This window comes from Xanthomonas nasturtii (assembly GCF_023337365.3).
Classification (GTDB): domain Bacteria; phylum Pseudomonadota; class Gammaproteobacteria; order Xanthomonadales; family Xanthomonadaceae; genus Xanthomonas; species Xanthomonas nasturtii.
On sequence record NZ_CP142084.2, the window covers coordinates 2,696,844 to 2,812,186 of the forward strand.

85 protein-coding genes and 1 pseudogene (1 of these 86 only partly in view) are annotated in these 115,343 nt (G+C 65.2%); 36 read left to right on the forward strand and 50 right to left on the reverse strand.

The window, feature by feature from the left end:
- Positions 1-193 precede the first annotated feature (193 nt).
- Positions 194-538: a DUF3301 domain-containing protein gene (locus M3O59_RS11830; protein ID WP_373418971.1), complete on the forward strand. Its 345-nt coding sequence runs from the start codon at positions 194-196 to the stop codon at positions 536-538.
- Positions 539-739: 201 nt separating this feature from the next.
- Here the strand turns inward: M3O59_RS11830 and M3O59_RS11835 are convergent, their stop codons facing one another.
- The 8 genes from M3O59_RS11835 to M3O59_RS11870 form a co-directional block, all read right to left on the reverse strand.
- Entirely contained in the window at positions 740-1,072 is a 333-nt protein-coding gene (locus M3O59_RS11835; RefSeq protein WP_116904966.1) for a hypothetical protein, read from the reverse strand.
- A 51-nt stretch (positions 1,073-1,123) separates the two neighbouring features.
- Positions 1,124-1,567: a ClpXP protease specificity-enhancing factor gene (locus M3O59_RS11840; RefSeq protein WP_116904967.1), complete on the reverse strand. Its 444-nt coding sequence runs from the start codon at positions 1,565-1,567 to the stop codon at positions 1,124-1,126.
- Between the two features lie 78 nt (positions 1,568-1,645).
- On the reverse strand, positions 1,646-2,281 hold the full coding sequence (locus tag M3O59_RS11845) for a glutathione S-transferase N-terminal domain-containing protein (protein WP_010372598.1): 636 nt from the start codon (positions 2,279-2,281) through the stop codon (positions 1,646-1,648).
- 410 nt (positions 2,282-2,691) lie between these two features.
- The gene (locus tag M3O59_RS11850) at positions 2,692-3,450 is read right to left on the reverse strand and encodes a cytochrome c1 (RefSeq protein ID WP_116904968.1); all 759 of its coding nucleotides are present in this window, start codon (positions 3,448-3,450) and stop codon (positions 2,692-2,694) included.
- Positions 3,443-4,702: a cytochrome b gene (locus tag M3O59_RS11855; protein ID WP_064631084.1), complete on the reverse strand. Its 1,260-nt coding sequence runs from the start codon at positions 4,700-4,702 to the stop codon at positions 3,443-3,445. The genes M3O59_RS11850 and M3O59_RS11855 overlap by 8 nt, the downstream gene beginning before the upstream one ends.
- Positions 4,702-5,346: a ubiquinol-cytochrome c reductase iron-sulfur subunit gene (petA, locus tag M3O59_RS11860; RefSeq protein WP_046963666.1), complete on the reverse strand. Its 645-nt coding sequence runs from the start codon at positions 5,344-5,346 to the stop codon at positions 4,702-4,704. The genes M3O59_RS11855 and petA overlap by 1 nt, the downstream gene beginning before the upstream one ends.
- 519 nt (positions 5,347-5,865) lie before the next feature.
- The gene (locus tag M3O59_RS11865; protein ID WP_116904969.1) at positions 5,866-6,858 is read right to left on the reverse strand and encodes a lytic transglycosylase domain-containing protein; all 993 of its coding nucleotides are present in this window, start codon (positions 6,856-6,858) and stop codon (positions 5,866-5,868) included.
- A gap of 192 nt (positions 6,859-7,050) precedes the next feature.
- Positions 7,051-8,016 (reverse strand): helix-turn-helix transcriptional regulator, encoded by a 966-nt coding sequence (locus M3O59_RS11870; RefSeq protein ID WP_064631080.1) that lies wholly within the window; start codon positions 8,014-8,016, stop codon positions 7,051-7,053.
- A gap of 104 nt (positions 8,017-8,120) precedes the next feature.
- On the opposite strand from M3O59_RS11870, the gene M3O59_RS11875 reads away from it, so the two are divergent.
- The 9 genes from M3O59_RS11875 (at position 8,121) to M3O59_RS11915 (ending at position 16,454) form a co-directional block, all read left to right on the forward strand.
- Positions 8,121-8,762: a glutathione S-transferase family protein gene (locus M3O59_RS11875; RefSeq protein WP_116904970.1), complete on the forward strand. Its 642-nt coding sequence runs from the start codon at positions 8,121-8,123 to the stop codon at positions 8,760-8,762.
- Positions 8,763-8,800: 38 nt separating this feature from the next.
- Positions 8,801-10,255 (forward strand): tRNA (N6-isopentenyl adenosine(37)-C2)-methylthiotransferase MiaB, encoded by a 1,455-nt coding sequence (gene miaB / locus M3O59_RS11880; RefSeq protein WP_116904971.1) that lies wholly within the window; start codon positions 8,801-8,803, stop codon positions 10,253-10,255.
- Positions 10,256-10,677: 422 nt separating this feature from the next.
- Positions 10,678-11,667, forward strand: a complete 990-nt coding sequence (locus M3O59_RS11885; RefSeq protein WP_064631094.1) for a PhoH family protein — start codon at positions 10,678-10,680, stop codon at positions 11,665-11,667.
- 35 nt (positions 11,668-11,702) lie between these two features.
- The gene (locus M3O59_RS11890) at positions 11,703-12,155 is read left to right on the forward strand and encodes a hypothetical protein (protein ID WP_239686954.1); all 453 of its coding nucleotides are present in this window, start codon (positions 11,703-11,705) and stop codon (positions 12,153-12,155) included.
- Positions 12,156-12,180: 25 nt separating this feature from the next.
- Positions 12,181-12,666, forward strand: coding sequence for an rRNA maturation RNase YbeY (gene ybeY, locus M3O59_RS11895; RefSeq protein WP_064631072.1), 486 nt, complete (start codon positions 12,181-12,183; stop codon positions 12,664-12,666).
- A complete protein-coding gene (locus M3O59_RS11900) occupies positions 12,666-13,184 on the forward strand; it encodes a hypothetical protein (RefSeq protein WP_116904972.1) in 519 nt (172 codons plus the stop codon). The genes ybeY and M3O59_RS11900 overlap by 1 nt, the downstream gene beginning before the upstream one ends.
- Before the next feature lie 95 nt (positions 13,185-13,279).
- Positions 13,280-14,158 (forward strand): HlyC/CorC family transporter, encoded by an 879-nt coding sequence (locus tag M3O59_RS11905; protein WP_064631067.1) that lies wholly within the window; start codon positions 13,280-13,282, stop codon positions 14,156-14,158.
- Entirely contained in the window at positions 14,155-15,438 is a 1,284-nt protein-coding gene (locus tag M3O59_RS11910) for a lipoprotein N-acyltransferase Lnb domain-containing protein (RefSeq protein ID WP_064631063.1), read from the forward strand. Before M3O59_RS11905 ends, M3O59_RS11910 begins: the two co-directional genes overlap by 4 nt.
- A 14-nt stretch (positions 15,439-15,452) precedes the next feature.
- Complete coding sequence (locus tag M3O59_RS11915; protein WP_064631061.1) at positions 15,453-16,454, forward strand: magnesium and cobalt transport protein CorA; 1,002 nt, start codon at positions 15,453-15,455, stop codon at positions 16,452-16,454.
- Positions 16,455-16,584: 130 nt separating this feature from the next.
- Here the strand turns inward: M3O59_RS11915 and M3O59_RS11920 are convergent, their stop codons facing one another.
- The 9 genes from M3O59_RS11920 to M3O59_RS11960 form a co-directional block, all read right to left on the reverse strand.
- The gene (locus M3O59_RS11920) at positions 16,585-17,976 is read right to left on the reverse strand and encodes an NAD-dependent succinate-semialdehyde dehydrogenase (protein ID WP_249047335.1); all 1,392 of its coding nucleotides are present in this window, start codon (positions 17,974-17,976) and stop codon (positions 16,585-16,587) included.
- A 180-nt stretch (positions 17,977-18,156) separates the two neighbouring features.
- Complete coding sequence (locus tag M3O59_RS11925; protein ID WP_116904973.1) at positions 18,157-19,005, reverse strand: ABC transporter permease subunit; 849 nt, start codon at positions 19,003-19,005, stop codon at positions 18,157-18,159.
- Positions 19,002-19,913, reverse strand: a complete 912-nt coding sequence (locus M3O59_RS11930; RefSeq protein WP_064631058.1) for an ABC transporter permease subunit — start codon at positions 19,911-19,913, stop codon at positions 19,002-19,004. The genes M3O59_RS11925 and M3O59_RS11930 overlap by 4 nt, the downstream gene beginning before the upstream one ends.
- On the reverse strand, positions 19,910-21,040 hold the full coding sequence (locus M3O59_RS11935; RefSeq protein ID WP_181920436.1) for an ABC transporter ATP-binding protein: 1,131 nt from the start codon (positions 21,038-21,040) through the stop codon (positions 19,910-19,912). The genes M3O59_RS11930 and M3O59_RS11935 overlap by 4 nt, the downstream gene beginning before the upstream one ends.
- Positions 21,041-21,295: 255 nt before the next feature.
- Positions 21,296-22,786 carry an efflux transporter outer membrane subunit gene (locus tag M3O59_RS11940; protein WP_181920437.1) on the reverse strand — a complete coding sequence of 497 codons (1,491 nt, stop codon included), beginning with the start codon at positions 22,784-22,786 and terminating at the stop codon, positions 21,296-21,298.
- A 4-nt stretch (positions 22,787-22,790) separates the two neighbouring features.
- Complete coding sequence (locus M3O59_RS11945) at positions 22,791-24,377, reverse strand: MDR family MFS transporter (RefSeq protein WP_116904975.1); 1,587 nt, start codon at positions 24,375-24,377, stop codon at positions 22,791-22,793.
- The gene (locus M3O59_RS11950; protein ID WP_116904976.1) at positions 24,374-25,570 is read right to left on the reverse strand and encodes an HlyD family secretion protein; all 1,197 of its coding nucleotides are present in this window, start codon (positions 25,568-25,570) and stop codon (positions 24,374-24,376) included. Before M3O59_RS11950 ends, M3O59_RS11945 begins: the two co-directional genes overlap by 4 nt.
- Before the next feature lie 244 nt (positions 25,571-25,814).
- Positions 25,815-26,930: a polyamine ABC transporter substrate-binding protein gene (locus M3O59_RS11955; protein ID WP_116904977.1), complete on the reverse strand. Its 1,116-nt coding sequence runs from the start codon at positions 26,928-26,930 to the stop codon at positions 25,815-25,817.
- 209 nt (positions 26,931-27,139) lie between these two features.
- A complete protein-coding gene (locus M3O59_RS11960) occupies positions 27,140-28,507 on the reverse strand; it encodes an aspartate aminotransferase family protein (protein WP_116904978.1) in 1,368 nt (455 codons plus the stop codon).
- Between the two features lie 338 nt (positions 28,508-28,845).
- Between M3O59_RS11960 and M3O59_RS11965 the strand changes: the two genes are divergently transcribed.
- The 4 genes from M3O59_RS11965 (at position 28,846) to M3O59_RS11980 (ending at position 33,608) form a co-directional block, all read left to right on the forward strand.
- Entirely contained in the window at positions 28,846-29,946 is a 1,101-nt protein-coding gene (locus M3O59_RS11965; protein WP_147308432.1) for a hypothetical protein, read from the forward strand.
- Between the two features lie 27 nt (positions 29,947-29,973).
- A complete protein-coding gene (locus tag M3O59_RS11970) occupies positions 29,974-30,384 on the forward strand; it encodes a type 2 periplasmic-binding domain-containing protein (RefSeq protein ID WP_147308433.1) in 411 nt (136 codons plus the stop codon).
- A gap of 142 nt (positions 30,385-30,526) precedes the next feature.
- Positions 30,527-32,767 carry a methyl-accepting chemotaxis protein gene (locus M3O59_RS11975; RefSeq protein ID WP_373418972.1) on the forward strand — a complete coding sequence of 747 codons (2,241 nt, stop codon included), beginning with the start codon at positions 30,527-30,529 and terminating at the stop codon, positions 32,765-32,767.
- 42 nt (positions 32,768-32,809) lie between these two features.
- Positions 32,810-33,608, forward strand: a protein-coding gene (locus M3O59_RS11980) for an IS5 family transposase (RefSeq protein ID WP_330462772.1) whose coding sequence is annotated in 2 segments (ribosomal slippage) — positions 32,810-33,081 and positions 33,080-33,608 — 801 coding nt in all. Because the reading frame shifts where the segments join, the coding sequence is not laid out codon by codon here.
- A 183-nt stretch (positions 33,609-33,791) separates the two neighbouring features.
- Here M3O59_RS11980 and M3O59_RS11985 read toward each other — a convergent pair.
- The 3 genes from M3O59_RS11985 to M3O59_RS11995 are packed head-to-tail and all read right to left on the reverse strand — an operon-like array spanning position 33,792 to position 37,048.
- Positions 33,792-34,853, reverse strand: coding sequence for an IS630 family transposase (locus M3O59_RS11985; RefSeq protein ID WP_330462187.1), 1,062 nt, complete (start codon positions 34,851-34,853; stop codon positions 33,792-33,794).
- 47 nt (positions 34,854-34,900) lie between these two features.
- Positions 34,901-36,286, reverse strand: coding sequence for a glutamine synthetase family protein (locus tag M3O59_RS11990; RefSeq protein ID WP_116906092.1), 1,386 nt, complete (start codon positions 36,284-36,286; stop codon positions 34,901-34,903).
- A 6-nt stretch (positions 36,287-36,292) separates the two neighbouring features.
- A complete protein-coding gene (locus M3O59_RS11995) occupies positions 36,293-37,048 on the reverse strand; it encodes a gamma-glutamyl-gamma-aminobutyrate hydrolase family protein (RefSeq protein WP_064631045.1) in 756 nt (251 codons plus the stop codon).
- Between the two features lie 144 nt (positions 37,049-37,192).
- Here M3O59_RS11995 and M3O59_RS12000 point away from each other — a divergent pair, with 144 nt between their 5' ends.
- The 3 genes from M3O59_RS12000 to M3O59_RS12010 all read left to right on the forward strand — a co-directional run bounded on the left by M3O59_RS12000 (position 37,193) and on the right by M3O59_RS12010 (position 41,272).
- Positions 37,193-38,572, forward strand: coding sequence for a glutamine synthetase family protein (locus tag M3O59_RS12000; RefSeq protein WP_116906093.1), 1,380 nt, complete (start codon positions 37,193-37,195; stop codon positions 38,570-38,572).
- Positions 38,569-39,888 (forward strand): NAD(P)/FAD-dependent oxidoreductase, encoded by a 1,320-nt coding sequence (locus M3O59_RS12005; RefSeq protein WP_181920583.1) that lies wholly within the window; start codon positions 38,569-38,571, stop codon positions 39,886-39,888. Before M3O59_RS12000 ends, M3O59_RS12005 begins: the two co-directional genes overlap by 4 nt.
- A gap of 85 nt (positions 39,889-39,973) precedes the next feature.
- The gene (locus M3O59_RS12010) at positions 39,974-41,272 is read left to right on the forward strand and encodes a diguanylate cyclase (RefSeq protein WP_181920584.1); all 1,299 of its coding nucleotides are present in this window, start codon (positions 39,974-39,976) and stop codon (positions 41,270-41,272) included.
- A 239-nt stretch (positions 41,273-41,511) separates the two neighbouring features.
- Here M3O59_RS12010 and M3O59_RS12015 read toward each other — a convergent pair whose 3' ends face one another.
- The 7 genes from M3O59_RS12015 to M3O59_RS12045 all read right to left on the reverse strand — a co-directional run bounded on the left by M3O59_RS12015 (position 41,512) and on the right by M3O59_RS12045 (position 54,191).
- Complete coding sequence (locus M3O59_RS12015) at positions 41,512-42,783, reverse strand: MFS transporter (RefSeq protein ID WP_064631038.1); 1,272 nt, start codon at positions 42,781-42,783, stop codon at positions 41,512-41,514.
- Positions 42,784-42,877: 94 nt separating this feature from the next.
- Positions 42,878-43,813: a diguanylate cyclase domain-containing protein gene (locus M3O59_RS12020; protein ID WP_116906096.1), complete on the reverse strand. Its 936-nt coding sequence runs from the start codon at positions 43,811-43,813 to the stop codon at positions 42,878-42,880.
- Complete coding sequence (locus M3O59_RS12025; RefSeq protein WP_116906117.1) at positions 43,810-48,663, reverse strand: PAS domain S-box protein; 4,854 nt, start codon at positions 48,661-48,663, stop codon at positions 43,810-43,812. Before M3O59_RS12025 ends, M3O59_RS12020 begins: the two co-directional genes overlap by 4 nt.
- Before the next feature lie 395 nt (positions 48,664-49,058).
- On the reverse strand, positions 49,059-49,325 hold the full coding sequence (locus tag M3O59_RS12030; protein WP_064631034.1) for a hypothetical protein: 267 nt from the start codon (positions 49,323-49,325) through the stop codon (positions 49,059-49,061).
- On the reverse strand, positions 49,315-51,663 hold the full coding sequence (locus M3O59_RS12035; protein ID WP_116906097.1) for an FdhF/YdeP family oxidoreductase: 2,349 nt from the start codon (positions 51,661-51,663) through the stop codon (positions 49,315-49,317). The genes M3O59_RS12030 and M3O59_RS12035 overlap by 11 nt, the downstream gene beginning before the upstream one ends.
- On the reverse strand, positions 51,660-52,505 hold the full coding sequence (fdhD, locus tag M3O59_RS12040; protein ID WP_064631030.1) for a formate dehydrogenase accessory sulfurtransferase FdhD: 846 nt from the start codon (positions 52,503-52,505) through the stop codon (positions 51,660-51,662). Before fdhD ends, M3O59_RS12035 begins: the two co-directional genes overlap by 4 nt.
- Positions 52,506-52,511: 6 nt before the next feature.
- The gene (locus tag M3O59_RS12045) at positions 52,512-54,191 is read right to left on the reverse strand and encodes an OFA family MFS transporter (protein ID WP_064631028.1); all 1,680 of its coding nucleotides are present in this window, start codon (positions 54,189-54,191) and stop codon (positions 52,512-52,514) included.
- 516 nt (positions 54,192-54,707) lie between these two features.
- On the opposite strand from M3O59_RS12045, the gene M3O59_RS12050 reads away from it, so the two are divergent.
- The 6 genes from M3O59_RS12050 to M3O59_RS12075 all read left to right on the forward strand — a co-directional run bounded on the left by M3O59_RS12050 (position 54,708) and on the right by M3O59_RS12075 (position 65,783).
- Complete coding sequence (locus tag M3O59_RS12050) at positions 54,708-56,060, forward strand: omega-aminotransferase AptA (RefSeq protein ID WP_249046886.1); 1,353 nt, start codon at positions 54,708-54,710, stop codon at positions 56,058-56,060.
- A gap of 142 nt (positions 56,061-56,202) precedes the next feature.
- Complete coding sequence (locus M3O59_RS12055; protein ID WP_249045995.1) at positions 56,203-57,075, forward strand: plasmid replication/partition related protein; 873 nt, start codon at positions 56,203-56,205, stop codon at positions 57,073-57,075.
- 195 nt (positions 57,076-57,270) lie between these two features.
- Positions 57,271-58,575 (forward strand): DUF445 domain-containing protein, encoded by a 1,305-nt coding sequence (locus M3O59_RS12060; RefSeq protein WP_064631022.1) that lies wholly within the window; start codon positions 57,271-57,273, stop codon positions 58,573-58,575.
- 213 nt (positions 58,576-58,788) lie between these two features.
- Positions 58,789-62,883, forward strand: coding sequence for a response regulator (locus M3O59_RS12065; RefSeq protein ID WP_116906102.1), 4,095 nt, complete (start codon positions 58,789-58,791; stop codon positions 62,881-62,883).
- Between the two features lie 34 nt (positions 62,884-62,917).
- Entirely contained in the window at positions 62,918-63,904 is a 987-nt protein-coding gene (locus M3O59_RS12070) for an HD-GYP domain-containing protein (protein ID WP_116906103.1), read from the forward strand.
- Positions 63,905-64,355: 451 nt separating this feature from the next.
- Positions 64,356-65,783 carry a DHA2 family efflux MFS transporter permease subunit gene (locus tag M3O59_RS12075; protein ID WP_064631016.1) on the forward strand — a complete coding sequence of 476 codons (1,428 nt, stop codon included), beginning with the start codon at positions 64,356-64,358 and terminating at the stop codon, positions 65,781-65,783.
- Positions 65,784-65,898: 115 nt separating this feature from the next.
- Here M3O59_RS12075 and M3O59_RS12080 read toward each other — a convergent pair whose 3' ends face one another.
- Entirely contained in the window at positions 65,899-66,474 is a 576-nt protein-coding gene (locus M3O59_RS12080; RefSeq protein ID WP_064631014.1) for a TetR/AcrR family transcriptional regulator, read from the reverse strand.
- Positions 66,475-66,604: 130 nt separating this feature from the next.
- On the opposite strand from M3O59_RS12080, the gene M3O59_RS12085 reads away from it, so the two are divergent.
- From M3O59_RS12085 to M3O59_RS12095, 3 genes are all read left to right on the forward strand, one after another.
- Positions 66,605-67,687, forward strand: coding sequence for an alkene reductase (locus M3O59_RS12085; protein ID WP_116906104.1), 1,083 nt, complete (start codon positions 66,605-66,607; stop codon positions 67,685-67,687).
- Positions 67,688-67,737: 50 nt separating this feature from the next.
- Positions 67,738-68,526, forward strand: coding sequence for an SDR family NAD(P)-dependent oxidoreductase (locus M3O59_RS12090; protein WP_116906105.1), 789 nt, complete (start codon positions 67,738-67,740; stop codon positions 68,524-68,526).
- Between the two features lie 155 nt (positions 68,527-68,681).
- Positions 68,682-69,683 carry an NADP-dependent oxidoreductase gene (locus M3O59_RS12095; RefSeq protein WP_064631008.1) on the forward strand — a complete coding sequence of 334 codons (1,002 nt, stop codon included), beginning with the start codon at positions 68,682-68,684 and terminating at the stop codon, positions 69,681-69,683.
- 96 nt (positions 69,684-69,779) lie between these two features.
- On the opposite strand, the gene M3O59_RS12100 is transcribed toward M3O59_RS12095, so the two are convergent.
- The 5 genes from M3O59_RS12100 to M3O59_RS12120 are packed head-to-tail and all read right to left on the reverse strand — an operon-like array spanning position 69,780 to position 72,800.
- Positions 69,780-71,084, reverse strand: a complete 1,305-nt coding sequence (locus M3O59_RS12100) for an arsenic transporter (RefSeq protein WP_249046885.1) — start codon at positions 71,082-71,084, stop codon at positions 69,780-69,782.
- 12 nt (positions 71,085-71,096) lie between these two features.
- On the reverse strand, positions 71,097-71,822 hold the full coding sequence (gene arsH, locus M3O59_RS12105; protein WP_116906106.1) for an arsenical resistance protein ArsH: 726 nt from the start codon (positions 71,820-71,822) through the stop codon (positions 71,097-71,099).
- Positions 71,819-72,232, reverse strand: coding sequence for an arsenate reductase (glutaredoxin) (gene arsC, locus M3O59_RS12110; protein ID WP_064631001.1), 414 nt, complete (start codon positions 72,230-72,232; stop codon positions 71,819-71,821). Before arsC ends, arsH begins: the two co-directional genes overlap by 4 nt.
- 2 nt (positions 72,233-72,234) lie before the next feature.
- Positions 72,235-72,456, reverse strand: coding sequence for a hypothetical protein (locus M3O59_RS12115; RefSeq protein ID WP_116906107.1), 222 nt, complete (start codon positions 72,454-72,456; stop codon positions 72,235-72,237).
- On the reverse strand, positions 72,453-72,800 hold the full coding sequence (locus M3O59_RS12120) for an ArsR/SmtB family transcription factor (protein ID WP_116906108.1): 348 nt from the start codon (positions 72,798-72,800) through the stop codon (positions 72,453-72,455). Before M3O59_RS12120 ends, M3O59_RS12115 begins: the two co-directional genes overlap by 4 nt.
- A gap of 273 nt (positions 72,801-73,073) precedes the next feature.
- On the opposite strand from M3O59_RS12120, the gene M3O59_RS12125 reads away from it, so the two are divergent.
- Entirely contained in the window at positions 73,074-74,552 is a 1,479-nt protein-coding gene (locus M3O59_RS12125; RefSeq protein WP_064630997.1) for a SulP family inorganic anion transporter, read from the forward strand.
- Between the two features lie 146 nt (positions 74,553-74,698).
- Here the strand turns inward: M3O59_RS12125 and M3O59_RS12130 are convergent, their stop codons facing one another.
- Complete coding sequence (locus M3O59_RS12130) at positions 74,699-79,708, reverse strand: NAD-glutamate dehydrogenase (protein ID WP_064630994.1); 5,010 nt, start codon at positions 79,706-79,708, stop codon at positions 74,699-74,701.
- A 277-nt stretch (positions 79,709-79,985) separates the two neighbouring features.
- On the opposite strand from M3O59_RS12130, the gene M3O59_RS12135 reads away from it, so the two are divergent.
- From M3O59_RS12135 to M3O59_RS12145, 3 genes are read left to right on the forward strand one after another with little or no spacing between them, the layout of a single operon-like run.
- Entirely contained in the window at positions 79,986-80,645 is a 660-nt protein-coding gene (locus tag M3O59_RS12135; protein ID WP_064630993.1) for a TetR/AcrR family transcriptional regulator, read from the forward strand.
- A 14-nt stretch (positions 80,646-80,659) separates the two neighbouring features.
- Positions 80,660-81,979, forward strand: coding sequence for an efflux RND transporter periplasmic adaptor subunit (locus M3O59_RS12140; RefSeq protein ID WP_116906109.1), 1,320 nt, complete (start codon positions 80,660-80,662; stop codon positions 81,977-81,979).
- A gap of 12 nt (positions 81,980-81,991) precedes the next feature.
- Positions 81,992-85,162 (forward strand): multidrug efflux RND transporter permease subunit, encoded by a 3,171-nt coding sequence (locus M3O59_RS12145; protein WP_116906110.1) that lies wholly within the window; start codon positions 81,992-81,994, stop codon positions 85,160-85,162.
- Positions 85,163-85,861: 699 nt separating this feature from the next.
- Here the strand turns inward: M3O59_RS12145 and M3O59_RS12150 are convergent.
- Positions 85,862-86,857 carry a LacI family DNA-binding transcriptional regulator gene (locus tag M3O59_RS12150; protein WP_064630987.1) on the reverse strand — a complete coding sequence of 332 codons (996 nt, stop codon included), beginning with the start codon at positions 86,855-86,857 and terminating at the stop codon, positions 85,862-85,864.
- A gap of 159 nt (positions 86,858-87,016) precedes the next feature.
- On the opposite strand from M3O59_RS12150, the gene ptsP reads away from it, so the two are divergent.
- From ptsP to M3O59_RS12170, 4 genes are all read left to right on the forward strand, one after another.
- Positions 87,017-89,533 (forward strand): phosphoenolpyruvate--protein phosphotransferase, encoded by a 2,517-nt coding sequence (gene ptsP, locus M3O59_RS12155; protein ID WP_116906111.1) that lies wholly within the window; start codon positions 87,017-87,019, stop codon positions 89,531-89,533.
- Complete coding sequence (gene pfkB, locus M3O59_RS12160) at positions 89,530-90,486, forward strand: 1-phosphofructokinase (RefSeq protein ID WP_116906112.1); 957 nt, start codon at positions 89,530-89,532, stop codon at positions 90,484-90,486. Before ptsP ends, pfkB begins: the two co-directional genes overlap by 4 nt.
- Before the next feature lie 150 nt (positions 90,487-90,636).
- Positions 90,637-92,364, forward strand: coding sequence for a PTS fructose transporter subunit IIC (locus tag M3O59_RS12165; RefSeq protein WP_116906113.1), 1,728 nt, complete (start codon positions 90,637-90,639; stop codon positions 92,362-92,364).
- A gap of 181 nt (positions 92,365-92,545) precedes the next feature.
- Positions 92,546-93,817 (forward strand): carbohydrate porin, encoded by a 1,272-nt coding sequence (locus M3O59_RS12170; RefSeq protein ID WP_181920585.1) that lies wholly within the window; start codon positions 92,546-92,548, stop codon positions 93,815-93,817.
- A 152-nt stretch (positions 93,818-93,969) separates the two neighbouring features.
- Here the strand turns inward: M3O59_RS12170 and M3O59_RS12175 are convergent, their stop codons facing one another.
- From M3O59_RS12175 to M3O59_RS12205, 7 genes are all read right to left on the reverse strand, one after another.
- Positions 93,970-94,233 (reverse strand): hypothetical protein, encoded by a 264-nt coding sequence (locus M3O59_RS12175; RefSeq protein WP_064634665.1) that lies wholly within the window; start codon positions 94,231-94,233, stop codon positions 93,970-93,972.
- An 834-nt stretch (positions 94,234-95,067) separates the two neighbouring features.
- Positions 95,068-96,036 (reverse strand): protein translocase subunit SecF, encoded by a 969-nt coding sequence (gene secF, locus M3O59_RS12180; protein ID WP_116906114.1) that lies wholly within the window; start codon positions 96,034-96,036, stop codon positions 95,068-95,070.
- 114 nt (positions 96,037-96,150) lie between these two features.
- Positions 96,151-97,995: a protein translocase subunit SecD gene (secD, locus tag M3O59_RS12185; RefSeq protein ID WP_181920586.1), complete on the reverse strand. Its 1,845-nt coding sequence runs from the start codon at positions 97,993-97,995 to the stop codon at positions 96,151-96,153.
- A gap of 332 nt (positions 97,996-98,327) precedes the next feature.
- Positions 98,328-98,681 (reverse strand): preprotein translocase subunit YajC, encoded by a 354-nt coding sequence (gene yajC, locus M3O59_RS12190; protein WP_064634667.1) that lies wholly within the window; start codon positions 98,679-98,681, stop codon positions 98,328-98,330.
- A 131-nt stretch (positions 98,682-98,812) separates the two neighbouring features.
- A complete protein-coding gene (gene tgt / locus M3O59_RS12195) occupies positions 98,813-99,958 on the reverse strand; it encodes a tRNA guanosine(34) transglycosylase Tgt (protein ID WP_116906116.1) in 1,146 nt (381 codons plus the stop codon).
- 282 nt (positions 99,959-100,240) lie between these two features.
- Complete coding sequence (gene queA, locus M3O59_RS12200; protein ID WP_249046400.1) at positions 100,241-101,311, reverse strand: tRNA preQ1(34) S-adenosylmethionine ribosyltransferase-isomerase QueA; 1,071 nt, start codon at positions 101,309-101,311, stop codon at positions 100,241-100,243.
- A 286-nt stretch (positions 101,312-101,597) separates the two neighbouring features.
- Positions 101,598-102,029: an Lrp/AsnC family transcriptional regulator gene (locus M3O59_RS12205; RefSeq protein WP_064634670.1), complete on the reverse strand. Its 432-nt coding sequence runs from the start codon at positions 102,027-102,029 to the stop codon at positions 101,598-101,600.
- 121 nt (positions 102,030-102,150) lie between these two features.
- Here M3O59_RS12205 and M3O59_RS12210 point away from each other — a divergent pair, with 121 nt between their 5' ends.
- Positions 102,151-103,647: an aminotransferase class III-fold pyridoxal phosphate-dependent enzyme gene (locus tag M3O59_RS12210; RefSeq protein WP_249046884.1), complete on the forward strand. Its 1,497-nt coding sequence runs from the start codon at positions 102,151-102,153 to the stop codon at positions 103,645-103,647.
- A 183-nt stretch (positions 103,648-103,830) separates the two neighbouring features.
- Here M3O59_RS12210 and M3O59_RS12215 read toward each other — a convergent pair.
- The 3 genes and pseudogenes from M3O59_RS12215 to M3O59_RS12225 all read right to left on the reverse strand — a co-directional run bounded on the left by M3O59_RS12215 (position 103,831) and on the right by M3O59_RS12225 (position 108,887).
- Positions 103,831-105,211, reverse strand: a pseudogene (locus M3O59_RS12215) (metallophosphoesterase).
- Complete coding sequence (locus tag M3O59_RS12220; protein ID WP_116905713.1) at positions 105,208-106,329, reverse strand: phytase; 1,122 nt, start codon at positions 106,327-106,329, stop codon at positions 105,208-105,210. Before M3O59_RS12220 ends, M3O59_RS12215 begins: the two are co-directional and overlap by 4 nt.
- Positions 106,326-108,887: a TonB-dependent receptor gene (locus M3O59_RS12225; RefSeq protein ID WP_181920529.1), complete on the reverse strand. Its 2,562-nt coding sequence runs from the start codon at positions 108,885-108,887 to the stop codon at positions 106,326-106,328. Before M3O59_RS12225 ends, M3O59_RS12220 begins: the two co-directional genes overlap by 4 nt.
- Before the next feature lie 151 nt (positions 108,888-109,038).
- On the opposite strand from M3O59_RS12225, the gene upp reads away from it, so the two are divergent.
- Positions 109,039-109,671, forward strand: a complete 633-nt coding sequence (gene upp / locus M3O59_RS12230) for a uracil phosphoribosyltransferase (RefSeq protein ID WP_064634675.1) — start codon at positions 109,039-109,041, stop codon at positions 109,669-109,671.
- Positions 109,672-110,134: 463 nt separating this feature from the next.
- Here upp and M3O59_RS12235 read toward each other — a convergent pair whose 3' ends face one another.
- The 5 genes from M3O59_RS12235 to coaD form a co-directional block, all read right to left on the reverse strand.
- Entirely contained in the window at positions 110,135-111,892 is a 1,758-nt protein-coding gene (locus M3O59_RS12235; protein ID WP_116905711.1) for a glycoside hydrolase family 9 protein, read from the reverse strand.
- Positions 111,893-112,243: 351 nt separating this feature from the next.
- Positions 112,244-114,022, reverse strand: a complete 1,779-nt coding sequence (gene ggt / locus M3O59_RS12240; RefSeq protein WP_116905710.1) for a gamma-glutamyltransferase — start codon at positions 114,020-114,022, stop codon at positions 112,244-112,246.
- The gene (locus tag M3O59_RS12245; RefSeq protein ID WP_064630353.1) at positions 114,019-114,303 is read right to left on the reverse strand and encodes a YfhL family 4Fe-4S dicluster ferredoxin; all 285 of its coding nucleotides are present in this window, start codon (positions 114,301-114,303) and stop codon (positions 114,019-114,021) included. Before M3O59_RS12245 ends, ggt begins: the two co-directional genes overlap by 4 nt.
- A 234-nt stretch (positions 114,304-114,537) precedes the next feature.
- Positions 114,538-115,035 carry a hypothetical protein gene (locus M3O59_RS12250; RefSeq protein ID WP_064630351.1) on the reverse strand — a complete coding sequence of 166 codons (498 nt, stop codon included), beginning with the start codon at positions 115,033-115,035 and terminating at the stop codon, positions 114,538-114,540.
- Between the two features lie 48 nt (positions 115,036-115,083).
- Positions 115,084-115,343, reverse strand: the 3' portion of a protein-coding gene (coaD, locus tag M3O59_RS12255) for a pantetheine-phosphate adenylyltransferase (RefSeq protein ID WP_039410764.1). 247 nt of this gene lie beyond the right edge of the window; only the last 260 of its 507 coding nucleotides appear in the window; its start codon lies beyond the right edge, outside the window; it ends in the stop codon at positions 115,084-115,086.

A 115,343-nucleotide genomic window follows, 5' to 3' on the forward strand; every position in this document is an offset into this window, starting at 1 on the left:
AACTGGAGGGTACGAGCGGGATGTGCCGCCCCGAACACCGGCCGCACCCGTGTGGCGGTGAGCGCACTCGGTTTGTTGGACGCACTTGCGGCGCTGGTGCCGGCCTCTGCCGCCGACAAGGCGACACCCTCGCAACGCTGCGGCGCCGGCACGGCGATTGTCCACCGGCCGCATGGCGTGGCACATTGACGCCATGCCCAGCCTTATTCTTTTCATGATCGCCGGCGCCGCGCTGTTCGCGTTCTGGAACTCTTCGCGCGCTGCCGCCGAACGTGCCGACATCCTCGGCCGTAATGCCTGCCGCGCTGCCGATGTGCAGTGGCTGGACCAGAGCGTGCACTCCACCAATATCCGTGTGTGCAGGATGCCCAACGGCTGGCTGGGCTTCGAGCGCACCTTCCGCTTCGAATACTCCTACGACGGTGCGGATCGCCATAGCGGCAAGCTCGTGCTGCGTGGCGATCAACTGATCGCCTTCACCGGCCCGCAGGTCGCCACCGTGCGGGCGTTGCATCCGGAGCAAGAGCGGCTGGAGTGACGGGTGTGATGTGTGGCGAATGTGATGCGCTCGTGCTGACATCTGACATCGCCATCGCGCCGCGTGGACGCGCGTCACCGGTGCTGACCGGGCAGACCCACTGTCGATTCAGCGACTAGCAACCTGTCGGTGCACGCCGTCACTGCTTATCTTCGAGGCTGGATGTTCGCGTATCTCGCGAGCACTCCACAGCCAATCGGATCACTCGTCAGGTGTCGATCTCGCGGGCACCGGCTCATAGCCATTCCCCCTGCCACTCAGCCAGTGCAGCTGCCGCTTGCCCTCCCGACGCAGGTGCGCCTGCGCAAACGCGCACAGGGGATCAAGCAAGTCGGCATCCTTCAATAGACGCGACTTGCCACCGACGTCGATGCTGAGAAAGTGCGCCTCATCCGGCGTATCGGTGTAGCTGCGCGCAAACAGGCAGCGCGCGCCGTCCACGAAGCGGTAAATGTCGTACTCGTAGTCGTAATCGACCGCGCCGGACGCATCCGGCGCGCTGCAATCGCAGTGACGGGTGCGCTCCGCGTGCACTGAAACCCTCCATCACGTGGACGCGCGGCCCGCGTATACCTGGCGCGCTGCTTACTTCACCACGCGCAAATGCGGGCGCTTGCCACCGCTAGGTGGTTCGTCCGGCGTGGGCGCGCTCGGCGGCGGCGGTGCGCCAGGATCCGGCGGCTCGGTGCTGGTCCCGGGGATATCATCCGGCAATGCCATGCCCTGCCCGGTTTCTCGCGCGTACACCGCCAGCACGGCCGCCATCGGCACCATCACCGGATAGCTGACGCCACCAAAGCGCGCCGTGAAGCTGACGCTCTCGTTGTCGACCTGCAGCCCGACCACGGCGCGCTCGGCAATATTCAAGACGACGCGGCCATCCTTGACCGCGCTGGCAGGCACCTGCACACCGGGCAGGCCTGCATCCACCAAAACGTGCGGCGTCATGCCGTTGTCGTTGATCCATTCGACCAACGCCCGTAACAGGTACGGACGATGGCTGGTCATGCGGGGGAAATCTTCGCTCATGGCGTCATTTTACCCGCACACGACGCGCAGCGGCTGCCGCGCAAACGCAAGTCGGTCTGTTGGCATACAGCCGTCGCATCAGCCCGGCAGATCGCGCAGCTTCTTTTCCTGATCGGTCAGGCTGCGGATGAAGCCGGGGTTGCGGAAGATCCGGTTGCCGTAGTCTTCGATCGCCTTGCCATCCTTGGGCAGACTGATCTCCAATGCGTCCAGTCGCCAGATGATCGGCGCCATCGCGCAATCGGCCAGACTCATTTCCGGATTGAGGAAAAACTTGCTGGCCTTGAACAGCGGCACCGATGCGGTGAGCAGTTCTTTCAGGCGCTTGCGGCCGGCTTCGGCCTGGGTCTTGTTGCCGAGCTGGACCGCCTGCACCTGCGGCACCCAATCGTGCTCGATGCGCAGCATTGCCAGCCGCAGGCGCGCACGCGAAAGCGGGTCCACCGGCATCAGCGGCGGATGCGGGTAGCGCTCGTCCAGATATTCGCTGACCACCGAGGCGGCATACAGCACCAGGTCGCGTTCGACCAGCGTCGGCACCGAATGATAGGGGTTGAGATCGATCAGATCTTCGGGAGGGTTTTGCGGGTCGACCGGCACCAGGTCGTAGGTCACCCCTTTCGCCGCCAGGACCAGACGGACCCGGTGGCACAACACGTCGTCGTTGGACGAAAACAAAGTCAAGGTATTCCGCATACGCACACTCGTCGCCATTCAAGGCTCTCCGACGACCGGAATCCGCCGGCCGCATCGGCGCGGCCGGCCCAACGCCGACCGTCACCACGGTCTATCGAGTGTGCAATCACGTCACGCAAAAGCCAAGAGTGCCAAGGCTGATTAACGTTCCGATGAGGCAGTTGTTGCGCTGTCACACGAAAAAGTGGCGACGTGCAGGGTGCCGCAGCAGTTTGTCGCAACATCGCGAGCTTGCCGACGCTCGCCCCAACCCCACTCCTGCAGGGAGAAGGGCTCTAAGCGCTGTCTCGTGCAAGGAGGCGTCACCCCCCCCACTTGGAGAGCCAACACGACGCGCAGCGATGGCTGGTGCATTCAAGACGCTTGGCGATATCCGACTTTTGCAGTGGTTTGCACGCTGCGGCGGCCGATACCCGCTGATGCAACAATCAATGCACGTCCTTCCAGTACTCCTTCTTCAACAGGTAGGCGATGAAGGTGAGCAGCGCAAGGAACAGGATCACCCACACGCCCATGCTCTGGCGCTTCAATGCCGCAGGTTCGCCCGCGTATTCGAGGAAGTTGGCGATATCGCGCACGGTCTGGTCGAACTCGACCGGCGTCTGTCGCCCTGGCTGACCGAGTTTGAGCGCCTCCACCGGCTTGTCGCCGGTCGCCTTGTCGGGCGGGCCGAACTGCGCCTGCTGCAGGCCTTGCAGTTCCCACAGCGGGTTGGGCATGGACGCATTCGGAAACAGCTGGTTGTTCCAGCCCAGCGGGCGGGTCTGATCCAGATAAAACGACTTGAGATAGGTATAGACCCAGTCGGTGCCACGCACGCGGGCGATCAAGGTCAGATCCGGCGGCGCCTTGCCGAACCACTTGGCGGCCGCATCGTGCGGCATGGTGCCTTCAATATGCTCGCCAACCTTGGCACCGGTGAAGTTGAGGTTGGTCATGACCTCTTCTTCGCTCAAACCCAGGTCGCTGGCCATGCGCGAATAACGCAGGTATTTCAGCGAGTGGCAGCCGGAGCAGTAGTTCATGAACAACTGCGCGCCGCGTTGCAGCGAAGCGCGGTCGCTCAGGTCGTTACCGGCCTGCTGCACCGCCCCGCCCTCGGCCGCCAGTGCACCGCCGGCAATCAACAGGCCGCACAGCAAGGCGACCACGCGCGACATCCATGACTTGGCGTTGGAATTAGTCATGGGTGGTCACCCGCTCCGGCACCGGCTTGGTCTTGTCCAGCCGCGTCCACACCGGCATGGTGATGAAGAAGGCGAAATACAGGAAGGTCAGCCCACGCCCGACATAGGTCTCGTGCGCGTCGGTGCCGGGGCCGGAGCCGATCACGCCCAGCCACACGAAGCACACCACCAGCACCCCCAGTGCCACCTTGGAAATCCAGCCGCGGTAGCGCACCGAGCGCACCTTGGCGCGGTCCAGCCACGGCACCAGGAACAGGATGGCAATCGCCGAAAACATCACCAGCACGCCACCGAGCTTGTTCGGCACCACCCGCAACATCGCGTAATACGGTGTGTAGTACCACACCGGCTTGATGTGCTCCGGGGTCACCAGCCGGTTGGCCTCGGTGAAATTGTCGTGCTCCAGGAACAGACCGCCGAACGCTGGCGCAAAGAAGATGATGAAAGCCGCGATCAGCAGCAGGAACCCGACACCGACCAGATCCTTGACCGTGTAATACGGATGGAACGGAATACCGTCGGCCGGCTTGTGCGCATCCCAGCGGTTGCCCTTGGGACCCTTCTTGATGTCCACGCCATCCGGGTTGTTGGAACCCACCTCATGCAGCGCGCCGATGTGCAACACGATCAGCAGCAACAGCACCAGCGGCAGTGCGATCACGTGCAAGGCGAAGAAGCGGTTGAGCGTGGCATCGCCGGGCAGGTAGTCGCCCATGATCCATTCGGTCAGCCCATTGCCGATGACCGGAATGGCGCCGAACAGCGAGATGATCACCTTCGCGCCCCAGAACGACATCTGTCCCCACGGCAGCACGTAGCCCATGAAGGCTTCGGCCATCAGCACCAGGTAGATCAGCATGCCGAGAATCCACACCAGTTCGCGCGGCTTCTGGTAGCTGCCGTACATCAGGCCGCGGAACATGTGCAGATACACCACGATGAAGAACAGCGAGGCGCCGGTGCTGTGCATGTAGCGGATCAGCCAGCCCCACTCCACGTCGCGCATGATGTATTCGATCGAGGCGAATGCATCGGCGGCGCTGGTCTTGTAGTGCATCGTCAGGAAGATGCCGGTGACGATCTGGTTGACCAGCACCACGATGGCCAGCGAACCGAAGTAGTACCAGAGGTTGAAGTTCTTCGGCGCGTAGTACTCGCTGATGTGCTTGCGGTACATGGGCATCAACCCGGGCGCGCGCTCGTTGACCCAATCGAAGACGCCGTTGGCGGTACGGACCAGGATATTGCTCATCAGGCAGCCCCCGTGCTTTTGGCCGACGTACCGGCACCGTCAGGATCGACGCCGATCACCAAGGTGTTGTCGTCCACGTAGTGGTGTGGGGGCACCAGCAGATTGATCGGTGCCGGCACGCCATCGAAGACGCGGCCGGACATGTCGAAGCGCGACTTGTGGCAAGGGCAGAAGTAGCCGCCCTTCCACTGCGGGTCGTAGGGCTCGGGGCGGATCTCGGCGACCATTTCCGGCGAGCAACCCAGATGCGTACACAGCCCGACCAGCACCGAGATGTCGGATTTGATCGAGCGGTATTCCGGGTTTTTCAGCACGTATTCCGGCTGCTGGTCCTTGTTCTCGGACTTGGGGTCCTTGAGCCGGTCGTCCAGTGACGGCAATGCGTCGAGCATGGCCTTGGAGCGCTTGACGATCCAGATCGGCTGACCGCGCCATTCAAGGACCAGGCGCTGGCCTTCCTGCAGGGCGCTGATGTCGGCGGTCACCGGTGCGCCGGCCAACTTGGCGCGTGCACTGGGATTCCACGACTTCACGAACGGAACTGCGACGAATCCTGCTCCGACCGCACCGACTACGGCCGTTGTCGCGGTCAAAAACCGACGACGCCCGATATCAGCAGGTGCGTTAACCCCATCGTTGGCCATCCGGCTCTCCGATCTTGATTAGGTAGCGTGAGGCTGCCAACGGCTGGCGGGGGGTCCAGCCGCGATGAATCGACCGCAGTGTAGCGGAACGCTTAATGCACAGACAATGCAATGTACGCAGTCGGACCTATGCGACGCAACGGCCGATGCAGACCATCACCAACCACCTGGATCGCCGGGCGCGCGGAAGCTGTGAATGGCTGTGACGCAGTGCCTGTGCAGTGCCTGCAGCGGCAATACACGCGTAAGGCGGGTCAGCGGCGATGATGCAGGCGCAGCAATCAGGAGTGCGCGATGCGCTGCGTCTATCTGCCGTATGCGTTGCCAATGCCGGTGCAAGCAGGCACGTTGCCATGCGCGCCACGAGCGACCACCAGAACGCAGCGCGCAGTCGTCAGGTGCTTGGACAGCCTGGAGAGACCAGCCAGAAAAACATGGATTGGGCGATTGGCATATGCGGATTTCAGGACGCCTGCTGCGCTCGCCTCATACCCGCAAAACAGGGGTGGTTCACCGCTCTCAGTTGGCTGCGGTCGCCTGACCGCGATAGCGGCCAGCCAACAAACCCACACGTTGTACGTAGCGCTGGGTCTCGCTGTATGGCGGCACGCCACCGTAGCGGTCCACCGCGCCCTCGCCTGCGTTATAGCCGGCAGCGGCCAGGGTAAGGTCGCCGTTGAAGCGTTTCAGCAGCCAGGACAGATACTGCACGCCACCGCGAATATTTTGCGTTGCGTCATAGGCATCGCTGACGCCGAAGCGGCGTGCGGTGCCCGGCATCAACTGCATCAGGCCTTGCGCGCCGGCGCGGCTGAGCGCCAGCGGGTTGTAGGCCGATTCGGCGTGGATGATCGCGCGCACGATCGATTCTTCCACCCCGAACTCGCGCGCCGCCGCTGCAATTTCCTGCTGATACGCATTGGTATTGAGCCGGATCGCACCGAAGTTGACGCCCGGCTTGGCGCCGCAGGCGTAACAGGTTTCGATAAAGCTGTAGTGGATGGTGCGCAGGCCTTCGATGCTGGCGACCTGGCGCGGACGTGCGCTGGTGTAATGCCGCACGCCGTCTTTCATATAGGAGTACACCTGCCCGCTGACCACCCGACGCGGGTTGACCGCAGCTGCCGCTGGCGGCGCCACGATCGCCGTGGCTGACACGGGTAACGTACGCGGCACCAGCGCCGAAGCGACCTCGGCAGCGTGCCGTGGTGGCTGGCTGATCGGCTGGCTGATGATCGTGGCCGGCGCGCCGCTGTCGATGTTCGCCATAGCCCGCGCAGGGCTGGCGGACACGCTCGCCGCCGCAGCAGCGGACGCAGACGACGGGAGACGGCGGGCCGAACGATCGGGGGTGTAGCTACTGATGACGCTGCAGGTGGCGCCACTCTGGCGCTTGCTCAGATAACTGGTGATGCCGTCACCGCTGACGCACTTGTAAAGCGTGCCGGCGCTGACCGGCGCAGCCGACAACGTGACGAGCATCAGCCCCAGCAGTCTTGACATCCCCTTCATGTGGCGGAGTGTCCCAGCTTGCCCAGGGCTTGCCAAGTGTCGGCCAGCGTCGGAGCAGCCAACACCACCACTGCGCGGGCGCCAGCTGCGCGCGGCTGGCGCCCGGAAACCCCAAATAAGCCTGAACACTCAGGCTCTGAGCGCGCCACCCCGCCCACCCGACAACAGCTCCCTACGTCTTGTTAGCCGCTCTTACTGCGGCAGCCGGTCCAGTTGCGTGCGCAACGCGTTCAGCGCCTGGGTCAGGGCGATACGCGCTTCGGGCGGCGCGATTGCGTCGAATGGCAGGTCAAGCAACAACAGGTTGGCTGCCAGCGCCGGCATGCTCGGCGCCCCCAGACCAAGCCAGCAATGCACAGGGCCGTCCGCCTGCAGTGCGCCCAACCAGGGCGGGATGCGCGCTGCCAGAATTTCCACGCTACCGGCCAGGCGCACCCGCGCCCGGCACGGGAACGGCGCCTCGCCGATGGCCTTGCGCAATAACTGCAGCGGCTCTTCGGGCAAGGCGCGGGCGGCGAACTGCGTGCCGGTGGCGACCGCCTGGTCGATCCGGTCCGCGCGCAGGCTGCGCCAGTCCTGGCGCTGGCAATCCCAGACCAGCAGATACCAGCGCCGCCCGTAGTTCACCAAGAGCGCCGGCTCGACGTTGCGGGTGATGGCCGCACCGGAATGGCGGCGATAGTCCAGCCGCAGCGTGACCCGGTCGCGGCAGGCGGCGGCAAGCTGCGCCAGCAACGCGGCATCGACCAGCGCTTCCGCATCAGCGGCCGGCATGCTGGCCATGGCGGCATGCGCGGCGGTGACGCGCTGGCCGCTGCGTCGCGGCAGCAGCGGGTCCAGTTTGGCCATCACGCGTGCGGCTGCGGCGTCCATGCCGCGCACGGCCGGCGCCGCAGCACGCAAGGCGATTGCCACGGTGAGCGCTTCGTCCTCTTCGAACAACAGCGGCAATGCCGCCGCGCCCTGCCCCAGGCGGTAGCCACCACCGCTGCCGGGCGCAGCATGCACTGGGTAACCCAGCTCGCGCAGACGCTCGATATCGCGCCGCAGGCTGCGTGGATGAATGTCCAGCCGCTCGGCCAGCGCCACGCCGGACCAGCTCCGGCCGTTTTGCAGCAGGGACAGCAGACGCAACAGACGGGCAGCGGTGGAAGCCATCGCGTCACCGTATTGCGGACAGAAACTGTCCGCAAGCGCCAAGCAGGATCGTCATACCAGTCATGACCTACCCACCTCGCCACCGCAGCCCCCTGGAGACCGCAATGTCCGACAACCGCCATATCACCCTGTTCCATAATCCCCGCTCACGGTCGCGTGGGGTGCTGGTGCTGCTGGAAGAACTGGGCGCCAGTTACAGCCTGCAGCGCATCGATCTGGACCAAGGGCAGCAGCACACGCCGGAGTTCCTGGCCATCAACCCGATGGGCAAGATTCCGGCCATCGTTCACGGCGCCAGCGTGGTCACCGAACAGGGCGCCATCTACCAGTACCTGGCCGAGCTGTATCCGGAGGCGGGGCTGTCGCCGGCGCCGGGCGACGCCGACCGTGGGGCCTACCTGCGCTGGCTGGCCTTCTATGGCTCGGCCTTCGAGCCGGCGATCATGGATCTTGCGCTCAAGCGCGAAGCCCCGCCGCGCTCGCTTTCGCCCTATGCCACCGCCGACACCGTGCTGGCGGTGGTGCATGCGCAACTGGCGCAGGGCGATTACCTGTTGGGCGCACGCTGCAGCGCGGCCGACGTGCTGTGGGGCGGCGCACTCGGGTGGATGATGGAATTCGGCCTAGTCGACCCGCCGGCGCCGACCCGTGCCTATATCGCGCGAATGGCCGCGCGCCCGGCGGTGACGCGCGCCCAGGCGGTCGACCACCCGGCCGGGGCGGACGCTGCCTGCCCAAGCGGGTAAACTGCGCGGCTCTCTTCTACCCGCCTGGAATAAGCGCCATGCCCGGGACATCCGTTTCCGACCTGTCCACGGCCACCGCCGTGGATGCGCCCGCCCTGTTGCCGTTGCCCGTAACGCGCCCTTCCGCGCCTGCCGTGGTGCGCGGCAAGCTCTACATCAAGACCCACGGGTGCCAGATGAACGAGTACGACTCGGCCAAGATGGCCGACGTGCTTGCCGCCTCAGAAGGGCTGGAGCTGACCGACAACCCCGAAGACGCCGACGTGGTGCTGGTCAACACCTGCTCCATTCGCGAAAAGGCGCAAGAGAAGGTGTTCAGCCAACTGGGGCGCTGGAAGGCCCTCAAGGCCGGCGGCAAACCGGTGATCATCGGCGTCGGCGGCTGCGTGGCTTCGCAGGAAGGCGAAGCCATCGTCAAGCGCGCGCCGTATGTGGATCTGGTGTTCGGCCCGCAGACGCTGCACCGGCTGCCGGAGCTGATCCGCGCACGGCGCGAATCGGGCAAGTCGCAGGTAGACATCAGCTTCCCGGAGATCGAAAAGTTCGACCGCCTGCCCGAGCCGCGTGCCGACGGTCCTTCGGCGTTCGTGTCGATCATGGAAGGCTGCTCCAAGTATTGCTCGTTCTGCGTGGTGCCCTACACCCGTGGCGAAGAGGTCAGCCGGCCGTTCGAGGACGTGCTGGTGGAAGTGGCGCAACTGGCGGCGCAAGGCGTGCGCGAGATCAACCTGCTCGGCCAGAACGTCAACGCGTATCGCGGCGCGTACGGCGCGGATGACGGCGACGCGGCGCAATACGCCGACCTGGGCCTGTTGATCCGTACCATCGCGCAGATCGAAGGGATTGGCCGGATCCGTTTCACCACCTCGCATCCGCTGGAGTTTTCCGATTCGCTGGTGGATGCCTACCGCGACGTGCCACAGCTGGCCAATTACCTGCATCTACCGGTGCAGGCGGGCAGCGACCGTATTCTGTCGGCGATGAAGCGTGGCTACACCGCGCTGGAATTCAAATCCAAGATCCGCAAGCTGCGCGCGGTGCGCCCGGATATTTCGATCAGTTCGGATTTCATCGTCGGCTTCCCCGGCGAAACCGAAGCCGATTTCGAAAAGACCATGAAGCTGATCGAAGACGTGGGCTTTGATCAGAGTTTTTCCTTCGTGTATTCGCGTCGCCCCGGCACTCCGGCATCGGACCTGCAGGACGACACGCCGGAGCAGGTGAAACAGGCGCGTCTTGCGCGTCTGCAGGCGCACATCAGCGCGCACGCGGCGCGTATTTCGCAGTCGATGGTGGGCAGCGTGCAGCGTGTGTTGGTAGAAGGCCCATCGCGGCGCGACCCGAACGAATTGACAGGCAAGAGCGAGAACATGCGCCCGGTGAATTTTCCGGGCAACCCGCGCTTGATCGGACAGTTCGTGGATGTGTTGATCACCGAGGCGATGAGCAATTCGCTGCGTGGCCGCATTCAACTGGACGACGGCGCGCACTGATCGCGCGTGGCGCCGCGCGATGCGGCGTCACTTCATCCATCGCGTTGCCGCATGTCGAAGCAGCCGGCACCCGCTGGCTAAAATTTCACCACACATCTGCAACGCCTTGCAGCGCAAGGCCTGCTCCTACTTACCCACAGGCTTTGCCGAATTCGATCCACATCCTATGTGGACAACCTTGCCGGCACTGGTGATTTTTTCACCACCACCCGAACAGACCTTACGCCAGTAAGCGCGACAAATTTTATCCACAGGTTAGTGATGCGTGACTCCACAGCGCCTGTGGAAAACCCGCTCGCGCCGCAGGCAGCGACATCGCTGCGCGACCGCACCGCCCGGTGTGTTGGTGGGATCACGTGCCGCGCGCTACCCTTTCGATCCCGCCCTACCCCGCACGCCTGCGTGCGCTGTCCGATCCGATCATGAACGCATCTGCACATCGCGATTTCACCCTGGAGCCCGACGACATCGAGCGTCTGGCCAATCTGGCTGGCCCGTTCGATGCGCATCTGCGCCAAATCGAACTCAAGCTTGGCGTCGAGATCGCCAACCGCGGCAACATCTTCCGGGTCACCGGCCCGGAGCCGGCCGTCGCTGCCACGCAGTCGCTGTTGACCGCGCTCTATGAAGAGGCCGCCACCACCACCTTCGACACCCACGCGATCCACCTGCGGCTCAACGACGCCAACCTGGAGCATGTGGCAGAGCGCGCCTACCAGGCCCAGGATGTGGCGATCAAGGTCAAGCGTGGCACCGTGCGCGGGCGTGGCGCCAACCAGGCCAAGTACCTGCACGCGATCGCCACGCACGACATCAATTTCGGCATTGGCCCGGCCGGTACCGGCAAGACCTTCCTGGCGGTAGCGTGCGCGGTGGAAGCGCTCAACGAATCGCGTGTGCAGCGGTTGATCCTGGTGCGCCCGGCGGTGGAAGCCGGCGAGAAGCTGGGCTTTCTGCCCGGCGATCTCAGCCAGAAGGTCGACCCGTATCTGCGTCCGCTCTACGACGCGCTGTATGAAATGCTGGGCGTGGAGAAAGTGGTCAAGCTGCTGGAGCGCAACGTCATCGAGATCGCGCCGCTGGCCTACATGCGCGGCCGCACGCTCAACGACGCATACGTGATCCTGGACGAAGCGCAGAACACCACCATCGAGCAGATGAAGATGTTCCTGACCCGTCTGGGTTTCGGCTCCACTGCGGTTGTGACCGGCGACCTGACCCAGGTCGATCTGCCCAAGCACGTCAAATCCGGCCTGCGCGATGCCATCGAAGTCCTGCGCGACGTGGAAGGCGCCAGCTTCACCTTCTTCGAAGCGCGCGACGTGGTGCGCCACCCGCTGGTGCAGCGCATCGTGACCGCCTATGACAAGCGCGATCAGCAGGAAAGCGCTGCCAAGGGCAATCCCGAGTGAGCAGGACACTTGCCGGCCTAGTGCTGGCAATTGCAATGGCGACGCCGGCATCAGTCAACGCCAGCCAGACGCCGCTACCGCCAGAGATCGTCGACCGCGATGTCATTCCGGCCAGCCAGGTGACGCCTCCTTGCATTTCCCTGGCTACCGAAGCTGTCAGCATCAGTGTTCCTACCGCGGCGCTGCAGGCCATGGAGACCCGGTTTCCCTCAGCGCGCTGGTTGCTCGACTTGCCAGGAACCGTCACCGACGCACGCGGTTGCGAGAGTTCGCCGGTCGCGCACGCGCACCGCGCCAGCCAGTTGTTGGTCGGCAAATTGCTGGAAGACGGCGTTGCAGGGGTCTGGCTGCATGATCAAGCCGGGTTCGTTTCAAGGGTGCGGGTGCGGGATTACAATCACGGCTGCGGGCGCGGCCCGCTTGGCAGTTCGAGCTACCGTGTGGCCAATGGGCCCGCCGTGCTCTTGCTGGTCACCTGCACTCGTTGATCTCCTTACCCAGGAAGCGCTCCCCATGACCAAGGGCCCTGTCCGCCTCGACGTTGCCGTCAGTTATGCGCTGCCGCGCGCCGGGCTGCCGTCGGCGGTGAGTTTTCGCAAGTGGGTGGCGGCTGCGTTGAAGGGCCGCATCCGCGAGGCCGATCTGGCGGTACGCGTGGTCGACGAGAAGGAAGGCTGCTCGCTCAATCATCACTACCGCGGCAAGGATTACGCCACCAACGTGCTGAGCTTCCCCGCCGAGCTGCCCGAAGGCCTGCCAAAGGGCATCAAGATGCCGCTGCTGGGCGATCTGGTGATCTGCGCGCCGGTGGTGGCGCGTGAAGCGGCCGAGCAAGGCAAATCGCTGGCCGCCCATTACGCGCATCTCACCGTGCACGGTACCTTGCACCTGCTCGGCTGGGATCACGAAGACGACAAGGAGGCCGATGCGATGGAGCAACTCGAACGCGAGATCCTGGCCGACCTCGGCATCGACGACCCGTACGCAGGGGAACACTGATGCGCTTCTGCCTTGCCGGCGCCCTGCTGTTGCTGAGCGCACCTCTCGCGTGGGCGCAGACCGCACCGGTGCGGCCGGACCTGCCGGCGTTGATCGAATGCCGCCAGCGCATCGACGATTTCAGCGCGCTGGCGCCGGTGCTGGCCGACCCGCTCAAGGCGGTGGCGCTGGGCTGGACGCCGCTGGATCAGTCGAATCTGTTCATGACCGAGTACACGCTCAATACCCCGATCAGCGTGTTCGGCCACAGCACCACCCACATCGCGTTTTCCGGCGCCAGCGTCATGGCGATCCTGGACCTGCCCGATCCGCGCCCGCTCGCCAAGCAACTGAACCTGGAACTGGGCGTGGATAACGCCGAGAAGGTGATGTACGGACGCGAGCTTGTCAGCGAAGACACCACCAACCCCAAGACCGGCGAGGCGATGATCGAATCGGTCGTATTGAGCGTGACCAACGTCAAATCGCACCCTGGCAAGACCGTGGTCGGCTGCGGCTACAGCCTGGACCTGCCCTGATCCAGGCCAGCCTACGCTGCGTCCACAGCGCCTTGCCGGCTTCCTGCTAGACTGATGGCTAACGCCTGGTTTGCCGGGTGCCGTTCCCCGTCACGATGTCCGAAGACGACAGTAGCCAATCCCCAGAAACACCGGAAAAACGCCGTAGCTGGCTCGAGCGCCTGAGCGCTGCCTTCTCTGGCGAACCCCATACCCGCGACGAACTCGTCGCCCTGCTGCGGACGGCCGAACAGGACGGTCTTATCGCTGCAGACACCTTGCGCATGATGGAAGGCGCGATCTCCGTGTCCGAGCTCACTGTGGGCGATGTGATGATCTCACGCTCGCAGATGGTGTCGCTGCCGGTGGAAGCGCGCTTCATCGACCTGATGAAGCAGGTGGTCGAATCCGGCCATTCACGCTTCCCGGTCCACGGCGAGAACAAGGACGAAGTGCTCGGCATCCTGCTGGCCAAGGACCTGCTGCGAGGCGTGGTTGCCGACAACGGCCCCGGCAATGTACGCGAGCTGTTGCGCCCGGCGGTACTGATTCCCGAGTCCAAGAAGCTCAACGTGTTGCTCAAGGAGTTTCGCCTCTCGCGCAACCACATGGCGATTGTGGTGGACGAGTACGGCGGCGTCGCCGGCCTGGTCACCATCGAGGACGTGCTGGAGCAGATCGTCGGCCAGATCGACGACGAGCACGACGATGCCGAGGAAGAGAATTCGCTGATCGCGATCCAGGCCGACGGCCGCTACGTGGTCGATGCGCTGACGCCGATCGAGGACTTCAACGAACGCTTCGGCGCCGATTTCCCCGACGACGAATACGACACCGTTGGCGGGCTGGTTACCGATGCGATCGGGCATCTGCCCGAGACCGGCGAAGAGCTGACCCTGGGCCGATTCGCGTTCCGCGTGGCCAAGGCCGATGCGCGGCGCGTGCACGCCTTCCACGTCACCATTCTGCCGCCCGACCCGCAGGACGACGCTTGAACCAGCCCACCCGCAATGCCTGCACGGGGCCGCTGCGCGGCGGCGCCCGGCGGTGGCTCGCCTGCTGGGCGCTGCTCTTGATGACGTTGCTGACAACGCCACTTGCAATCGCGCAGGCGGTTCAGGGCGGGGCTGCCCAGGGCATTGCGCCAGCTGCCGCACCGGCGCCGCGGGTCGGTGTGGTGACCATGCAGCCCGGCGAGGTGTTTTTTGAGCGTTTCGGCCACGATGCCATCGTGGTGGTCGACCCGCTCACCCAACAGGCCACCTCCTACAACTTCGGTTTTTTCGACCCCAGCGAGCCGGACTTCGTGCCGCGCTTTGCGCGTGGCGAAATGATGTACTACCTGGTGGCGCTGCCGCTGGAAGAAGACCTGTCGCAATATCGTGCGATCGGCCGCGGCGTCAGTATCCAGTGGCTGGATCTGCCGCCGGAACAGGCGCGCGCCCTGGCCAATGGCCTGGCGGTGCGTAGCCAGCCGGAAAACGCGCGGTATCACTACGATTACTTCATGGCCAACTGCGCCACCATGGTCCGCGACACGCTGGACCGTGCGATGGGCGGCGCGCTCAAATCGCAGCTGGCCGGCCGTTCGCGCGGCAACACCTTCCGCAGCGAAGCGGTGCGCCTGGCCTCCCCTGCCGCGTGGATGTGGCTGGGCTTCGACCTCGGCCTTGGGCCATATGCCGATCGCCCGCTGTCGCGCTGGGAAGAAGCCTTCGTGCCGATGCGTCTGGCCGACAGCCTGACCCAGGTGCACAACAGCGCCGGCCGGCCGTTGGTGCAATCCACCCAGGTGTTATTGCCGCATCGCATCGCACCGGAGCCGGCCGAACAACAGCGGCACTGGTGGCCATGGTTGTTGAGCGGGCTCGTCGTTGCGGCCGGCGTCCTGGCCCTGGGCCGCAGGCAGCGATTGTTGGCAGGGCTGGCGTTACCGCTGTGGCTGTTCTGCGCCATCGGCGGCGGTCTGCTGGTGTATCTGTGGGGCTTCACCGCGCATCAATCGGCATGGGCCAACCGCAACCTGCTGCTGGTCAATCCGCTGTGCCTGCTGCTGTGGTTCGGCGGCATCCGGCTGCAGCTGGGCCATCGGCCGGGCCGCTGGTTCAACGTGTTGGCCTGGCTGGTGGCCGCCTGCGCGTTGCTGGCGTTGGTGATCCACTGGCTGTCGTTCCAGCCGCAGGACAACCTGCAATGGGTGCTGCTGCTGTTGCCGATCCATACCGCGCTCGCGGTCGCCCTGCGCCGGCGTGACGTGCCCGTCCACACGCGCTGATCCAGGATGCGCCAATGAACACCCACGGCCGTCATCCAGACAATCCGTCCTGCGTCATCACCTGCGCCTATTACGACGGCGACGGCACACGCCACGACATCAGCCTGGAGCAGATCAGCGATGTGCTGCAGCGCCCCGATGGCTGTGTGTGGGTGGGCCTGTACGAGCCGCAGGAGTCGGTGCTGCGCAAATTGCAGGACGAGTTCGGCCTGCACGATCTGGCGATCGAAGATGCGCTCAAGGCGCATCAGCGCCCCAAGGCCGAGAGTTACGGTAACTCGCTATTCGTCGTGGTCAACACCGCCCAGCTGGTCAACGAACGCATCCGCTACGGTGAAACGCATGCGTTTCTGGGCGCGCGTTTTCTGTTGACGGTGCGGCACGGCGCATCGCTTTCATATGCGCCGGTGCGGCACCGGGTCGAACGCGAACCGGCGATGCTGGGCATGGGCGCTTCGTTCTGCCTGTATGGCGTGCTGGATTTCGTGGTCGACAACTATCTGCCGATCATGGACGAGTTCCGCGACACGCTGGAAGGCCTGGAAAAGGACATTTTTGCCGACAACTACAAGCGCGAAACCGTGGTACGCCTGTATGAGCTCAAGCGCGAACTCAACAAGATGCGGCTGGTGGTGGCGCCGCTGCAGGATGTGCTCTCGCACCTCAAGCGCAATCCCGGCGGGCTGATTCAGGACGAGGTCGGCATCTATTTGCGCGACGTGCTCGATCACGCAGTGCGCATCAACGATGCCATCGACACCTTGCGCGAGATGCTGGGCACCGCGCTGAGCGTCAACCTCTCGATGGTGACGCTCGCGCAGGGCGAAACCGTCAAACGCCTCGGCGCCTGGGCCGCCCTGCTGGCCGCCCCCACGCTGATCACCAGTTGGTACGGCATGAACTTCACCCACATGCCTGAGCTCGACAAGCCTTACGCCTACCCGCTATTGGTGGGCGGCGTGGTCGCTTCGTGCCTGGTGTTGTATCGCCTGTTCAAGCGCGCGCGGTGGCTTTAGGGCCGGGATTGGGCATTCGGCATTCGGGATTGGCCAGAGAGCGGCTGCGCGTTGATGGCAAAACAAGTGTTAAGTCATCAACGAATCATGCTCTTGCGAATCCCAAATCCCGATTCCCGAATCCCGGCTTTCAAGCCACATAAATCGTCTTGATGTTCATGAACTCGTGGATGCCGTGATCGGCCAGTTCGCGGCCAAAGCCTGAGCGCTTGATGCCGCCGAACGGCAGGCGCACATCGCTCTTGACCACCGAGTTGACGAAGGCCGCGCCGCACTGCAGCTGCTGCGCTACGCGTTCGCCGCGCTTGGCGTCTGCCGTCCACACGCTGCCGCCCAGCCCGAAGGTGGTGTCGTTGGCGACGCGCACCGCCTCTGCCTCGTCGGCCACCCGAATGATCGAAGCGACCGGGCCGAAGAATTCTTCGTTGTAGGCCGGCATGCCGGGCGCCACATTGTCCAGGATGGTCGCCGGGTAGCCGGCATGCGAGCCGGCCACCGGTTCGCCGCCCAGCAAGACCGTGGCGCCCTTGGCGACGCTGGCCTGCACCTGCTTGTGCAGTTCGTCGCGCAGGTCGGCACGCGCCATCGGTGCCAATGTAGTGCTTTCCTGCTGCGGATCGCCAACCACACGCTTGGACGCCGCAGCGACAAAGCGCTCGATAAACCGGTCGGCAATCGCGTCCACCACGATGAAACGCTTGGCGGCGATGCAGGTCTGCCCGCTGTTGTCGAAGCGCGACTGCACTGCGGACTGCACGGTGTGCTCCAACTCGGCGTCTTCCAGCACCACGAAGGCATCGCTGCCGCCGAGCTCCATCACGCACTTCTTCAGCTGGTCGCCGGCATTGGCGGCCAACGAGCGCCCGGCGCGTTCGCTACCGGTGAGCGTCACCGCGGCAATGCGGTCGTCGCGCAACACATCGGCGGCCTGGTCGTTGTCGATATGCAGCACGTCGAACACGCCCGGCGGAATGCCCGCGGCATCGAGCACCTCTTTCATGGCATCGGCGCAGCGCGGCACATTGCTGGCGTGCTTGAGCAGTGCCACGTTGCCGGCCATCAGGCCCGGCGCCAGAAACCGGAACGCCTGCCACAGCGGGAAATTCCACGGCATCACCGCGAAGACGCAGCCCAACGGTTCGTAGCGCACATAGCTCGATTGCGCTTCGGTGGGAATCTCGCGCGGCGCCAGATACTCGGCTGCATGGTCGGCGTAATAGGCGCACCCTTGCGCGCACTTGTCGATCTCGGCCAGCGCTTCGACGCGCAACTTGCCCATCTCGGCGGTCATGATGCGCTGCAGATCCTCGCGCCGCCTGGTCAGCTCTTCGCCAACGCGGCGCAGCAACGCACCCCGCTCGGCAAGCGGCAACGCGGCCCAGGCCGGAAACGCCTTGGCGGAAGCGGCCAGACGCGCTTCGATGCCGGCGGCGTCCAGGGTCTGCTGGGTGTGTTCGACTTGGCCGTTGGCCGGGTTGACGGTGTCGTAGGACATGACAGTCTCCTGTTGCGAGGCGGTCATGCTAGTCGTCGGCAAGTTGGGGTCGCGTCACAATCGCCTGAAAATGCTGCAACAGTGTATTCGCGTGCACACGGCTGCCTACACTTTGCAGGCACCGCTCGCCGCGGTCCTGGCGCACCAGCCCGAACAGGCAGGAAGGCGCTGCACGCATCGAACGACGCGCCTGACATCTCGCAGCCCTCAACCTTCGCGTTGTAATGCCAATTGGACATCGCGCAGGCGGCGCTTTTCGCTGCGTGCCAGCAGCCACCAGCCGATCACTGCGGCAATCGACACCGCCAGCACCATCAGCGTGGCAAGCGCGTTGATCTTCGGGCTGATGCCCAACCGCACCGAGGCGAAGACCTTGATCGGCAAGGTGGTGGAGCTGGGCCCCGCGAGGAAACTGGCAATCACCACATCGTCCAGCGACAGGGTAAAGGCCAGCAGCCAGCCCGAGGCCAGCGCCGGCGCGATGATCGGTAAGGTGATCAAGAAAAATACCTTCAGTGGCGTGGCACCGAGATCCATCGCCGCTTCTTCCAGCGAGCGGTCCAGTTCCTGCAGCCGCGAGGAAATCACCACCGTCACGAACGAGACGGTGAAGGTCACATGCGCCACCCAGATCGCCACCGCGCCACGTGGCGCGATACCGAGCACGCCGCCCATCGAGACCAACAGCAACAGGATCGACAGACCGATGATCACCTCGGGCATCACCAGCGGCGCGGTGATCAATGCGCCGAACAAGGTCTTGCCTGGAAAACGGCGCATGCGCACCATCGCCATTGCGGCCATCGTGCCCAGCACCGTCGACGCGCACGCCGTCCAGAACGCGACTTCCAGGCTGATCCAGGCCGCGTCCAGCAATTGCCGGTCACGCAGCAGTTCGCCATACCACCGCGTCGAGAACCCGCCCCACACCGTGGCAAGGCGCGAAGCATTGAACGAGTACACCATCAGCAACAGGATCGGCAGATACAGGAATCCGAACCCCAGCGCGAGTGCGCTGCCACCGAGCAGACGTCCACTGCGGGAGGCGCGCATCATGTCAGCCGCCCTTCCAGCTCGCGCTGCTGGTAGCGGTGGAAGATCACGATCGGCACCATCAGCAAGACCAGCATGACCGTGGCCACGGCGGCGGCCACCGGCCAGTCGCGGTTGTTGAAGAACTCGCCCCACAGCACCCGGCCGATCATCAAGGTATTGGGGCCGCCCAGCATTTCCGGAATCACGAACTCGCCCACAGCCGGAATCATCACCAGCATGCAGCCGGCCACGATGCCGTTGCGCGACAGCGGCAAGGTGATGCGCACAAACGCCTGCCACGGACGCGCGCCCAGGTCGTAGGCCGCTTCCAGCAGGCGGTTGTCGTGCTTGACCAGGTTGGCGTACAGCGGCAGCACCATGAAGGGCAGATAGCAGTACACGATGCCGATGTAGGCGGCGACGGGCGTATACAGCAACTGCAATGGCTGCTTGATCACGCCCAGCGCCAGCAACGCCCGATTGAGCAGGCCGTTGCCATCGAGAATGCCGATCCATGCATAGACGCGGATCAGGAACGAGGTCCACGACGGCAGCACCACCAGCATCATCGCCACGTTGCGGGTAGCCAGCGGCAGGCGTGCGATGACATACGCCATCGGGTAACCGATCAACAACGCGAGCGCCGTGGAAATGGCCGCAATCTTGATCGAACTCAGATACGCGGCCACGTACTGGCTGTCGCGCAACAGCACCAGATAATTGCCCAGATGCAGCTTGACGCTCACTGCGCCATCGGCTGCATACGCGAACAGCGGCGTATACGGCGGCATCGCAGTGGCGCGCTCGGCAAACGAGATCTTCAACACGATCAGGAACGGGATCGCAAAGAACACCAGCAACCACAGATATGGCGCGCCGATCACACCCCAGCGCGCGCCCGGCAGCCCGCGGCGGAACAAGCGTTTCATGCGGTGAGCACCACGCCGTCGTCCTCGCCCCAGCCCACCCAGACCGCATCGCCCCAGGTCAGCGCTTCGCTGGCCCAGCGCTGGCGATTGGCGAAGTTGGCCATCAGCTTGACCCCGCTGGGCAAGCGCACGTGATACACCGAATGGCTGCCGAAATAGGCGATGTCTTCGATCACGCCCTGCGCCTTGTTGCAGGCCTGCGCCGGCGCGTCCTTGCCGATGGAGAGTTTTTCTGGACGCAGCGCAAATGCCACCGACTGCCCTTCGAAGCCAGTGATGCCGTGGCCGATGCGGATGCAGGCGTCGAAGGCCGGCGTCTTCAAGCTGACGTAATCCGGCTGGTCTTCGGCGATGACCGCGTCGATCAGATTGACCGAGCCGATGAATTCGGCGGCGAAGCGATTGGCCGGTTGTTCGTAGATTTCGTCGGGCGTGCCGACCTGCTGGATCCAGCCCTGGTCCATCAGCGCAATGCGGGTGGCCATGGTCATGGCCTCTTCCTGATCGTGGGTGACCATGACACAGGTGACGCCGGAGGTTTCGATGATGTTGACCAGCTCCAGCTGCATCTGCGAGCGCAATTTCTTGTCCAGCGCGCCCATCGGTTCGTCCAGCAACAGCAGCTTGGGCCGCTTGGCCAGCGAGCGCGCCAATGCCACGCGTTGCTGCTGCCCGCCAGAGAGCTGATGCGGCTTGCGCCTGGCCAGGCTGCCCAGCTGGACCAGCTCGAGCATCTCGCTAACGCGGGCGACGATTGCCGCCTTTGATAACCCTCCCTGCTTCAGCCCGAAGGCGATGTTCTGCTCCACGCTCATATGCGGAAACAACGCGTACGACTGGAACATCATGTTGATCGGCCGCTCGTAGGGCGGCAGCGCGTCGATGGGTTGACCATCCAGAACAATGCGCCCCTTGGTGGGCCGCTCGAACCCGGCCAGGCAGCGCAGCAGGGTGGATTTGCCGCTGCCCGAGCCGCCCAGCAGCGCGAAGATTTCGCCCTTGCGGATCTGCAGGCTGACATCGTCGACCGCAACAAACCCGTCGAATTCCTTGCGGACCTCGCTGATGGACAGATAGCCGGCACCTGCGGCGCTGGAAGATGGCGGCAAGGCCTCGGTCAGTGACATGGTTCCTCTCGATTGCGGCACGCGCAGGCGCCGTGTGCAGAGCCTGCGCGCCATGATGGCAAAAGCATGTGTCGGCTGCCGCGTGTTTCAAGGTATCGCGACTCGGCGCGACGATCGAAGCAGCCCCTGGGCAAGTCACCGCCCCAGCGCTGGTGGCGGCGTCTGCTATGGAGCCACGAAGCCGTTGCTGGCCCGCCGTGACAACCCTGGCAGGCTCGGGCGTCCAGGCGTGGATGCTCGCACCGAAAACTGCAATCAGCGCGTCTCCTGCGGCGCCTGGCTCCAGCCCAGGCCCAGGCTCTTCTGCAGCGCGACGTAGTTCACCAACAATTGCACCTGTGCCTGCGCGGCGGCGTCCTGCGCGGACAGTTGCTGGCGCTGCACGTCCAGCAGGTCGATCGACGAAGTGGCGCCGGCATCGCGCCGTTGCTGCATCAGCCCGGCCGAACGCGTGGCCGAGGCTTCGGCCTGGCGCGCGACCACCAGCTGCTTGCGTGCCGAACCGAAGCGCGCCAACGCCGAATTGGCGTCCTGCAACGCAGCCAGCACCGCCGCTTCATACGCCGCCTCGCGCCCGGCATTGCCGGCGCGTGCCTGCTCCACCTGCGCGCGGGTCTTGCCGAAATCGAAGATCGACCAGCGCAGCATCGGCACCGCCAGGGTGGTCAGCGCATCGGAATTGAAATCGCTCGGCGAGCCGGCGACCCAACTCAACCCGCCCAGCAGACTCACCTGCGGGAAATAGCCGTTCAGCGCCTCGCCGATCTGCGCGCTGGAGGCGGCCAGCTCGCGCTCGGCCTTGCGCACATCCGGGCGCCGACGGATCAACGCGCCGGCATCGTCCACGCGCACCTGGGTGGGCAGCATCGGCAATGGCTGCGGCGCGCTCAGCTGCGCATCCAGCGCACCGGGTTCGCGCCCGACCATCAGTGCCAGCTGGTCCAGCGCTTCCTGCGATTGCATTTCCAGCGGCAGGCGCTGCGCCTGTTGCTGCTGCACTTGCGTGGCGATCTGCTCGACCTGCAGGTCCGAGGCGGCGCCCTGCCCACGGCGTTGCTGCACCAGCTGCAACGACTGGCGGATCTTGTCCAGGTTGGCATCGGCAATGGCCAGCCGCGCCTGCAAGCCGCGGTAATTGAGATAGACCTGCCCGACTTCAGCGGCCAGCTGCACCTGCGCATCGGCCAGCTCGGCCTCGGAGGCCTGCGCCTGCGCCAACGCACCGTCGGCGGCGCGGCGGCGGCGGCCGAAGACATCCAGTTCCCAGCTGGCATCGAAGCCGGCGCTATAGATCTGGGTCTTGTCCAGGTCCAGCGCCTGATCGCCTGTCGCCGGCGGTTGCCCGGGCTGGCCTTGCTGCAGGCCGCCCAGCGTATCGACGATGGTCTGCGGCGGTTCGGCATAGGCGTAGACCGCGCTGGCATTGAGCTTGGGCAGCCGTTCGGCGCGGCGTTGCTGTGCCAGCGCGCGGTTGGCACGCAGGCGCGCTTGCGCGGCGCGCAGGTTGGGGCTGTCGGCCAGTGCCTGGGTGACCAGCTGGGTCAGCTGCGGGTCGTTGAGTTGCTCCCACCAATGGTTCAACGGTGCGGCGGGGACCACATCCGCGCCGCTGGCACGATGCAGGGCCGGCGCTTGTATCGCCGCATCGGCCACGGCCGGCGGCTTGGTGTAGTTGGGGCCGAGCATGCAGCCGCCGAGCACCAGCGTGCTCAACGCCGCAGCCAGGGGCATGCGGATCAGGCGCATGGAATCAGTGCATTGCAAGGTGCGCCCCCTTGGGTAACGGCTTGAGCAAAAAGGCCAGCGGAATCGTGCAGACCACGATCACGCCGAAGATCCAGAACAGATCGCTATAGGTCATCACCAGGGCCTGCTGTTGCACCAGCCGGGCCAGCTGCGCGATCGAGCGGTTGGCCGCGTCGGCACCGGCGCTGCCCTGCATCTGCGCGCTCAGGCCAGCCAGAAAATCCTGCGCGCGTGCGGCATTGGCGGTGATGGCGCTGCCGATGGTCTCGGTATGGAAGGTCATGCGGCGCTCCTGAAACGTGGAGATCAGCGCCAACCCCACCGAGCCGCCCAGGTTGCGCCCGGCGTTGAACAGGCCAGAGGCATCGCCGGCCAGCTCCGGCGGCACCGACGAGATGGCCGCCTGGTTGAGCGACATCATCGCCAGCGCCAACCCACAACCTTGCAGCAACTGCCCGGCGACAAAATGCATGCCCACGGTGTCGGCGGTCAGCGACAGATTGACGAAGCACGCCGCGGCAAAACAGATCAACCCGGCAATCACCAGGATGCGCACGTCCACCACCTCCAGCAGTTTGGGCATCATCGGCATCAGCAGCACGGTGGGCAGGCCCGACAGCAGCAGCACGTAGCCTGCCTGCTCGGTGTTGTAGCCGGAGATCACCGCCAGAAACTGCGGGATCATGTACATCACGCCGAACAGGATCATGCCCACCGCCATGATCATGATGAACACCGCGCCGAAACTGCGATGCAGCAGCAGCGACAGCCGGATCACCGGCGCGCGCTTGCGGAACTGGCCGATCACCAGCGCAATGAACCCGCTCAAGGCGATCAGGCTCAGCATGTTGATCTCGCTGGACTCGAACCAGCGCTCGCGCTGGCCTTCTTCCAGCACCACGGTGAGCCCGCCCAGGCCGGCAGTCAGCCCGTAGATGCCCAGCCAATCGGCGTTGAGCAGGCCCGCCCAGTCGCCTTTTTCATGCTTTAGGCCGAGCAGCAACAACGCCACCAGGCCCACACAGATGGGCACGTTGATGAAAAACGCGTAGTGCCAGCTGACGTTTTCGGTAAGCCAACCGCCGAGCAGCGGGCCGATCACCGGGCCCATGATCACGGTCATGCCGAACAACGCCGTGCCCATGGTCTGCTGGCTGGGCGGCAAGCGCGTGGCCACGATGGTCAGCGCGGTCGGGATCAGCGCACCGCCGGCCAGGCCCTGCCCCACGCGGCCGATGATCATCATCGTGAGCGAGGTGGATAACCCGCACACCACCGAGAACGCGGTGAACATCACCGCGCAGATCAGCAGGAAGTTGCGCAGCCCCAGCGTGCGCACGAACCAGCCGGTCAGCGGGATCATGATGATCTCGGCGACCAGATACGCGGTAGAGATCCAGGTGCCCTCGGTGCCGCTGGCGCCGACCTCGCCCTGGATGGTGGGCAGCGCTGCGTTGACGATGGAGATATCCAGCGTGGCCATGAACGAGCCGATGGTGCCGGCCAGCACGGCTAACCATGCGCCCGGCTCGGCCTTCTCGCGCTGGACGCTGCCGCCGGCACCCTGGCCGGTGGCGGCCGCTGCACTCACTGCGCGCGCTCCTGCTCCTGCACGCGGTCGGATTCTTTTTCGGCGCGCTCTTTGGCGTCCTTGGCCGAGCGCGTATCGACGGTGACCTCCACCGACATGCCCGGCACCAGCACCTTGCGCGCCTCTTCACCGGCCAGCACGCGGATACGCACCGGCACGCGCTGCACCACCTTGGTGAAGTTGCCGGTGGCGTTTTCCGGTGGCAGCAAGGCGAACTGCGAGCCGGTGCCGGGCGATAGGCTTTCGACCTTGCCGTGCAGCTTCACGCCGGACAACGCATCGACCTCGATCTCGGCCGATTGGCCGGGACGCATCAGGCCAACCTGGGTTTCCTTGAAATTGGCGACCAGATACAGCGATTCCTGCGGCACGATGGTCATGGTGCGGGTGCCGGCGCCGAGGAACTGGCCAACCTGTACGGTCTTGTCGCCGACACGGCCGTGGATGCGGCTGGTCAGACGGGTGTCTTCCACCGCCACGCGGGCCTGGTCGGCATCGGCGGTGGCCTGCTTCACGCCGGCCTGCGCCTGCTCCAGCTGCGCGCGGCTGGCCTGGATCTGGCTTTCGGCCGCCTTGGCCTGCGCCTGCGCGGCGTCGTACTGGGCGCGTGCGCGGGCCAGGTCGTGCTGCAGGCTCTCCTGATGCTCGTGGGTGTCGGCACCAGAGGCCGCCAGTGGTGCGAAGCGCTTCACTTCGGCCTGGGCGAACTTCAGGCTGGCCGCAGACGCGGTCACCTGGGTGCGCGCCTGCACCAGCGCCGATTCCTGCGCGGAGACATTGGCGGTCGCGGCGGCGATATCGGCCTGGCGCGCGGCAATGGCGGCTTCGGCCTGCTGCAGGGTGGCCTGATAGGTGCGGTCGTCGATCTGCAGCAGCGGTTGGCCCGCGTCCACGATCTGGTTGTCGCCCACCATCACCTTGGTCACGTAACCGCTGACACGCGGCGCCACCGCCACCGAATCGGCCTGCAGGTAGGCGTTGTTGGTGTCCTGCATGTAGCGGCCCTTGATCAGGTAATAGGCCAGCCACACCACCAGCAGAATCATCACAAGCACGCCCACCAAAATCAGCGTCCACTTCACCTTGGGGTTCTTCAATGGCGAAGGCTTGGGTGGCTCCTGCTCGTTGTGCGCGCCCTGCGCATCCGTGGCCGAAGCCTGGCCGTCATTGGACTGATGGTCGTGGTTGCTCAAAGGATGCGTCCTGTGTAATGGGCCAAGCGCGCCATGCAGCGGCCGCATCAGCGGCTCCGACGAGGCGGCGCAACCGTATAATTATTTGAACCGCCCGGTACAGATTGCGTGATGAGCCAGTCAGCTGCCACTCGGACTGCCCCGCGCGATGCGTCGGTTTTGCCAGATGGCGGCACTGCGGTGCAGGATCGTCGCTACGCTGGCGCAGCGACCCGGCCAATTCCGCGGTGACGCACGCAGCGGCTTACCGACCGGTCTTGATCTCGGTCCACAGCCGCGTATACAGCCGGTCCACTTCCGGCGGATTGATTGCGTAGGTGAACATCTTGGCGGTCACCTCCGGCGGCGGGTAGATGGTGGGGTCGTTGCGGATCGCCGCATCCACCAGCGGTGTGGCGGTACGCACCGGGTTGGCGTAGTGGATGAAGTTGGTGTTTGCCGCGGCCACATCGGGCTTCAGCAGGTAATTGATGAAGGCGTAGGCGTTTTCCGGATGCTTGGCGTCGTTGGGGATGGCCAGCATGTCGAACCATTGCGGCGCGCCTTCTTTCGGAATCGCATACGCCACCTTGATGTTGTTGCCGGCTTCCACCGCGCGGTCGCGCGCCTGGATGATGTCGCCCGACCAACCCACCGCCAGGCAGGTATTGCCGTTGGCCAACGAGGTCACGTACTGGCTGGAGTGGAAGTTCTGCACATACGGGCGGATGGTCTTGATCAGCGCGGCCGCCTTTTCGATTTCGGCCGGCACGCTGCTGTGCGGATCCAGCCCGAGATAGTTGAGCGCGATCGGAATCATGTCCGAGGGCGTGTCCAGGATGGTCACGCCGCAGTCCTTGAGCCTGGACAGGTTCTCCGGCTTGAACACCAGATCCCAGCTGGCGGCGACATCGGTTGTGCCGAAGATCGCCTTGAGCTTGTCGACGTTGTAGCCGATGCCGGTGGTACCGATCATGTACGGCACGCCATAGGCGTTGTCCGGGTCCTGCGCGGCGATGCGGCGCATCACGTCCGGATCCAGATTGACCAGGTTGGGGATCTTGCTCTTGTCCAGCGGCAGGAACACACCGGCCTGAATCTGCCGGCCGAAGAAGTTCAGCGTGGGCACCACCACGTCGTAATCGCTGCCGCCCGCCAGCAACTTGGTTTCCACCATTTCGTCGCTGTCGAACACGTCGTAGGTGACCTTGATACCGGTGCTTTTCTCGAATGCGGGAATGGTCTCTTCGGCGATGTAATCCGAATAGTTGTAGACGTTGAGCACCTTGGCCTGCGCGTCGGTCTTGCCGGGCGCGCCACCGCCGCCACAGCCGGACAACAGGGTGATGGACAGCGTCAGGGCGAGCAGTCGCAGCGTCATGTGGGTCTCCAGGGCAGCGCGGTGGGGCAGCCGGTGTCGGCGCCGGTGGCGTGCCCAGCCTACTCACCCCGCCCGGGTTTGCCCAGCGCACCGGGCCGGCACAGCGTGTCTGGCCTCCTGGCGAACGCGGCTGGTGCCCGGATGCCATCGGTACTTGCGTAAGGCCGCCACCGATGTGTTCCCTTGCCGCCGGCGGGCGGCAGCTTGCGCTATCTGCCCAGCGCCTGCGCGGTGTCGTCCAGCGCGGCCCAGGCCTTGTCGAATACTTCATCCACCTGCTCGCAGGTGATGATCAACGGCGGCGACAGCAGCATGGCATCGTAAGTCGCGCGCAGGATCAGCCCGCGGCGCAGTGCGAAATCGCGGCACAGTGCCCCTACCCGTCCACGCCCCGGGAAATACGCCCCGCGGCGCAGCTTGTCCGGCACCAGCTCCAGCGCCCCGACCAGCCCGGCAATACGCGCCTCGCCCACCAGCCGGTGTTCGCCCAGCGCGGCCCAGCGCTGCGCCAGGTACGGCGCAATCTGCGTGCGCGCGGTCTCCACGATGCCGTCGTCCTGCAGCAGGCGCAGGTTCTCCAACGCCACTGCCGCGCACACCGGATGCCCGGCATACGTGCCACCGTGCGCCAGCTCGCCGCCTTGCGTCTTGAGCACGCCGGCCACGCGATCGTTGAACATCGCCGCCGCCAGCGGGATGTAGCCGGAGGTAATGCCTTTGGCCAGCGTCATCACATCGGGCTGAAAACCGAAGTAGTCCGCGCCGAACCACGCGCCGGTGCGCCCGAACCCGCAGATCACTTCATCGGCCACCAGCAGCACGTCGTAGCGCCGGCAGATCCGCTCGATTTCCGGCCAGTAACTGCGCGGCGGGATATACACGCCGATCGCGCCCATGATCGGCTCGCCGATAAAAGCGGCGACGTTATCTGGCCCGAGCTGCAGGATCTTGTCTTCCAGGCGACGCGCCGCGACTAACCCGTACTCCTCAGGGTCCATCTCCCCGCCATCGCCGAAGTGATATGGCGGGCAGATGTGGTGGATATCCGGAATCGGCAAGCCGCCCTGCTTGTGCATGCCCTGCATGCCACCCAGGCTGGCCCCGGCCATGGTGGTACCGTGATAGCCGTCATGGCGGCCGATGAAGATGCGTTTTTGCGGCTGCCCCTGCACCGCCCAGAAATGGCGTACCAGGCGCAGGATGGTGTCGTTGGCCTCCGACCCGGAGTTGGCAAAGAACGCATGATTCAGATCGCCGGGTGCCAGCTCTGCCAGCTTCGCCGCCAACTGGATGGTGGGCTCGGTGGTGCACTGAAAGAAGCTGTTGTAGTACGCCAGCTGCTCCATCTGCCGCGCCGCCGCCTGCGCCAGTTCCTTGCGCCCGTAGCCCACATTGACGCACCACAAGCCGCCAAACGCATCGAGCAACTGGTTGCCATCGGCATCCCAGACGTACACCCCCTCACCGCGCGTCAGAATGCGCGTGCCCTTCTGCGCCAATACCGCGTTGTCGTTGAACGGATGCAGATGATGGGCCGCATCGAGTTTCTGCAATGCATTTAACACTGCGTTATGCATGTTAGATTCTCCCGGCGACTCACTGCGCGTTTACTTGGATTTTGTGCGGTGATGTGAGTCGGACATCTCCCCGCCTAAGCACTACTCGCCTGCAAGCGAGCTTAGCAATAACAGCTTTTTTTGAGGAGAACTGCTGCATTTGCATCAAGACGAGCAGCATAACGCTTGCACCTGCTACCGCATGCCAATTGCAGGCGAAAGATGGGGTCGGAGTTTCCCCCACCGCATGTCGGTGGATAGATATTCACCATCGTGAAGTAACGTTAACTTTTTGTAATAGGTGTCGATACTCCTAGCGTCTGGTGGTGCATCTCGCTCCCGCCGCCCAGGAGAGACTCATGATCAATCGTCACCGTCTTACCCGCTCGTTGCTGTCCGCTGCTCTTTCGCTGTCCTCAGCCCAGGCATTGGCTGCCACCGAGATCGGCGAGCATTTCTCCCTGAGCGGCTTCGGCACCCTGGCCGCGCTGCGTACCGATACCGACGACGCCGGCTACATCCGCGAATCGCAGACCAAGGGTGCCACCGATTCGTTCAACCTCGGCACTGACTCGAATTTCGGCGTGCAGCTCACCGGGCGGGCCAACAGCTGGCTGTCTGCAACAGTGCAGACGCTGACCAAGCGCCGCAGTTCGTTGTACGGCGCCACCCAGGTCGAATGGCTGTTCGTCAAGATCGAACCGCTGCCCGGCCTGGCGATTCGTGGCGGACGCATCGCCACACCCACCTTCGCCATCTCCGATACGCGCAACATCGGATACGCCAATCCCTGGGTGCACGCGCCCAATGAAGTGTATGGCTTAGCGGTGGTGGATCAGCTGCGAGGCGGCGACATCACTTATACCCATGATCTTGGGGGCGGCACCATGAATTGGACCGCCCTGGCCGGTTCGAACCTGTTTACTATCAATGCCGGATTCGGCCCGTTCGAAAGCAAGGAGAAGAATGTCATCGGCGTCAACGCCGTGTGGGAAAACGACTGGTTGACGTTGCGCGCCGGCCGCACCAAGGGCGATATCGATCTCAGGCCGATCGGCGTGTTCGGGGATACCTACACTTTCACCGGGGTCGGCGCGATCGTCAACCGTAACGACTGGTTGATCCAGGGCGAGTATGTCACTCGCCGAACCGATATCGTGCGCCGTGAAAGCAACGCCGATGCCTGGTACGCGCTGGTAGGACACCGATTCGGCAACCTGCAACCATTCGTCGGTTACGCCGCGGCCGATCCGAAATACGTCAATCCGCTCAATGGCAAGCAGACCACCACGTCCGTGGGCGTGCGCTGGGACTTTCATCCTTCGATGGCGCTGAAGGCGCAGTGGGATTCGGTCGACACCCACGGCACGATCGGCAAGAGCTTCGATCTCGGCAGCTTCCGGCCCGGCTTCGACGGCAAGGCGAACGTATTCGCCGTTGCACTCGATTTCGTCTTCTGACCCAGCCTTGCCGATTACGGAGCTCACATGAAAACTCTCTACTCACTCCTTGCAGTCCTGCTCACAGCGTCACCCTTTCACGTCATCGCCGGCGCGGTGGTGGTGGCCAAGGATTCACCGGTCAGCGTGCCCAACGTCGAAGAAGCCAAGAAGGTGTTTCTGGGTCGCCAGACCACCAGCGGCGGCAAGACCTTGACAGTTCTCTATCAGAAGGACGCGGCCACTCGCACCGAATTCGAAACCAAAGTGCTAGGCAAGACCGGCGCCGATCTGACCGGCTACTGGTCCAAGCTGATCTTCTCCGGCAAGGCCAGTGCGCCGACCGATGTGGCCGGCGATGCCGAGGTCAAGGCGAAGCTGAAGGCCAATCCCGGCGCGGTCGGCTACATCAGCGACAAGGCGATCGACGACTCGGTCAAGGTGTTGTTGAAGTACTGAGCACAGTCAACCGCAATCCGTGTGCAGCCGCAAGCTGCTTGCGGAGTCGAGGCACAAGTACAGGTCTCCGGCCACTGGCGCGTGCGATGCGCAGGTAACGCCGATTCGATGACCGTTCCGAATCAGCAAGGGTCTAACGCATGTGCGTCGGGCCCTCCCCAATGGTAGGAGAGATCCCATGTCATCAAACGCCTCACGCTTCTCACTTTTCGGGTGGGGAGCGTTTTTGCGCGAAAGCGGACCACTGACTCGGTGGCTGCGTTATGTGTCCATCCGCAGCAAGATCCTGATGCTGCCCAGCATCGCCCTGCTGGGCCTGCTGCTTTACAGCGTCTACAGCATCTCGGCCTCGCGGACCAACATCAAAACGCTGGAGCGATTTGCCAGCAATACCCTGCCGGTGATGTCGCTGGCGGCGCAGGCCAACCAGGGGTTGATCGAAACCCAGGCCACCTTCACCCAGGCGCTCGGCGACAAGGACGAGTTTCTGGTCGAAGACGCCACCAAGCTGGCGCAAACCGTGCGCACGAAGATCGATTCGATCAAGGACAAGGATCCGGCCTACGCCAAGCGCGTGACCGAGCTGGTCGCACTATGGGACCGCTATGTCGACAAGAGCCGGCTCGCCGTTGGCGGCATCATCAGCGGCACCGGCGACATGCAGTCGTTTCAGGCGCTGGCAGTTGAAAAGCAGGCCGCCTACCAACAGGTGCGCGAAGCGCTAAATACATTGGGCAGCGATAGCGAAACCAGCTTCAAGAACGCATTGAACGAGGCAGCGGTGCAAGCCACCCGTGCCACCTGGATCGGCGCGTCGGCCACCGCGTTGCTGCTGGTGCTGACGGTGCTCGCCGCATTGCTGATCGAGGCGGCCATCCGTCGCCCGATCGAGCGCCTCAATCAGGCGATCGGCAAGGTTGCGCGCGGCGATTTCGATGTGCACGTCGAAGACGAGGGTAAGGATGCATTGAGCACCATGTGCCGCTCCTTCAACGCGCTGCTGATGGATCTGAAAGCTGCGATCAACGAAACCAACCAGGTCCTGGCGGCGGTTGGACGCGGCGATTTCAGCCAGCGCGTCGGCGCCGATCTGCCCGGGGAGCTTGGCGGGCTCAAGCAAGGCGTGAACGCCGGTGCCGACAGCGTGCAGCGGACCATGCAGGCCCTGGATGCGGTGATGGATGCCTTGGCCAAAGGCGATTTTGCTGCACGCATGAGCGAAGACGTCCCCGGCGAGTCACGTCTGAAGGTGGATCGCGCCATGCACCTGCTGCAGGAATCGCTGGAAGAGTTGAGCGCCAGCATGACGGCCACCGCCGAGGGCAATTTCAAGCGTCGCATTCATGCCGAGTTGCCGGGCGACCTGGGCGCGCTCAAACAGGCGGTCAACCAATCGCTGGATGCGCTGGACCTGGCGCTGAGCGAGATCGGCGCCACCACCGCCGCGTTGGCCGATGGCGATCTCACCCGACGCGTCGAGGGACGCTATGCCGGCAAGCTGGGCGAACTTACTTCCACCCTCAACGGATCGCTCGACAGCCTGCGCGAAGTCATCAGCGAGGTAGCCACCACCGCCGAGGATGTGAGCAACGGCGCCGACGAGATCTCGTCCGGCAATAGCGATCTGTCCGGACGCACCGAGCGCCAGGCCGCAGCCCTGGAACAGAGTGCGGCCAGCATCAAGTCGTTGCTGGAATCGGCGCGGCAGGCAGCCGAGAACAGCCGACAGACCAGCGAGCTGACGGTCGGTGCGCTGGACAATTCTCGCAGCGGCTCGGAGATCGTGAGCAAGGCCGGCGATTCGATGGAGGGCATCAACCAATCGAGTCGCCGCATTGCCGACATCATCGGCCTGATCGACTCGGTGGCTTTTCAGACCAACCTGCTTGCGCTAAACGCGGCCGTGGAAGCCGCGCGCGCCGGCGAACAGGGCCGCGGCTTTGCCGTGGTTGCCACCGAAGTACGCAATCTGGCCCATCGCACCGCCTCCTCTGCCAAGGAGATCCGCGACTTGATCAGCGACTCCAGCCAGCGTGTGCACGAGGGCACCGATCTTGTGGCCTCCACCCGCATGCAGCTAGAGGCGATCAACACCTCCAACGAGCGCGTGGCGCAACTATCGCGTGAAGCGGCTGCAGCGGCGCAGGATCAGTCTGCGGGGCTGCAGGAACTCAGCCGCGCAGTGGACGACCTGGAAAGCGTCAACCAGCAAAACAGCTCGCTGGTCGAAGAAGTTGCCGCCTCCAGCGATTCGTTGCGCGAACGCGCCATGCATCTGCGCACGGCAGTCGCGCGCTTCCGCTTGCGTGCGACCGATGCCGACCAGCAGGCGGCGAATTTGACACAGCGCGTGCTGGAGCGTGCCAGGAGCACGCTGGTGTAAGAACCTGTTCACGATCTTCGCAGATCAGTGCAGACTATGCGGATGCGCCAAAAGAGCTATCCGAGTGACATGAGCCGGGAGCAGTTCGCACACGTGCAGCCGATCCTGGAACAAGCGCGCAAGCGCACCAAGCCACGCCGTGTGGATTTATATGAGGTGTGGTGCGCAGTGTTGTACGTGCTGCGAACCGGTTGCCAATGGCGAGCGCTACCCAGTGACTTTCCGAAGTGGCGGACCGTGCACTCGTACTTTGCCAAGTGGAGCGAGTGCGACGATGAGGGGGTGAGCCTGCTGGAGCGGGCGCTCAAAAAATCAGGTTGGCGTGGCCCGCGTGAGACAGGGGCGCAACGCTTGCACCAGGTTCTTGATCGTGGACGCGCAGAGCGTCAAGAACACGGACACAGCTGGGCAAAAGGGGTATGACGCAGGCAAGAAGGTGTCGGGCATCAAACGGCATATCGCTGTTGATAGTCAGGGGTTGCCCCACGCAATCGCGGTGACGACGGCGGAGGTGACCGACCGCAAAGGTGCGCTGCAGGCGTTGGAGCGCTGTCAGTCAAACCTGACGCTTGTACAAAGCTTACTGTGCGACGGCGGTTACACCGGAGTACCGTTTGCCAGCGGCGCGCGAGAGATTTTAGGCGAGCAGCTCACGGTGCAGATTGCCAAGCGCAGCGAACTGCACACCTTCAAGGTCATGCCCAAGCGATGGATTGTCGAGCGTAGTTTTGCTTGGCTGGAGAAGAACCGAAGGCTATGGAAGAACTGCGAGCGCAAACTCAACACCAGCCTGCAGTTCATCCATTTGGCCTTCTTGGCACTGTTACTCAGAAGATTGTGAACAGGTTCTAAGTTCGGTAGCTGCTCGCTGCCGGGTCTCGCCGGCAGCCGGGACGCATCCATTCCGCTGCGCTCGGCTGCCGACACCGCTCCTGCCCGCGCGCCGAGTCGGCGCTTCGCAACGACTGCTCCGCACTGCGGCCCGGCAGCGCGTGTTTTCCCATCCGGGCATGACAGCGCCTGGCTAGTGCACTGAATCCGAGGAATCGGATGTGATGCGTCGAGTTGGATCAGCGAAGGTCCATTTCAGCGGTTTTGGGTTTTTGTTGTACTGGCGGATGTAGCGCATGAGCTTCTTATCGAGGTCTTTGACTGAGGAGAAAACCCCGCGTGTGATGACATCACGCTGGATGCGGGCGAACCAGTTCTCGACCTGGTTCAGCCATGACGAGTAGGTGGGGGTGTAGTGCATATGAACGCGGGGGTACTCGGCCAGGAACGCATGCACGAGCGGCGTCTTGTGGCTGCTGACGTTATCGCAGATGACATGGATGTCCCGGCCGTTGGACTGACTGGCGACAACCTCTTCGAGGAAGGTCACGAACTGCTCGCTGGTGTGACGAGCTGCCGTTTTGCCCAGCACTTCGCCAGTGCCCGTATTGAGCGCGGCGAACAGGCTCAGTGTGCCATTACGCTTGTATTCGAATCCGTGGCTTTGCGCGCGTCCGGGTGCCAATGCAAGCATCCGGTCCTTGCGGTCCAGCGCCTGGATCGCGGTCTTTTCGTCCACGCAGAAGACCACCGCGTGCGCAGGCGGGTCCAGGTACAGGCCGATCACGTCTGCGGCCTTGGTCTCAAACTCCGGGTCGTTGGAGACCATGTGGGTGTCCAACCGATGCGGACGCACGCCGTGTTTGCGCCAAATGCGCTGGACGGCCGAGAACGACACATTGCCCAGCTCGGCAGCCAGCTTGCGACTGCTCCAGTGCGTCGAACCGTCTTTGGGCTTGTGCTTGAGCGTGCGGTTGAGCACACGCGCTTCCAGCTTGGCCGTCGGTATCTTCGGCGCACGCCCAGGATGCACCGACACCAGCCCGGCCAGTCCTTGCGCCTCAAACGCCGCCGTCCACTTCGAGACGAATGCGTCGTTGCAGGCAAGCTTAGTGCGTATGTGGACTCGACGTTCTCCATCGCTCCAAAGCACAACACACCGCGCGCGGCGCACCAAAGCGGCGTTGCCGTGACGCTTGCGCATCACCGCCTCCAATTCAGCACGCTGTTGGATCGTCAGCTTCGTTCTTTGCATGACACACTACCTGGGGATCATGCATCCGATTTCAATGATTCAGTGGACTAGACATTCAACAACAAGAACTCCCGCTCCCACGAACTGATCACGCGAAAGAACGTTTCGTACTCCTTGCGCTTTACCGAGATATAGGCCCGCACGAAGCGCCGCCCCAACATCTCCTGCAAGGCGTCGCAGCCTTCCACCTCATCCAGCGCTTCTCCCAACGAGCGCGGCAGATCGTAGCCCTGCTCCTTGCCATTGCTGCTGATTGGCGCAGTCGGTTCGAGCTTTTCGCGAATGCCCAGCAACCCGCACGCCAGCGTCGCCGCCATCGCCAGATACGGGTTGGCATCGGAGCCGGCGAAGCGGCTTTCCACCCGCATGTTCTGCGGCACATCGATCGGCACCCGAAGCCCGCAGGTGCGGTTGTCGAAGCCCCACAGCACATTGCTCGGCGACACCTCGCCAAACATCAGCCGGCGGTACGAATTGACATTGGGCGCCAGCAAGCCCATCGCCATCGGAATGTATTTCTGCAGGCCGCCCAGATAATGCGCAAAGGTGTCGCTGAAGCCGCCCTCGCGCTTGCCGCTGAACACGTTCTTGCCGGTGCCGGCATGCAGCAGGCTCTGGTGGATATGCATCGCACTGCCGGGCTCGGTTTCCATTGGCTTGGCCAGGAACGTCGCATACACGCCGTGCCGCAGCGCGGCCTCGCGCATGGTGCGTTTGAACAGGAACACCTGATCCGCACGCGACAGCGCATCGGCGTGGGTGAAGTTGACTTCCAGTTGCGCGGCGCCGGATTCGTGGATCAAGGTATCGACGTCCAGTTCCATCGCATCGCAGTAGTCGTACATCAGGTCCAGGATGGGGTCGAACTCGTTGACCGCGTCGATCGAATACGACTGCCGCGCGGTTTCCGGGCGCCCGGAGCGCCCTGCCGGCGGCAACAGCGGGAAATCGGGGTCGGTATTTTTCTGCACCAGGAAAAATTCCAGCTCCGGCGCCACCACCGGTTGCAGCTTGACCTGCGCATAGGCCTCCAGCACGCGGCGCAGCACGTTGCGCGGGGCAAGTTCGTGCGGCTGCCCATCTTTTGTGTAGCAGTCGTGGATAACCTGCGCGGTGGGGTCGGCCGCCCACGGCACCATGCGCACGGTGCTGGCGTCCGGGCGCAGATGCATGTCCGAGTCCGAGGGCGAGGTCAGCGCGTAATAGTCGTCCGGGAAGTCGCCGGTGACGGTGGTGGCGAAGATGCCTTCCGGCAAACGCGTGCCGTAGTCATGCGAAAACTTGTCGGCCGGAATGATCTTGCCGCGCGCATTGCCGGTGATGTCCGGCACCAGACATTCCACCTCGGTGATGCTGCGTTCCTTGAGCCAGCGGCGCAGCGCGCTCTCCGGCTGCTTGGGCGGGGTCTTGCGCGAACGTGTGCGGATGGACATGCAACCTCACTTGCCGCGTTGCGCGGCGTATTGGCGACAGGCCTCGCCGAAGGCCTGGAAGATGGCACGGTAGAATGGATGCTGTGTGACACGCCATTCCGGATGCCACTGCACCGCGAGCAGAAAGCCCGGGCCGGGGCCGCGGAAGGCTTCGATCAGGCCGTCGGGAGCGGTGGCTTCGACCAGCAGGCCATCGGCCAGGCGTGCGATGCCCTGCCCGTGCAGCGAGTTCACCTGCACGTCGGTCGCGTCGCTCATGCCGGCCAACCACCCGCCGGGCTGCAGCCGCACCGGGTGCGCAGGGCCGTATTGCACGTCCAGCGATGCGGTTCGGTCTTCGCGGTGGTCGGCCAGGCCGGGCACCTCATGCACGCGCTGATGCAGGCGCCCGCCCAGCGCCACGTTGACCTCCTGCAGGCCGCGGCAGATCGCCAGCACCGGCAGGCCGCGCGCAAGCGCCTGCGGGATCAGCCCGAGGCTGGTGGCATCGCGCGCCGCATCGTGCGGGTTGCCCTCCCAGCTGGGCGCGTCGCTGTAGTGATGCGGCTCGATATTGCTGACCGCACCGGTCAGCAGCAGCCCGTCCAGGCGCCCCAGCCACACGCGTGCATCCAGTGACGGCTGCAGGCTGGGTAACAGCACCGGCATCGCAGCGGCGGCCTCGGCCACTGCGCGGATGTACTTCTCGCCGGCAGCCAGGAACGGGTGCGGCCCCTGCAGGATGCGATCGGTCGGCAGGCCGACCAACGGAACGACAGCCATGCGCAGAATCCGATGCGTAGGGGTGAACGACGATACGTTCGAACTTACCGCGCCACCGCCGGCATTGCCAGGCGCACGTCGCTGCGGCTGCGATTGCTCACGCGCGCTTTGCTACGCTGCGCGGCGACTTCGCAGGTGTTGCCCATGGCTTCCGAGACCTCCATCGCGTCCCTGCCCGCTGCCGATGCAGACACACTCTCTCGCATCGCAGGTTGCGAGTCGGTTGATCTGTTATTGCCCGATACCAACGGTGTGCTGCGCGGCAAGCGCGTGAGCGCCGGTGCGCTGCACAAGGTCTATCGCGATGGCGTGTGCCTGCCGATGTCGCTGATCGCCACCGACATCACCGGCAACACCGTGGAAGAAACAGGGCTTGGCTACGCCATCGGTGATGCCGACCGCATCTGCCGGCCGATCGAAGGCTCGCTGCGCCCGGTGCCGTGGGCGCCGCGGCCGATGGCGCAATTGCTGCTGGCGATGCACACCCCGGAGGGCGGCCTGTTCGAGGTCGCCCCGCGTGCGGTGTTGCAGCGCGTGCTGCAGGGGTTTGGCGCGCTCGGCCTGACCCCGGTGATTGCGGTGGAGCTGGAGTTCTATCTGTTCGATGCGGTGGCCGATGCGCGGGGGCGCCCGCAGACCCCGCGCGACCCGCTCACCGGCGAGCGCAGCGACAGCACCCAGGTGTATTCGCTGCAGGATCTGGACGACCAGCGCGACTTCACCGATGCGGTAGCTGCGGCCTGCCGGCAGCAAGGCATTCCAGCCGATACCGCGGTGGCCGAATACGCGCCCGGCCAGTTCGAGATCAATCTGCAGCATCGCGCCGATGCGGTGGCCGCCTGCGATGAGGCGATTCTGCTCAAGCGCACCATCAAGGCGATTGCGCAGCAGCAGGGCAAGCTGGCCAGCTTCATGGCCAAACCCTTCCCCGGCCAGGCCGGCAGCGGCCTGCACCTGCATGTGAGCCTGCTCGATGGCGCCGGGCGCAATGTGCTGGCCAGCACTGCCAACGCGCCTGCAGACGCGCTGCGCCACGCCATTGCCGGGCTGCAGCGGCACGCGGAGGCCTCGCTGTTGGTGTTCGCCCCGCATGCCAACAGTTACCGGCGCTTCGTCAGCAATGCCTTCGTGCCGCTGGATGCGAGCTGGGGCTTCAACAACCGCACCGTGGCGCTGCGCATCCCGCACAGCGATGCGCACAACACCCGCATCGAGCACCGTATTGCCGGCGCCGATGCCAACCCGTATCTGGCCGCTGCAGCCGTGCTGGCCGCGATGCTGGACGGCCTGCGGCAGCCGGCCGAACCCAGCGCGCCCATCACCGGCAATGCGTATGCGCAATCGCTGTTCACCCCGCGCACCTGGCAAGCTGCGGTGGATGCGTTTGGTGGCAGCGACTTCATTGGCGAGCACCTTGGCACGCAGTTCCAGCACGTGTTCGGCCAGCAGAAGCAACGCGAGCTGCTCGACTACCAGGCGCTGGTGCCGGACCTGGATTACGCGCGGTACCTGCGCACCGTGTGATGGCTCGCCCGCCCGAGCCCCTGCCGCAACGCGCACCACCGGACACCGGCTATCCGGACAGCTGGTACGCGCGCAGTACGCCGGCCCTGCCCGCCCAGCCGCGCCTGCAAGGCGCCGAGCACGCCGATGTGTGCATCCTCGGCGGCGGCTATACCGGCCTGACCGCCGCGCTGGCGCTGGCCGAGGCCGGCTACAAGGTCATCGTGCTGGAAGCCAGACGCGTGGGCTGGGGCGCGTCCGGACGCAATGGCGGCCAGGCCCTCGTCGGCTACGGTTGCGAGCAGGAGACGCTGGAAGCGCTGGTCGGCAACGACGATGCGCGCCTGCTGTTCGATTTCTCGCGCGACGGCATGCGCCTGCTGCGCGCACGCATCGCACGCCATGCCATCGCCTGCGACTGGCGCGACGGCCATGCGCATGTTCCGCTGAAGCCGCGCCAGGGACACGCGCTGCAGTACGGCATCGCGCGCATGGCCGAACGCTACGACTACCCGCTGGAATGGTGGGACCGCACCCGCACCCGCCAGGTGCTGGACAGCCCGCTGTACCTGGGCGCCATGTTCGACCCCGCCAGCGGCCATCTGCATCCGCTGGCCTATGCGCTGGGCCTGGCACGTGCCGCACTGGCGGCCGGCGTGCGCATCTACGAAGACTCCGCGGTGACCCGCCAGCACGCCGGCACACAGGTGACGATGCACACCGCCCACGGCAGCGTCGCGGCCGACTTCGGGGTACTTGCCGGCAATGCCCTGCTGCACGGCATCGCACCGCAGCTGGAGCAGCGCATCATGCCGGTCGGCACTTATGTCGGCGCCACCCCGCCGCTGGGCCAAGCGCGTGCGCGGGCCCTGATCACCAACGACATGGCAGTGGCCGACACCAACTGGGCGCTGGATTACTACCGGCTCAGCGCCGACCACCGGCTGCTGTTCGGCGGCCGTGCCAGTTATTCCTCGCGGCCGCCTGCGGGCCTGCAGCGCCTGATGACCCGGCGCATGCACACGGTGTTTCCGCAGCTGCACGATGTGCCGCTGGAGACGCTGTGGGGCGGCTACGTGGATATTTCGCGCAACCGCGCCCCGCACTGGGGCCGGCTGGCGCCCAATCTGTATTTCGCGCAGGGCTTCTCCGGGCATGGGGTGGCCGCCACCGGGCTGGCCGGCCAGGTCATCGCCGAGGCCATCGCCGGCCAGAGCCGCCGCCTGGACGTGTTCGAACGCATCCCGCATCGCCCGTTCCCTGGCGGGCAGCGGCTGCGGACCCCATTGCTGGTGGCGGCGATGAGCTGGTATCGGCTGCGCGATGCGCTGTGGTGATCGGCGCACTCTGGAACGCAGCGCTCAAGTTTTGGCGAGCAGAGCCGTTAGCTGACCTGACGGTTCGATTCGTAACGGCCACCCGATGTCCCCAGGTACCCTACATCGCAATAGTGAAAGTGCAGTTCTGCCGCAGCGTGTGCTGTTGGTGGAGAACTCCCGCACGTTCACCAGCATGCTGCGCGAAGCCATCGAGCAACGCGTGGAACTGCCGGTCACGGTCGTCTCGACCCTGGCCGAAGCCGCACGGGTGCTCGACGAAGAGGATGGCTGGTTTCTGGTCCTGACCGGCCTGGTGCTGGTCGACGGCGACCGCGACAAGGTCGTGGAATTCTTTCTCTCGCGCAAACTGCCCACCGTGGTGGTCAGCGGCGTGTACGACGAAGATCTGCGCCAGCGCGTGCTGCAGCAGCAGATCATCGATTACGTGCTGAAGAACGCACCGGGCAGCATCGAATACCTGGCCTGGCTGGTGCAGCGCCTGGAACGCAATCGCCGGATCGCCGCCCTGGTGGTGGACGATTCGCTATCTGCACGCACCTACGCCGCTGCGCTGTTGTCGATGTACGGCTACCGCGTGGTCCTGGCCGCCGACGGCGCTGCCGGGCTGGAAGCGATCGAACGCGACCCCGGCATCCGCCTGACCATCGTCGACCAGGAAATGCCTGGAATGGAAGGCGTGGAATTCACCCGCCGGTTGCGCGCGATCCGCTCACGCGACAAGGTGGCGGTGATCGGCATTTCCGGCAACAACGATTCGTCGCTGATCCCGCGCTTTCTGAAGAACGGCGCCAACGACTTCCTGCGCAAACCCTTTTCGCGCGAAGAATTCTTCTGCCGCGTTTCGCAAAACGTGGACCAGCTGGAACTGATCGGCACATTGCAGGATCTGGCCACCCGCGACTTCCTCACCGGCCTGCCCAACCGGCGTTATTTCCTGGAACAAAGCCAGCGGGTGATTCCCAAGCTGCTGTCGCAGGACCAGACGGTGACCGCGGCAATGGTGGACATCGACCACTTCAAGCACATCAACGACACCTGGGGCCACGAAGCCGGCGACCAGGCGCTGCGTGCGGTGGCCGCTTCGGTGTCCGGGCACGCGCGGCCGCAGGATCTGGTCGCCCGCTTCGGCGGCGAAGAATTCTGCCTGCTGGTGCCGGGGCTGGATGTCGCCAACGCCAGCAGTTATTTCGAAACCCTGCGCGAACGCATCAGCGCGCTGCGCGTGCGCGTTGGCGAAGAGACCCTGAGCATGACGGTGAGCATCGGCGTGTGCGTCGCCAGCGAAGGCGACCAGTCGCTGCACCATCTGTTGAACGAAGCGGACAAGCATCTGTATCTGGCCAAGGCCGGCGGCCGTAACCAGGTGCGTCTGGCAGGCTGATCCTGCGTCATCTAGTGGCCGACACCGACCCTCGTGAATGACCTGCTTCATCGCCTGTCTGGGTCCAGACCAGCGCGTTACCGGACGAGCACAACGCCGGGATCGCGGTCATCGGCATCGGCATCGGCATCGGCGCATCGTAGGCATGTCACGGCGCAGCGCCATCGATAGCGCTGCATCGCGTACCGACGCGTTGCCGCACGATCCGCACGAGCGATAAAACCCGCAGTGATCTGCGGTCAACGCTGCCAACGCCGTGCAACCATCAGCGCCACCAGGCTCAACACGGCGGCACCGCCCAGGTAATACCCCACCGATTGCACGCCGTAGCTGGCCGCCAGTTGCGTGGCCACATACGGCGCTGGCGCTGCGCCCAGGATGCTGGCCAGATTGAACGACAGCGAGGCACCGGTGTAGCGCACCTCGGTGGGATACAGCTCGGCCAGCAGCGTGCCGCAGGGGCCATAGGTCAGGCCCATGAAGAAGAATCCCAGTGCCAGGAACGCCAGCACCTGTAACGGGTGATTGGCCTGAAACAACGGCGCAAATGCCAGCCCGAATGCCACGATGGCGATGCTGGCCAGCATCATCGCCAACGGTGCGCCGTGGCGGTCGCCGAACTTGGCCGAGAGCGGAATGCCCAATGCAAAAAACACGATGCCGGCCATCTGCAACAACAGGAACTGTTCCTTGTCGTAGCCCAGTGTCTTGGTGCCGTAGCCGAGCGCGAAGACCGTCATCAGATAGAACAGCACGAAGGTGGCAAATGCACCCAGCGTGCCGACGATCAATGCCGGCCAATGCTGCGAGACCACCGTGCCCAGCGGCAGCTTGACGCGCGCGTTGCGGTCCAGCGTCCTTTGGAAATCCGGCGTCTCGGTAATGCTCAGGCGTACCCACAAGCCTGTCAGCACCAGCAGCGCACTTGCCAGGAACGGCACGCGCCACCCCCACTGCATGAACTGCGCATCGTCCAGCACCGCACCCATGCCAAGAAACGTACCGGTGGACAACAGAAACCCCAGCGGTGCGCCCAACTGCGGAAACATGCCGTACCACACCCGTTTGCCGGGCGGCGCGTTCTCTGTGGCCAGCAGCACCGCCCCGCCCCACTCGCCGCCCAGACCCAGCCCCTGGCCGAAGCGGCATAACGCCAGCAACGCCGGTGCAACCATGCCGATCTGCGCGTAGCTGGGCAAAAGGCCGATTGCCACCGTGGAAAGGCCCATCGTCAGCAGCGCTGCCACCAGCGTGGCCTTGCGCCCGACCCGGTCGCCGAAGTGCCCGAACACCGCAGAGCCCACCGGCCGCGCGATAAACGCAACTGCAAAGGTCGCCAACGACTGCAGCATTGCCGCACTGCCATCGCTGGCGGGAAAGAACAGCGTCGGGAACACCAGCACTGCTGCGGTGGCATAGATGTAGAAATCGAAAAACTCGATGGTGGTGCCGATCAGGCTGGCGAACAGCACGCGCGCGGGGGAATTGTGCGAAGTCACGGCAGATGTCATGCGAAGCGGATCGTCGGACAGGCCGTCGATTCTGTCAGATTGGCCGCGACATCATGCGGATGGTTTCTGCCGACAACGATCCGCGCAGCAGACCTCATGCCACGCAGGCGCGCGCCCGGCCTTCCTGCTTGGCCTGGTAGAGCTGCGTATCGGCGTGGGCCAGCACCGTGGCAGGCACCAGTGCCGGCGTCGGCAGCATGGATGCGCCGCCGATACTCACGCTGAGCCAGGGACCCACCGACGAGTCGGCATGTGGCAGCCGCAACTGTGCGATGGCCTGCAGCATCAGCCGTGCCACTTCGCGCACGCCGTCGGAATTGCTGTCGGGCAACAAGGCCACGAATTCCTCCCCGCCATACCGCGCCAGCAGGTCGAGCGGACGGGCCAGGCAGCCGGCCAACTGCCGGGCGACCTCGCGCAGGCAGGCATCGCCGCTCAGGTGGCCGTAATGGTCGTTGTAGCGTTTGAAATGATCGACATCGATCATCAATACCCCGCACGGTCGGTTCTCGCGCTGGCAGTTCTTCCAGGCGAGCTGCAACGCCTCGTCGAAGCGGCGTCGGTTGGCAACGCCGGTCAGCCCATCCAGCGCGGCCATGGCGCGCAACAGATCGCTCTGCAACTTCATCACCAGTTGGTTCTGCACCCTTGCACGCACCACCACCGGTTGCATCGGCTTGCTGATGAAATCGGCCGCACCGGCCTGCAAGGCGGTCACTTCCTCCTCCGGGGTGTCCTGGCCGGTGACGAAGATCACCGGGATGTCGGCCGTGGCCGGATCGGCCTTCAGATGGCGACAGACCTGCAGGCCGTCCAGCTCGGGCATCACCACGTCCAGCACCACCAGGTCCGGCGGCTGCTCCCGGCACAGTTGCAGCGCCCGTTGCCCGTCCAGGGCCATGCTCACGTCGCAGTCTTCGCGCAACAGCTCGTTGAGCGCATGAATGTTGATCGGCTGGTCGTCCACGACCAGCACGCGAGGACGCCGGCCGTCGGGCGCGAGGCGGCGATAGGTATCGAACAGGCTCATAGGTGCTCCATCAAATCGTCCAGCGTGCGCAGCGCGGCGTCGAATTGCAGCTGCTGCACCTGTTGGCGGAACTGCAGATAGCGCGCAGCCTGCGCGCCGGCGATGGCAACCGGCGCCTGCGCAAGCAGGTCCAGCGCGTGAAGGTTGGAGGCACGCAGCATGGGCGCCAGCACGTCCAGGAAGTGCCGCACCGTGTCCGCCGAGCCATCGGCCGGCGCCATGGCGGCGCTGTCGAGTTGGGAGTGGCTGTTGGCCAGCGCCTCGCGCAAGGCACGCAGCTCGCCATCGGCCAGGCCCGCCAGCGCGTCCAGCGTCCCCGCCGCCGGCAGGCGGCCGCGACGCGCGTCCAGCTCCAGCGCCGATGCAGCAAGCGCCAGACGATCGGCCCCAAGTGTCGCTGACGTCCCCTTGAGCACATGCGCGGCATCGGCACAGGCGGCGTCGTCGTTGTCGGCGAGCGCGGTGTGCAGGCACTCCAGCATTGCGTGACGGTCGGTGTCGAAGGTGTCGAGCATGCGCGCCAACAGCGCGCGATTCTGGCCAAAGCGCGCCAGCACCGTATCCAGCGCGATCGTGTGCGGTGGCGATGCATCCGCCTGGACATCGCCGGTCGCCACTGCGGCGTTGCGACCGCTCAGCCGCAGCAGTGCATCGACCATGCGCTCCAGGTCGATCGGCTTGCCGATGTGCGCATCCATGCCGGCCTCCAGACAGGCACTGACATCGCTGCTGGCGGCATTGGCGGTCATGGCCAGGATCGGCAGTGCGGCAAAGCGCGCATCGGCGCGGATGCGCCGGGTGGCCTCCAGTCCATCCACATGCGGCATCTGCATGTCCATCACCACCACATCGACCCCCGGGCCCTCGCGCAGGCGTTGCAAGCCTTTTTCGCCGTCCTCGGCCAGCGCCACCCAGGCGCCTTCGCCGCGCAGCAGCTCGTCGGCGATCTGACGGTTGAGCGCATTGTCTTCCACCACCAGCACGCGTAGCCCCTGCAGACGCTGCGGGAGCGCAGGCACCGGCACCGGCGGCGGGTCGGTGCGCAACGCCTGTTCGATCGCGTCGATCACCTGCCGGGGCGTGACCGGTTTGACCAGATGATCGACGAAGGGGACCTCGCCGTGCCGCTGGGCCTCGGCCAGCAGTTCGCGCTGATAGGCGGTGAGCATCAGGATCGCCGGCGGCACATGACGGCCGCAGCGCTCGCGGATGCGCGTCGCCGCCGCGATCCCGTCCATGCCGGGCAGGCGCCAGTCCATCAGCACCACATCGAAGGGCCGGCCGCTGCCAGCCGCCTCGACCGCGTGCGTCACTGCAGCCTCGCCGGACGCCACCGCCGCCACCGTCCACCCCTGCGCGACCAGACCCTCGGCAAGTACCTCCCGCACCAGCGCGCTATCGTCGACCAGCAACAGGTGCCGGGCTGCATCGCTGCTGCGGGCAGGCAACTGCAACGCCGGCGTCTCGCACTCCAGCTGCAGGTCGAACCAGAAGCGGCTGCCCTGCCCGAGCGTGCTGTCCACCTGCAGGTTGCCACCCATCAGGCCGATCAGGCGGCGACTGATCACCAGGCCAAGCCCGGTGCCGCCGAACCGACGGCTGATCGACGTTTCGGCCTGGGTGAAGCTATGGAAAATCCGCTGCTGCTGCTCGGCGCTGATGCCGATCCCGGTGTCTTCCACCGCCACGCGCAGCGTCACCGCCTGCGCGTGGATGGCCAGCAATTCCACCCGCAACAGCACATGGCCGTACTGGGTGAATTTGAGCGCGTTGCCGGCCAGGTTGATGAGTACCTGCTGCAAGCGCAGGCTATCGCCGACCAGCCGGTCGGGAATTCCTTGATCCAGCTGATAGGCGATTTCGACCTCGGGACGGTGATGGTTACCCGACAGCACCACCGACAGATCGCGCAGCAACTCCTCCAGCCGGAACCCATGCGGATCCAGCTGCAGCTTGCCGGCCTCGATCTTGGAGTAATCCAGGATGTCGTTGAGCAGGCCGAGCAGAGACGTGGCGGCCTTCTGCGCCTTGCCGGCGTAATCGCCCTGGCGCGCATCCAGCCCGGTGCGTTGCAGCAGTTGCAGCATGCCCAGCACCGCGTTCATCGGGGTGCGGATCTCGTGGCTCATGTTGGCCAGGAACGAGGATTTGGCTTCGCTGGCCTCGTCGGCGCGCGCCTTGGCCAGGCGCAACTCCTGTTCGGCCTCCAGCTGCGAGGTGATGTCGCGGTTGATGCCGATGACCCGCGTGATACGGCCCTCCGCATCGCGTTCGGTATGCGCTCCGGCCTGGATATGCCGTACCCCGCCGTCGCTGCGCAATACGCGGAAGACCGGATCGTAGACACCGCGCCCTTCCATCGCGGCCTGCAGGCTCTGCTCGGTACGGTCGATATCGTCCGGGTGCACCATGCAGCGCCAATCGGAGTAGCACAGGCCGCGCTCGGACAGGCTAGGCGGCCACTCGTACATCTCGCACATGCGCGCATTGCACTCCAGCGCATCGGTGCCGGGGATCCAGGTCCAGATCCCCAGTTCCGCGGCATCGGCCGCCATCGCAAGCTGGTCGCGCGCGCGGGTGAGCGCCTGCCGCTGGCGATGCCGCTCGGTGATATCGGCGATCACGCCGACCACCAGACGCTGGCCATCCACCCACATCGTGCCAAGGCTGATTTCGACCGGGAACTCGCTGCCGTCCTTGCGCCTGGCCAGCGCCTCGCGGCCGTTGTCGATGCCGGTCGGCTGTCCGGCGCCGGACTGGCGGTAACGCTCCAGGATGGCGTCGTGACGGCCGGCGTAGACGTCGGGCATCAGCATGCGCACGTTCTGGCCGATGACGTCGCTGGCCGCATAACCGAACACCCGCTCCCCGGCACTGTTGAACGAACGCACGCCGCCGTAAGTATCGATGGTGATGATCGGATTGACTGCGGTGTCCAGGATCGCCTGGGTCATCGCGTTGCTGCGCGCGAGCGAGCGTTCGGCCGCCTTGCGTTCGCTGATGTCCAGCGCGATGCCGAGATAACCGGCGATGGCGTTGTCCTCGGAACGGATGGCAGTGACCACCAGACTGACCTGACGCGTGCTGCCGTCGCGGCGCACATATGTCCACTCGTAGGTGTCGGCGCCGTCGCGCTCGGCTTTCTCCACGAATGCGCGGAAACCTTCCACGGGCCTGCCCAGCTCCTGGGTCAGACTGCGCGCGCGTGCGTCCACCTCCCCGGGCAGGTGAAATAGCGAGATGCTCGCGCGGCCGACGACCTCCTCGCCCTGGTAGCCGAGCATGCGCTCGGCCCCGGTGTTGAACAGCGTGACCGAACCGCTGGGATCGGTAGCAATGATCGACACCTCCGAAGCCGCACTCAGCACGCCCTCCAGCATCAGCGTGCTGCGCTGCAACTCTGCGGTGCGCGCGGTCACCTGGTTTTCCAGGCTCGCGTTGAGCGCCAGGATCTGGGCACGCGCAGCTTTCTGCTCGGAAATGTCGCGCACCGTCTTGGAGGCGCCGATCAGGCGGCCATCGGCGCCACGGATCGGCGAGACACTGACCAGCACGTCCAGCAGGCGGCCGTCGGCATGCCGACGCACCGTTTCGAAATGCGAAATCTCCTCGCCACGGGAAATCCGCTGCAGCACCGCATGCTCTTCGTGATGAAGATGCTCCGGTACGATCAGGTCGAGCAGGCGACGGCCGATGGCCTGCTCGGCGCTATAGCCGAACAACTGTTCGGCGGCGCGGTTCCAGCTATGCACCACGCCTTCGGACGTCTTGCCGATGATGCTGTCGGCCGAACTCTGCACCACCGCCAGCAGATCGGCCTGGCCGCGCGCGGCCTGACGGCGGCGCTCCAGGCCGCTGCACAGTGCGCCGGCCAGGGCCGACGTCAGCACGCTCAGCAGCAGGCCGATGCTCAGCATGCCGCTGACCGGCAACACCTGCGCCGCTGCTGCGAAGGCCGGGCTGGCCTGCATGTCCAGGCGCCAGCGGCGCCCCATGACATCGCGTTGCACCCAGGTGCTGGCCACCACGGTCGGCGCGGCGGCGGTGCGATTGCTGTAGAACGGCACCGCCGCCCCGCTGGCATCCACATCGCTCAGGCGCAGCTGCAACCGTTGCGGGTCCAACCGCAGCGCCTGCATCACCTCGGTCATCAGCAGCGGCGTGTAGGTCCAGCCCACCAGCCCGTCGCGGCGCTGCGTCGGCGTGGACGGGGTTGCTCCGCCGCGATAGACCGGCAACAGCATCAGGAACGATTGCGATGGGTGGCCGCCGGCCTGAACCAGGGTGATCGGCCCGGTCAGCCGTGGCTCGCCGCTCAGCGCTGCGGCCAAAGCGGCCTGGCGGCGGTTGGACTCGGAGGCGATATCCAAACCGACCGCCGCAGCGTTGGTCTGCACCGGCTCGATGTACTGAATCACAAAGCGGTCGCCATGGTGCGCAGTCAGCATGCGGATCCGGAAATCCGGCTGCCCGGCGGCGCGGGCGGCGGCCACAAAACGCGCCTGCTCGGCCTCGGGCACGCGGCGGATGACACCGAAACCGCGGGCGCCGCGAAATTCGCGCGCCAGATCGCGGCTCCGGCTGTAGCGCAGCATTTTTGCACCGTCCAGGTGCTCCTCGGCGGTGAGCACCACCCCACGCATGCCGCGCAGGCCGTACTGATAATGATTGAGCAACTCCTGGATCTGATCGAATGTGGCCTGCGCCGAGGCTGCCAGCTGCGCCTGGGCGCGGCGCGCGTTGACCTGGCGCAGCTCCAGCGCGGTGACGGTGGTGAGCACCGCGCCCAGCGCAAGCACCACCACTGCCCAACGCAGCGCTCTGCGGTTGGCAGCCAACAAACGCATCATCGGTTCCGTCCTCCCTCGATCTACCGCCATTACCGCTGCAGCGACATCGCCGCGGCACGCCTGGCGCACGCCCATGCGGCGTATTCCCCAGATCGGCGCGCCGGCTGCGAACTTGATCGCGACAACGAAAATAATGCGCAGAAAAAGCCGCCAAGCGGACGCGACCGCGATTCCGTTGGGGTTGGGCGGTGCACCGATGCAGCCACTCAGCGACACCGGGATGGAAGCATCGGCGTGCACGCGCGACGGATCGAAGGCCCCGAACGGGGGCAGCGCATGCCGCAAGATGCCCTGGCATCGCCAGGGTCCGGTCAGGTGGCGCGGGCGTGATCAGTCCAGAGGCACGGCTCTGTCGCAGGCCCTGTTCACCAGCGGCATCGCCGGCCCGACCGGACTCACTCCGGTTCGCGCGCCCGTGGCGGCGTGGCAGCGCGTCCCACCGACGTCAGCACCGCGAATTGCCGCTCGCCACGGTCTTCCACGCGGACCCAGTCCGGGCCCGGCTGACCGTCCAGGTTTGCGTTGCCCAGCCAGGCGAGCGTGCGCAACAGCACGCTCATGCGCACGCCCAGCTGCTTGCACAGCTTGGAAAGCGACATCCCATCCGGTGCGTCCGCAAGCATGTGCAACAGCTGCACGGTGAGCTGTGGATCAGCGGACAAGCACCGCTCCAATGTCGCGCGGTGCCGCGTCGGCGGCTTCGGCACGATGCGGCAGTACGATCACCGGAATCGACTTGGAGGTCGGCGTACGCGCCTCGTCGGCGAAACTGGACAACGGTACCAGCGCGTTGGTTTCCGGGTAGTACGCAGCCAGACAGCCGCGCGGAATGTTGTAGTCCACCAGCAGGAAGCGTCGTGCCTCGCGGTGCACACCGTCCTCGCACAGGCTCTCCAGGTCCACCCAATCGCCGGCCTTCATGTTCAACGCCGCGATATCGGCGCCATTGATGAACAGCACACGGCGCTCACCGAAGACGCCGCGATAACGGTCATCCAAACCGTAGATGGTGGTGTTGTATTGATCGTGCGAACGCGTGGTGGCCAGCGTGAACACCATCTGCTCGGTGTGGCTGCGGCGCGCACGATGGATTGGATTGTCGGTGGGCACGGCGTGCGGCTTGAATACCGCGCGTTGCTCCGGCGTCACCCATTGGCGGTCGCGCGCGGTGTTGGACAGGCGAAAGCCGCCCGGCGTGCGCACGCGCTCATTGAAGCCGGCAAAGTCCGGGAATACCTGCGCAATCAGGTCGCGCACGCGGTCGTAATCGCCCACCAGCCAACGCCAGCGGATCGCACTGCGCGCACCCAACGTCGCCTCGGCCAGCCGCGCCACGATCGCCGGCTCGGACAACAAATCAGGCGAAGCCGGCGGATTGATGCCGGCCGACAGGTGCACCATGCTCATCGAATCTTCCACCGTCACGCCTTGCGAGCCGGCGTCCTGGATATCGATTTCGGTACGACCCAGGCACGGCAGGATCAAGGCATCGCGCCCGTGTACCAGATGGCTGCGATTGAGCTTGGTGGTGACGTGCACGGTGAGGTCGCAATTGCGCAGCGCGCGGTGCGTCGCGTCGGTATCCGGCGTGGCGGCGGCGAAGTTGCCGCCCATTGCGAAGAACACCTTGCCGCGCCCATCCAGCATCGCCTCGATCGCACCGACGGTATCGAAACCGTCTGCGCGCGGCGGCGCGAAACCGAACACCGACTGCAGCTTGTCCAGGAATGCGGCCGGCGGCTTTTCGTAGATCATCATCGTGCGGTCGCCCTGCACGTTGCTATGCCCGCGCACCGGGCAGACCCCCGCGCCCGGACGGCCCAGGTGGCCGCGCAATAGCAGCAAGTTGGTGATCATGTGGATGGTGGCGACCGAATGCTTGTGCTGGGTGATGCCCATGCCCCAGCAGGCGATCACGCGCTCGGCATTGAGATAGATCTCCCCGGCCTTGCGCAGCGCCGCTTCGTCCAGACCGGATTCTTCGACGATGGTGTCCCAGGCTTCCGCATGCACGTCGGCCGCGAATGCGTCGAAATTGGCCGTGTGCGCCTGGATGAAATCCAGATCCAGCAGGCGCGGCGTGCCATCGCGCTGTGCCTGCGCATCGCGCTCCAGCACATGCTTGATGATGCCTTTCACTGCGGCCAGATCGCCGCCGATCTTGAGCTGGAAATAATCCGACGCGATGCGCGTGGAGCCGTTGTGCAGCATCTCCAGCTTGTCCTGCGGATCGGCGAACTTTTCCAGCCCGCGCTCGCGCAGCGGATTGAATGCCGCAATCGCCGCACCGCGCTTGGAGGCCTGACGCAACTCGCCCAGCATGCGCGGATGGTTGGTGCCCGGGTTCTGCCCGAAGATGAAGATCGCATCGGCCAGCTCGAAGTCGTGCAACGACACCGTGCCCTTGCCCACGCCGATCTGCGAGCGCAACGCGGTGCCGGAGGGCTCGTGGCACATGTTGGAGCAATCGGGGAAGTTGTTGGTGCCGAACTCGCGCACGAACAACTGATACAAGAATGCCGCCTCGTTACTGGTGCGCCCGGAGGTGTAGAAGATCGCCTCGTCCGGCGACGCCAGCCCGTTGAGATGCCCGGCGATGTGCGCAAAGGCATCGTCCCAGCTGACCGGCACGTAGTGGTCGGTGGCCGCGTCGTAGCGCATCGGGTGGGTCAACCGGCCCTGCCCTTCCAGCCAGTAGTCGCTGTACTGCGACAACAGGCTGACGCTGTGCGAGGCGAACAGTTCCGGCCCGGCGCGGCGCGCAGTGGACTCGGCTGCCACGGCCTTGGCGCCGTTTTCGCAGAATTCGAAAGTGGACGTGTGGTCGCGGTCCGGCCAGGCGCAACCAGGGCAGTCGAAGCCGTCCGGCTGGTTGGCGTGCAGCAGCGTCTTGGCGCCCTGCACTGCGATGTCCTGTTCCATCAGATGCTTGGCCACCGAGCGCAATGCGCCCCAGCCGCCCGCGGGATTGTCGTACTGCTGGATAGTTTTCTTGCTCATGCGGGCTCTCCCACGCTAACGCCCAGATCCAGGCGCTGCGAATGGCTGTAAACAACACAATCGTGATCGCGGGCAAACCCGATCAGGGTCAGTCCCGCACTGTCGGCCAGGCTGATCGCCAGCGCGGTGGGTGCCGAAATCGCTGCGAGCAGCGGAATTCGGGCCTGCGCGGCTTTCATGGCCATTTCGTAACTGGCGCGGCTGGTGACCACCGCAAACCCGTGCGATGCATCGATGCGCGCGCGCGCCAATGCACCAATCAATTTATCCAGCGCGTTATGCCGGCCCACGTCTTCGCGGACCAGTTGCACATTGCCCTGCGCATCGGCCCAACCGGCCGCGTGCACGGCGCCGGTCTGCGCGGCGATGGGCTGGCGTGCATGCAGCGCGTCCAGCGCATGCGCCAAGGCATCCACGTCGATCTGCAGGGACGACTGCAGCACCGGCGGCACACGCAGCACCGCCTCGATGGATTCGTTGCCGCACACCCCGCAACCGCTGCGCCCGTCCAGATTGCGCCGCCGCTGATCCAACGCGGCTGCCCGCTCGGGCGGGATCTCGATCTGCAGCGAAGCACCTTCCAGAAACGTCTCCACCGCGATCACGCGCAAGTCCTGCGCGTGATCGACGATGCCTTCGCTCAACGAGAACCCGAGCGCGAAATCCTCCAGGTCCTCCGGCGTGGCCATCATCACTGCGAAGGGCACGCCGTTGTAGATGAAGGCGACCGGCATTTCGGCCGCCACCATGTCTTGCACCGTGGCGCTGCGGCCACCGCGATGGCGACGGACCGTGCGCACCACACTGCCGGGACGCACGGAACGGGAAGACGGACTGGTCATCTCATCTCAATGGAACAGCACGAAGGCTTTTTGCAGGGTGACCCAGATACCGAACAGCATCGGGATACCCACCGCCATCCAGGCGAATGCAACCAGCGCGGGATTGCCGCCATGGCCGATGCGCGCCAGTTGCTCCGGCGGCAACACGCCGTGACCGCTGCGGTCCACCTTCTCGTGCGCCAGCTGCTTTTCGCGCGCCAGTTCGTCAGGCGTCATGAAGTGACGCGCGGCCACCGGGCGCACCAACAAATTGCAGATCAGGCCGAGCACGAGCATGCCGGCGAGGATGTACATGGTGGTGTTGTAGACCTGTGACGGCGGGCTGCCGTGCGCCAGTTGGTACTCGCGCATATATCCCACCACCACCGGGCCGAGGATGCCCGCGGTGGCCCAGGCAGTCAGCAGACGGCCGTGGATGGCGCCAACCATCTGGGTTCCGAACAGATCGGCCAGATACGCCGGAATGGTGGCGAAGCCGCCGCCGTACATCGACAGGATGATGCAGAAGATGCCTGCAAACAGCGCGATGCCGCCAATGCCGCCAGCCGACGGCGCCGCTGCGTACAGGCAGATGCCCAGCACGAAGAACAGCGTGTAGGTGTTCTTGCGGCCGAGCTTGTCGGACATGCTGGCCCAGAAGAACCGGCCACCGATGTTGAACAGGCTGAGCAGACCGGTGAACCCGGCCGCAATGGCCGCGATGCTGGCCAGCTGGGTCGGATCCAGGCTGCCGAAGCCCACATCCACACCGATCAAACGGCCGCCGAATACTTCCTGCAACATCGGCGAGGACATGCCGATCACGCCGATACCGGCCGAGACGTTCAGGCACAGCACGCCCCACAGCAGCCAGAACTGCGGGATGCCCCAGACCTTGCTGACGTGCACGTGGTTGGCGGTGATCATGGCGTTGCTGCTGGCCACCGGTGCGGTCCAGCCGGCGGGGGTCCAGCCGCTCGGCGGCACGCGGTAGCCGAACGCGCCGGCCATCATGAAGACAAAGTACAGCGCCGCCATCACCAGGAAGGTTTCCATCACGCCCACCGAGGTGGGGGTGGCGAAGTGGCGCATCAGCGCATCGGCCAGCGGGCTGCCGATCATTGCGCCGCCGCCGAAGCCCATGATCGCCATGCCGGTCGCCATGCCGCGACGGTCCGGGAACCACTTGATCAGCGTCGACACCGGCGAGATGTAACCCAGGCCCAGACCGATACCACCGATCACGCCCGAGCCCAGCCACAGCATCCAGATCTGATGGAAGTGGATACCGGCTGCCGAAATCACCAGGCCGCCGCACCAGCACAGCGCCGAGACCACGCCGGCCTTGCGCGGGCCGGCGCGCTCCAGCCAGCCGCCCCAGATCGCCGCCGAACAGCCCAGCAGCACGAAGAACAGCGTGTACATCCACTGCAGTTCGCTGATCTTCCAGTCGCAGGTGGTGGCCACCATGCGCGCGAACAGGCCCATGTCGGCCGGGCACGCAATCGACTCAGTGATGCCCAACGCCTTGGACAACGGCAGCCAGAACACGCTGAAGCCGTAGGCCATGCCGATGCACAGGTGGATCGCCAATGCTGCCGGCGGGACCAACCAACGATTGAACCCCGGCCGCGCAATGATGCGCTCCTTGGACAGTAGACCGGCGTCTGCGCCGCTGGCTGTCGCCACGGTGGACCCTTGCGTCATTCTCATTTCCCCAAAAAATCAACGATGAACTGCGATAAGCACGGCTGACGGGCGTGCCGCCATGGCCTTGCGGGCGATGGCAACGTCCTGTCGGTCGTTCCGAATACGATTGACGGCTGCGATCAAACAACGCGTTGCGATATGAGCAGCGACAGCGACCAGCCCCAACCGGCGGTCGTCTGGCGCATCATCGGCGATCCCTGCCTGTTTGCAATGCTCGCGAGTGCCCCGCAGCGTTGCAACGCGCTGCCAAACCCCACGCCGCACAAGCGTTCCTTGGTGTTAGCGGCCGGGGCTGCGACTAATTGACTAGTCTGTCTGCGCTTCGCCACCCACGTCGCGAAACCGCTCCCGGCATCGGCAGCGATCGCAGGGCGGCGATACGCGCTTGCGAAGGGCCGGTGGCCGATCGCGTGGCCGGCTGACGGCCGGCACGCCATGCGCCTGCCGGCATCGAGGTGACGGCCGAGGTGCCAGCTGCGTACAGTCGGGCGATCCCGAGCGACGGAGCCTGCCATGCCCGACCACCTTCCCAGCGATGCGGCGGATGCGCTGCAGGCACCCGCGCAGCTGGACGCCTTCTGGATGCCGTTCACCGCCAACCGCCAGTTCAAGGCGCGCCCGCGCCTGCTGGCCTCGGCGCAGGGCATGTACTACCGCGATGTCGACGGCCGCCAGATCCTGGACGGCACCGCCGGCCTGTGGTGCTGCAACGCCGGCCACGGCCGCGAGCGCATCGTGGCGGCGATCCGCGCACAGGCCGGCACGCTGGATTTCGCCCCCACCTTCCAGATGGGCTCGCCGCTGCCGTTCGTGCTGGCACAGCGGCTGGCCGCGATCGCCCCGCCCGGCCTGGGCCATGTGTTCTTCACCAACTCCGGCTCGGAGGCAGTGGATAGCGCGATGAAGATCGAGCTGGCCTACCACCGCCTGCGCGGCGAGGGCCAGCGCACCCGCTTCATCGGCCGCGAGAAGGCGTATCACGGGGTCGGCTTCGGCGGCATGTCCATCGGTGGGCTGCCCAATAACCGCAAGTGGTTCGGCCCGTTGCTGGCCGGCACCGACCATCTGCGGCACACGCTGGATCTGCAGCGCAATGCGTATTCGCGCGGGCTGCCCGCGCATGGCGCGGAACTGGCCGACGATCTGGAGCGGCTGATCACCCTGCACGATGCGTCCACGATCGCCGCGGTTTTTGTCGAACCGGTCTCCGGTTCGGCCGGCGTGATCCTGCCGCCGGAGGGCTACCTGCAGCGGTTGCGCGCCATCTGCGACCGCCACGGCATCGTGCTGGTGTTCGACGAGGTCATCACCGGCTTCGGCCGGGTCGGCGAGGCGTTTGCCGCGCAGCGCTTCGGCGTCACTCCCGACATCATCACCGCCGCCAAGGGGCTGACCAGCGGCACCGTGCCGATGGGCGCGGTGCTGGTGGCCGATGCGATCTTTGATGCCTTCATGCACGGGCCGCAGAACGCGATCGAACTGTTTCACGGCTACACCTATTCCGGCCACCCGCTGGCCTGCGCGGCGGCGATCGCCACCCTGGATACCTATGCCGAGGAAGACCTGTTCACGCGTGCGATCACGCTCGGCCCGCAGTGGGAAGACGCCCTGCACGGCTTGCGCGGGCTGCCGCATGTGATCGACATCCGCAACATCGGCCTGATCGGTGCGATCGAACTGGCGCCGCGCGACGGTGCACCGGGCGCGCGCGGTTTCGAGGTGTTCGAGCGCGGCTTCCACGAAAGCGGCCTGTTGGTGCGCGTTACCGGCGATGTCATCGCGCTGTCGCCGCCACTGATCGTCACGCCGGAGCAGATCGGGCAGATGGTGGAGATACTGGGCACGATTCTGCGCCAGGTGGCATAAGCGCAGCAGGCGAAACCCGGGACCGCCATCTCCGCTGGCCGACGGGCGCCCGCGTGTCACGCGCGCGGGCGCCACGTCAAGCGCGCAAAGCGGCGGCAGGCTCACTACAATGCCCGCCCCGTATACCCCCAGCAGTTGCCGCATGAACATCGTTGTCAAAGAAGAACTCAAGGCCTATATCGACCCGCTGACCCCCGACGAGCACGAGGCGCTGGAACGCAGCCTGCTGGCCGAAGGCTGCCGCGATGCCTTGGTGTTGTGGGGCGATGTGCTGGTGGATGGCCACAACCGTTACGGCATCTGCCAGAAGCACGACCTGCCGTTCCAGACCGTGCAGAACCCGCGCTTTCAGTCGATGCAGGATGTGCAGTTGTGGATGATCGAGCAGCACCTGGGCCGGCGCAGCGTGTCCGACTTCCAGCGCGGCGTGCTGGCACTGCGCAAGCGCGAAATCCTGGCCGCACGCCAGCGTTCCCAGCGCGATGCCGATGCCGCTGCCGAAGCACCGCCGGCGGACGACGTGCACGCAGACGGCAGCAGCGATGACGGCGCCCTGCGCGACAACAGCACCGCACCGGCAGCCGGCGATAGCGACAGCCCGCCGTGGGAGGAGACCTCCACCCCGGTGAGCCGCGCCGAACTGGCACGCGAGGCGCGCCTGAGCAGTAACCAGGTGGTGATGATCGAGCGCATCCACAAACAGGCCGCCCCGGAAGTGGTGCAGGCGGTGAAGGCCGGCGAGATTTCGATCAGCGCCGCCGCCGCGGTAGCCACGCTGTCCGAAGACGAACAACGCGCAGCCGCGCAGGCCGGCAAGGCCGAGCTCAAGCAGGCCGCCAAACGCGTGCGCGATGCCAAGCGCAAACCCAAGCCCGACGAGGCCGAAGGCGGCGAAGCCGAACGCCGCGACGTCAAGGCCTTGCAGCGCCGCGTCACCGAACTGGAAAACGAAAACGCCGCATTGCAGGCCAAGGTCGCCGCATTGCAATCGCAGCTGGAGCGCCTGCGCGGCTGAGTGCGCGACCGATGGAACGCCTGATCCGGGTTGCCCTGCGTAGGAGCGCCCTTGGGCGCGATGACGCATTCCCAGTAACGCCCAATCGCGCCCAAGGGCGCTCCTACGTGCAGGGAGAGGGATCGCGCCAGGTGACGGCGGTATGGCGTGTGGTCGTGGACATGCCCTGGTCAGACGACTGAGTACACTTCAGTCATGGAACCCAGTCTCAGCACTCCCCGCCCCATCGATCCCCGTCGTGCCCAGCTGCAGCGCATGAAGCTGTTGGCGGTGGCCTTGCTGCTAGCGATGTTCGCCGGCTTTGTCGTCAGCCACCTGATGGGCGAACACGGCATCTGGGCCTGGGTGTCGGCCTTCTGCGAAGCCGCCACAGTGGGCGCACTGGCCGACTGGTTCGCGGTGGTGGCCTTGTTCCGCCGCCCGATGGGCCTGCCGATTCCGCATACCGCCATCCTGCCGCGCGGCAAGGACCGGCTGGCCGACGGCCTCGCCGTCTTCGTGCGCGACCAGTTCCTCGCCCCCGATGCCTTGATGGAAAAGCTGCGCGTCTTCGACCCGGCCAGCCGCCTGGGCGATTGGCTGGCCAAGCCCGAACAGGCGCGCATGCTGGCGCAGATGGCACGCAGCTGGATGCTGCAGGCGCTGGAGCTGCTCGACGAAGCGGCAGTGCGGCGCGCCATTCAAGGCTTTGTGGTCGACCGCCTGCGCAAATGGAATGCCGCCGCCACGGTCGGCGATGTCATGGCCCTGCTCACCACCGACGGGCGCCATCAGAAATTGCTGGACGAAGTGTTGCTGCGGCTGGGCGAATGGCTGGATCAGGAACAGGTCAAGACGCGCGCCTCTGCCTTGATCGTGCGATACGCGCGGCGCGAGTGGCCCAAGCTGGTCGGCACCGTGAACTGGGTCAAGCCGATCGAGGAGATCGGCGACAGCCTGGCCGACCGCATGGCGCGCGCGGCGATCGAAGAACTGCAGGACATCCTCAAGACGCCAGAGCACCCAATCAGGCTCGACTATGAGGCGTGGTTGCAGCGCTACATCACGCGCTTGCGCGACGAGCCGGAGATGGCCGTACGCGTGGAAGAACTCAAGCAACGCGCGATCGAACACCCGGCACTGCAGGAATATGTGCAAGGCCTATGGGGCGAAATCCGCGACGCACTGCGCAACGATCTGGCGCGCGAGCAGTCCTCGATGGCCGCGCATATGGAGCGCTCGATGCAATCGCTCGGCCAGGCCCTGTCGCAGGATCCCTCGCTGCGTGAAGCGCTCAATCAACATATGTTGCAGGCCGCCGACAAACTCACCACGCGCTTGCGCACATCGGTGACCGAACATATTGCCTCGACGATGAAAAGTTGGGACGAACGTCACCTCGTCGAACAATTGGAATTGGGTGTCGGGCGCGATCTGCAATACATTCGCTTCAATGGAACGTTGGTTGGTGGATTGATCGGGCTCATCCTTCACGCGTTGTCGATCTGGCTCTCGTTCTGATGCAATGCAAGCGTTGATCGCCCACCGGGATCACGCGCAGGCTTAACGCGGCGAACAGAACGTACGAGCGGTCGTCAGGCGGTGAGCGCAGTCGTTGTTGTTCCGCGCTCAGGGGACTGCACGCAGCTGGATCATCGTCAGGCGGTACCACGAGGTCGACGTGTCGGTCGGCCAGCACACTGGGCATGCAACAGGCAGGGCGAAGGAACGAATATGCCGAAGGGCCGCTGGGATCTGCGCAGGCAATACGGGCGTCGCGCATTCTTTGGTGCACTGCTGATCCTGATCGCCGGTCTGGTTGCCGCCATCGTTACCGGCGTGTGGCTGCAACGGCATAACGAGCTCGAGCGCGAGCAACGCTTTCAATATGTGGTGCGTACGCTGGCACGCAATATCAGCGAGCGCATGTATACCTTCGAACACGGCTTGCGCGGCGCACGCGGTGCGGTGATCGGCGCGGGCAGCGGCATCATCAGTCGAGAACGCTTCACCTTGTACAGCCGCTCGCGGGATTATGCGCGCGAGTTTCCCGGCGTGCTGGGTTACGGCTACATCCACCGCGTCGCACCCGCCGACGAAGCGGCGTTTCTGCAGGAAGCGCGCGCCGACGGCGCGCCGGACATCCATCGCCGGCCGTTGGCGCCGTGGGATGGCGAGCGCTACATGGTGTTGTATTTCGAACCGGAATCCTCGGGCAACCGTCCGCTCGGCATCGACATCGCGTCCGAGCCGCGCCGGCGCGCTGCCGCCTTGCAGGCCTCGCGCAGCGGCGAGCCGATCATGACCTCGCCGATCTCGCTGTCCGGTTACCGCGTCCCCACCGAAAGCGGATTCCTGGTGCTGCTGGCGGTCTATCACGAAGGCATGCCGTTGCAGACGCCGCAACAACGCATGGTTGCCACCAGTGGCTGGGTGTATGCCCCCTTCAGCGTCGAACAGATGGTGCAAAGCGCACTGGGCGAACGCGACGATGTGGCGCTGGATCTGTCCGACCGCAACGAGCCGACCCATAACTTCTATCGCAGCGGCATACCCGCCAGCGACAGCGCGCTGCGTCCGCCGGTGGTGCAGCTGCTGCCGATCTACGGCCGCACCTGGGTCATCACCGCCCACCCCACCGCCAGCTTTGTCGCCTCGCTCAACCAGAGTTCGCCCTGGCTGATCGGCGGGCTGGTGATGAGCGCATCGGTGCTGTTCGCCGCCTTGCTGGTGCTGTATTTCAGCAATGGCCTGCGCCGCGAAGAAGTGCTGCGCAAGCAGATGGAGCTGGCCGCGCTGGTCAGCCATTCCAGCGAAGCCATCGTTGCCGAAACTCCGGACGGGCGCATCACCCACTGGAACCCCGCTGCCGGGGCGATGTTCGGCTACAGCGCCGAAGAGGCCATCGGTCAGGACCTGACCATGCTGCTGTCGCCGCAGCCGTATGCAATGCCGGACATCGACCCTGTCGACGCTGCGCATCCGGGCAATGCATCGGCGGCGCAGAGCATGCGCCATCGCGACGGGCATCAGGTGCATGTGCTGGCCAGCAAGGCGCCGATCATCGAAAGCGAAGGCACGCTCAGCGGGCATTCGCATTTCTTCCGCGACATCTCCGATCGCGTGCGCTCGCACCAACGCATCATCGATCTAAACGCCTCGCTCGAACATCAGGTGGCCGAGCGCACCAGCGAGCTGGTGAAGTTTTCGGTGCTGCAACGCGCGATCCTGGCGCACGCCGGTTATGCCATCATCGCCACCGACTCCAGCGGCTTCGTCACGCTGTTCAATCCGGCGGCGGAAAAACTGCTGGGCTACAACGCGGCAGAGGTGATCGGCCGGCGCAAGGCCAGCCAGTTCATCGAGCCGGAAGAACTGCAGGAGCGTGCGCACATGCTCGCCGACCAGACCGGCACGCCGGTGGCGCCCACGCTGGAAGCGGTGGCTGCGCTCACCAGCCTGGGCCGCAGCGACACCAGCGAGTGGACCTACGTCAGCCACGACGGGCGGCGGCTGCCGGTGCTGCTGACCTTGAGCACCCTGCGCGACGACCACGACCAGGTGATCGGCTACCTGGGCGTGGCGGTGGATCTCACCGAGCAAAAACTGCACGAAAAACAGCTGCGTCTGGCAATGGATGCGGCCAAGAGCGCCAACCAGTCCAAGTCCGATTTCCTGGCCAACATGAGCCACGAAATCCGCACGCCCATGAATGCCATCCTGGGCATGCTGTACCTGCTGCAGCGCAGCGAGCTGCCCGGCGCCGCGCAGGACATGGTCACCAAGATCGATCGCTCCGCCCGCACGCTGCTGGAAATCATCAACGACATCCTGGACTTCTCCAAGATCGAAGCCGGGCGCATCGATCTGGAACGCGCCCCGTTCGATCTCAACCAGCTGTTCGACAACATCGCCGACCTGATGCGTTCCTCGCTCAGCGCCAAGCCGGTGGAAATGATCGTCGAGCCGTTGCCGCGCGACAGCCGTTGGCTGCTCGGCGATGCGCTGCGCATCAATCAGGTGCTGGTCAATCTGGTCGGCAACGCGATCAAGTTCACCGAACAGGGCGAAGTGGTGCTGTCGGTACGGCGCTTCCCCAGCGGCGACCCCAACAAGCTCAAGCTGCTGTTTTCGGTGCGCGATACCGGCATTGGCATTTCCAAGGAAAAGCAGAGCCTGATCTTTTCGCCGTTCCTGCAAGCCGATACCTCCACCAGCCGGCGTTATGGCGGCAGCGGCCTGGGGCTGACCATCAGCCGGCGCCTGATCGAATTGATGGGCGGCGAGCTGGAAGTGGAAAGCGTGCCCGGCCGCGGCAGCGAATTCTATTTCGTGATCACGCTGGAAAAATCCGCACCGCCGCAAACCCAGCGCGATTTGCCGGCATTGCCGCCGGAAGCGATGCCGCGCGTATTGATTGCCGACGACCACGATGCGGCGCTCAACAATCTGGTGCGCATCGCCACCGAACTTGGCTGGCGCGTGGATGCGGTGGCCAGCGGGCAGGCCGCACTGCAGGCGATAGAGCAGGCCAGCGAGCCCTACGATGTTTTCCTGCTCGACTGGCGCATGCCCGATATCGACGGGGTGGCCATTGCGCGCGAGATTCGTGCGCGCGCCGTGCCGGGCCCGCATCCGGTGATCGTGATGGTCACCGCCTACGAGCGCCGCCTGCTGGAACAGCACCCCGAGCAACAGGACCTGGATGCGGTGATGACCAAGCCGGTGACCGGCGCGGCGCTGCACCGGTTGGTCGAACAACTGGTGGACCAGCGCCCCGGCGCCCGCCCGGCCACGCCCACGTTCGTTGCGCGCCGCCTGGAAGGCGCGCACCTGTTGCTGGTGGACGACAGCGAAATCAATTGCGAAGTGGCGCAGCGCATTCTCGAAGGCGAAGGCGCCACGGTCACCGTCGCCCACGATGGCGAACAGGCGGTGAGCACGCTCAGGCGCGCGCCCACCCTGTTTCATCTGGTGTTGATGGATGTGCAGATGCCGGTGGTGGACGGTTACGAGGCGACCCGCCGGCTGCGCCAGATCCCGGCCCTGGCCAGTTTGCCGGTGATCGCACTGACTGCCGGCGCGTTCCGCCCGCAACAGGAAAAGGCGCTGGAAGCCGGCATGAATGGCTTTATCGCCAAGCCGTTCAACGTCGAAGAATTGGTCACTGCCATTCGTCACTTTCTGCAGCCGGGCATACGGCGGATCCCATCGCTGCCGCATGAAACAGAGGCGCACGCCGGCCCCGAGTGGGAGCACAGCGACCCCGAACTGCTGGACGCTGCGCGCGCGCGCAGCCTGTGGCGCGAACGCGAGCCATATGCGCGTTATCTGATCAAGCTGCTGCGCGACAACCCCGACCCTGCGGAAGTGGCTGCGGAACATCTGCGCCGCAACGAACTGCCGGCCATCGGCGCAATGGCGCACAAACTGCGTGGCGCGGCCGGCTCGCTCGCGCTGCCGGCGCTGGCCGGTGCTGCCGGCGATCTGGAAATGCGTATCGACGAAGGGCACGACATCACCGCCTCGCTGATCGCGTTGAAGGACATCATGCAGCGCACCGCCGAAGCGATCCGCGCGTTCCTGCAAGACAGCGACAGCGAGAGTGTTGCCGATGACGATGGCGTGGCACTGGATGCAGACAGCGTGCAGATCCTGACATCGGCCTTTGCCAGCGACGATGCAGACCAGATCGACCACGCGCTGCTGATCTGCGCGCCACGTTTACCGCGCACGTTGCAGGAAGCACTGCAGCGCGCGGTCGAAGATTTCGACTTCCGTCGCGCCGAAACCACGTTGCGCGAGTGGCAAACCACCCACCTGCACTGACCGCGCTCACCGAGCCGCTTGGCAAGGATCGACCATGCCGTCCCGTCCCCTGCTGTGTGTCGACGACGAATCCAGCAACCTGGCGACGCTGCGCCAGCTGCTGCGCGACGACTTCGCGCTGGTGTTCGCCAAATCCGGCGGTGAAGCCCTGGATGCGGTGACCCGCCACACGCCCAAGCTGATCCTGCTGGATGTCGAATTGCCGGACATGGACGGCTATGCGGTGGCGCGCACGCTCAAGCAGCTGCCGTCCAGCAACGCCATCCCGATCCTGTTCGTGACCTCGCGCAACAGCGAGCACGACGAACGTCTCGGGCTGGAAGCGGGCGCGGCCGATTACGTCAGCAAGCCCTACTCGCCTGCGCTGCTCAAGGCACGCATCGCCACGCAGTTGAAGCTGGCCGAAAATGCGCGGCTGGCCCAGCAGTACCGCGACGCGATCCATCTACTCGGCACCGCCGGCCAGGGCCAGGACGCCGACACCGGCGCGCATATCTGGCGGATGGCGGTGTATGCGCGGGTCCTGGCCGAGACGATGGGCTGGTCGCCGCAGCAGGCGCAGACCCTGCAGGACGCCGCCCCGCTGCACGACGCCGGCAAGATCGCGGTACCCGGCAGCATCCTGCACAAGCCCGATTCACTGGACGAACACGAACGCTCGGTGGTGCGCCAGCATCCGCAGGCGGGCCACGACCTGCTGCGCCACGGCCGCGGCCCGGTGTTTCAGCTGGCCGCGGAAATCGCGCTGCATCATCACGAATGCTGGGACGGCAGCGGGTATCCCAAGGGATTGGCAGGCGATGCCATTCCCGAATCCGCACGCATCGTGGCGGTGGCCGACGTGTTCGACGCACTGTGCGGGCGGCGCGCCTACAAGGCGCCATGGACGGTGGAAGACGCCATGCGCAAGTTGGAGAGCATGGCAGGCAAGCAACTGGAACCGCGGCTGGTGCACCATTTCCGCGAGGCATTGCCGCAGATCCTGCAAATCAAGGACGCCTGGGACAGCCCGGCGGCATAGCGCTGATTCGGGTAGCTAAGACAACCGCCCCTGCGCGATGTCAGGGTTGGCTTTCTTCCGCCGTACCCTCACCCCAACCCCTCTCCCGCCGGGAGAGGGGCTCTGGATCCTTCTCCCATCGGGAGAAGGTGGCGCGCAGCGCCGGATGAGGGTACGGGCAGCTCTGGGACGACCAGCCGACTAACCACCACTTCGCGCGTCCTATATCGCCATCGCGCGCTTCTACGTCACCACCAGCCGCCTTAGCCGCCAACCGCTGCATCAACGCCACCGCCCAATATCAAAACCACCGCGTCTGCATCGACAAGCACGCACTGTTACTCAGGTGCGCTTGAACCCCGCACCGTAGCAGCGGACAATTATCCATGTTGCGCCGCACATCATCGTGCGACGCGGGCCGATCCGGACGCCCCACTGGCGCCGTCGATGCAGCCCCGCAACCGAGAGTCCGATGCCTTCCAGCGTGTCCGACGCCGGCGTTACCCCGCCGCGTTATCCCGACTACCGCATTATTTCGCTGATCCTGGCCTGCGCCATTTTCATGGAGCAGATGGATGCCACCGTGCTGGCGACCGCGCTGCCTACACTGGCGCGCGACTTCGGCGTGGCCGCGCCGGCCATGAGCATTGCCATGACCAGCTACCTGCTGGCGCTGGCGGTGCTGATCCCGGCCAGCGGCGCGATTGCCGACCGCTTCGGCCTGCGCCGTGTGTTCGGCGCCTCGATCTGGGTGTTCGTCGCCGGCTCGATCCTGTGTTCGCTGGCCGACAGCCTGCCCACCATGGTGGCCGCACGCGTGCTGCAAGGCGCTGGCGGCGCGATGATGGCCCCGCTGGGCCGGCTGATCCTGCTGCGCACGGTGGAGCGCCGCCATCTGGTCTCTGCGATGGCCTGGACGCTGGTGCCCGCCTTCATCGGCCCGATGCTCGGCCCACCACTGGGCGGCTTTTTCGTCTCGTATCTGGACTGGCGCTGGATCTTCTACATCAACGTGCCGATCGGCATCGCCGGCTTCCTGTTGGTGCGCCGGTTCATCCCCGACATTCCCGCCGAGGCTGCGCCAACACGTTTCGACCTGCGCGGCTTCGTGCTGTGCGGCGTGGCGCTGGGCTGCCTGTTGTTCGGCCTGGAAATGGTCAGCCAGGAAAGTGGCATCGGCATGGCCAGTTGGTTGTTGGCCACCGGCGCGGCCGCTGCACTGGGCTATCTGTGGCATGCGCGCTACCACCCGGCCGCGTTGCTGGACCTGAGCTTGCTGCGCATCGATTCGTTCCGGCTGTCGGTGATTGGCGGCGCGCTGATGCGCATCACCCAGGGCGCGCAGCCATTTCTGCTGCCGTTGCTGTTCCAGATCGGCTTCGGCATGAGCGCTGCGCACAGTGGGCGTCTGATCCTGGCCACCGCACTGGGCGCGCTGCTGATGCGCAGCATCACCCCGCAGCTGCTGCGCCGTTTCGGCTACCGCAACAGCCTGATCGGCAATGGCGTGCTGGCCAGCCTGGGCTATATGGTGTGCGCGCTGTTCCGTCCCGATTGGCCCCTGGCGCTGATGTTCGGGCTGCTGTTGTGCTGCGGCGCCTTCATGTCGTTCCAGTTCGCCGCCTACAACACCATTGCCTACGAAAACGTGCCCCGCGCGCGCATGAGCCGCGCCAGCAGCCTGTACACCACCCTGCAGCAGCTGATGCTCTCGGTGGGCGTGTGTGCCGGCGCGATGATCCTCAAACTGGCCATGCTGGCCGGCGACCACACCCAACCGGCGCAACGCGATTTTTCGCTGGCGTTCTGCGTGGTCAGCCTGATCTCGCTCAGCGCCACCTGGTGGCATGTGCGCTTCGACAAGGATGCCGGGCAGGAAATGAGCGGGCATCGGGCTTAGAGCGTGTTGCGATCAGCGATAAGCACGGCAGCACCTCAGCAGGTATCGTGATGTAGCGCGTCGCCGTTGCGCGGCGCAAACCGTCGCCTTGCGTGACTCATCCCTCGTGCATCGGTCAATTGGATGGCTGCAACGACGACAGGATCTGCTCACGACACACCGCGATGATTTCGTCGGCCAGCGGCGAATCGTTCGGGCACGACCGCGACAACACGATCGCGCCGATGGCGTGCGCCATGATGTCCAGGTTGCTGGCGCGCTCATGCGCGGCCTCGGCGGTGCCGGGCGCTGCGCCGCTACGGTCGAGCGCAGTCAACACGTTCTCCACCCCCACCGCAAACGCCTCGCGCACTTCTTCCGGCTGACGCGCGGCATCGGCGCCGAGCGCGGCCATCGTGCAACCGGTGGCAGGGCTGTCGCGGTGTCCGCGGGACAGATAGAAATTGACGAAATCCGCCTTGTCCACGTGCGCGCTCTGCGCAGCGATGTTGGCCAGGCCACAGGCTGCCGACTCGGCCATCAGATCCGCCTTGGAGCGGAACTGCTTGTAGAACCCGCCATGGGTGAAGCCTGCGGCGGCCATCAGATCGGCAATGCCGATGCCGTCGTATCCGCGCTCGCGAAACAGCACCGATGCCGTTTCGACGACATGCGCCCGGTTGGCCTGGGCCTGGGCCTTGGTCACTTTCATCGTGGGGTCACTCTGTGGGGATGCGGGACTGGGGAGCCTGAAAGATACATTGATGTCGACCGTAATCAACATGTTGACATGTTAGATTTTGGTCGTAATCTTTGCCAACCTTTCCGTCTGAGCACCGCCAATGACCCGCTCTTCGCTGTTCGAACCCTATGCCCTGGGCACCCTGACGCTGGCCAATCGCGTCGTGATGGCCCCGCTGACCCGCAACCGGGCCGGCGCCGGCCTGGTGCCCAGCGCGCTGGCCGCCGCCTATTACGCCCAGCGTGCGTCGGCCGGCCTGATCATCACCGAGGCCACGCAAATCTCGCCGCAAGCGCAGGGCTATCAGGACACCCCCGGCCTGTACACGCCCGAGCAGATCGCCGGCTGGCGCGCGGTCACCAACGCGGTGCATGCCAGGGGCGGGCGCATCTTCGTGCAGCTGTGGCATGTGGGCCGGGTCTCGCACGTGGACCTGCAGCCAGGCGGCGCCGCACCGGTTGCGCCCTCGGCAATCCGCGCAGCGGCCAAGGTGTTCGTCAACAACGGCTTTGCCGATGTCTCCGAGCCACGCGCGCTGGAACTGGACGAATTGCCCGGCATCGTCGATGACTTCCGCCAGACCGCCGCCAATGCGATTGCCGCCGGCTTCGACGGCGTCGAAATCCACGCCGCCAACGGCTACCTGCTGGAGCAGTTCATCAAGGACGGTGCCAACCAGCGCAACGATGCCTACGGCGGCTCGATCGAAAATCGTGCACGTCTGTTGCTGGAGGTTGTCGCTGCGGTGGCCAAGGAAATCGGCGCCGAGCGTACCGGCGTGCGCATCTCGCCGGTGTCGCCGGCAAGCGGCATCTCCGGCAGCGACCCGCAGCCGCAATACGATTACATCGCCGAGCAACTCGACGCCCTGGGCATCGTGTATCTGCATGTGGTCGAAGGCGCGACCGGTGGCCCGCGCGATTTCGCCGCGTTCGACTACGACGCGTTACGCAGCCGGTTCACGCGCACCTACCTGGCCAACAACGGTTACGACCAGCCGCTGGCCACCACCCAACTCAGCGAGGGCAAGGCCGACCTGTTCGCGTTCGGCCGCGCCTTCATCAGCAACCCGGATCTGGTCGAACGCCTGCAACGTGGCGCGCCGCTGGCACCGCTGAATCCGGCCACGCTCTACGGCGGCGGTGCCGAGGGCTACACCGATTACCCGACCGTCTCCGGCTAATGCGTCCTGCCAACGCCATTCGCCACACCTTCTGAACTCAGGAATCCACCATGACCACGCTTCCCACTGTCCTCATCACTGGCGCATCCACCGGGATCGGTGCCGTCTACGCCGAACGCTTCGCGCAACGCGGCCACAACCTCGTGCTGGTCGCCCGCGACAAGGCACGCCTGGATGCTCTTGCGGCGCGCCTGCAGAACGCACACGGCATCAGTGTCGATGTACTGCAGGCCGACCTCACCCAGCATGCCGATGTCGGCCAGGTCGAAGCGCGTCTGCGCGACGATGCGCAGATCGGCGTGCTGATCAACAACGCCGGCATCGCCCAGTCCGGCGGCATCCTGGAGCAGAACGCCGACACGATCGAACGCCTGGTCGCGCTCAATATCACCGCCCTGACGCGCCTTTCCGCTGCTGTCGCCCCGCGCTTTGCGCAGTCCGGTAGCGGCGCAATCGTCAACCTCGGCTCGGTGGTGGGCTTGGCTCCCGAATTCGGCATGAGCGTGTATGGCGCCACCAAGGCCTTCGTGCTGTTCCTGTCGCAGGGCCTGCACCTGGAGCTTGGCGCCAAGGGCGTGTACGTGCAGGCAGTGCTGCCGGCCGGTACGCGCACCGAGATCTGGGAGCGTGCAGGGATCGACATCAACACGCTCAGCGACCTGATGGATGTCGGCGAACTGGTCGACGCTGCACTGGTCGGCTTCGATCGTCGCGAGCTGGTGACCATTCCGCCGCTGCATGTGGCCGAGCGTTGGGATGCACTGGATGGCGCACGCCAGGGCTTGTTGTCCGATCTGCGGCAGGCGACCGCGGCGCAGCGCTACCAGCTACGCAACTGACGATTCACGCCGGTGCCCTGCCCGCGGCAGTCGGCAAGGCGACTGCCGCGGGCGCGTGGGTGAGGCGTGATGCGCGAACGCAACAGGTGACGGCTACGGGACGCGTACAGCACCCGGCCACGCCTACCCAACGACAGGATTGGACTTCCAACCACATGAAAGCGCTCACCTTCCAGCGTTATGGCAAATCGCCCGGAGTCGGTTTTTCCGAGCTGCCACAGCCGGCCTTGAAACCCGACGAAATACTGGTCGAAGTGCACGCGGCATCGGTCAACCCGATCGACAACATGGTCATGACCGGAATATTCAAACCGGTGCTCGAGTTCGACCTGCCTGCCACGCTGGGCAGCGATCTGGCAGGCATCGTCGCCGAGGTCGGCAGCGGCGTCACCCGCTTCAAGAAAGGCGATGCCGTGTTTGCCAGCGTGTTCGATCTGGGCACCGGCTCGCTCGCCGAATTTGCGGTGGTACCCGAAAGCGCCGCCGCGCTGAAACCGGCGAACCTGGATTTCGTCCAGGCCGCGTCCATTCCCATGGTCGGGCTCACCTCCTGGCAAGCGCTGACCGAGCGCGCCGGGCTGCAGCGCGGCCAGAAGGTCTTCATTCCCGCCGGCTCCGGCGGCATCGGCACCTTCGCCATCCAGCTCGCAAAGCAGATCGGCGCGCACGTAGGAACCACCACCAGTACCGGCAACGTGCAACTGGTGCGCGCCCTGGGCGCTGATGATGTGGTCGATTACAAGACCCAGGAATTCGAAAACGTGCTGCGCGGCTACGACGTAGTGCTGGGCACAACCAAGGGCGATGCACTGGAAAAATCTGTCGGCATTCTCAGGGCCGGCGGCAAGATCGTCTCGCTCGTCGGGCCGCTGGATGCGGCCTTCGCCCGTGCCCGGCGCTTGAACGGTCTGCTGACGCTGGTGTTCGGGCTGATGAGCCGCAAGATCAAACGCCTGGCCAAAAAGCGCGACGTGTCCTACGCATTTCTGTTCGTTCGCCCGGACGGCGCGCAACTGGCCAAACTCGGCGAACTGCTCGAAGCCGGACGCATCCGCCCGGTCATCGACACGGTGTTCCCGTTCGAGCAGGCAGCGCAGGCGTTGGAGTATCTGGCCAAGGGGCGCGCAAAAGGCAAGGTGGTCGTCAAGATGAGATGAGCCCTACGCGTTCGTGTCAGCAGTCTCGGCAGCGCGTCGGCCTGACAGGCAGGCGTGGAGCGCACCTGTTCTTACAGATGCACGATGCCTACCAGCTCAGGAAATGATCGTTAACCAAGCCCACAATGCGATGAGTGCAGCCAGCAGGACCGGCGGCGTCAGGATGAGGCCGACCTTCATGTACTGGCCCCATGTGATGCGCTGCCCCTTGTCTGCGAGGACATGCAGCCACAGCAACGTCGCCAGCGATCCGATGGGCGTGAACTTCGGCCCAAGATCGTTGCCGACGACATTGGCGTAGAGCATCAGCTCGCGTGTGTGTGCAGGAACATCGGCCGCATTGATCGCCAACGCGCCCACCAGCGTCGCGGGCATGTTGTTCATGACCGATGCCAGCACCGCCACAGCGAAGCCGGTCCCGATGGTGGCCACGAACTCGCCCTGGGCGGCCAACCAGGTCAGAACGCCGGTTGCCGCGCTGGTGAGCCATGCGTTGCCCAGGCCGTATACCACCAAGTACATGCCCAGCGAGAACAGGACGATCTGCCAGGGTGCACCACGCAGAATCTCGACCAGCGCCAAGGTGGCGCCGCGCCCGCCGGTCAGCCATCGTCCCGCAATCGCCATCAGCAATAGCGCGGCAGCCCCTGTCACCAGGGCGATCGGCACGCCGAGCGGGCCGGTCACGAAGTAGCCGACCAGCAACAAGGACAGCACCGGGAACGCCGCGCGAAAGACTGCCCGATCGCGGATAGCCGTGTGCGGCGGCTCTAGTTCATCGACGGCGTAGCGTGCAGGAATATCGCGGCGGAACCAGACCCACAGGACCAACAGGGTCGCAGCGACCGAGATCAGGTTCACCGGAAGCATCACTGCGGCATAGCGGCCGAACGGCACGCCGAAATAATTTGCAGTGACGATGTTGACCAGATTCGATACCACCAGCGGCAGGCTGGCGGTATCGGAGATAAAGCCGCAGGCTATGGTGAACGCCAGCGCGCCCGCCGGTGGAAAATGCAGACGCAGCAAGATGGCGAGTACGATCGGTGTCAACAAAAGCGCTGCACCATCGTTGGCGAACAGCCCGGCGATTGCCGCGCCGAGCAGCACGATCATCGGGAAAAGTTTTCGGCCGTTGCCACCGCCCCAGCGGGCGACGTGCAGCGCGGCCCAGGCAAAAAACCCGGCTTTATCCAAAATCAACGACATCACGATCAGCGCAACGAAGGTAAACGTCGCATCCCAGACGATATGCCACACCGTGCCGACATCGTTCCAGCCAACGACGCCGGTCGCCAACGCGACGGCCGCCCCGGCCAGCGCAGACCAGCCGATGCCCAGACCGCGTGGCTGCCAGATGACGAGCACGAGAGTCACAACGAAGATCGCAAGAGCGAGCATGCTTCAGATCCGTCAGCTAGCGCGCTGATTGACGCGTTTGGATAGTTGTTCGGCGCTCTCGATGCGTTCGGAATAGCGATCGGTGAGATAAGCCGAACGGCCGCGCACCAGCCAGGTGAACTTCACCAGCTCCTCGCAAACGTCGACGACGCGCTGGTAATACGGCGAAGGCTTCATCCGTCCCGCGTCATCGAACTCCAGGAATGCCTTGGCGACAGACGACTGATTCGGGATGGTCACCATGCGCATCCAGCGGCCCAGAATGCGCATCTGATTGACCGAGTTGAAGCTCTGCGAACCACCGCAGACCTGCATCAGTGCCAGCGTCTTGCCCTGGGTGGGCCGCGTGGCGCCGAGCGCCAGGGGAATCCAATCGATCTGCGCCTTCAGGATGGCGCTCATGGCGCCATGACGTTCCGGGCTGACCCACAGCATCCCCTCGGACCAGTTGGCAAGCTGCCGTAGCTCCTGCACCTTCGGATGCGAGGCATCTGTACCGTCGGGCAGCGGCAGATCACGCGGGTCGAAGATGCAAACCCCACAGCCGTACCAGCGCAGCAATCGTGCGGCCTCCTGCGCCAGGAGCCGTGAGTAGGAGCGCTCACGCACCGATCCGTACAGCACCAGGATACGCGGAGGGTGCGCCGGGTCGTTGGGTCCGGCAAGACATTGCGTATCGATAGGGGTGAACTGGGCAGTATCGATGTTCGGAAGGTCGTTGGTGACTTCCTCGCTCACGCGTTCGCTCCTGGCGTGCTCACCACCTCGCCATCCTCCTTGATAAAGGAGCGGACTGGATCGTTGAGGAAATCCAGCACCTTCTCCGATGGCCTGCACAACGCGGTGCCCTTGTCGGTCACGACGATGGGCCGGTTGATCAGGATGGGATGCGCCATCATCGCATCCAGTAACTGGTCATCGCTCAGCGCTGGATCATCCAGCCCCAGTTCCATATAGGGCGTACCTTTCTTGCGCAGCAGGTCGCGCGGGGCAAGTCCCATCGTAGCGATCAGCTCCATCAGCGTCGTCCGGGTGGGCGGCGTCTGCAGGTATTCGATGACCTCGGGTGTCTCGCCGGACTGGCGGATCATTTCCAACGTATTACGGGACGTGCCGCAGGCCGGATTGTGATAGATGATCACGCCCATGATCACGGCACCTGCTGGCGCGGCATCGAGGCAACTGCCATGTGCCCGATCTCTTGCGAACTCAGCGTCAGCCTCGACTGTTGAAGAGAAACAATCGGCAAGGCGAAAAACGCGGTAATGCGGCTTTCCATGACATGAAGCACCTGCCGGAAGGCTGCACGCTGCAGGACGCCACTTTCATGCGCGTGGTTTGGCGGAACATTAAAGGACGTGGCATCGCTCATGAGCAGGTCTCCGCAATGCAAGTGGCCGTGAGTGTGATGAGGTCGCGGCAGATATCCGGATTTCCGGAACAGCAATCCTCGGTAAGGAAGGCAAGCAGCTGGCGCATGTCTTCGTAGTTGGCGGCGTAGAAGATCCGCCTCCCATCCCGCCAGCAGCGCAGCAAACCGGCGCGCTCCAGCGCTGAAAGATGGAAGCTCATGCGGGTTGGTGGAATCGATAGCGCATCGGCGATCTCCCCGGACGGCACGCCCTGCGGCCCGGCACGCACCAGCATGCGAAATGCGGCCAGTCGATCGGCATGCGCAAGCGCGGCAAGGGCAGAGACAGCACGGTTATCGTCCATGTATCTATTATTACAACAATCCTTGTAGAGTGCAATAATTGCCCATTGCCCGTTGCCGCCGGATTGTTGGCGTGCGTGCCCATCGACGTGTACGCATTGAGCAAGGCCCAAATGCAAGTTAGACTATGCGCTCGCTACTCGCCGGTTCGCCCCCCCCCTAATGACGCCGCCCTGACCCACACACGGTTTCGTGCCCCTTTTCAGGGAATGTGAGGTCTGTCCGCTTATTTAGTGCGCGCCGTGTGTGCTCTCCGGCGCGTGGAGTCGAATCCAATGTCAACGTTTTATTCGTTGCGCCAGCAATGGCTCGGCAACGTGCGTGGCGATGTGCTTGCAGGTTTGGTCGTTGCACTCGCGCTCATTCCGGAGGCGATCGCCTTCTCGATCATCGCTGGCGTCGATCCCAAGGTGGGACTCTATGCAGCGTTTTGCATTGCAGTGGTGACCTCGATCGCTGGGGGACGCCCTGGCATGATCTCCGCTGCGACCGGTGCCATGGCGCTCTTGATGGTCGATCTGGTCAAGGACCATGGCTTGCACTATCTGCTCGCAGCCACGCTGCTCGCCGGCGCACTGCAAATCATTGCAGGAGTGCTACGGCTGGGTGCATTGATGCGATTCGTCTCGCGCTCGGTCATCACCGGGTTCGTCAATGCGCTGGCGATTCTGATCTTTCTGGCACAGCTGCCGGAGCTGATCGGCATGCCCTGGCAAGTCTATGCAGTGTGCGCTGCTGCTTTGGCAATCATCTATCTCTTGCCGCAATTGACCAAAGCAGTGCCCTCCCCGCTTGTGGCAATCGTTGCGATGACTGCCATCTGCATGTACTGGAAGGTGGATATCCGCACTGTCGGCGATATGGGGACGTTACCCGACAGCTTGCCTTCGTTTCTCCTGCCCGAGGTGCCGTGGACGCTGGACACCTTTAGGATCCTGTTCCCGGTGTCGGTCACGTTGGCAGTGGTCGGTTTGCTGGAGTCGTTGATGACCGCACAGATCGTCGAGGATATGACCGACACCCCGTCTCAGCGTAATCGGGAGTGTGCTGGCCAGGGCGTAGCCAATATCGTTTCCGGGCTTTTCGGCGGGATGGCCGGTTGCGCAATGATCGGTCAATCGGTCATCAACATCACGTCAGGTGGCCGCGGCCGGTTGTCCTGCATGACGGCCGGCGTCGTGCTGCTCCTGATGGTGGTCTACGGTGCGCCTTGGGTGCGTCAGATCCCCATGGCCGCGTTGGTTGCCGTGATGATCATGGTGAGCATCGGCACTTTCAGTTGGACATCATTGCGCGATCTCACACAGCACCCGAAGAGTTCGTCGGTGGTCATGATAGGCACGGTAATCGTCACCGTATGGACGCACGACCTGGCGAAGGGCGTGCTTGCAGGTGTCCTGCTATCTGCGCTGTTCTTTGCCCGTAAAGTGGGGCGGATGCTCAGTGTTGTCGAGATCGACCGCGACGATGGGGTGCGCGTTTACGACGTACGCGGCCAGGTCTTTTTTGCGTCGGCCGGTCAGTTTGCCACCAGCTTTGACTATCTCAGTCCGCCAGCGAAGGTGATCATCGATTTGACGCATGCGCATTTCTGGGACATCAGCGCAGTGGGTGCGCTCGATCGGGTGGTACTCAAATTGCGCGCCCATGGCGCAGACGTCGAGGTCAACGGACTCAACGAGGCCAGCGATACCCTGATCGAAAAACTGGGGACACACAGGCAAGAGGGAGCAACATTGTCGGCAGGTCACTGACAACATCCCTTGCAAAAGGCCTCGCAAAAACCGGCGACCTCACTTGTCTGGCAGGGGACACCTAGCGCATGCGTCGATGCAGTCCTGACCCACATGCTGGCCAACACCATCACGGCGGAGCCCTGGCTCCGCCGTGATGGTTGCGCTTACAACCCGTGCGCGGCCAACTGACCCAACCGCTGCACGGCCACCGATACGGTCGGGTAGTCGAGCGTCTTCTGCTCGGCCACATCGGCGAGCATGGCCAGGGTGAAGCGCAGGCTGGAATCGTCGCGCGCCAGCCAGTTGGCCACCTTGTCCTCGGCACTGCTGCCGGACATGGTCAGCACCTGCCCCACCAGCGCACGCTGATGCGCGGCCAGTTCGTCGCGCAGCACGCCACGCGCCACCGCATGCCAGCGGCCGTTGACCTCCAGCGCGTCGATCTGCTCGAACAACCACGGCAGCCGCAGCGCATCGCCCAGGCGGAAATGCACCTTGGACACTTCCACCGGCTTGAGCTTGCGGGTGCGCGCAGTCTCGATGATGTCGAACGCCGGTTCCAGGTAGCGCAACTCGCACAGCTGCTGCGCCAGCTGCGGCGGCAGTCCCTTGTCCTGCCACTCCCTCACGCTGCCTTCGTACTGCGGACGCTGCGCATCCGACAACACGCCCGAGGCGACACGGATGTCGTTGAACGGGCCGTGGTAGCGCTCCACTGCCGCAGTGATGCCCGGCATCTGGCCAGGACGCAGCAGCAGCCAGCGCACGAACGAGCGTTGCAGGCGCCAGACCACTTCCAGTGCATCGATCTGCACCGACTCGGGCACCTTGCCGTCCAGCGCATCGATCTGCGTCCACAGCGCGCGCGCATCCAGCGTTTCGCGGCTGATGGTGTAGGCCTTGGCGACCTCACCGATGCTGCGGCCGGTGTCTTCCTGCATGCGCATCAGGAAGGTGGCGCCCATGCGGTTGATGGTGGTGTTGGTGACCGCAGTGGCGATGATCTCGCGCTTGAGGCGGTGACGCTCCATCGCATCGGCGTACTTCTTCTGCAGCGGCTGCGGGAAGTAGCGTTGCAGTTCCTTGGACAGGTACGGGTCTTCCGGAATATCCGATTCCAGCAGCTGCTGGAACGCCACCAGCTTGGAGTACGACAACAGCACCGACAGCTCCGGCCGGGTCAGGCCCTGCCCGCGTGCCTTGCGTGCCGACAGCTCGGCATCGGAGGGCAGGAATTCGATCTGGCGATCGAGCAGGCCCTGCAGTTCCAGCGTGCGGATGAAGTGCTGCTTGGAGCCCAGCCGCTTGACGCTCATGCGCTCCATCAAGCTGATCGCCTGGTTCTGGCGATAGTTGTCCCACAGCACCAGGTCGGCCACTTCGTCGGTCATCGACGCCAGCAGCGTATTGCGCGCGTCGTAGCTGAGCTTCTTGGCCTGCACCATGTCGTTGAGCAGGATCTTGATGTTCACCTCGTGGTCGGAGGTGTCCACGCCGGCCGAGTTGTCGATGAAGTCGGTATTGAGCAGCACGCCGGTCTGCGCGGCTTCGATGCGGCCCAGCTGGGTCAGGCCCAGATTGCCGCCCTCGCCCACTACCTTGCAGCGCAGCTCACCGCCATTGACGCGCAGGCCGTTGTTGGCACGGTCGCCCACATCGGCATGCGATTCGCTGGACGCCTTGACGTAGGTGCCGATGCCGCCGTTCCAGAACAGGTCCACCGGCGCCTTGAGGATGGCGTTCATCAGCGCGTTGGGCGAGAGCTGCTTGACGTTGGACTCCAGGCCCAGCGCCTCGCGCACCGGTGCGCTGATGTCGATGGACTTCAAGCTGCGCGGGTAGATGCCGCCACCGGCGCTGATCAGCTTGGCGTCGTAGTCGGCCCAGCTGGAACGCGGCAGCTTGAACAGGCGCTCGCGCTCGGCGAAGGACGCAGCGGCATCCGGCGCCGGGTCGAGGAAGATATGCCGGTGATCGAACGCGGCCAGCAGGCGGATATGCCTTGAGAGCAGCATGCCGTTGCCGAACACGTCGCCGGACATGTCGCCGATGCCGGCCACGCTGAAGTCCTGGCTCTGGCAATCGCGCCCCATCGCACGGAAGTGGCGCTTGACCGACTCCCACGCACCGCGCGCGGTGATGCCCATGCCCTTGTGGTCGTAACCGACCGAGCCGCCGGAGGCGAACGCATCGCCGAGCCAGAAGCCATGATCCAGCGCCAGCCCATTGGCGATATCGGAAAACGTTGCGGTGCCCTTGTCGGCGGCGACCACCAGGTACGGGTCGTCCTGGTCGTGACGCACCACCTGCGGCGGCGGCACGATCTTGCCGCCGACGATGTTGTCGGTGATATCGAGCAGGCTCTGGATGAACAACTTGTAGCAGGCGATGCCTTCGGCCTGGATCGCGTCCCGGTCGCCGCCCGCCGGCGAACGCTTGACGTAGAAACCGCCCTTGGCGCCCACCGGCACGATGACGGTGTTCTTGACCATCTGCGCCTTGACCAGGCCCAGCACCTCGGTACGGAAGTCCTCGCGGCGGTCCGACCAGCGCAGGCCGCCACGCGCCACCGCGCCGAAGCGCAGATGCACGCCTTCCACACGCGGCCCGTAGACGAAGATCTCGCGATACGGACGCGGCTTGGGCAAGTCCGGCACGATCGCCGAATCCAGCTTGAAGCTGATGCAATGGGCGTGCTTGCCGTGCTTGTCGGTCTGGTAATAGTTGGTGCGCAGCGTCGCATCGATCACGTCGATGAAACTGCGCAGGATGCGGTCTTCGTCCAGGCTGGAGACGCGGTCCATCAGCTTCAACAGCGTGGCACGGGTAGCTTCCTGCTGCGCGGCGCGATTGCCGCCACGTGCCTCGAGCACCGGCTCCAGCGCCTTGAGCGTGGCCTCGTCGCCAGCGGCCAGCGCAGAGAGCTCTTCGCGCAGGCGCTCCTGGCCGGCAAAGATCTGCGCCTTGGTTTCGCTGCCGGTGGACGGGTCGAAGCGCGCTTCGAACAGTTCCACCAACAGGCGCGCCAGCAGCGGGTAACGGGTGAAGGTGGCTTCGACGTAGGCCTGCGAGAACGGCACCGCCGTCTGCAGCAGGTACTTGCAGTAGCCACGCAGCAACGCGACCTGACGCCAATGCAGGCCGGCGGCCAGGATCAGGCGATTGAAGCCGTCGTTTTCCGCATCGCCGTTCCAGATGCGCTCGAACGCTTCGCCGAAACCTGCATCGGCTTGCGCGGCGTTGATCTTGCCGGCTGTGGATTCGACTTCGAAATCCTGGATATACACCGGCGTTTCGCCCACCTGCAGCCGGTACGGCCGTTCGGAGATCACGCGCAGGCCCATGTTTTCCATCATCGGCATCGCGTCGGACAACGGGATGTCGTCGAGCTGGCGATACAGCTTCAGGCGCAGGCCTTCGCCGGCATCCAGGCGCATACCGTCGTCGCGACGGATTTCCTGCAGGCTCAGATGCAGATCGTCCGGGCCATCCAGCGTGGCCAGGTGCTCGACATCGGACACCGCCGACTCGATCGACGATTCTTCGATGTAACCGGCCGGCAACGCACGCCCGAAGTTGGCCGCCATGCGCAGGCCATTGGCTTCGCCGTGGCGCGCCACCAGCGCTTCGCGCAGGTCGTCGCGCCAGTTGCGCAGCAGGCGCGCCAGGCGCGATTCGAGTTCGGTGGTGTTGAACTCCAGCGCTTCGCCGCTCTTGGGACGCACGATCAGATGCAGCTGCGCCAGCGGCGATTCGCCCAGCACCACGCTGGAATCGATGTACTCGCCATGCAGCGCGTCTTTCAACAGGCCTTCGATGCGCAAGCGCACATCGGTATTGAAGCGTTCGCGCGGGATGTACACCAGCGCAGAAATGAAGCGGCTGTATTTGTCGCGGCGCAGGAACATGCGGCTACGCACGCGCTCCTGCAGCCCCAGGATACCGATTGCCGTGCGGTACAGCTCTTCTTCGTTGGACTGGAACAGCTCTTCGCGCGGCAGCGTTTCCAGGATATGGCGCAGCGCCTTGCCGCTGTGGCTGCTGGGGGTCAGCCCCGACTTGCTCATCACGTATTCGTGGCGCTGACGCACCAGCGGAATTTCCCACGGGCGGCGGTTATAGGCGCTGGAGGTGAACAAACCCAGGAAGCGCTGCTCGCCGACGATACGGCCCTTGGCATCGAATTCGAGGATGCCGATGTAATCCATGTAGCCAACACGATGCACGCGCGAGCGTGCGTTGGTCTTGGTCAGGATCAATGCGTCCTTGAGCTTGGACGAGGTGTTCAAACCGTGCGCCGCCAGCGTGGTCACCGGGCGCGCCGGCGAGGTGTCGTGGCCGCGCATCAGGCCCAGGCCGGTGTCTTCCACCGGCGCCAGCACGTCCTGGCCGCCCTGCTTCTCCACGCGGTATTCGCGGTAGCCGAAGAAGGTGAAGTGGTCGGCGGCGGCCCAGCGCAGGAACTCCTGCGCCTCGTGGCGGCTGATGTCGTCGATGGGCAGGCGGCGGGTGGCCAGGTCGTCGGCCAGCATCACCATCTTTTCGCGCATTGCCGACCAGTCCTGCACGATCGCGCGCACCTCGGCCAGCACCTTGCGCACCGCCGCTTCCACCTTGGGCATTTCATCGGCAGGCTGGCGGTCGATCTCCAGCACCATCAGCGATTCGCTCTTGCCCTCGCCCACCGCGGCCAGCTTGCCGGCCTTGTCGCGCGCAATGCGCAGCACCGGGTGACCCAGCACGTGCACGCCGATGCCCAGGTCCGACAGCGTCATGCTCACCGAGTCCACCAGGAACGGCATGTCGTCGTTGACGATCTGCAGCAGCGTGTGCGGCGACTCGTAGCCGTGGCTCTTCATGGTCGGGTTGAACACCCGCACGTTGACCGTGCCGGCCTTGCGCACACGCGCAAATTCCAGCATGTCGGCCGCCAGCGCGGCCCATTGCTCGGGCGGGTGGTTGGGAAATTCGTCCTCTTCCATGCGCCGATAGAAGCCGGCCGCGAACGACTGGACCTCGGCCTGGCGGGCCGCCGGGTAGCGCTTGCGCAACGCGGCAAACACCGGTTCCAGGGTCACCGCCTGCGGTTCGGTGGCAAGCACGGGGACGGCACGTTCGGCGACCGGTTTGACCGACGTCGTGGACGATTTCGAAGCGGCTTTCTTGGCTGTCATGAGAGCGCTGGGATGCTCGGTAGGAAAGCTGAATTGTACCGATGGACAGGGACAACGCTTTGCTGCATAGCGCAAATGCTCAGCGCCCAACAGGCATCCCGGTCGCGCAAAAGCAGTATGGCTCTGAAGTTTTGCGCTGCCGCGCGGCCAACCGGCGCTACGGATCGCCAGATCCGGCAAAGTCGGGCCGAATGCCTGGCACAGAAGGCGGCGCGCAAACAAAACTGCGACCGTCAAGCCTGTTTAAAAACTATACTGGACGGTATAGTCTACCGCCATGACCCCTCGTTCCCACCGTGCCGCCCGGCGTTCGGACTGCGACCGCCGCATTCATGCGGCTGTGCATGCGCTGCTTGCCGAGCGCGGCATGCGGCTGAGCATGGACGCGGTGGCCGAGCGTGCCGGCTGCTCCAAGCAGACCCTGTACAGCTATTACGGTTGTAAAGAAAATCTGCTGCGCGATGTACTTCAGGACCACGTGCACCTGGCCACCGGCCCGCTGGGCGCGGTGTCGGGCGACCTGCACGCGGATCTGCTCGCCTTTGCGCTGGCCCATCTTGACCGTCTGAACAATCCCGATGTGCTACAGACCTGCCGTCTGGTCGAAGCCGAGTCGCACCGGTTCCCCGACCAGTCGCAGCAAATCTTTCACGAGGGCGTGGCCGGCATGCAACGGCGCCTGGCGCAACGCTTCGAGCAGGCGATCGAGGCCGGCCAGCTACGGCATGACGATCCGCACTTCATGGCGGAATTGTTGCTGAGCATGATCGTCGGGCTGGATTTCGATCGCCAACGGTTTCAGGTCCCCCATCGCGCCGGCCTTCCCGCCAGGCAGCAGTGGGCGCAATTTGCCGTGGACACCTTCTTGCGTGGGTTTGCTGCGGCATCTGCCGCGCCAACGCCGACACCGCCTTCTCTTCTCACTTCAAGACCCTAACGGAGTTCCTCCTGATGATTGCCCCGCTCCGCACATTCGGCCTGGCCTGTGCCATCACCGTGGCGCTCGCTGCCTGCAGCAAGCCCGAACAACAGCAGGCGCCGCCGCCGCCGGAAGTGTCGGTGCTGGAAATGAAGCCGCAGACGCTGCCGCTGGAACGCGACCTGGTCGGCCGCCTGTCGGCGTACCGCTCCGCCGACGTGCGCGCGCGCATCGACGGCGTGGTGCTCAAGCGCCTGTACACCGAAGGCGCCAACGTCAAGGAAGGCCAGCCGCTGTTCGAGATCGACCCCTCGCAGCTGAAGGCCACGCTGCTGCAGGCACAAGGCCAGCTGGCGGCCGCCGAAGCGACCTATGCCAACGCCAAGATCGCTGCGACGCGTGCGCGCAGCCTGGCGCCGCAGCAGTACGTCTCGCGTGCGGATATCGACACCGCCGAAGCCAACGAGCGCTCTTCCGGTGCCAGCGTGCAGCAGGCGCGCGGCACGGTCGAGTCCGCGCGCATCCAGCTCGGCTTCGCCAGCGTCACCTCGCCGATCACCGGCCGCGCCGGCATCCAGCGCGTGACCGAAGGCGCGCTGGTCGGTGCGGGTGAGGCCACCCTGCTGACCACGGTCGACCAGATCGACCCGCTGTATGTGAACTTCGCCATGAGCAGCGAAGAGCTGGCCGCACTGCGCCAGGCACAGAGCAGCGGCAACGTGGAGCTCAGTGGCGACGGCAAATCCACCATCAATGTGGAACTGGGCAACGGCACGCAGTATCCGCATCCGGGGACGTTGGACGTCTCGGCGGTGACGGTGGACCCGAGCACCGGTGCGGTGTCGCTGCGTGCGACCCTGCCCAACCCCGAACAATCGCTGCTGCCGGGCGCGTTCGTGAGCTTCAAGGCCAGCCTGGGCCAGCGCAACAATGCCTACCTGCTGCCGCAGCAGGCGGTGCAGCGCGATGCCACCGGCGCCTACGCGCTGGTGCTGGGCAAGGACGGCAAGGTGGTGCGCAAGAACCTCACCGTCGACGGCCAGCAGAAAGGCCAGTGGATCGTGACCGGCGGCGTGACCCCGGGCGACCAGGTCATCGTCGATGGCGTGCAGAAGGCCAAGGAAGGGCAGCCGGCCAAGGGCGTGCCGTGGAATCCGAACAAGCCGGCGCAAGGCGGCCAGCCCGGCGCTCCGGGCGCAGCACCCGGCGCTGCGCCAGCCGCAGCCCAGGGCGGTGACGCGCAGGCCGCGCAGGCCGCGCCGGCCGCAGATGCCGCCGCGCCGGCTGCGCAGCAACAGCCCAAGCAGGACGCGGCCGCGCAACCGGCCGACTCCCAGTCCAAGCAGCAGTGACGGAACCCGGACATGCCTAAGTTTTTTATCGAACACCCGATCTTTGCCTGGGTGGTGGCGATCCTGATCTCGCTTGCGGGCGTGATCTCGATCCTGAATCTGGGTATCGAGTCGTACCCGACGATCGCCCCGCCGCAGGTCACCGTCACCGCCAACTTCCCCGGCGCCAGCGCCGACACCGCCGAAAAAGCGGTGACCCAGGTCATTGAGCAGCAGCTCACCGGTATCGACCACCTGCTGTACTTCAACTCGTCCTCGGCCTCCAACGGCCGCGTGACCATCACGCTGACCTTCGAAACCGGCACCGACGCGGATATCGCGCAGGTGCAGGTGCAGAACAAGGTGTCGCTGGCCACGCCGCGTCTGCCCTCGGAAGTCACCCAGCAGGGTGTGGTGGTGGCCAAGGCCAACGCCGGCTTCCTGATGGTGGCGGCGCTGCGCTCGGACAATCCGTCGATCGACCGCGATGCGCTCAACGACATCGTCGGTTCGCGCGTGCTCGAGCAGATCTCGCGTGTGCCCGGCGTCGGCAGCACCAACCAGTTCGGCGCCGAGTACGCGATGAACATCTGGTTGAACCCGGAGAAGCTGCAGGGCTACAACCTGTCGGCCACCCAGGTGCTGACCGCGGTGCGCAACCAGAACGTGCAGTTCGCTGCCGGCTCGGTGGGCGCCGACCCGACCCCGGAAGGCATCAGCTTCACCGCCACCGTGTCGGCCGAAGGTCGTTTCAGCTCGCCGCAGGAATTTGAAGACATCATCCTGCGCACCGACAACAATGGCGCCACCGTGCACCTGAAGGACGTGGCGCGCGTCACCGTGGGCCCGAGCAACTACGGCTTCGACACCCAGTACAACGGCAAGCCCACCGGTGCCTTCGGCATCCAGCTGTTGCCGGGCGCCAACGCACTGAACGTGTCAGAGGCAGTGGGCGCCAAGCTCGACGAGCTGCAGCCCACCTTCCCGCAGGGCGTGACCTGGTTTGCGCCGTACGAGTCCACCACCTTCGTGCGCATCTCCATCGAGGAAGTGATCCATACGCTGGTGGAAGCCATCGTGCTGGTGTTCCTGGTGATGCTGCTGTTCCTGCAGAACTTCCGCGCCACCGTGATTCCTACGCTGGTGATTCCGGTCGCGCTGCTGGGCACCTTCTTCGGCATGTACATGATCGGCTTCACCATCAACCAGCTGACGCTGTTTGCGATGGTGCTGGCGATCGGCATCGTGGTGGACGATGCGATCGTGGTGATCGAGAACGTCGAACGCATCATGAGCGAAGAGCATCTGGAGCCGAAGGCGGCCACCCAGAAGGCGATGACCCAGATCACCGGCGCGGTGGTGGCCATCACCGTGGTGCTGGCGGCGGTGTTCATTCCCTCCTCGCTGCAACCCGGCGCCTCCGGCGCGATCTACAAGCAGTTCGCGCTGACCATCGCCATGTCGATGGGTTTCTCTGCATTCCTGGCGTTGAGCTTCACCCCGGCGCTGTGCGGCGCGTTCCTCAAGTCGACCCATTCGACCAAGAAGAACTGGATCTACCGCACCTTCGACAAGTACTACGACAAGCTGGCGCATCGCTATGTGGGCGTGGTCGGCCACACCCTGAAGCGCTCGCCGCCATGGATGATCGTGTTCGTGGTGCTGGTGGTGCTGTGCGGCTTCCTGTTCACCCGCATGCCGGGCAGCTTCCTGCCGGAAGAAGACCAGGGCTTTGCGTTGGCCATCGTGCAGTTGCCGCCGGGCGCCACCAAGATCCGCACCAACGAGACCTTTGCGCAGATGCGTGCGGTCCTGGAGAAGCAGCCGGCCGTGGAAGGCATGCTGCAGATCGCCGGCTTCAGCTTCCTGGGCTCGGGCGAAAACGTCGGCATGGGCTTCATCCGGCTCAAACCATGGGAAGACCGTGACGTCACCGCGGAAGAGTTGATCAAGCAGCTCAATGGCGCCTTCTACGGCATCAAGGGCGCGCAGATCTTCGTGGTCAACCTGCCCACCGTGCAGGGTCTGGGCCAGTTCGGCGGCTTCGACATGTGGCTGCAGGACCGTTCCGGTGCCGGCCAGGAAGCGCTGACCCAGGCACGCAACATCGTGCTCGGCAAGGCGGCGGAAAAGCAGGACACCCTGGTGGGCGTGCGCCCGAACGGCCTGGAAAACTCGCCGCAGCTGCAGTTGCATGTGGACCGCGTGCAGGCGCAATCGATGGGCCTGGATGTCAGCGACATCTACAGCTCGATCCAGCTGATGCTGGCGCCGGTGTATGTCAACGACTATTTCTCCGAAGGCCGCATCAAGCGCGTCAACATCCGCGCCGACGACCAGTTCCGTACCGGCCCCGAGTCGCTGCGCAACTTCTTCACTCCCAGCGCCACTGCCACCGGTGCCGATGGTCAGCCGGGGATGATTCCGCTGAGCAACGTGGTCAAGGCCGAATGGACCTACGCTTCGCCGGCGTTGAACCGCTACAACGGCTATTCGGCGGTGAACCTGGTGGGTAACCCTGCCCCGGGCGGCAGTTCCGGCCAGGCGATGACCGCGATGGAAGAGATCGTCAACAACGATCTGCCGCCGGGCTTCGGCTTCGACTGGAGCGGCATGTCGTACCAGGAAATCATCGCCGGTAATGCAGCCACGCTGTTGCTGGCGTTGTCGGTGGTGGTGGTGTTCCTGTGCCTGGCAGCGCTTTACGAGAGCTGGTCGATTCCGGTGGCGGTGCTGATGGTGGTGCCGATCGGCGTGCTGGGTGCGATCGTCTTCTCGATGCTGCGCGGGTTGCCGAACGATCTGTACTTCAAGATCGGCATGATCACGGTCATTGGCCTGGCGGCGAAGAACGCGATCCTGATCGTGGAATTCGCAGTGGAGCAACGTGCAGCGGGCAAGACCCTGCGCGAGGCGACGATGGAAGCGGCGCATCTGCGTTTCCGCCCGATCCTGATGACCTCGTTCGCGTTCATCCTGGGTGTGTTGCCGCTGGCCATCTCCACCGGTGCCGGCGCCAACTCGCGTCACTCCATCGGTACCGGCGTGATCGGCGGCATGGTGTTCGCCACCGTGCTCGGCGTGATCTTCATCCCGCTGTTCTTCGTGGTGGTGCGCCGCATGCTGGGCGACAAGCTGGACGAGCAATCCAAGGAATATCTGGCCGTGCAAAACGACGGTGGAACCCACCGCCCGGATCGCTGAGTCATACGGTTGATCGGAAATACAAAAGCCCCGGCAGCAATGTCGGGGCTTTTTTGTGTGTGCTGCAGCAACGGAACGCGACGCCCGTAGGAGCGCCCTTGGGCGCGATGAAGCGTTACCGGCTCAGCGTCGCGTAGGAGCGCTCTTGGGCGCGATGGAGCGTTACTGGCTCAGCGTATCGAAGCGATTCGACAGCGCGGACAGGTCAGTTGTAGAGCTGCTGATCTGCGACTGGGCTGCAGGGCCCTCGCCCGCCCACCATCGCAGGACACGCCGTGAATCCGTCCCTGGACGCTCTGGCGCGGCATCCATGCCGCTCAAGGTCCCGCGACGGTGAGCGGGCAAGGACTAGTCGAGTTGGTCGGTGCGTACAGTTTTAAAAAACGTGGCCCGCAAACTGTCTGATGCTGTGATTTCATTCTTCGATGAAGTCATCAGCAAATCGTCTGGTGCGTTGATTTAGTTCTTCAAATGAAGCCACCAGCCAACTGTCTGGTGCGGTGCCCTCGCCGATTGCGGGACCGTTGGCGGCATGGATGCCGCCACCGAGCCCCCATGGACGGGTTAACGGCGTGTCCCGCGAGCGGTGAGGGCACCGCACACTCCAGTAACCAGGCGTTTGATTTGAATCACCAAAAGGACCCGCGCGCGCGACGAACCAGGCGTTCGGGCCAGCGCTACGCAGCTGCTTCAGCGCAATCAGACGCGCGTGGTACGTGTGCCAGTAGACCCACGTACCACGCAGCGGCCGGTCATCACCATGCGGCGGATCGGCAATTGCGGATTGCTCAGCCGTTCCAGCAGCAGCGACATCGCCGCGCGGCCCATGTCTTCCACCGGCTGCTCGACCACCGTGATGCCCGGCTCGACCAGATCGGTCCAACGCTCGTTGTCGAATCCGGCCAGGGCCAGATCCTGCGGCAGGCGCAGGCCGGCGGTGCGTGCGGCCTTGAGCGCGCCCATCAGCAGCAGGCTGTTACTGGTGACGATGGCCTCGGGGCGGTCATCGTTGGCCAGCCATCGGCCCAACTCGGCAATTGCTGCCTCGGCGGTGGGTGCCACTTCGCGGTAATCCGGCTCCAGCCCCTGCGCGCGCATCGCGGCAAGGTAACCGTCGCGACGCTCGGCCGCGGTGGTGCTGGTGCTGCCGAACAACCCGCCGATGCGCCGGTAGCCTTGCGCCTGCAGGTGCGCCACCAGCTCGCCCATCGCCGCAGCGTTGTCCAGCACCACGCTGTCGTAGCGGCTGCCGGGGCCGGCACGGTCCACCAGCACGGTGGGGTAATCCAGGGCCAACTCATGCATCCGCCCCACCGTGACCCGGGTCGGGGCGAAGATCAGCCCGGTGATGCGCTCTTCCTGCATCAGCTCCAGGTACAGCGCCTCACGCTCCGGATCTTCATCGGTATTGCACAGGGTCACGCGCATACCGGCACGGTAAGCGACCTCTTCCACCGCACGGATCAGGGCGGTGAAGTACGGGTTGCGGATGTCGGCCACGATCACCCCCAGGATGCCGGACTGCTGCGAGCGCAGCCGCCGCGCCATCAGGTTGGGGCGGTAACCGGTCTGGCGGACCGCCGCCTCCACCTTGGCGCGCACTTCATCACTCACCGGCCCGGTCCCCAGCGCGCGCGAGACCGTGGATTTGGACACTCCGGCCACGCGGGCCACGTCGTTGATGCTGATACTCACTGGGACCGTTCCCGCTCCGTTTGCGCACCCTGACCCAGGCGCCGTGCCAGACTGGATGCTAACCCGAAAGCAATACTGGTTTTTGTGCAGTGCACATTGACGTTTGCAGTGGGAACGTTCCCACTATACTTCCCAGCCCGATCCCACCCGGAGCCCGCCTTGTCCTCTCCGTCGCTTGCCCCCGTCACCCCCGACCTCGTGCGCCTGCGCGCGTCTGCCCGCGACAAGGACGACGCCATTGCCCAGGCTGCCCAGCTGCTGGTCGCGGCCGGCTGTGTGGCGCCGGGCTACGACGCCAGCATGCGGCGCCGCGAAGGCTTGGCGAACACGTTCCTGGGCCATGGTCTGGCCATCCCGCACGGAGTGGGCGAAGACCGCCACCTGGTGCGCCGTGACGGTATCGCGGTGCTGCAGTTGCCTGAAGGCGTGGAGTGGAACCCTGGCCAGATCACCCGGCTGGTGGTGGGCATTGCCGCCCAGTCTGACACCCACATCACCCTGCTGCGGCGGCTGACCCGGCTGATCCAGGACCCGGCCCAGCTGGAGGCGCTGTTCACCACCGACGACCCCGCCGTGATCGTTGCCGCGCTGACCGGCGACCGCGCGCCTGACACAAGCGCCGCGCCGGCCACCGATCTGGCCGAAACATTCGAGTGGACGATTGCGTATCCCAGCGGCCTGCACGCCCGCCCGGCCACGCGTTGGGCCGAGACCGCACGCGGCTTCTCCGCGCGCGCCCAGGTGCGTGCCGGCGACCAGGCCGCCGATGCCAAGAGCCTGGTCGGCCTGTTGCAGCTGGGCCTGCGTGCCGGCGACAGCATCACCGTGTCGGCCGAAGGCAACGACGCACCTGTCCTGCTCAAGCGCCTGCGTGCCGTGATGGACAGCCTCACCGCGCAGGAAAAGGCCGATGCCGAACGTGCCGCGCAACGCCGCGCCGCACCGGTGGTCGGCTGGACCCCGCCGCAGGCACAGCCAGCCATCGTCGGCATCGGCGCAAGCCCCGGCGTGGCGATCGGCATCGTGCACCGACTGCGCGCCGCGCAGACCGAGGTGGCCGATCAACCGGTGGGCCTGGGCGATGGTGGCGCGCAGTTGCACGACGCGCTGACCCGCACCCGCCAGCAACTGGCAGCGATCCAGGACGCCACCCAGCGCCGCCTCGGCGCCTCGGACGCGGCCATCTTCAAGGCCCAGGCCGAACTGCTCAACGACACCGACCTGATCACCCGCACCTGCCAGCTGATGGTCGAAGGCCACGGCGTGGCTTGGTCGTGGCATCAGGCGGTGGAACAGATCGCCTCGGGCCTGGCCGCACTCGGCAACCCGGTGCTGGCCGGCCGCGCCGCCGACCTGCGCGATGTCGGCCGCCGCGTGCTGGCCCAGCTCGACCCGGCCGCTGCCGGTGCCGGCCTCACCGACCTGCCCGAGCAGCCGTGCATCCTGCTGGCCAGCGACCTGTCGCCGTCGGATACCGCCAACCTGGACACCGCACGCGTGTTCGGCCTGGCCACGGCGCAGGGCGGCCCGACCTCGCACACCGCGATCCTGTCGCGCACGCTCGGCCTGCCGGCGCTGGTCGCGGCCGGCGGCCAGTTGCTGGAGATTGAGGACGGCGCCACCGCCATCATCGACGGCAGCAGCGGGCGCCTGTACGTCAACCCGTCCGCACAGGATCTGGACGCAGCCCGCACGCATATCGCCGAACAACAGGCCATCCGCGAGCGCGAAGCCGCGCAGCGCGCATTGCCGGCCGAAACCACCGATGGCCACCACATCGACATCGGCGCCAACGTCAACCTGCCCGACCAGGTCGCGATGGCACTGACCCAGGGCGCCGAAGGCGTCGGCCTGATGCGTACCGAATTCCTGTTCCTGGAAAGCGGCCGCACCCCCAGCGAAGACGAACAACACGCCACCTACCTGGCGATGGCGCAGGCGCTGGACGGCCGCCCCTTGATCGTGCGGGCGCTGGATATCGGCGGCGACAAGCAGGTGGCGCATCTGGAACTGCCGCACGAAGAAAACCCGTTCCTGGGCGTGCGTGGTGCGCGCCTGTTGCTGCGCCGCCCGGACCTGCTCGAGCCGCAACTGCGTGCGCTGTACCGCGCGGCCAAGGACGGTGCGCGGCTGTCGATCATGTTCCCGATGATCACCTCGGTGCCGGAGCTCATCGCCCTGCGCGAGATCTGTGCACGCATCCGCGCCGAACTCGATGCGCCCGAAGTGCCGATCGGCATCATGATCGAAGTGCCGGCCGCCGCCACCCAGGCCGACGTGCTGGCACGCCATGCAGACTTCTTCTCGATCGGCACCAATGACCTCACCCAATACGTGCTGGCGATCGACCGCCAGAACCCGGAACTGGCCGCCGAAGCCGACAGCCTGCACCCGGCGGTGCTGCGCATGATCCGCAGCACGATTGAAGGCGCGCGCAAGCACGACCGCTGGGTCGGGGTGTGCGGCGGCCTGGCCGGCGATGCGTTCGGCGCCAGCCTGCTGGCCGGGCTGGGCGTGCAGGAGTTGTCGATGACCCCCAACGACATCCCGGCGGTGAAGGCGCGCCTGCGCGGCGCCGCGCTGAGCCAATTGCAAGCACTGGCCGAGCAGGCGCTGAACTGCGAAACCGCCGAGCAGGTGCGCGCGCTTGAAGCGCAGCGCGAGGACATGGCATGAGCCTGCAGGCCATCACCGTCACGCTGAATCCGGCAATCGACCAGACCATCCAGCTCGAGAACCTGCAGCCGGGCGCGGTGCACCGCGCCAGCAGCGTGCGCAACGATGCCGGCGGCAAGGGCATCAATGTCGCTGCCTGCCTGGCCGATTGGGGCACCGCTGTGGCCGCACTCGGCGTGCTTGGCGGCGGCAATGCCGGCGTGTTCGAAGCGCTGTTCCGCGAGCGCGGCATCGTCGACCACTGCCAGCGCGTGGCCGGCGACACCCGCACCAACCTCAAACTGGTGGAAGCGCGCAGCAACGACACCACCGACATCAACCTGCCCGGCCTGCAATTGACCAGCGCGCACTTGCAAGGCGTGGCCGACCAGCTCGCGCCGCTACTGCGCCCCGGCCTGCCGGTGGTGCTGTCGGGCAGCCTGCCGGCCGGGCTGCCGGATGACAGCTGGGCGCAGTTGCAGGCCCAGGCCAGCGCCGCGGGTGCGCGCGTGCTGCTGGACACCAGCGGTATGCCATTGGTGGCCGCGCTGAGTGCCGCGCGCGACGCGCTGCCGTACGCGGTCAAGCCGAACCGGCACGAGCTCGAAGCCTGGACCGGCCGCCCCCTGACCGACCACGCCGCGCTCAGCGCCGCCGCGCACGAACTGATCGCACGCGGCATCCAGCTCGTCGTCATCTCGATGGGCACCGACGGCGCCTTGTTCGTACAGCGCGACCAGCGCCTGATCGCGCGCCCGCCGCGGCTGGCGCAAGGCAGCAGCGTGGGCGCAGGCGATGCCATGGTGGCCGGTCTTGCCGCCGCGCTGCTCGAAGAATCCACCGACCTGCAACGCTGCGCGCGGCTGGCCACTGCGTTTTCGATGTGCCGGCTGGAAAGCGGCGACGCGCGTCGAATCACGCCCGATGGCGTGCGCCGCGCCGCAGGCGAGGTCGTCATCGAGCTGCTGTCGTGAGCACCGTGCTGCCGCTGACGCATTCGAATGCGCGCGCGTTGGCGCAGTGCGCTGCATGCCTCTGCCCTCCCGGTGTGCGCCACCCGCGCGCGTAACCCCGCATATCCCCCGCCGGCCTCCCGGCGACCGCAACACAGCAGGAGTTTTGCCATGTCCTCTTCCATCGTGGTCATCGCCGCCGGCGACCGCAGTACCGAAGCCGTTCTGGCGGCCGAAGCGCTGCGCCGCGCGGCCACCGCCGCCGGGCGCAGCGTGACGATCGAAATCCGCAGCGATCAGGGCGTGCTTGGCGCGCTGCCGACCGAGCTGACCAACGGCGCCGCGCACGTCCTGATCGTCGGCGATGCCGATGCCGACACCGCGCGCTTCGGCGACGCGCAACTGCTGCATCTGAGCCTGGGCGCGGTGCTGGACGACCCGGCTGCTGCCGTCAGCCAGCTCGCGGCACCTGCCGTCGCAACCGCCTCGGCAGGCGCAGGCAACAAGCGCATCGTGGCCATCACCTCCTGCCCCACCGGCATCGCGCACACCTTCATGGCCGCCGAAGGCCTGCAGCAGGCCGCAAAGAAGCTCGGCTACCAGATGCGGGTGGAAACCCAGGGCTCGGTCGGTGCGCAGGACGCGCTCACCGATGACGAAATCCGCGCTGCCGATGTCGTCATCATTGCCGCCGACCGCGAGGTCGACCTGGCCCGTTTCGCCGGCAAGCGCCTGTTCAAGAGCGGCACCAAGCCAGCCATCAACGACGGCCCGGCGCTGATCAACAAGGCACTAGCCGAAGCCAGCGTGCACGGCGGCGCGGCACCGACCACCGGCACCGCCGGCAGCGCCACCGCGAGCAAGGGCAATGCCCGCACCGGCGCCTACAAGCATCTGATGACCGGCGTGTCGTTCATGTTGCCGTTCGTCACTGCCGGCGGCCTGTTGATCGCGCTGGCGTTCGCGCTGGGCGGCATCTACGCCGGCGACGACGCGCACCAGGGCACGTTGGCGTGGTCGCTGTTCCAGATTGGCGCCAAGGCCGGCTTCACCCTGATGGTGCCCGCCCTGGCCGGCTATATCGCCTACTCCATCGCCGACCGCCCCGGCATCGCGCCCGGCATGATCGGCGGGCTGGTTGCGGCCAACCTCAATGCCGGTTTCCTCGGCGGGATCATTGCGGGCTTCATCGCCGGCTACGGCGTGGCCGCGCTCAACCGCTACATCAAGCTGCCGCGCAATCTTGAAGGTCTCAAGCCGGTGCTGATCCTGCCGGTGCTGGGCACCCTGCTGGTCGGGCTGGCGATGATGTACGTGTTCGGCCAACCGGTGGCCGACCTGCTGGCCTGGCTCACCGCCTGGCTGCGCGGCATGCAGGGCAGCAGCGCGCTGCTGCTGGGCCTGTTGCTCGGCGGCATGATGGCCTTCGACATGGGCGGGCCGGTCAACAAGGCGGCCTATGCGTTTTCCACCGGCCTGATCGCCAGCCAGGTCTATACCCCGATGGCCGCCGCCATGGTGGCCGGCATGACCCCGCCGCTGGGCATCGCGCTGGCCACCTGGGTGTTCCGCAACCGCTTCACCGTGGAAGAACGCGGCTCGGCCACCGCTGCCGGCGTGCTCGGCCTGGCCTTCGTCACCGAGGGTGCCATTCCGTATGCCGCGCGCGACCCATTGCGCACCATCCCTGCACTGGTGGTCGGTTCGGCCGTGGCCGGCGCGATCTCGATGACCGCCGGTGCCGAGTTGAAGGCACCGCATGGCGGCATCTTCGTGCTGCTGATTCCCAACGCCGTCACCCACTTGCTCAATTACGTGCTGGCCCTGGTGGTCGGCGTGGTGGTCACTGCCATCGCGCTGCGCCTGCTCAAGAAGCCGGTGGCCGACGTGGTCACCTAACGCACGGTTGCCGCGCGTTGCCGATCAGCTGTGCGCTTTCACCGCAGCTGATCGCTGAGCCAACTCACCCCTGATCGGTTTCATCGCTGGCTGCGCACCGTCGTGCGCGGCCAGCGGCTTGCCCACCCCTTAGCTGTCGCGTTCGCCACTTAGGCCACGCCCTTTTGTCCGGAGTCCTGCCATGACCGCCCTCGCCCACCACCGCCACCGCCTGCTGTGCCTGTCGCTGACCCTGGCATTGACCCCGCTCGCCCATGCGCAGGATGCCGCCGACGCCTTCAAGCTCAAGCTGGGCTACACCGGCGAAGCCGCCTCGATGATCGACGGCGGCCGCAAAAACGGCGACGCCTACGCCGGCCAGTTGATGGTCGGCACCGACGTGGACATGGGCCGCCTGTTCGGCTGGAACGGTGCCACCGTCAAGTTGTACGTCTCCAACCGCCACGGCACCAACCTGTCCAACAGCAGCATTGGCAACAGCACCTCGGTGCAGGAAATCTACGGCGGCCAGGGCACGCGCCTGGCGAACTTCACCCTGCTGCAGAAGCTCTTCAACGACCGCCTGGAACTGGAAGCCGGCCGCAGCGTGGCCAATATCCACTTCCTCGGCTCGGACCTGTGCCAGTACTTCCAGGGCAACGCGGCCTGCGGCAACCCCACCTTCGTGTTCCGCACCAGCAACTTCACCTATTGGCCGGTGTCCAGCTGGGCCGCGCACGCCACCGCCTGGGTCACGCCCAAGGTCTATGTGCATGTGGGCGCGTATGAAGTGAACCCGGTGCAGGCACAGGACGGCCAGCACGGCCTGAAGTGGAGCACCGACGACACCACCGGCGTGGTGGTGCCCTACGCCATCGGCTACAAGAACAAGGGCGGCGACGGCACCTTGGCGGCGATGTACGAAGTCGGCGGCTGGCAGGACAACTCCGACTACACCGACCCGCTACGCGACCGCAACGGCAACCCCGCCGTGCTCAGCGGCCTGGGCTATGAAAACAAGCAAGGTCGCTCGGGCCTGTTCGGCCGCTTCGAACAACAGGTCACCAACCCCGACCCGTCGGGCACCCAGGGCCTCACCGTCTTTGCCGCCGTCCTCAAGAGCACCGGCGGCCAGGCCATCGAAGACCACTTCGTGCAACTGGGCCTGGTGCAGAAAGGCACCTTCGCCAGCCGCCCGCAGGACAACATCGCGTTTGTGATCACCCAGCAGAAATACAGCGACGAGGCCCTGGAAAACCTGCGCCTGGCGCGCGCTACCGCCGGCGGCACCGGCACCCCGGCCGACAACCAGATCATGATGGAGCTCAGCTACGGCATCCAGGTCACCAAGCGCCTGCGCATCGCCCCCAACCTGCACTACGTGATCAACCCCGACCAGTTCAACGAACCCACCCGCACCAACGATCTGAAGAACGCCCTGATCGCGGGCATGCGGATCGATTGGAATCTGTGATCCGTCGAGAAGCTGCGCGCGTTGCGCGCATGCTTGGCGGGCGCCACTGCCTGAAGTGAGTGGCGGGTGCGTTGCATCTGTGTAATGGCCCACCACTGCCTAACGCCTGAGTTAAGCCGAGTTGCTAAGCGCAGTTCGGCTTGAATGAACTGTTAGGCGGCTGATCCATTATGGACGCCGCTGGGTGGACCAATGAGGGAGTCAATGCCCTCATCCCGAATGGTGCGCAACGCCTCGTCAAGTGCGGCCTGGTCCGTGGCGAATAGGTCATCCCAGACGGTGGAATTATTGAACTCATCAACAGCCTCAAGAGTCCAGTCGGTGTCGGGGCCGCGATAGATCTCTAGGCGAACAGTGCGGCCACCGGTCGTGACGAAGCGGCATAAGGGCGATGTAACAAGCTGATAGTTGTCCATGAAAAGTCTCAGTTGCGATTGTCTCTACTCATCCGCCTAACGCGTGAGTTAAGCCGAGTTGCGAAGCAACTTCGGCTTGAATGAGTTGTTAGGCAGTGAGTGGCCGCAAAGGTTGGATGGTGCAACCATGCTCCCCAGTACTGCCGCCTGGACAAAGTGTGCCACAGGTTGTGGGATGGAGCTTGCCCAGCGATGCAGCGGCGCGTGGGGCCACCGAAGCCAAGTGCAACGAGCGCAGCGCGGCAATGACGTGCGAAGGCGAAGCGCCGAACTTGCCGCTACCCAAAACGGCGATGACTGCTCCCCGGAGCCGACTGCATGCGTGCCAGCGAACTCACCGAAGCTGCACCCACCAACGCGTTTGCTCCACCACGGCCTAACTACTATTGGACCGCCAAAATGCGGTGTTGCGCTGAGTATCTTCGATCGCTGGCGCTTTGTGAACTGGGGAAATCCTAGCCGGGGTATGGGATTGCACGACGGCAAGCGGCCGCGACCATGTGGATGCTTGCGGTGTTATCCAGCACAGACGCAGGCGTATGAGATACACCCCCAAAAAAGCGGCGTAACAGCAATTGCAGCGCCCTGGCTACACGATCAGGTGAGCGCCCACCTGCGGGCACGGCACTACAGCCTGCGCACCGGGCAGCCTCTCTGAGCTGGATACAGCGCTTCATCCTGGCCAGCGGCAAGCGCCATCCGGCGCAGATGGACCAGGTTCAAAATCTTGCGTAGTGGCCGTCGCAGTGCACAACCGCACACGCACGACGTCCACCGCCACAAACGAAAAAACCGCGCACTGCGCGGTTTCTCGTCAGACCTTTTGCCAACCCATCAAGGACGACGCGCCAGCGCCTCCACGTCCTTGGCCTTGGGCAGCAGATCCTGCTTGGTCACCGCAAATGGTCCGATGCTCAGCATCGGCACCGCGACGATCACCGAGGAAATCACCACGATCACCGCGCCGATCATGTGCGTCTCGGCCAGGCCTTCCATCGACTCGCCGCCGTAGATGTACAGCGCCAACGCCGACAGGAAGAACATCACCGCGGTGATGACCGTGCGCGAGAGCGTCTGGTTGATCGAACGGTTCAACACTTCCAGCGGCTCCACCCGCAGCGCGCGGAAGTTTTCGCGCACGCGGTCGAACACCACGATGATGTCGTTGATCGCAAAGCCCATCACCGACAGCAGGCCGGCCAGCACGGTCAGGTCGAATTCGCGGCCGGTCAGCGATACGAAGGCCACGGTCACCAGCAAATCGAACAAGGCAGTGAGGCTGGCGACCACCGCAAACTTCCATTCGAAGCGGAACGCGATGTAGATCAAGAAGCCCACCAGCATGAACACCGTGGCATACACGCCGTTCAAGGCCAGGTCCTTGCCCACCTGCGGGCCGACGAACTCGCCCGGCTGCACGGTGGCGGGGTTCTGCGCGGTGCTGACGGCCTTGCGCACTTCCTCGGCAACCGTGGTTGCGGCATCGTCGCGATTATTGTGCTGCTCGCGCGCCTGCAGGCGAATCATCACTTCATTGCCGCCGCGTGCGTTCTGCACCTGGGCATTTTCGAACCCGGCCTTGGACAGCTGCTCACGCACCTGGTCCACGTCCACCGGTTTCTGGAACGAGGTCTGCACCAAGGTGCCGCCGGTGAATTCCAGGGCGTAGTTGAAGCCCTTGCCGACGATGACGCCGACCGAGGCCACCGCGATCACCAGCATCAGGATCAGCACCGGCTTGCGCAGGCGCATGAAGTCGATCTTGGTGTCGTTGGGAATGAGATGGAGCGGGAACAATTTCATGGAAAAGATCTTCCGTTTAGACGTTGCGCACCATCGGGATGCGCAACGCTTGCGAAGGGATTCATCCCTCGACCCCTACAGCTTGGCTGCATGGATCGAGGCCGGACTCGCATCTCAGATAGCGACGGTCTTCAGCTTCTTGCGGCTGCCGTAGATCAGCACCGCCAGCGCGCGCGACACGGTGATCGCGGTGAACATCGAGGCGAAAATACCGATCATCATGGTCAGCGCGAAGCCCTTCAGCGGGCCGGTGCCGAAGGCGTACAAGGCCACCGCCACGATCAACCCGGTGAGGTTGGCATCGAGGATGGTGCCGCCGGCCTTTTCATAGCCGGCGGCAATCGCCGACTTGGCTGGCACGCCCAGGCGCAATTCTTCGCGGATACGCTCGTTGATCAGCACGTTGGCGTCCACCGACAGACCCACCGACAGGGCCAGGCCGGCAAAACCGGGCAGCGTCATGGTGGCGCCGAACAGCGACATCACCGCCACCACGATCAGCAGGTTGAACAGCAACGCCACCGAGGTGATCGCGCCGAACACGCGGTAGTAGATGGTGAAAAACACCAGCGTGAACAGGAACGAGTAGATCACTGCGGTGACGCCGCGCTCCACGTTCTCTGCACCCAGGCTTGGGCCGATCACGTATTCCTCGACGAAATCCATCGGTGCGGCCAGCGAACCGGATTTCAGCAGCTTGGCCAGGTTTTCGGCTTCGGTCTTTTCCAGGCCGGTGGTCTGGAAGTTCTTGCCGAACACACCGGCAATGCGGGTCGGCGACAGGGCTTCTTCCTTGACGCGCACGCTGCGCACTTCCTTGCCGTCGACCATGGTCACGGTGGGAATGCGTTCGATATAGACCACCGACATCAGCTTGCCGACGTTGGCGCTGGTGTAGTCGAGCATGCGCTGGCCGGCGACGTTGTTGAGCGTCACCGACACCGCCGGCATGCCGTTCTGGTCGTTGGACACGCTGGCGCTGACCATCTGGTCGCCGGTCACCAGCGCGCGCTTGTTGAGCAACACCGGCGCGTTGCTGTCGCGCAGGCGGTAGACCTTGGCTTCCGGCGGAATGGTGCCGCTGCGCACGGCGTCTTCGGCGTTGCCTTCGACCACCGCACGGAATTCCAGCGAGGCGGTGGCACCGATCAGGCGCTTGGCCTCGGCGGTGTCCTGCAGGCCCGGCAGCTCGACCACGATGCGGTCTTCGCCCTGGCGCTGGATGGTCGGCTCGGACACGCCCAGCGCATTGACGCGGTTGCGCAAGGTGGTGAGGTTCTGCTCGATCGCACCGCTGGCGATCTGCTTGAGCTCGGCCTCCGGCACCTTGACGGCGATGTTCTGGCCGCTGACGTCGTAGGTCAGCAGCGGCTGCGCCTTGGCCAGTGCCACACGTGCGGCGTCGGCGCTGGCGCCTTCGCTCAGGCTGACCTGGATGCTGTTGTCGCCGCGGCGCTCGACCGAGCGATAGGCGATGCGGCCGTCGCGCAAGGTGGTGCGGATGTCTTCGGCAAAGCCGTCCAGGCGCTTTTCCACTGCGGCCTTCTGGTCGACCTGCATGGCGAAGTGCACGCCACCAACCAGGTCCAACCCCAGCACCATGGGCTTGCCGCCCAGCTTGGCCAGCCATTCCGGCACGGTCGAAGCCAGGTTCAGCGCCACCGTGTAGTTCTCGCCCAGCTGCTGGCGCAGCACGTCGTTGGCGCGGGTCTGGGCCTGCAGGGTGGGCAGGCGCACCATCAGGCTCTCGCCTTCCTTGGTGACCGCCTTGGGCGTGATGCCCGCGCCCTTGAGCTCGCCGTCGATACGGCTGCGCAATGCGTCGTCGAGCTGCGCACCGCGGCTGGCGGTGATCTGCACGGACGGGTCCTTCTGGTAGATGTTGGGCAGCGCATACAGCGCGCTGACCGCCAGCACCAGCAGGATCAGGAAATACTTCCAGCGAGGAAATTCGAGCATTGCGACAGTCCCGCACAGCACCATCCCGGCGCCGCGCCTAGCAGTGAGAACGACTTCAAGCGGCCGATACAACGTCGCGAGCGGTCATCCGGTGGATACGGGCAGTGCGCCGAGCGAAAGCGCCCGAAGGGCGAGTTCCGACTTCGTGCACCGACTGCGCCCGCCTGACGGTGCGCGCAGTTGTGGTGTTGCAGGTGTTCGTGTGCAGCGACGTCTTGAGCATCCCCAAGCACGCATCGGCAGCACGACGACAGCGGTGTGTACGAGCGGCCGCTGGCGGTTTGGAGCACCGGCCGGCAGCGCCAGACGGTGCCCGATGCCGATGGCGCGACTCAGCTGGCCGACTTCAGCGTGCCCTTGGGCAGCACATGGCCCACGGCGCTCTTCTGCACGCGGATGCGCACGTTGTCGGCCACTTCCACGCTGATGAAGTTGTCGCCGATGTCGGTGATCACGCCGGCAACGCCGCCGGAGGTGATGACTTCATCGCCGCGTGCCAGCTTGTCCAGCAGCGACTTGTGCTCCTTCTGACGCTTCATCTGCGGGCGGATCATCAGGAAGTACATGACAGCGATCAGGATGATCGGCAGCGCGAAGGTGGACAGGCCACCCAACGGGCCGGCTGCCGGCGCACCGCCGGTGGCTTGCGCCTGGGCGACGGGGATCAGGAAATCGAGCAAATTCATTCAATGCATCCTAGTTTGGTGCCAGCGCGCCCACGGGCCCACTCGCTATTCAGGTACCGCCAGGGCGGAGCAGCCGGGAATTATGCCATGCGGGTTCGCAACCGTCCGCGCCAGGGCGCGGACAGCCGGTTTCAGCTGGTTTCCCCCGGCAACGGCGGCGTGATGGCGCCGCGTGCCGCATAGAAGGACCGCCGGAACTCCACAAAGGTTCCCGAGGCGATGGCCGCACGCAGGTCGGACATCAATTTTTCGTAGTACCAGAGGTTGTGCAGGGTGCCCAGCATCGGCGCCAGCATCTCGTTGCAGCGGTCCAGATGGCGCAGGTAGGAGCGCGTGTAGCCGCTGCAGCAGGCGTGGCAGCCGCACCCCGGCTCGATGGTGTCCAGGTCGCGTTCGTACTTGGCGTTGCGGATGCGCACGGTGCCGAACGAGGTGAAATAGTGGCCGTTGCGCGCGTTGCGGGTGGGCATGACGCAGTCGAACATGTCCACGCCACGGGCCACGCCTTCGACCAGGTCCTCGGGCCGGCCCACCCCCATCAGATAGCGCGGGCGCTCGGCCGGCAGGCGCGGATGCAGGTGTTCGAGCATGGCGTTGCGCTCGTGTTCGGGCTCGCCCACCGCCAGGCCGCCGATCGCGTAGCCATCGAAGCCGATGGCGCGCAGGCCGTCCAGCGAGCGGCTGCGCAGGTCCGGGTGCACCCCGCCCTGCACGATGCCGAACAGCGCCGCATCGTTGCCCAACCCGTCGTGCGCATCGCGCGAGCGCTGCGCCCAGCGCAGGCTCAGCTCCATCGAGCGCCGCGCCACCTCCTCGGTGGCGGGGTACGGCGTGCACTCGTCGAAGATCATCACGATGTCAGAATCGAGCACCTTCTGGATCTGCATGCTCTCCTCCGGCCCCAGGAACACCCGTGCGCCGTCGGTGGGCGAGGAAAACGTCACGCCCTGCTCGGTGATCTTGCGGCGATGCGCCAGCGAGAACACCTGGAAACCGCCGGAATCGGTAAGGATCGGCCCGTCCCAGCGCGCAAACCCGTGCAGCCCGCCGTGGTCGCCGATCACATCCAGACCGGGGCGCAGATACAGATGGAAGGTATTGCCCAGGATGATCTCCGCCCCCAGCGCGCGGATCTGCTCGGGCAGGATGCCCTTGACAGAGCCGTAGGTGCCAACCGGCATGAATGCCGGCGTTTCCACCGTGCCGCGCGGAAAGGTCAGGCGGCCACGCCGGGCATGGCCGTCGGTGGCCTGGAGCTGGAACTGGAGTCGGGACATTGAGGGGCCGGGATTTGGGATTTGGGATTTGGGATTTGGGATTTGGGATTTGGGATTCGGGATTTGGGATTTGGGATTTGGGATTTGGGATTCGGGATTCGGGATTCGGGATTCGGGATTGGCAAGAGCGGCTGCGGCGGTGGGCGGAAGGCCGCGGCAACGTCCGAGCCCGCTCACTTGATGATTGATTGCCGTGGGCGACGTGGCCGCTGGCTGAGCGTTGAACCTTGGGAAGTCTGAAGCGAGTTTGGCGGAAGCGGGAAGCGCAGCGAACCTCCGCATTTACGAATCCCCACTCCCGAATCCCCAATCCCGGCCCCACAACAACATCGCATCGCCATACGAAAAGAAGCGATAGCGCTGGGCGATGGCGTGCTGGTAGGCGGCGAAGATGCGTTCGCGGCCGGCGAAGGCCGAGACCATCATCAGCAAGGTGCTTTCGGGCAGGTGGAAGTTGGTGACCATCGCATCGACGCTGCGGATGCGGTAGCCGGGCAGGATGAAGATCTGGGTTTCGCCGGCGAACGGCAGCAGTTCGCCGTCAGGCGCCGCATCTGTCTTGCGCCAGGCGCTTTCCAGCGAGCGCACCACCGTCGTGCCCACCGCGATGACGCGGCCGCCGCGCTCACGCGTGCGGCGCACCTGCTCCACCAGCGCGGCACCGACGTTGAGCCATTCTTTATGCATCACGTGCTGGTCGAGGCTGTCCACACGCACCGGCTGGAAGGTGCCGGCGCCCACGTGCAGGGTGACGTGGCCGAACTCCACCCCGCGCTCGCGCAGGCGTGCCAGCAGCGCCTCGTCGAAATGCAGGCCGGCGGTGGGCGCGGCGACCGCACCGACTTCGCGCGCAAACACGGTCTGGTAGCGCTCGCGGTCTTCAATGCCCGGCTCGCGGCGGATATAGGGCGGCAGCGGCAGGCGCCCGGCCTCCAGCAGCCAGTGTTCCAGCGGGGTCGGGATCTCGAAGCGCAGCAGATAGAACTCGCCATCGCGCCCGAGCACCTCGGCCTGGCCGCCGGCATCCAGCGCGATCAGGCTGCCGGCCTTGGGCGACTTGCTGGCACCGATCTGCACCCGCGCCTGCCGCTCGCCCAGCAGGCGCTCGATCAGGATCTCTACCCGCCCGCCACTGGCCTTCTGCCCGAACAACCGCGCTGGGATGACGCGGGTGTCGTTGAAGATCAGCAGGTCACCCGGCTGCAGCAGCTCGGGCAGATCGCGCACCTGGCGGTCGGCCAGCGCCTGTGGCGACGGCGGCACCACCAGCAGGCGGCTGGCCGCGCGCTCGGCCAGCGGCGCCTGGGCGATCAATTCGTCGGGCAGGTCGTAATGGAAATCGGACTTCTTCAAGGCGAGGCGGTACAGCGGTTTGGGGGCGCTAGTTTAGCGGGACATGCTGAGGACATCCTTCTCCCATCGGGAGAAGGTGGCGCGCAGCGCCGGATGAGGGTACCGGCGAAGCACTATTGGCGTTCGAGCACACGGGGGCTCCGCCCCGTACCCTCACCCCAAGCCCCGCTCCGCGCCCCGGCCCGCGCTTGCGGCACGGGCGCTCCAAGGCACGCGTGCCAGTGGCGCGCCAGCCGCGCCTTCTCGCCCCGGGGGGAGAGGGCTTTGCTAGCTCCCGATTCCCCATTTACCGCTCGAACTTCGTCGACAGAATGATCGACGTCGTCGTGCGCTCCACGCCATCAATGGCGCCGATGGCGTCGGTGAGCACGTCCATTTCGTTGACGCCGCCGACCACGCCCAGGGCGATCAGGTCGTAGGCGCCGCTGACCGAATGCAGCAGGCGCACTTCGGGGATGTCGCGCAACGCCTTGACCACGGAAGGCATCTTCTTGGGCAGCACGGTGATCAGGATGTGCGCGCGGATGCGGCCCTGCTCGTAGGCATCGTGGGTGCGCACGGTGTAGCCGCTGATCACGCCGTCGCGTTCGAGCTTTTCGATGCGGCTCTGCACGGTGGTGCGCGACAGCCCGAGCCGGCGTGCGATCTGCGCGGTGGAGGCGCGCGCGTCCTCGCGCAGCAGCGATAACAGGCGTTCGTCGGAGGGGGTGATTTTCACTATGCGCATTCGTTTCGGCGAATCGACGAAAATACCGTACTTCCTGCCCAGATTCACGCTGCCAAACGCCGATCTTCTGCCGATAATAGGAAATACAACGCCACCGTGTAGGAGATGCGCCATGTCCGTCCTTGCCCCGCTCGCCCCGCTGCGTGCCCATGCCGGCCGCCGCCTGACCGATGGCCTGGACGACGCGACCATCGCGCGCCTGGCCCCCAACCATCCCGATCTGCAGCAGGCAATCAGTGCCGCCGCCAGCGACTATGCGCTGGTGCGCGATGACGCCGCCGACCTGCTGGATCTGGACGAAGACGCCCAGATCGGCGCGGTGCAGGAAGGTTTCATCAACTTCTACGCCGACGACGCCGTGACGCCCTATGTGGCGCTTGCCGCGCGCGGGCCATGGGTGGTCACACTCAAGGGCGCAGTGCTGTACGACGCCGGCGGCTACGGCATGCTCGGGTTTGGTCACACGCCGGCGCCGGTGCTGGAGGCCATGGCACGCCCGCAGGTGATGGCCAACGTGATGACGCCCAGCCTGGCGCAGCGCCGGCTCGACCGCGCCCTGCGTGCCGAGATCGGCCACAGCCGCGGCGGCTGCCCGTTCGCACGTTTCATGTGTCTCAATTCCGGCTCCGAAGCGGTGGGCCTGGCCGCGCGTATCGTGGATACCAACGCCAAGCTGCACACCGACCCGGGCGCACGGCATGCCGGCGCCACCATCAAGCGCCTGGTGGTCAAGGGCAGCTTCCATGGCCGCACCGACCGCCCCGGTTTGTATTCCGATTCCAGCCGCAAGACCTACAGCAAGTATCTGGCCAGCTATCGCGACGAGGATTCGGTGATTGCGATCGCCCCGTACGATGTGGCTGCCCTGGAGCGCGCCTTCGAGGAGGCCGTGCGCAATCACTGGTTCATCGAAGCGGTGTTCCTGGAACCGGTGATGGGCGAAGGCGACCCGGGGCGTGCGCTGCCGGCCGAGTTCTACGCCGCGGCGCGCGCGCTCACCCGCGCGCACGGCAGCCTGCTGCTGGTCGATTCGATCCAGGCCGGGCTGCGCGCGCATGGCGTGCTGTCGGTGGTGGACTACCCGGGCTTCGAGCAGCTGGACCCGCCGGATCTGGAAACCTATTCCAAGGCGCTCAATGCCGCGCAGTACCCGCTATCGGTGCTGGCGGTGACCGAGCACGCCGCGCAGGTGTATCGCAAGGGCACCTACGGCAACACCATGACCACCAACCCGCGTGCGCTGGATGTGGCTTGCGCCACCCTGGCCTTGTTTACCCCGGCGGTGCGCGACAACATCCGCCTGCGCGGCGCGCAGGCAATCGCCAAGCTGGAAGCCTTGCAAGCCGAACTCGGCGGGTTGATCACCAAGGTGCAAGGCACCGGGCTGCTGTTCTCCTGCGAGCTGGCACCGCAGTTCAAGTGCTACGGCGCCGGCTCTACCGAAGAGTGGTTGCGCCATCGCGGCGTCAACGTGATCCACGGCGGCGAGAATTCGCTGCGCTTTACCCCGCATTTTGCGATGGACGAAGACGAGCTGGATCTGCTGGTCGGCTTGATTGCGCGTGCGTTGAAGGAAGGTCCGCGTCAGGTGCAGGCCGAGGCGGCCTGATCCGCACTGCCTGACGCTCAACAGTTCAAGGGCGGCTGCCGGTTAAGCAGTCGCCTGAGTGGCCCTGCAGCGGTACGCGATACACCAGCGACCGTTGCATGATCGCGCCCGTGCCTGCTGCGCGGCAAACGACGGCTGCCACGTTGCCGCACAGCAGTGAACGCGGCGGCCTTTCTGTCGCATTTACTCCCAGCACCGATCTGCGCGCCCCTTGAGCGTGGCACTACGCGGGCAATCGCGTGGTGCAATGCGCCCGGGCTCATGCTCGATCAAGCGTTTGCTGCCGTTGCTGTCGCGCTGCAGCTCGAACGCGTCGTACAGCCGCCCGGTGGCGGTGCGCGATTCGTAAACCAGGTGCTGGCTGTCGAGACGCAGCACCTGATAGAGCTGAGTGTCTTCGCCCACCGGGCGCATGGTCTTGCGCGCCATGTCCGAGAGTCGGTACTGCTTGGGCCCGGCGATCGAAACCACGAACAACGGCGTCGCCTGCCCGGCTTCGTCGCCGCGCCGGCCATAGGTGTGGTCGTGCCCCTGCAGTACCAGATCCACCTTAGTGGCGGCGGATCACCGGCAGCACCTGTTCAACCAATTTTTCGTTCTCGCGATCGGCACGTGGGGAAAAGAACGGCTGATGGATCAGCACGATCGACCAGGGATGCGGGTTGTCGGCCAGTACCTTGTCCAGCCACTGCGCCTGCGCCGGGCCGGTGCCCAACTCCAGCGCCGAGGTGCCGTCGAGCACGGCAATGCGTACGCCCTGATAGTCGAACCAATAGCTGGTGCGCGCGGTGGCGGAAGGTCCGTTGCGCGGCAACGCAAAGGTCACTGGCCAGTGGCTGCCCAGCGTGCGGGTCGCCTGCGGCGTCTCGTCGCCTTCTTCGTGATACTCGTGGTTGCCTGGCGCAGGTGCCACTGCGGTGCCTTCCAGCAGCCAGCGCCCGGCCTCGAACCATTCGGCCCATTCGTTATCGTCCTGGCCATCCTTGCCGCTGACCAGGTCGCCGGCGAACAGCGCCAAGCGCGCGTCCGGCGCCGAGCGCCAGGCCTGGCGGATCACCCGCGAAACCAGACTGAGGTTCTTGTTCTGGGTATCGCCGAAATACAGCAGCGTCAGCGGCGTGGCGGGGCTGGCGGCGGTGCGGAAATGATTCCACGCGCCCCAGGTGCCCTGCCCCTGCACGCGATACGCATATAGCGTGTCCGGCTTCAATCCATCGACATCGGCGCGATGGTGATGCGAGCTGCCGTTTTCGCTGGCCAGCGTGGCGGTGCTGGCACGAATGCGACGCGGCGCGCCCACATCCGGCGAATCGCCGGCAACCACCAGTTCCAGCCAGGGCTGCTTGACGCTGGCATCGGTACGCCACGCCACCGCAAACCCGGTGGCCGCGTCCTGCGCCGGTGTGGCGACGATGCGGTCCGGAAAGCCGTCGGCAACATAATGGGTAGAGCCCGCCGGCACCTGCGTGTTGGGTTCGGCAGCACCTTCCGCTGCCGACGCCACACCGCTCGCTGTTGCCATCACCCCCAGCAATGCGCATGCCGCTGCGCGCACGGCCGTCATGGCGCGCACTCTTTCAAACGCAGCGTGCGCGCGATGTCGCGCCAATCGAACGCGGCCACTGCCTGGTCGTCATGCAATGCGTAGAACACGCCACCCGGAAAACGCGCATCGCTGCGTTGATCCAGCCAGACGCCATCGGTGTTGGCGGTGACGCGGCCCGCAAAAGCGCCCACATGCGCCAGCGTCTTGCGGTCGAACACCTGGAACACGCTGCGGTCCTTGAACTGATCGGTGGCGATCCAGTAGCCGCTGCCGTCGCTGCATGCAAACAAGGTGATGCCTTCGGCCTGTGCCTTGAACAGGCCGGTGCCGACATCGCGGCCGCGATAACGCCCGTCCATGCCGTAGTCGCGTAATTGCGTGCCCACGGCTACGTCTTCTTCGGCAATCATCAGGCGCGCATTGGCTTCATCGCCGAACACCGATTCGGCAATCCGCACTGCACCCGCTTCGCTGGTATCGCCGAAGCTCTGGGTCAACCGTGCCTGCCAGCCCTGCCCCGCAGCGTTCAACTGATAGCGACGAAAGCGCTGACCGAGTTCGGCCAGCGGCGGCGGCAGATCCTTGTTGGTCGGCGACATGTAGTTGTCGCTGACCACCACCTCATAGCCGCCATCATGCTTGCGCACCCACAGGCCGTAGGGCTCGCGGAGTTCGTCCTGGCCGAAGCTGGTCAACGGTTCGAAATGGGGCAGTGAAAATACCTGCACGCGGCGGTTGTCGCGCTCCACCACGAACACCAGATCGTCGACTACCGAAATGCCGTTGGGGCGGTCCAGCTTGCCCAGGGCCTTGCCCTTGCCGCCGACCACGCGCAGACGCTTGCCGCTGTCGCCATCGAACACCACCAGCGCATGCGTGGCCTTGGCCGTGGCGATCACCCAACGGCTGCCATCCGGCGCCATCCAGCTGGCAGGGGAATCCAGATTGTCCGCTGGCGTCAGCGCAGTGATGAAGGCTTCCGGTACCACCTGGTGCGCGACCCTGGCCTCGCTGAGCAAGGGATCCTTCAGCAGCGCTTCGTCGGCTTCGCGGTCGGCCGGGGCACTGGCGCAACCGACCAATGCCAGGGCGGCGGCCAGCAGTGTGGTCTGCAACACACGACACGGCACGCTCACAGCGCCACCTTCAGGCCCAGCGCATAGGTGCGGCCGTACTCTTCGTGTTGCAGCGTGCGCGAGGGAATGCCCTGATACAGCTCCAATGGCTCATCCAGCAGGTTTTGCGCTTCCAGATACAGGCTGACGTGGCTGTTGAATTGATAATTCGTGCTGACATCCAGCTGGGTGTGCGGAGCGACATAGATATCGTACGCGCGGCTCTGCCCGATGGTGTCCAGGTACTCGCTGCGATACACCGCTGCCACGCGCGCACTGAAGCCGTATTTTTCATAGCCGAGATGGCCGCTGTAGATGCGCTTGGACGAGCGCGGCAAGGTGAAGTCGTCGCCCGCGCGATTGTCCAGGCCAGGGTTGAAGTCGCTGTCCAGCAGCGTGGCGCTGGCACCGAGCAACAGGCCATTCCATCCTTCGGGCAGGAAGTCCAGGGTCTGCTGCCAGTTGAATTCGGCACCGCGCACCTTCGCGGTGTCCCCATTGATCGAGCGCGTGACCTGCAAGCCCGGAAATTCCGCATCGTTGGTGTTGATGGTCTGCACGATGTAGTCGTCGATCGATTTATGGAACACGCCCAGCGAGATCACGCCGGTGGTGCCGATGTATTTTTCGAACGACAGGTCCAGATTCTGCGAGCGGTACGGATTGAGATCGGAGTTGCCCAGGCTCACTTCGTTATCGCCACGGTTGATGCTCACGCGTGGCGATACATCGCCGAACGACGGCCGCGACAAGGTCTTGTTGGCGGCAAAGCGCAGCACCCAGTCGTTGCCGGTGTCGTAGCGCAGATGCAGGCCGGGCAGCACGTTGGTGTAGCTGCTGGACGCCTCGCGCGGCGTCACCGTCGCGGTGCGGCCGTTGGCGGCCACATCCACCTGGTTGCCGGTGGCGTCGAACTGGGTGTTTTCCACGCGCACGCCGGCGATCATGCGTAGCGCGCCGATATCCCAGGTGCCCATGGCATAGGTGGCAAAGACATCTTCGGTGGCTTTGTAATCGTCCTGCAGCGAGGTCTGCAGGTTGCCGCCCACATCCTGCGGGCGAGCGCTGTACAGCGTGCCGGAGGTGTTCCAGTAACGGCGCATGCCATCCGAGCCGATGCTTTCGCCCAGGGTGCCGCCACGGTGTTCCGGCGCGGCGGTGGTCCAGTCGCTCAGGTCGATTGCCGGGCCGCGTCGCAGTTCGCTTTCATCCACGTTGACATCGCGCTCGCGCCAGCGGCCGAGCACGCCCATCTTCAGGCTGGCATGCTCGCCGTCGAAGCGCACGTTGATCTGCGCGCTGCGCTCGCTGTCGTCCACCCGCTTGGGCGCAAGCACGAACCGGTCGAACACGAAATCGTCGTTGCGCTGCCAGCCGTTGTCGGAGAACCCCAGCCGCGGAATGCCGCTGTTCTGATCGACGCTGGCCGACAGGTCGTCGCCGTCATAGGTGAAGCGCGCTTCCTTTTCGTCGTTCACGCGTTCGGTGGTCTTGGTGTAGCCCAGCTTGTAATCCACCGTGGCCGCGCTCAGGCGGTTTTCACCGCCAAAGCTCAGCGCCATGGTGTCTTCCTTCTTGGTGCGATAGCGCACGCGCTTGGAGATCGCATCGGCCGGCAGATCGGCCACGTTGTAGGTGCCGTCGCCATTGGCGCTGACCTGCCCATCGGCCAGGCCGAAAATGGTGCGCTGACGCGTTTCGGCATCGTCGAAGCGGCTGTAGAGCGTGCGCAGGTAATAGCGGTTGTCCGCATCCGGGCGCCAATCCAGGTTGAGGTTCGCGCCCATGCGGGTACGTTCGATGAAGTATTTGCGGCGTTGTACTTCGCCAGCGAACAGGTCGTCGTCCGCGCCACCAGCGAAGGTGTCGTAGGCAACCTCGGTATTGTCGGATTCGAATTCGCGGTCCTGGTAATTCACACCCACGGCCACACCGAAGGTGCCATCGAAGATGTCGCTGTAGTTGAACGCACCCTTCGGGCTGGTCTTGCCCGACAGCGACTGGTGGCTGCCTTCGATGGAGCCACGCAACGTGCGCCCGTCGCGATCGAAGGCGGAGGTGGATTCGACCTGGATCGCACCACCGATGGAATCGCCAGGCATATCCGGCGTCGGCGACTTGACCACCTTCAGGCGCTCGGTGGAATCGGAGGGAATCACGTCCAGCGGCGCCGAGCGGGTGCCGTCTTCCGGCGTACCCATGGTCATGCCGTCGATGGTGACGCTGTTGAGCGCCGAATCCAGACCGCGGATCACCACAAAACGACCTTCGCCCTGGTCGCGGGTCACGCTGGCGCCAGGCAGGCGCTGCAAGGATTCTGCAACATTCTTGTCGGGGTAACGGCCCATCGCATCGGAGGCCACCGCATCCTGGATCGCATCGGAGGCGCGCTTGAGATCGACTGCGCGCTCCTGCGCTTCCAGCTGCGGGCGCACTTCCAGCCGTTCCAGATCGATGGCGGCTGCACCGCTGGCTGCGCCGATCGCGGCAACAGGCTCTGCCGCATGTGCCTGCGGGCCCCAGCCGGCGCTTGCCAGCGTCAGCGTGATCGCCAGACAGAGCGGAGTCTTGTTCGACACGAGCGCTTCCCCAATCGGTTAAGAATAAGTGGGCACACTATGTCTACGACGTTTCATTGACATGACACCGGTAGCGGCGATCACACCGGATATGTGGCGACGCACGACGCGGCTGCGGCACACTGTGCGTCTCCCTCACCTGTCGCCGCCCATGAAAATCGTCGAAGTTCGCCACCCCCTCGTCCAGCACAAGATCGGTCTGCTGCGCGATGCCGCCTTGAGCACCAAGGGCTTCCGCGAGTTGGTCACCGAACTGGGCACGCTGCTGGCGTACGAGGCCACCGCGAACCTGGACACCGAATCGCACACCCAGCAGGGCTGGGCCGGCCCGGTGACGGTGCAGCGCATTGCCGGTGCGAAGATCACACTGGTGCCGATCCTGCGCGCGGGCCTGGGCATGTTGCCGGGCGTGCTGGCGCTGATTCCGACCGCACGCGTGAGCGTGGTCGGCCTGCAGCGCGATGAAGAAACCCTGCAGCCGGTGCCCTACTTCGAACGCCTCACCGGCCGCCTGGAAGAACGCGACGCGCTGATCCTGGACCCGATGCTGGCCACCGGCGGCACCCTGATCGCCACCATCGACATGCTCAAGCGCGCCGGCGCCCGCCGCATCAAGGGCATCTTCCTGGTCGCCGCACCGGAAGGCCTGAAGGCGCTGGAAGCGGCGCACCCGGACGTGGAGGTCTACACCGCCGCCATCGACGACCACCTCAACGACAAGGGCTACATCCTGCCCGGCCTGGGCGATGCAGGCGACCGGATCTTCGGCACGCGGGTGGAATGAACTGCGCTGGCGTGAAGCCCCTCTTCCTGCGGGGCGGGAAGGCACGGCTTGCGCGCCATTGGCGCGCGTGCCTTGGAGCGCCCGCGCCGCAAGCGCGGGCCGGGGCGCGCAGCGGGGGTTGGGGTGAGGGTACGGCCAAGCGAGGCGTTCGGTGCCTCACCTCTGGCGGCGCGTGGCGACGCGTTTGTCATTGCAGGCACTGGCAACGCATTGAGGCGCACCCTCATCCGGCGCTACGCGCCACCTTCGCCTGACGCGAGCAGGGAAGCCTCCCTGAATTACAGCGGCTTAGCCCCTCTGCCTTCGGGAGACGGGTTGGAGTGAGGGTACGGTGCGTCAGTGTTCCTGCCGACGCCGTACCCTCATCCGGCGCTACGCGCCACCTTCTCCCGAAGGGAGAAGGGGCAGCTGCAGCTGTGCGATCGCTACGATGGTGCAGGCACCACCTCGAAAAACGCACGTCCTAACGCGTCGACACCTCAATCGCCGCGCTCACATACACCAGCGGTGCATTCCAGTTAATGGCCACCTCGTTGGTGGCGTAGCTGCAGGTGTTGTCCAGGTACGACAGCGCCGGCAGCTTGGACGGATACGGCACCTTGCAATCCTTGGCATCCTGCTGCCCCGGCTGCGGGCCACCGGCCAGCCAACCCGGCACCGGCGCGTCGATGCCGTCGGCCTCGGAGGGGCGGTGGTGGACATGCAACGGCGTGCGCTGCCCGACTCCGGTGACGAACGAAAGGCCCAGCGGATTGCGCCCCAGGATGTAATCCAGCTGCGACTGCGCGGCATCCAGAAATGGCCGCTGCTGGGTCAGCCGGTAGCCCTGCATCAACATCATCGCGCGGTTGAGTACGACTGCATTACTGCCCCACACGAAGTCGGTATCCGTCATCGCCAGACGCCATGGCGAGGACTGCCATTCATCGGCAAGACGCTGTGCCAGCCCGGTGATCTCGCGCGTGATGCGGGCACGATCGGCGTGCGGGGTGAGTGTGTCGCGCTGCGCGGCCAGCGACATCCAGGCCAATCCGCCCACGCTGCCCCAGTTCGGCACGCTGGCCGGCACGGTGCGCGCGATCATCGCGTCGTAAAACCCATCCTCGCGCGTGCTGATGTACAACTCTGCCGCCGCCCAGGCGAATTCGTCGTCCACCTGCGCGTCGTCGTAACCGCCGGTGCGCACATCGTCGGGCTGGCGATAGATCACATCCGGATGCTGCTGTGCCCATGCCCACGCGGCCCGCGAGGCGTTCAACATGCGCGCAGACACACCCGGATACTGTTTTTCGAACGGCGCATACACGCGACTGGCCGCGGCCATCACCGCAGCAAAATCCAGCGTGGCCGCAGTGGCCTTCATCACCACATAGCGTTGCTGTCTGGCTTGGTCCGGCATCACCAACCCGTCAAACTGCTTGTCGGTGAGCTTGTGGTAGACGCCGCCATCGGTCGGGTCCTGCATGGCCAGCATCCATTCCAGGTTCCACCAGGTCTCCTGCACGATGCCGGGCACGCCGGGCGCATCGTTGGGGATGGTCAAGGGCTTGGCCTTGAACAGCGCCGGGTAATGCTCGTAGGCGGCCAGCAAGGTGTAGGTGCTGATACCGGAGTTGACGATGTATTTGTTGTAGTCGCCGGCGTCGTACCAGCCCTTGGGCGCGCTGATCACGCTCTCGGCCGGGCGCGTGGCCGATGCCGCCGAGGGATGGATGCGCACCTGCGTGTCCGGATGCCCGGCCGCACGCGCATAGCGCCCGGCAAACTGCGCCGGCAGCGCGGTGCTGGCACGGTTGAAGTAGAACGCCTTGAGCGAGGCATCGATCACAGGCTCATACGCATGTGGGTCGATCGGGAATGCATCCGAGGCCAGCAACCCATCGATCTTCAAGCGATAGGTGCCTGGCGTGCGCACGCCGGAAAAATCCGCCACCCGCGCCTGCTGCCCGGCCGGCGTCCATAGTGCGGCCGGCTGCAAGGTGCCCTGCAACACGCGGCGCCCGTGCGCGTCTTCGACCGTAAAACGGCCCGAACCAGTCGCCGCGCCCTGCGGCAGCCCGACGACTGCGAGTTTTGCCGAGCCCGGCAGATAGCCGAGCTGGTTGACGTGGATGGCAGCGCTGGTGGGGGCTGCAGCCTGATGGCCGGACGTATCGGCAGCGCAGGCGAGGATGGGCGATGCAATCACCATGCTGGCGAGCAGAGTTTTGAAGAGTGTCATGCCGCGATGGTGGCCGCATTGCCTGACAGCGACAAGTCCAATCCGGGCATAGCCGCTGCGTGAATCCGCATTCCCGTTGCGGTGCGTGCACGGCAACCGACCCAGCGCGGCGCCGCAGCCTTATCGACACAACGCTGCACCCGCGCCGATCAGCCACGCGTGCAACCCGGCCACCGCTACGCCAGTAAGCCGCCGCGCAGGTGTGCGGCACGCGCATCCAGCGTTTGGCCGCATTGACGGCGCCTGGCACCGGAATCAGCAACGCGTGACAGCCGCACAATCGAAACCCGACAACAAAAACGCCCGGCACCATCGCTGGCAACCGGGCGCCTGATCAAGCGGTCCCGGCAATCAGCGTGGCGCTGTCTCCAGCTGCACCTGCGCCTTGCCCACCGGGTTGCGCGGGTCGCTACCGCCGCTGAGCACATTGCTGCGCTTGTCCCATTCCACCGTTTGCAGGTTGCCCCACACGTGGCTGGAACCGCGGCCGCCTTCGGCGCTGTCGCCCGGCAGCTTGAGGGCATGGCCCATCGCCTGCAGGCCCTTGGCGGTTTGCGGCGAGAACGCGTCGGTTTCGGCGTCGATCACGTCCGGCAGCCACTGGTGGTGATAGCGCGGCAAGGCGCTGACGGCCTGCGCATCCAGGCCGGCGTCGTAGCCCAGGATGCCGAGCAGCACCATGGTGATGATGCGGCTGCCGCCCGGCGTGCCCAGCACGATCGCCTTGTCGGCCGACTCCATGAAGGTGGGCGTCATCGAACTGAGCATGCGCTTGCCCGGCTTGGGCGCGTTGGCGGCGTAGCCCATCACGCCGAAGGCATTCGGGGTGCCCGGCTTGAGCGCGAAGTCGTCCATCTCGTTGTTGAGCAGCACGCCGGTGCCCTTGGGAATCAGGCCCGAGCCGTACAGCAGGTTCACGGTCTGGGTGGCGCCGACGCGGTTGCCTTCGCCATCGATGATGGAAAAGTGCGTGGTTTCGTCGTCTTCCAACGGGGTGGGGTTGCCCGACAGCAGATCGCTGGGCGTGGCCTTGTCCGGGTTGATGGTGGCCCGCAGGCCTTGTGCGTAATCCTTGCTGGTCAGCACGCGCTGCGGCACGTCCACGAAGTCCGGGTCACCCAGGAAGAAGGTGCGGTCGCGGTAGGCGCGGCGCATCGACTCCACCACCAGATGGGTGCGGTGCACGTCATCGAGTTTGTTCAGGTCCCAGCCTTCCAGAATCTGCAGCATGGCGGCCAGCGCGATACCGCCGGAGGACGGCGGCGGCGCGGTGGTGATCTTCCAGCCGCGGTAATCGAACTGGATCGGCGTGCGCTCCTTGACCCGATACCCGGCCAGCTCGGCGGCCTTCCACTGGCCACCGGCCTGCTTCACGCCGGCCAGCAGCTTCTTGGCGGTCTCGCCCTTGTAGAAGCCGTCGAAGCCCTTGTCGCCGAGCAGCTGCAGCGTATGCGCCAGCTCCGGCTGCTTGAAGATCTCGCCTTCGGCAATGGGTTTGCCGCCGCGCAGATACACCTCGCGCGTGCCGGGGTAGCGCTCCATCACTTCGCGCCGCGAGGCATAGCCCTTGGCCATGCGCGCGTACACCGGGAAACCTTCGGTCGCGATGCGGATCGATGGCGCCAGCGACTGCTTCAGCGGCAGCCGGCCGTGCCTGGCCGCCAGCTCCACCAGCGCCGCCGGCAGACCGGGAATACCGGCTGACCAGGGGCCGTTGACCGAGCGGTCACGGTCCAGCTCGCCTTTCTTGTCGAGGAACTGCGCTTCGGTGGCCGACTCGGGCGCGGTTTCGCGCGCGTCCAGCATCACGTCCTTGCCGGTCTTGGCGTCGTGCAACAGGAAGAAACCGCCGCCACCCAGCCCCGAGCTGATCGGCTCGACCACCGCCAGCGTGGACGACACCGCAACCGCGGCATCGAACGCATTGCCGCCCTCGCGCAGGATCTGCAGGCCGGCATCGGTGGCCAGCGCATGGCCGCTGGCGATCGCCGCGCCAGGCGGATGCGCGGCAACCGGTACGGTGCTGGCCGCTGCCGGCTTGGCGCCGTCGGCAGACCACACAGGCAGTGCCAGCACAAAGGCCAGCAACAACAGGCCGCGCGAAGAAAAACGTCGGGAAAAAGTGCTCACGGGGCGGGAGGCTCCTGTTCGTACAGTTCGGGATGATCGCGCTGCAGCTGCAGGAGCTTGGCCAGCAATTGATCATGGGTTTCCGGAATGGCCGGATCCGGGTCGATGCACTCGACCGGGCACACCACCACGCATTGCGCTTCGTCGAAATGGCCCACGCACTCGGTGCAACGTGCCGGGTCGATGACGTAGATGGTTTCGCCCATCGAGATGGCCTGATTCGGGCACGCCGGCTCGCAGACGTCGCAGTTGACGCAGAGCTCGTTGATTTTCAGCGACATATCGACAACACCATGCAATGCGAAGCAGCGCGATTCAACTGCAGGCGCTGGAACGCAACGTACTGCTGCAGGCGGGCGCACATGGCGCGGATCAACACATGGACAACGCCGTGGGCGCCGTCGGAGACCGGCCTGACACGGCCGGCTCCGGTGATGTGTGGATTCAGCAGCATGCTGCTGACTCCGCACACTGCGGCCGGCTGCGCCCTCCCGCGCATCCGGCCTGGTGCTGCATTACTTGGCTTCAACGAAGGTGTATTCCGCGCCCTTGGGCTGGACGATGGTCTGCACGCGCGCATTCTCGGCGGCGTCGCCAATGAACAACACGCGCACGCCCTTCATCGAATCCGGCTGCACGTCCTTGAACGCGGCGTCGATCAGGTCGGCCATCTTGGTGGAGGCGGACGAACCGAAGGCCAGCATGTTGCCCGGCTGCACGCCACGGGCGAGTGCGGTCTTGACGCTTTCCAGCTGACGCTCGTAGCTGCCGGCGAACTCGGCATCGGACTCCGGCGGCAAGTAGTACAGGAACGGGCTGTTGGTGGTGGCGCCCAGGTTCTGGCCGACCACTTCCTGCAGGTACTTCTTCCAGCCGGCGTTGTCGTCCTTGGCCGGGGCCTTCAGCGGCGCCGGTGCGGCAGCGGCGGTCGGCGCCGGCTCTTCCTTCTTGCAGGCGGTGACCGCCAGAGCGGCGATCGAAGCGAGCGCCAGAGCGCGCATGGTGTGTTTCATGAAACTCCTCCCTTTGAAATGCATGTGGTGATGTAACTGCAAAAAAACTCAGGCCTGCGCGCGAGACTCGCGCACCTGCCGCAAAGCCTCGACAACCGACGCCGGCACGAAGCCGGACACGTCCCCGCCCAGCCGCGCAATTTCGCGCACCAGCGACGAGGAAATGAAGCTGTATTGCTCGGCCGGGGTGAGAAACAGGGTTTCCACTTCCGGGATCAGATGGCGGTTCATGCTGGCCATCTGGAATTCGTATTCGAAGTCGGACACCGCACGCAGGCCGCGCAGCAGCACGCCAGCGCCCATGTCGC

Coding starts and splice junctions, on each gene's coding strand:
- M3O59_RS11830 (WP_373418971.1), top strand. CDS start 194: ATGCCCAGCCTTATTCTTTTCATGATCGCCGGCGCCGCGCTGTTCGCG.
- M3O59_RS11840 (WP_116904967.1), bottom strand. CDS start 1,567: ATGAGCGAAGATTTCCCCCGCATGACCAGCCATCGTCCGTACCTGTTA.
- M3O59_RS11845 (WP_010372598.1), bottom strand. CDS start 2,281: ATGGCGACGAGTGTGCGTATGCGGAATACCTTGACTTTGTTTTCGTCC.
- M3O59_RS11850 (WP_116904968.1), bottom strand. CDS start 3,450: ATGACTAATTCCAACGCCAAGTCATGGATGTCGCGCGTGGTCGCCTTG.
- M3O59_RS11855 (WP_064631084.1), bottom strand. CDS start 4,702: ATGAGCAATATCCTGGTCCGTACCGCCAACGGCGTCTTCGATTGGGTC.
- petA (WP_046963666.1), bottom strand. CDS start 5,346: ATGGCCAACGATGGGGTTAACGCACCTGCTGATATCGGGCGTCGTCGG.
- M3O59_RS11865 (WP_116904969.1), bottom strand. CDS start 6,858: ATGAAGGGGATGTCAAGACTGCTGGGGCTGATGCTCGTCACGTTGTCG.
- M3O59_RS11870 (WP_064631080.1), bottom strand. CDS start 8,016: ATGGCTTCCACCGCTGCCCGTCTGTTGCGTCTGCTGTCCCTGCTGCAA.
- M3O59_RS11875 (WP_116904970.1), top strand. CDS start 8,121: ATGTCCGACAACCGCCATATCACCCTGTTCCATAATCCCCGCTCACGG.
- miaB (WP_116904971.1), top strand. CDS start 8,801: ATGCCCGGGACATCCGTTTCCGACCTGTCCACGGCCACCGCCGTGGAT.
- M3O59_RS11885 (WP_064631094.1), top strand. CDS start 10,678: ATGAACGCATCTGCACATCGCGATTTCACCCTGGAGCCCGACGACATC.
- M3O59_RS11890 (WP_239686954.1), top strand. CDS start 11,703: ATGGCGACGCCGGCATCAGTCAACGCCAGCCAGACGCCGCTACCGCCA.
- ybeY (WP_064631072.1), top strand. CDS start 12,181: ATGACCAAGGGCCCTGTCCGCCTCGACGTTGCCGTCAGTTATGCGCTG.
- M3O59_RS11900 (WP_116904972.1), top strand. CDS start 12,666: ATGCGCTTCTGCCTTGCCGGCGCCCTGCTGTTGCTGAGCGCACCTCTC.
- M3O59_RS11905 (WP_064631067.1), top strand. CDS start 13,280: ATGTCCGAAGACGACAGTAGCCAATCCCCAGAAACACCGGAAAAACGC.
- M3O59_RS11915 (WP_064631061.1), top strand. CDS start 15,453: ATGAACACCCACGGCCGTCATCCAGACAATCCGTCCTGCGTCATCACC.
- M3O59_RS11920 (WP_249047335.1), bottom strand. CDS start 17,976: ATGACCGCCTCGCAACAGGAGACTGTCATGTCCTACGACACCGTCAAC.
- M3O59_RS11925 (WP_116904973.1), bottom strand. CDS start 19,005: ATGATGCGCGCCTCCCGCAGTGGACGTCTGCTCGGTGGCAGCGCACTC.
- M3O59_RS11930 (WP_064631058.1), bottom strand. CDS start 19,913: ATGAAACGCTTGTTCCGCCGCGGGCTGCCGGGCGCGCGCTGGGGTGTG.
- M3O59_RS11935 (WP_181920436.1), bottom strand. CDS start 21,040: ATGTCACTGACCGAGGCCTTGCCGCCATCTTCCAGCGCCGCAGGTGCC.
- M3O59_RS11940 (WP_181920437.1), bottom strand. CDS start 22,786: ATGCGCCTGATCCGCATGCCCCTGGCTGCGGCGTTGAGCACGCTGGTG.
- M3O59_RS11955 (WP_116904977.1), bottom strand. CDS start 26,930: ATGACGCTGCGACTGCTCGCCCTGACGCTGTCCATCACCCTGTTGTCC.
- M3O59_RS11960 (WP_116904978.1), bottom strand. CDS start 28,507: ATGCATAACGCAGTGTTAAATGCATTGCAGAAACTCGATGCGGCCCAT.
- M3O59_RS11965 (WP_147308432.1), top strand. CDS start 28,846: ATGATCAATCGTCACCGTCTTACCCGCTCGTTGCTGTCCGCTGCTCTT.
- M3O59_RS11970 (WP_147308433.1), top strand. CDS start 29,974: ATGAAAACTCTCTACTCACTCCTTGCAGTCCTGCTCACAGCGTCACCC.
- M3O59_RS11985 (WP_330462187.1), bottom strand. CDS start 34,853: ATGCAAAGAACGAAGCTGACGATCCAACAGCGTGCTGAATTGGAGGCG.
- M3O59_RS11990 (WP_116906092.1), bottom strand. CDS start 36,286: ATGTCCATCCGCACACGTTCGCGCAAGACCCCGCCCAAGCAGCCGGAG.
- M3O59_RS11995 (WP_064631045.1), bottom strand. CDS start 37,048: ATGGCTGTCGTTCCGTTGGTCGGCCTGCCGACCGATCGCATCCTGCAG.
- M3O59_RS12000 (WP_116906093.1), top strand. CDS start 37,193: ATGGCTTCCGAGACCTCCATCGCGTCCCTGCCCGCTGCCGATGCAGAC.
- M3O59_RS12010 (WP_181920584.1), top strand. CDS start 39,974: ATGTCCCCAGGTACCCTACATCGCAATAGTGAAAGTGCAGTTCTGCCG.
- M3O59_RS12015 (WP_064631038.1), bottom strand. CDS start 42,783: ATGACATCTGCCGTGACTTCGCACAATTCCCCCGCGCGCGTGCTGTTC.
- M3O59_RS12020 (WP_116906096.1), bottom strand. CDS start 43,813: ATGAGCCTGTTCGATACCTATCGCCGCCTCGCGCCCGACGGCCGGCGT.
- M3O59_RS12025 (WP_116906117.1), bottom strand. CDS start 48,663: ATGATGCGTTTGTTGGCTGCCAACCGCAGAGCGCTGCGTTGGGCAGTG.
- M3O59_RS12035 (WP_116906097.1), bottom strand. CDS start 51,663: ATGAGCAAGAAAACTATCCAGCAGTACGACAATCCCGCGGGCGGCTGG.
- fdhD (WP_064631030.1), bottom strand. CDS start 52,505: ATGACCAGTCCGTCTTCCCGTTCCGTGCGTCCCGGCAGTGTGGTGCGC.
- M3O59_RS12045 (WP_064631028.1), bottom strand. CDS start 54,191: ATGACGCAAGGGTCCACCGTGGCGACAGCCAGCGGCGCAGACGCCGGT.
- M3O59_RS12050 (WP_249046886.1), top strand. CDS start 54,708: ATGCCCGACCACCTTCCCAGCGATGCGGCGGATGCGCTGCAGGCACCC.
- M3O59_RS12055 (WP_249045995.1), top strand. CDS start 56,203: ATGAACATCGTTGTCAAAGAAGAACTCAAGGCCTATATCGACCCGCTG.
- M3O59_RS12060 (WP_064631022.1), top strand. CDS start 57,271: ATGGAACCCAGTCTCAGCACTCCCCGCCCCATCGATCCCCGTCGTGCC.
- M3O59_RS12065 (WP_116906102.1), top strand. CDS start 58,789: ATGCCGAAGGGCCGCTGGGATCTGCGCAGGCAATACGGGCGTCGCGCA.
- M3O59_RS12070 (WP_116906103.1), top strand. CDS start 62,918: ATGCCGTCCCGTCCCCTGCTGTGTGTCGACGACGAATCCAGCAACCTG.
- M3O59_RS12075 (WP_064631016.1), top strand. CDS start 64,356: ATGCCTTCCAGCGTGTCCGACGCCGGCGTTACCCCGCCGCGTTATCCC.
- M3O59_RS12080 (WP_064631014.1), bottom strand. CDS start 66,474: ATGAAAGTGACCAAGGCCCAGGCCCAGGCCAACCGGGCGCATGTCGTC.
- M3O59_RS12085 (WP_116906104.1), top strand. CDS start 66,605: ATGACCCGCTCTTCGCTGTTCGAACCCTATGCCCTGGGCACCCTGACG.
- M3O59_RS12090 (WP_116906105.1), top strand. CDS start 67,738: ATGACCACGCTTCCCACTGTCCTCATCACTGGCGCATCCACCGGGATC.
- M3O59_RS12095 (WP_064631008.1), top strand. CDS start 68,682: ATGAAAGCGCTCACCTTCCAGCGTTATGGCAAATCGCCCGGAGTCGGT.
- M3O59_RS12100 (WP_249046885.1), bottom strand. CDS start 71,084: ATGCTCGCTCTTGCGATCTTCGTTGTGACTCTCGTGCTCGTCATCTGG.
- arsC (WP_064631001.1), bottom strand. CDS start 72,232: ATGGGCGTGATCATCTATCACAATCCGGCCTGCGGCACGTCCCGTAAT.
- M3O59_RS12115 (WP_116906107.1), bottom strand. CDS start 72,456: ATGAGCGATGCCACGTCCTTTAATGTTCCGCCAAACCACGCGCATGAA.
- M3O59_RS12120 (WP_116906108.1), bottom strand. CDS start 72,800: ATGGACGATAACCGTGCTGTCTCTGCCCTTGCCGCGCTTGCGCATGCC.
- M3O59_RS12125 (WP_064630997.1), top strand. CDS start 73,074: ATGTCAACGTTTTATTCGTTGCGCCAGCAATGGCTCGGCAACGTGCGT.
- M3O59_RS12130 (WP_064630994.1), bottom strand. CDS start 79,708: ATGACAGCCAAGAAAGCCGCTTCGAAATCGTCCACGACGTCGGTCAAA.
- M3O59_RS12135 (WP_064630993.1), top strand. CDS start 79,986: ATGACCCCTCGTTCCCACCGTGCCGCCCGGCGTTCGGACTGCGACCGC.
- M3O59_RS12140 (WP_116906109.1), top strand. CDS start 80,660: ATGATTGCCCCGCTCCGCACATTCGGCCTGGCCTGTGCCATCACCGTG.
- M3O59_RS12145 (WP_116906110.1), top strand. CDS start 81,992: ATGCCTAAGTTTTTTATCGAACACCCGATCTTTGCCTGGGTGGTGGCG.
- pfkB (WP_116906112.1), top strand. CDS start 89,530: ATGAGCCTGCAGGCCATCACCGTCACGCTGAATCCGGCAATCGACCAG.
- M3O59_RS12165 (WP_116906113.1), top strand. CDS start 90,637: ATGTCCTCTTCCATCGTGGTCATCGCCGCCGGCGACCGCAGTACCGAA.
- M3O59_RS12170 (WP_181920585.1), top strand. CDS start 92,546: ATGACCGCCCTCGCCCACCACCGCCACCGCCTGCTGTGCCTGTCGCTG.
- M3O59_RS12175 (WP_064634665.1), bottom strand. CDS start 94,233: ATGGACAACTATCAGCTTGTTACATCGCCCTTATGCCGCTTCGTCACG.
- secF (WP_116906114.1), bottom strand. CDS start 96,036: ATGAAATTGTTCCCGCTCCATCTCATTCCCAACGACACCAAGATCGAC.
- secD (WP_181920586.1), bottom strand. CDS start 97,995: ATGCTCGAATTTCCTCGCTGGAAGTATTTCCTGATCCTGCTGGTGCTG.
- yajC (WP_064634667.1), bottom strand. CDS start 98,681: ATGAATTTGCTCGATTTCCTGATCCCCGTCGCCCAGGCGCAAGCCACC.
- tgt (WP_116906116.1), bottom strand. CDS start 99,958: ATGTCCCGACTCCAGTTCCAGCTCCAGGCCACCGACGGCCATGCCCGG.
- M3O59_RS12210 (WP_249046884.1), top strand. CDS start 102,151: ATGTCCGTCCTTGCCCCGCTCGCCCCGCTGCGTGCCCATGCCGGCCGC.
- upp (WP_064634675.1), top strand. CDS start 109,039: ATGAAAATCGTCGAAGTTCGCCACCCCCTCGTCCAGCACAAGATCGGT.
- M3O59_RS12235 (WP_116905711.1), bottom strand. CDS start 111,892: ATGACACTCTTCAAAACTCTGCTCGCCAGCATGGTGATTGCATCGCCC.
- M3O59_RS12245 (WP_064630353.1), bottom strand. CDS start 114,303: ATGTCGCTGAAAATCAACGAGCTCTGCGTCAACTGCGACGTCTGCGAG.
- M3O59_RS12250 (WP_064630351.1), bottom strand. CDS start 115,035: ATGAAACACACCATGCGCGCTCTGGCGCTCGCTTCGATCGCCGCTCTG.